Origin of the sequence: Micromonospora sp. M61 (assembly GCF_018070245.1) — a bacterium.
GTDB classification, from domain to species: Bacteria; Actinomycetota; Actinomycetes; order Mycobacteriales; family Micromonosporaceae; genus Micromonospora; species Micromonospora zamorensis.
Genome location: NZ_JAGPYA010000024.1, coordinates 1 through 96,332, shown reverse-complemented (window position 1 = coordinate 96,332; position 96,332 = coordinate 1). Strand labels below are relative to the sequence as shown.

96 protein-coding genes are annotated in these 96,332 nt (G+C 71.7%); 36 read left to right on the top strand and 60 right to left on the bottom strand.

The features are described 5' to 3' along the window. A partial coding sequence (locus KBX34_RS16230) for a serine hydrolase (RefSeq protein ID WP_210925663.1) occupies window positions 1-945 on the top strand: 945 nt, incomplete at its 5' end. Window positions 946-988: 43 nt separating this feature from the next. Here the strand turns inward: KBX34_RS16230 and KBX34_RS16225 are convergent. Beyond that, window positions 989-1,972 carry a helix-turn-helix domain-containing protein gene (locus tag KBX34_RS16225; protein ID WP_210793998.1) on the bottom strand — a complete coding sequence of 328 codons (984 nt, stop codon included), beginning with the start codon at window positions 1,970-1,972 and terminating at the stop codon, window positions 989-991. Window positions 1,973-2,074: 102 nt separating this feature from the next. On the opposite strand from KBX34_RS16225, the gene KBX34_RS16220 reads away from it, so the two are divergent. Continuing rightward, on the top strand, window positions 2,075-2,650 hold the full coding sequence (locus tag KBX34_RS16220; protein WP_210925661.1) for a maleylpyruvate isomerase N-terminal domain-containing protein: 576 nt from the start codon (window positions 2,075-2,077) through the stop codon (window positions 2,648-2,650). A gap of 151 nt (window positions 2,651-2,801) precedes the next feature. Here KBX34_RS16220 and KBX34_RS16215 read toward each other — a convergent pair whose 3' ends face one another. The 3 genes from KBX34_RS16215 to KBX34_RS16205 all read right to left on the bottom strand — a co-directional run bounded on the left by KBX34_RS16215 (window position 2,802) and on the right by KBX34_RS16205 (window position 5,287). Then, the gene (locus tag KBX34_RS16215) at window positions 2,802-4,091 is read right to left on the bottom strand and encodes an MFS transporter (RefSeq protein WP_210925659.1); all 1,290 of its coding nucleotides are present in this window, start codon (window positions 4,089-4,091) and stop codon (window positions 2,802-2,804) included. Between the two features lie 133 nt (window positions 4,092-4,224). Next, on the bottom strand, window positions 4,225-4,767 hold the full coding sequence (locus KBX34_RS16210) for a GNAT family N-acetyltransferase (RefSeq protein ID WP_210925657.1): 543 nt from the start codon (window positions 4,765-4,767) through the stop codon (window positions 4,225-4,227). Window positions 4,768-4,798: 31 nt separating this feature from the next. Further along, on the bottom strand, window positions 4,799-5,287 hold the full coding sequence (locus tag KBX34_RS16205; protein WP_210925656.1) for a DUF1992 domain-containing protein: 489 nt from the start codon (window positions 5,285-5,287) through the stop codon (window positions 4,799-4,801). Window positions 5,288-5,516: 229 nt separating this feature from the next. On the opposite strand from KBX34_RS16205, the gene KBX34_RS16200 reads away from it, so the two are divergent. Next, window positions 5,517-6,167 carry a LysE family translocator gene (locus KBX34_RS16200; RefSeq protein ID WP_210793993.1) on the top strand — a complete coding sequence of 217 codons (651 nt, stop codon included), beginning with the start codon at window positions 5,517-5,519 and terminating at the stop codon, window positions 6,165-6,167. 10 nt (window positions 6,168-6,177) lie between these two features. Here KBX34_RS16200 and KBX34_RS16195 read toward each other — a convergent pair whose 3' ends face one another. The 3 genes from KBX34_RS16195 to KBX34_RS16185 are packed head-to-tail and all read right to left on the bottom strand — an operon-like array spanning window position 6,178 to window position 9,018. Continuing rightward, window positions 6,178-7,002, bottom strand: coding sequence for an SDR family oxidoreductase (locus tag KBX34_RS16195; RefSeq protein ID WP_210793992.1), 825 nt, complete (start codon window positions 7,000-7,002; stop codon window positions 6,178-6,180). Then, on the bottom strand, window positions 6,999-8,315 hold the full coding sequence (locus KBX34_RS16190) for an NAD(P)/FAD-dependent oxidoreductase (RefSeq protein ID WP_210925654.1): 1,317 nt from the start codon (window positions 8,313-8,315) through the stop codon (window positions 6,999-7,001). The genes KBX34_RS16195 and KBX34_RS16190 overlap by 4 nt, the downstream gene beginning before the upstream one ends. 55 nt (window positions 8,316-8,370) lie before the next feature. Continuing rightward, window positions 8,371-9,018 (bottom strand): TetR/AcrR family transcriptional regulator, encoded by a 648-nt coding sequence (locus KBX34_RS16185; protein ID WP_247671870.1) that lies wholly within the window; start codon window positions 9,016-9,018, stop codon window positions 8,371-8,373. Between the two features lie 57 nt (window positions 9,019-9,075). On the opposite strand from KBX34_RS16185, the gene KBX34_RS16180 reads away from it, so the two are divergent. The 3 genes from KBX34_RS16180 (at window position 9,076) to KBX34_RS16170 (ending at window position 12,193) form a co-directional block, all read left to right on the top strand. Then, window positions 9,076-10,440, top strand: coding sequence for an MFS transporter (locus KBX34_RS16180; protein WP_210925651.1), 1,365 nt, complete (start codon window positions 9,076-9,078; stop codon window positions 10,438-10,440). A gap of 26 nt (window positions 10,441-10,466) precedes the next feature. Beyond that, a complete protein-coding gene (locus KBX34_RS16175; RefSeq protein WP_210925649.1) occupies window positions 10,467-11,624 on the top strand; it encodes a hypothetical protein in 1,158 nt (385 codons plus the stop codon). A 227-nt stretch (window positions 11,625-11,851) separates the two neighbouring features. Continuing rightward, window positions 11,852-12,193, top strand: a complete 342-nt coding sequence (locus KBX34_RS16170) for an RNA polymerase-binding protein RbpA (protein WP_030489777.1) — start codon at window positions 11,852-11,854, stop codon at window positions 12,191-12,193. Window positions 12,194-12,262: 69 nt separating this feature from the next. Here the strand turns inward: KBX34_RS16170 and KBX34_RS16165 are convergent, their stop codons facing one another. The 9 genes from KBX34_RS16165 to KBX34_RS16125 all read right to left on the bottom strand — a co-directional run bounded on the left by KBX34_RS16165 (window position 12,263) and on the right by KBX34_RS16125 (window position 22,524). After that, window positions 12,263-12,805 (bottom strand): FxsA family protein, encoded by a 543-nt coding sequence (locus KBX34_RS16165; RefSeq protein ID WP_210925647.1) that lies wholly within the window; start codon window positions 12,803-12,805, stop codon window positions 12,263-12,265. A 68-nt stretch (window positions 12,806-12,873) separates the two neighbouring features. Beyond that, on the bottom strand, window positions 12,874-13,683 hold the full coding sequence (locus KBX34_RS16160; RefSeq protein WP_088948163.1) for a polyprenol monophosphomannose synthase: 810 nt from the start codon (window positions 13,681-13,683) through the stop codon (window positions 12,874-12,876). A gap of 34 nt (window positions 13,684-13,717) precedes the next feature. After that, the gene (lnt, locus tag KBX34_RS16155; RefSeq protein WP_210925645.1) at window positions 13,718-15,382 is read right to left on the bottom strand and encodes an apolipoprotein N-acyltransferase; all 1,665 of its coding nucleotides are present in this window, start codon (window positions 15,380-15,382) and stop codon (window positions 13,718-13,720) included. Between the two features lie 479 nt (window positions 15,383-15,861). Continuing rightward, a complete protein-coding gene (locus tag KBX34_RS16150; RefSeq protein ID WP_210925643.1) occupies window positions 15,862-17,199 on the bottom strand; it encodes a glutamate mutase L in 1,338 nt (445 codons plus the stop codon). Next, window positions 17,196-17,588, bottom strand: a complete 393-nt coding sequence (locus KBX34_RS16145; protein ID WP_210793986.1) for a hotdog domain-containing protein — start codon at window positions 17,586-17,588, stop codon at window positions 17,196-17,198. The genes KBX34_RS16150 and KBX34_RS16145 overlap by 4 nt, the downstream gene beginning before the upstream one ends. Next, complete coding sequence (locus KBX34_RS16140; protein ID WP_088948159.1) at window positions 17,585-18,349, bottom strand: OAM dimerization domain-containing protein; 765 nt, start codon at window positions 18,347-18,349, stop codon at window positions 17,585-17,587. The genes KBX34_RS16145 and KBX34_RS16140 overlap by 4 nt, the downstream gene beginning before the upstream one ends. Continuing rightward, a complete protein-coding gene (locus KBX34_RS16135) occupies window positions 18,346-19,908 on the bottom strand; it encodes a lysine 5,6-aminomutase subunit alpha (protein ID WP_088948158.1) in 1,563 nt (520 codons plus the stop codon). The genes KBX34_RS16140 and KBX34_RS16135 overlap by 4 nt, the downstream gene beginning before the upstream one ends. Beyond that, on the bottom strand, window positions 19,905-21,470 hold the full coding sequence (locus KBX34_RS16130; protein WP_210925641.1) for an amidohydrolase: 1,566 nt from the start codon (window positions 21,468-21,470) through the stop codon (window positions 19,905-19,907). The genes KBX34_RS16135 and KBX34_RS16130 overlap by 4 nt, the downstream gene beginning before the upstream one ends. 4 nt (window positions 21,471-21,474) lie before the next feature. After that, the gene (locus KBX34_RS16125; RefSeq protein ID WP_179783380.1) at window positions 21,475-22,524 is read right to left on the bottom strand and encodes a zinc-binding alcohol dehydrogenase; all 1,050 of its coding nucleotides are present in this window, start codon (window positions 22,522-22,524) and stop codon (window positions 21,475-21,477) included. A 154-nt stretch (window positions 22,525-22,678) separates the two neighbouring features. Between KBX34_RS16125 and KBX34_RS16120 the strand changes: the two genes are divergently transcribed. Continuing rightward, window positions 22,679-24,085 carry a KamA family radical SAM protein gene (locus KBX34_RS16120; RefSeq protein WP_088948155.1) on the top strand — a complete coding sequence of 469 codons (1,407 nt, stop codon included), beginning with the start codon at window positions 22,679-22,681 and terminating at the stop codon, window positions 24,083-24,085. A 57-nt stretch (window positions 24,086-24,142) separates the two neighbouring features. Here KBX34_RS16120 and KBX34_RS16115 read toward each other — a convergent pair whose 3' ends face one another. From KBX34_RS16115 to KBX34_RS16095, 5 genes are all read right to left on the bottom strand, one after another. After that, window positions 24,143-25,210, bottom strand: coding sequence for a hypothetical protein (locus KBX34_RS16115; protein ID WP_210925640.1), 1,068 nt, complete (start codon window positions 25,208-25,210; stop codon window positions 24,143-24,145). Further along, the gene (locus KBX34_RS16110; protein ID WP_307871413.1) at window positions 25,210-25,773 is read right to left on the bottom strand and encodes an RNA polymerase sigma factor; all 564 of its coding nucleotides are present in this window, start codon (window positions 25,771-25,773) and stop codon (window positions 25,210-25,212) included. The genes KBX34_RS16115 and KBX34_RS16110 overlap by 1 nt, the downstream gene beginning before the upstream one ends. 81 nt (window positions 25,774-25,854) lie before the next feature. After that, a complete protein-coding gene (locus tag KBX34_RS16105) occupies window positions 25,855-26,748 on the bottom strand; it encodes a polysaccharide deacetylase family protein (RefSeq protein ID WP_307871412.1) in 894 nt (297 codons plus the stop codon). A 210-nt stretch (window positions 26,749-26,958) separates the two neighbouring features. Next, complete coding sequence (locus KBX34_RS16100; protein ID WP_088948151.1) at window positions 26,959-27,300, bottom strand: YnfA family protein; 342 nt, start codon at window positions 27,298-27,300, stop codon at window positions 26,959-26,961. Between the two features lie 73 nt (window positions 27,301-27,373). Beyond that, window positions 27,374-27,568, bottom strand: coding sequence for a CsbD family protein (locus KBX34_RS16095; protein WP_088948150.1), 195 nt, complete (start codon window positions 27,566-27,568; stop codon window positions 27,374-27,376). Window positions 27,569-27,724: 156 nt separating this feature from the next. Between KBX34_RS16095 and KBX34_RS16090 the strand changes: the two genes are divergently transcribed. Next, a complete protein-coding gene (locus KBX34_RS16090) occupies window positions 27,725-28,336 on the top strand; it encodes a histidine phosphatase family protein (protein WP_141909370.1) in 612 nt (203 codons plus the stop codon). On the opposite strand, the gene KBX34_RS16085 is transcribed toward KBX34_RS16090, so the two are convergent. From KBX34_RS16085 to KBX34_RS16075, 3 genes are all read right to left on the bottom strand, one after another. Then, on the bottom strand, window positions 28,266-28,772 hold the full coding sequence (locus KBX34_RS16085) for an Lrp/AsnC family transcriptional regulator (RefSeq protein WP_099853440.1): 507 nt from the start codon (window positions 28,770-28,772) through the stop codon (window positions 28,266-28,268). The two genes, KBX34_RS16090 and KBX34_RS16085, sit on opposite strands and share 71 nt — an antisense overlap. Window positions 28,773-28,880: 108 nt before the next feature. Beyond that, a complete protein-coding gene (locus KBX34_RS16080; protein ID WP_210925639.1) occupies window positions 28,881-30,023 on the bottom strand; it encodes an acyl-CoA dehydrogenase family protein in 1,143 nt (380 codons plus the stop codon). Beyond that, window positions 30,020-31,135: a Xaa-Pro peptidase family protein gene (locus KBX34_RS16075; RefSeq protein WP_210925638.1), complete on the bottom strand. Its 1,116-nt coding sequence runs from the start codon at window positions 31,133-31,135 to the stop codon at window positions 30,020-30,022. The genes KBX34_RS16080 and KBX34_RS16075 overlap by 4 nt, the downstream gene beginning before the upstream one ends. Before the next feature lie 203 nt (window positions 31,136-31,338). Here KBX34_RS16075 and KBX34_RS16070 point away from each other — a divergent pair, with 203 nt between their 5' ends. Further along, the gene (locus tag KBX34_RS16070; RefSeq protein WP_210925637.1) at window positions 31,339-32,709 is read left to right on the top strand and encodes a glycosyl hydrolase family 18 protein; all 1,371 of its coding nucleotides are present in this window, start codon (window positions 31,339-31,341) and stop codon (window positions 32,707-32,709) included. 657 nt (window positions 32,710-33,366) lie between these two features. Here the strand turns inward: KBX34_RS16070 and KBX34_RS16065 are convergent. Beyond that, window positions 33,367-34,254 carry a winged helix-turn-helix transcriptional regulator gene (locus KBX34_RS16065; RefSeq protein ID WP_210925636.1) on the bottom strand — a complete coding sequence of 296 codons (888 nt, stop codon included), beginning with the start codon at window positions 34,252-34,254 and terminating at the stop codon, window positions 33,367-33,369. Between the two features lie 81 nt (window positions 34,255-34,335). Here KBX34_RS16065 and KBX34_RS16060 point away from each other — a divergent pair, with 81 nt between their 5' ends. Next, window positions 34,336-35,613, top strand: coding sequence for an MFS transporter (locus tag KBX34_RS16060; RefSeq protein ID WP_210925633.1), 1,278 nt, complete (start codon window positions 34,336-34,338; stop codon window positions 35,611-35,613). A 12-nt stretch (window positions 35,614-35,625) separates the two neighbouring features. On the opposite strand, the gene KBX34_RS16055 is transcribed toward KBX34_RS16060, so the two are convergent. After that, window positions 35,626-36,693, bottom strand: coding sequence for a DUF4037 domain-containing protein (locus tag KBX34_RS16055; RefSeq protein ID WP_210925632.1), 1,068 nt, complete (start codon window positions 36,691-36,693; stop codon window positions 35,626-35,628). A 121-nt stretch (window positions 36,694-36,814) separates the two neighbouring features. Here KBX34_RS16055 and KBX34_RS16050 point away from each other — a divergent pair, with 121 nt between their 5' ends. Next, window positions 36,815-37,042, top strand: a complete 228-nt coding sequence (locus tag KBX34_RS16050; RefSeq protein ID WP_088948142.1) for a hypothetical protein — start codon at window positions 36,815-36,817, stop codon at window positions 37,040-37,042. 59 nt (window positions 37,043-37,101) lie between these two features. Beyond that, window positions 37,102-38,028 (top strand): 5'-3' exonuclease, encoded by a 927-nt coding sequence (locus KBX34_RS16045; protein ID WP_210925630.1) that lies wholly within the window; start codon window positions 37,102-37,104, stop codon window positions 38,026-38,028. Between the two features lie 76 nt (window positions 38,029-38,104). Here the strand turns inward: KBX34_RS16045 and KBX34_RS16040 are convergent, their stop codons facing one another. Then, a complete protein-coding gene (locus tag KBX34_RS16040) occupies window positions 38,105-38,821 on the bottom strand; it encodes an isocitrate lyase/phosphoenolpyruvate mutase family protein (RefSeq protein WP_141909362.1) in 717 nt (238 codons plus the stop codon). Window positions 38,822-38,863: 42 nt separating this feature from the next. Continuing rightward, window positions 38,864-39,166 carry a GNAT family N-acetyltransferase gene (locus tag KBX34_RS16035; protein ID WP_088948139.1) on the bottom strand — a complete coding sequence of 101 codons (303 nt, stop codon included), beginning with the start codon at window positions 39,164-39,166 and terminating at the stop codon, window positions 38,864-38,866. Between the two features lie 127 nt (window positions 39,167-39,293). On the opposite strand from KBX34_RS16035, the gene KBX34_RS16030 reads away from it, so the two are divergent. The 3 genes from KBX34_RS16030 (at window position 39,294) to KBX34_RS16020 (ending at window position 43,457) form a co-directional block, all read left to right on the top strand. Further along, on the top strand, window positions 39,294-39,989 hold the full coding sequence (locus KBX34_RS16030; protein WP_210925628.1) for a thioredoxin family protein: 696 nt from the start codon (window positions 39,294-39,296) through the stop codon (window positions 39,987-39,989). A 40-nt stretch (window positions 39,990-40,029) separates the two neighbouring features. Next, window positions 40,030-40,404, top strand: a complete 375-nt coding sequence (locus KBX34_RS16025; RefSeq protein ID WP_088948137.1) for an MmcQ/YjbR family DNA-binding protein — start codon at window positions 40,030-40,032, stop codon at window positions 40,402-40,404. 155 nt (window positions 40,405-40,559) lie between these two features. After that, window positions 40,560-43,457, top strand: a complete 2,898-nt coding sequence (locus KBX34_RS16020; RefSeq protein ID WP_210925626.1) for a glycosyl hydrolase — start codon at window positions 40,560-40,562, stop codon at window positions 43,455-43,457. An 89-nt stretch (window positions 43,458-43,546) separates the two neighbouring features. Here KBX34_RS16020 and KBX34_RS16015 read toward each other — a convergent pair whose 3' ends face one another. Then, window positions 43,547-44,920: an endo-1,4-beta-xylanase gene (locus KBX34_RS16015; RefSeq protein ID WP_210925625.1), complete on the bottom strand. Its 1,374-nt coding sequence runs from the start codon at window positions 44,918-44,920 to the stop codon at window positions 43,547-43,549. Between the two features lie 395 nt (window positions 44,921-45,315). Further along, the gene (locus KBX34_RS16010) at window positions 45,316-47,067 is read right to left on the bottom strand and encodes a family 43 glycosylhydrolase (protein ID WP_210925672.1); all 1,752 of its coding nucleotides are present in this window, start codon (window positions 47,065-47,067) and stop codon (window positions 45,316-45,318) included. A gap of 740 nt (window positions 47,068-47,807) precedes the next feature. Between KBX34_RS16010 and KBX34_RS16005 the strand changes: the two genes are divergently transcribed. The 3 genes from KBX34_RS16005 (at window position 47,808) to KBX34_RS15995 (ending at window position 52,239) form a co-directional block, all read left to right on the top strand. Further along, window positions 47,808-50,135: a beta-L-arabinofuranosidase domain-containing protein gene (locus KBX34_RS16005; RefSeq protein WP_210925623.1), complete on the top strand. Its 2,328-nt coding sequence runs from the start codon at window positions 47,808-47,810 to the stop codon at window positions 50,133-50,135. Window positions 50,136-50,307: 172 nt separating this feature from the next. After that, window positions 50,308-51,246 carry a superoxide dismutase gene (locus tag KBX34_RS16000; protein ID WP_210925621.1) on the top strand — a complete coding sequence of 313 codons (939 nt, stop codon included), beginning with the start codon at window positions 50,308-50,310 and terminating at the stop codon, window positions 51,244-51,246. 129 nt (window positions 51,247-51,375) lie between these two features. Then, window positions 51,376-52,239, top strand: coding sequence for an endonuclease/exonuclease/phosphatase family protein (locus KBX34_RS15995; protein ID WP_307871411.1), 864 nt, complete (start codon window positions 51,376-51,378; stop codon window positions 52,237-52,239). 62 nt (window positions 52,240-52,301) lie between these two features. Here the strand turns inward: KBX34_RS15995 and KBX34_RS15990 are convergent, their stop codons facing one another. Both KBX34_RS15990 and KBX34_RS15985 read right to left on the bottom strand, forming a co-directional pair. After that, the gene (locus tag KBX34_RS15990) at window positions 52,302-53,186 is read right to left on the bottom strand and encodes an MHYT domain-containing protein (RefSeq protein WP_099853398.1); all 885 of its coding nucleotides are present in this window, start codon (window positions 53,184-53,186) and stop codon (window positions 52,302-52,304) included. Window positions 53,187-53,350: 164 nt separating this feature from the next. After that, window positions 53,351-56,152 (bottom strand): RNA helicase, encoded by a 2,802-nt coding sequence (locus KBX34_RS15985; protein WP_210925618.1) that lies wholly within the window; start codon window positions 56,150-56,152, stop codon window positions 53,351-53,353. Window positions 56,153-56,238: 86 nt separating this feature from the next. Between KBX34_RS15985 and KBX34_RS15980 the strand changes: the two genes are divergently transcribed. Beyond that, on the top strand, window positions 56,239-57,003 hold the full coding sequence (locus tag KBX34_RS15980; RefSeq protein ID WP_088951735.1) for an HAD family hydrolase: 765 nt from the start codon (window positions 56,239-56,241) through the stop codon (window positions 57,001-57,003). An 18-nt stretch (window positions 57,004-57,021) separates the two neighbouring features. Here KBX34_RS15980 and KBX34_RS15975 read toward each other — a convergent pair whose 3' ends face one another. Together KBX34_RS15975 and KBX34_RS15970 are read right to left on the bottom strand one after the other, a co-directional pair. Then, window positions 57,022-57,420 carry a hypothetical protein gene (locus tag KBX34_RS15975; protein WP_210925616.1) on the bottom strand — a complete coding sequence of 133 codons (399 nt, stop codon included), beginning with the start codon at window positions 57,418-57,420 and terminating at the stop codon, window positions 57,022-57,024. After that, a complete protein-coding gene (locus KBX34_RS15970; protein WP_088948128.1) occupies window positions 57,417-57,725 on the bottom strand; it encodes a hypothetical protein in 309 nt (102 codons plus the stop codon). The genes KBX34_RS15975 and KBX34_RS15970 overlap by 4 nt, the downstream gene beginning before the upstream one ends. Before the next feature lie 142 nt (window positions 57,726-57,867). Here KBX34_RS15970 and KBX34_RS15965 point away from each other — a divergent pair, with 142 nt between their 5' ends. Next, the gene (locus tag KBX34_RS15965) at window positions 57,868-58,785 is read left to right on the top strand and encodes a DMT family transporter (protein ID WP_374223689.1); all 918 of its coding nucleotides are present in this window, start codon (window positions 57,868-57,870) and stop codon (window positions 58,783-58,785) included. Here the strand turns inward: KBX34_RS15965 and KBX34_RS15960 are convergent. The 7 genes from KBX34_RS15960 to KBX34_RS15930 form a co-directional block, all read right to left on the bottom strand. After that, complete coding sequence (locus tag KBX34_RS15960; RefSeq protein WP_210925667.1) at window positions 58,748-59,671, bottom strand: diacylglycerol kinase family protein; 924 nt, start codon at window positions 59,669-59,671, stop codon at window positions 58,748-58,750. The two genes, KBX34_RS15965 and KBX34_RS15960, sit on opposite strands and share 38 nt — an antisense overlap. Before the next feature lie 64 nt (window positions 59,672-59,735). After that, on the bottom strand, window positions 59,736-60,131 hold the full coding sequence (locus KBX34_RS15955) for a DUF3592 domain-containing protein (protein WP_210793966.1): 396 nt from the start codon (window positions 60,129-60,131) through the stop codon (window positions 59,736-59,738). A gap of 116 nt (window positions 60,132-60,247) precedes the next feature. Continuing rightward, entirely contained in the window at window positions 60,248-61,201 is a 954-nt protein-coding gene (tatC, locus tag KBX34_RS15950) for a twin-arginine translocase subunit TatC (protein ID WP_088948124.1), read from the bottom strand. Window positions 61,202-61,219: 18 nt separating this feature from the next. After that, the gene (tatA, locus tag KBX34_RS15945; RefSeq protein ID WP_088948123.1) at window positions 61,220-61,534 is read right to left on the bottom strand and encodes a Sec-independent protein translocase subunit TatA; all 315 of its coding nucleotides are present in this window, start codon (window positions 61,532-61,534) and stop codon (window positions 61,220-61,222) included. 157 nt (window positions 61,535-61,691) lie between these two features. Then, window positions 61,692-61,937 (bottom strand): hypothetical protein, encoded by a 246-nt coding sequence (locus KBX34_RS15940; RefSeq protein WP_088948122.1) that lies wholly within the window; start codon window positions 61,935-61,937, stop codon window positions 61,692-61,694. A 10-nt stretch (window positions 61,938-61,947) separates the two neighbouring features. Then, window positions 61,948-63,003: a YafY family protein gene (locus KBX34_RS15935; RefSeq protein WP_210793965.1), complete on the bottom strand. Its 1,056-nt coding sequence runs from the start codon at window positions 63,001-63,003 to the stop codon at window positions 61,948-61,950. Beyond that, a complete protein-coding gene (locus KBX34_RS15930) occupies window positions 63,000-63,998 on the bottom strand; it encodes a YafY family protein (protein WP_179779021.1) in 999 nt (332 codons plus the stop codon). The genes KBX34_RS15935 and KBX34_RS15930 overlap by 4 nt, the downstream gene beginning before the upstream one ends. A gap of 117 nt (window positions 63,999-64,115) precedes the next feature. Here KBX34_RS15930 and KBX34_RS15925 point away from each other — a divergent pair, with 117 nt between their 5' ends. Both KBX34_RS15925 and KBX34_RS15920 read left to right on the top strand, forming a co-directional pair. Then, on the top strand, window positions 64,116-65,123 hold the full coding sequence (locus KBX34_RS15925; RefSeq protein WP_210925614.1) for a cation diffusion facilitator family transporter: 1,008 nt from the start codon (window positions 64,116-64,118) through the stop codon (window positions 65,121-65,123). Between the two features lie 61 nt (window positions 65,124-65,184). After that, window positions 65,185-66,270 carry a DUF3866 family protein gene (locus tag KBX34_RS15920; protein ID WP_210793963.1) on the top strand — a complete coding sequence of 362 codons (1,086 nt, stop codon included), beginning with the start codon at window positions 65,185-65,187 and terminating at the stop codon, window positions 66,268-66,270. Between the two features lie 28 nt (window positions 66,271-66,298). Here the strand turns inward: KBX34_RS15920 and KBX34_RS15915 are convergent, their stop codons facing one another. The 4 genes from KBX34_RS15915 to rfbA form a co-directional block, all read right to left on the bottom strand. Continuing rightward, window positions 66,299-66,493: a hypothetical protein gene (locus KBX34_RS15915; RefSeq protein ID WP_088948118.1), complete on the bottom strand. Its 195-nt coding sequence runs from the start codon at window positions 66,491-66,493 to the stop codon at window positions 66,299-66,301. A gap of 101 nt (window positions 66,494-66,594) precedes the next feature. Then, entirely contained in the window at window positions 66,595-67,953 is a 1,359-nt protein-coding gene (gene pafA, locus KBX34_RS15910; protein ID WP_210793962.1) for a Pup--protein ligase, read from the bottom strand. Between the two features lie 68 nt (window positions 67,954-68,021). Further along, window positions 68,022-68,645 carry a dTDP-4-dehydrorhamnose 3,5-epimerase gene (gene rfbC, locus KBX34_RS15905; RefSeq protein WP_210793961.1) on the bottom strand — a complete coding sequence of 208 codons (624 nt, stop codon included), beginning with the start codon at window positions 68,643-68,645 and terminating at the stop codon, window positions 68,022-68,024. Next, a complete protein-coding gene (gene rfbA, locus KBX34_RS15900; RefSeq protein ID WP_210793960.1) occupies window positions 68,642-69,532 on the bottom strand; it encodes a glucose-1-phosphate thymidylyltransferase RfbA in 891 nt (296 codons plus the stop codon). The genes rfbC and rfbA overlap by 4 nt, the downstream gene beginning before the upstream one ends. Before the next feature lie 87 nt (window positions 69,533-69,619). Between rfbA and rfbB the strand changes: the two genes are divergently transcribed. Both rfbB and rfbD read left to right on the top strand, forming a co-directional pair. After that, the gene (rfbB, locus tag KBX34_RS15895) at window positions 69,620-70,621 is read left to right on the top strand and encodes a dTDP-glucose 4,6-dehydratase (protein ID WP_210795867.1); all 1,002 of its coding nucleotides are present in this window, start codon (window positions 69,620-69,622) and stop codon (window positions 70,619-70,621) included. Beyond that, on the top strand, window positions 70,618-71,529 hold the full coding sequence (gene rfbD, locus KBX34_RS15890) for a dTDP-4-dehydrorhamnose reductase (protein WP_210794090.1): 912 nt from the start codon (window positions 70,618-70,620) through the stop codon (window positions 71,527-71,529). The genes rfbB and rfbD overlap by 4 nt, the downstream gene beginning before the upstream one ends. Window positions 71,530-71,617: 88 nt before the next feature. Here the strand turns inward: rfbD and prcA are convergent, their stop codons facing one another. The 6 genes from prcA to arc form a co-directional block, all read right to left on the bottom strand. Then, complete coding sequence (gene prcA, locus KBX34_RS15885) at window positions 71,618-72,439, bottom strand: proteasome subunit alpha (protein WP_210794091.1); 822 nt, start codon at window positions 72,437-72,439, stop codon at window positions 71,618-71,620. A 61-nt stretch (window positions 72,440-72,500) separates the two neighbouring features. Further along, the gene (prcB, locus tag KBX34_RS15880; protein WP_210925612.1) at window positions 72,501-73,340 is read right to left on the bottom strand and encodes a proteasome subunit beta; all 840 of its coding nucleotides are present in this window, start codon (window positions 73,338-73,340) and stop codon (window positions 72,501-72,503) included. Further along, complete coding sequence (locus KBX34_RS33625) at window positions 73,259-73,579, bottom strand: endonuclease VII domain-containing protein (protein WP_247668063.1); 321 nt, start codon at window positions 73,577-73,579, stop codon at window positions 73,259-73,261. The genes prcB and KBX34_RS33625 overlap by 82 nt, the downstream gene beginning before the upstream one ends. A 272-nt stretch (window positions 73,580-73,851) precedes the next feature. Continuing rightward, a complete protein-coding gene (locus KBX34_RS15870; RefSeq protein ID WP_088948111.1) occupies window positions 73,852-74,067 on the bottom strand; it encodes a ubiquitin-like protein Pup in 216 nt (71 codons plus the stop codon). 104 nt (window positions 74,068-74,171) lie between these two features. Beyond that, on the bottom strand, window positions 74,172-75,689 hold the full coding sequence (dop, locus tag KBX34_RS15865) for a depupylase/deamidase Dop (RefSeq protein WP_374223688.1): 1,518 nt from the start codon (window positions 75,687-75,689) through the stop codon (window positions 74,172-74,174). 373 nt (window positions 75,690-76,062) lie between these two features. Then, window positions 76,063-77,847, bottom strand: a complete 1,785-nt coding sequence (arc, locus tag KBX34_RS15860; RefSeq protein ID WP_088948109.1) for a proteasome ATPase — start codon at window positions 77,845-77,847, stop codon at window positions 76,063-76,065. Between the two features lie 177 nt (window positions 77,848-78,024). Between arc and KBX34_RS15855 the strand changes: the two genes are divergently transcribed. Further along, window positions 78,025-78,315 carry a ferredoxin gene (locus KBX34_RS15855; protein WP_210925610.1) on the top strand — a complete coding sequence of 97 codons (291 nt, stop codon included), beginning with the start codon at window positions 78,025-78,027 and terminating at the stop codon, window positions 78,313-78,315. 52 nt (window positions 78,316-78,367) lie between these two features. On the opposite strand, the gene KBX34_RS15850 is transcribed toward KBX34_RS15855, so the two are convergent. From KBX34_RS15850 to KBX34_RS15840, 3 genes are read right to left on the bottom strand one after another with little or no spacing between them, the layout of a single operon-like run. After that, on the bottom strand, window positions 78,368-78,940 hold the full coding sequence (locus KBX34_RS15850) for a hypothetical protein (protein WP_088948107.1): 573 nt from the start codon (window positions 78,938-78,940) through the stop codon (window positions 78,368-78,370). A gap of 46 nt (window positions 78,941-78,986) precedes the next feature. Further along, a complete protein-coding gene (locus KBX34_RS15845) occupies window positions 78,987-79,979 on the bottom strand; it encodes a tRNA (adenine-N1)-methyltransferase (protein WP_088948106.1) in 993 nt (330 codons plus the stop codon). Then, window positions 79,976-81,067 carry a M50 family metallopeptidase gene (locus KBX34_RS15840; protein WP_374223690.1) on the bottom strand — a complete coding sequence of 364 codons (1,092 nt, stop codon included), beginning with the start codon at window positions 81,065-81,067 and terminating at the stop codon, window positions 79,976-79,978. The genes KBX34_RS15845 and KBX34_RS15840 overlap by 4 nt, the downstream gene beginning before the upstream one ends. A gap of 140 nt (window positions 81,068-81,207) precedes the next feature. Between KBX34_RS15840 and KBX34_RS15835 the strand changes: the two genes are divergently transcribed. The 5 genes from KBX34_RS15835 to KBX34_RS15815 all read left to right on the top strand — a co-directional run bounded on the left by KBX34_RS15835 (window position 81,208) and on the right by KBX34_RS15815 (window position 87,247). Beyond that, window positions 81,208-82,122, top strand: a complete 915-nt coding sequence (locus KBX34_RS15835; RefSeq protein ID WP_088948104.1) for a PD-(D/E)XK nuclease family protein — start codon at window positions 81,208-81,210, stop codon at window positions 82,120-82,122. Window positions 82,123-82,340: 218 nt separating this feature from the next. Further along, window positions 82,341-83,027 (top strand): response regulator transcription factor, encoded by a 687-nt coding sequence (locus tag KBX34_RS15830; protein ID WP_210794094.1) that lies wholly within the window; start codon window positions 82,341-82,343, stop codon window positions 83,025-83,027. A gap of 360 nt (window positions 83,028-83,387) precedes the next feature. After that, window positions 83,388-84,155 (top strand): ABC transporter ATP-binding protein, encoded by a 768-nt coding sequence (locus KBX34_RS15825; RefSeq protein ID WP_088948102.1) that lies wholly within the window; start codon window positions 83,388-83,390, stop codon window positions 84,153-84,155. Beyond that, window positions 84,155-86,710 (top strand): ABC transporter permease, encoded by a 2,556-nt coding sequence (locus KBX34_RS15820; RefSeq protein WP_210925608.1) that lies wholly within the window; start codon window positions 84,155-84,157, stop codon window positions 86,708-86,710. Before KBX34_RS15825 ends, KBX34_RS15820 begins: the two co-directional genes overlap by 1 nt. A gap of 159 nt (window positions 86,711-86,869) precedes the next feature. Then, window positions 86,870-87,247 (top strand): carboxymuconolactone decarboxylase family protein, encoded by a 378-nt coding sequence (locus KBX34_RS15815; RefSeq protein ID WP_088948100.1) that lies wholly within the window; start codon window positions 86,870-86,872, stop codon window positions 87,245-87,247. Between the two features lie 14 nt (window positions 87,248-87,261). On the opposite strand, the gene KBX34_RS15810 is transcribed toward KBX34_RS15815, so the two are convergent. The 3 genes from KBX34_RS15810 to KBX34_RS15800 form a co-directional block, all read right to left on the bottom strand. Further along, a complete protein-coding gene (locus KBX34_RS15810; protein WP_099857432.1) occupies window positions 87,262-87,918 on the bottom strand; it encodes an HAD family phosphatase in 657 nt (218 codons plus the stop codon). 120 nt (window positions 87,919-88,038) lie between these two features. Beyond that, on the bottom strand, window positions 88,039-88,782 hold the full coding sequence (locus KBX34_RS15805) for a neutral zinc metallopeptidase (RefSeq protein ID WP_210794096.1): 744 nt from the start codon (window positions 88,780-88,782) through the stop codon (window positions 88,039-88,041). 173 nt (window positions 88,783-88,955) lie between these two features. After that, a complete protein-coding gene (locus tag KBX34_RS15800) occupies window positions 88,956-89,174 on the bottom strand; it encodes a hypothetical protein (RefSeq protein WP_210794097.1) in 219 nt (72 codons plus the stop codon). 247 nt (window positions 89,175-89,421) lie between these two features. Between KBX34_RS15800 and KBX34_RS15795 the strand changes: the two genes are divergently transcribed. Both KBX34_RS15795 and KBX34_RS15790 read left to right on the top strand, forming a co-directional pair. Then, a complete protein-coding gene (locus KBX34_RS15795; RefSeq protein WP_247671874.1) occupies window positions 89,422-89,814 on the top strand; it encodes a YciI family protein in 393 nt (130 codons plus the stop codon). Between the two features lie 3 nt (window positions 89,815-89,817). Continuing rightward, a complete protein-coding gene (locus KBX34_RS15790) occupies window positions 89,818-91,065 on the top strand; it encodes an RNA polymerase sigma factor (RefSeq protein ID WP_210925604.1) in 1,248 nt (415 codons plus the stop codon). 3 nt (window positions 91,066-91,068) lie between these two features. Here the strand turns inward: KBX34_RS15790 and KBX34_RS15785 are convergent, their stop codons facing one another. Next, complete coding sequence (locus KBX34_RS15785) at window positions 91,069-92,169, bottom strand: calcium:proton antiporter (RefSeq protein WP_210925602.1); 1,101 nt, start codon at window positions 92,167-92,169, stop codon at window positions 91,069-91,071. A 112-nt stretch (window positions 92,170-92,281) separates the two neighbouring features. Between KBX34_RS15785 and KBX34_RS15780 the strand changes: the two genes are divergently transcribed. Together KBX34_RS15780 and KBX34_RS15775 are read left to right on the top strand one after the other, a co-directional pair. Next, complete coding sequence (locus KBX34_RS15780) at window positions 92,282-92,644, top strand: metalloregulator ArsR/SmtB family transcription factor (protein ID WP_172862031.1); 363 nt, start codon at window positions 92,282-92,284, stop codon at window positions 92,642-92,644. Next, window positions 92,641-93,156, top strand: a complete 516-nt coding sequence (locus tag KBX34_RS15775; RefSeq protein WP_210925600.1) for an SRPBCC family protein — start codon at window positions 92,641-92,643, stop codon at window positions 93,154-93,156. The genes KBX34_RS15780 and KBX34_RS15775 overlap by 4 nt, the downstream gene beginning before the upstream one ends. Here the strand turns inward: KBX34_RS15775 and mug are convergent. Then, window positions 93,153-93,722: a G/U mismatch-specific DNA glycosylase gene (gene mug, locus KBX34_RS15770; RefSeq protein ID WP_210925598.1), complete on the bottom strand. Its 570-nt coding sequence runs from the start codon at window positions 93,720-93,722 to the stop codon at window positions 93,153-93,155. The two genes, KBX34_RS15775 and mug, sit on opposite strands and share 4 nt — an antisense overlap. A 74-nt stretch (window positions 93,723-93,796) precedes the next feature. On the opposite strand from mug, the gene KBX34_RS15765 reads away from it, so the two are divergent. Next, window positions 93,797-94,540, top strand: coding sequence for a cyclopropane-fatty-acyl-phospholipid synthase family protein (locus KBX34_RS15765; RefSeq protein WP_210925596.1), 744 nt, complete (start codon window positions 93,797-93,799; stop codon window positions 94,538-94,540). A gap of 37 nt (window positions 94,541-94,577) precedes the next feature. Then, window positions 94,578-95,387 carry a CPBP family intramembrane glutamic endopeptidase gene (locus KBX34_RS15760; RefSeq protein WP_210925594.1) on the top strand — a complete coding sequence of 270 codons (810 nt, stop codon included), beginning with the start codon at window positions 94,578-94,580 and terminating at the stop codon, window positions 95,385-95,387. A gap of 15 nt (window positions 95,388-95,402) precedes the next feature. On the opposite strand, the gene KBX34_RS15755 is transcribed toward KBX34_RS15760, so the two are convergent. Beyond that, complete coding sequence (locus KBX34_RS15755; RefSeq protein ID WP_307871409.1) at window positions 95,403-96,266, bottom strand: phosphatase PAP2 family protein; 864 nt, start codon at window positions 96,264-96,266, stop codon at window positions 95,403-95,405. Between the last annotated feature and the right edge of the window lie 66 nt (window positions 96,267-96,332).

Below are 96,332 nucleotides of genomic sequence, written 5' to 3'. Positions count from 1 at the left end.
CGGATCGCCGCGACCGAATACCAGCCGTACGCGGGACGCGGCATGGTGTGGGGTGAGGTCCATGACGAGAACGCGTGGTCGCTCGGCGGGGTGGCCGGGCACGCCGGGGTCTTCTCCACGGCCGCGGACCTCGCTGCGCTCTGCCAGTCACTGCTCAACGGCGGCGAATACCGCGGCCGGCGGATCCTGCGCTCGGAAACGGTGCGCGCGATGCTGGTCAACTACAACGCGCCGCTGGAGTCGGCCTACCCGGAGAGCGACCGCGGCCTCGGTTTCGAGCTGAACAAGCACTGGTACATGATGGGGCTCTCCTCGCCGGTGGCCTTCGGGCACACCGGCTTCACCGGCACGTCGATCGTCATCGACCCGCTCTCCCACTCGTTCGTCGTCATGCTCAGCAACCGGGTGCACCCGGACCGGGGCTGGGGCAGCAACAACGTCGCCCGACGGGCCGTCGCGCGTGACCTCGCGGAGGCGTTGCCGGTGCGGCCGCAGTCCGCCAGCGCCTGGCGGGCCGACCCACGCGACTCCGCGACGAGCACGCTCACGGCGCCGCTGCGTCGGCCCGGCCGTGGCGGCACGGCGAGCTTCCTGCTCTGGTACGACACCGAGCCCCGCTTCGACAGCGCGCGTTTCGAGGTTTCCACCGACGGTGGTCTGACCTGGGTGCCGGCGACGATGCAGCTCCGCGACGCCGCCCGCCGGTGGAGCGCCGACGGCACGGTCACCGGCTACGGGGGCTGGGTGTGGTGGCAGGTCACGGTGGCGCTGCCCGATCAGGCCACCCACCTGCGGTTCAGTAGCAGCACCGACGGCTCCGGGCAGGGACGTGGCGTCTACGTCGACCGGGTCGTGGCAGCGGACCGGCACGGCGTCCTCTTCTCGGGCGAGGGTCCCGACGCCTCCCGGTTCGTCGCCGACGGGTGGTCACCCGCGCGGAGCTGACGTTGCGCTGTCGCAGCGTCCCTGCGAGGTCGGTCGGGGCGGGTCACCGATCCTGGCGAGAGACGCCTGTGCGGTATTCCTGCGGCGAACGTCCGTAGTGGGCACGGAAGAGGCGGCTGAAGTGGGCCTTGTCCGGGAAACCCCAACGGGCGGCGATGGCCTGGATCGGCTGCCGCAGCAGCGGGTTGCCGAGATCACGCCGGCACTGCTCCAGGCGCTTGGCGCGGATGAGCTCGGCAACCGTCGTCGCCTCCGCCTCGAAAAGGCGGTGTAGCGACCGCGGCGAGATGTGGTGGGCGGCGGCGACGCTGCGAGGGCTGAGCTCGTCACTGTCAAGGTGGCGGTCGATGAAATCGACGACCCGGGCCCGCAGTGCGGTCTGCCGCGCCTCCGGTGACAGGGTGTCCTCGATGTCGAGGTACTGAGCGAGCGCGGCAGTGAGCAGGTCCACCGCCACCCCGCCCAGGATCTCGGCCTGGGCGGGCTCGAACTGCTCCGGGTGCGCCGCGATGCTCTGCAGGTGGTGGGCCAACAGCCCGCCGACGCCGAGATGCGACGGCATCGGCGTGGCCAACAGGCGGCGGAGCCGGTCCGGCGCCAGGGGCAGCGACGCGTGCGGTATCTGCACCGTGATCGTGGTGGCGAGACCGGGGCCGTCCGCGCGATGCCGGGCGACGTGCGGTCGCGCGGTGTCCAAGAGCGTGAAATGGTTCCCGGCTTCCAGCGTGGACTCGGTGCGGTCCTGGATCAGGGTGCTGTGACCCGTCAGTGGTAGCGCGAGTTGATACACGTCCCCCTCGGTTCGGCGGGCCAGTGTCGTGGGCCGGATCGAGTCCAGCGACGGATAGCGCAGCGAGGTCATCCGAATGCGGCCGAGATCGATGGCCTGCGCGTACGCGACGAAGTTGTCCAGGTGGCCGCTGCTGATGTGCGCGGGTGCCGTCTCCTGGGCGACCAGGGCATACCAGAAGGCGAACCTGTCCGCCGGAGGCACCACGGTCGTGTCCACCACCAGGTTGGGCAGCATTCCGCTCACCTCCCCCACATGCGAGGATGGATTCTTGCATGCCTCGACGTCCTTTACCCATGACCGGATTCCCACGCCCGGCGCTGCCCGGTGGGTTGGCGAATGTCGGCGGTGACCGGCGCCGACCTGCGGGAGGCAGCCGACGAGATGACCCGGGTGCTGCTGCCACACCGGGAACGCGACTGGTCGGTGCCGGCCGGCTCGTTGAGCTGGAACTGCTGGACCACCGCGGCGCACGTCGCGCACGACCTCCTCGCGTACGCGGGCCAGGTCACCGGCCGCCCGGATGACGGCTATCTGCCGTACGACCTGCGGGTCTCACCCGACGCGAGCCCGGCGCAGGTGCTCACCGTGGTGCGGGCCTGCACCGGTCTGCTCGCCGCCGCCGTCGACGCCGCTCCGCCGGACACGCGGGCCTGGCACTGGGGCCCGTGCGATCCGGCCGGTTTCGCCGCCATGGGCGTGGCCGAGACCCTGCTGCACACCCACGACATCACCCTCGGCCTCGCTGTGCCGTGGCAGCCGCCGCAACGGCTGAGCGCGCTGGTGCTGCGGCGGCTCTTCCCGGACGCCCCAGCCGGGGCGGCACCCGAGGTGCTGCTCTGGATGACCGGCCGCGGCGAGCTGCCCGGCCGGGCCCGGCGTACCTCCTGGGTCTGGCGCGCCGCAGTCGACTGACTCGCACCAGCGTCGAGGGGTGGGTGGTCGCCTGTCGGGGCGACCACCCGGTTGGAGCGTCAGGGTCAGGTCCAGCTGATGCCACGGTTACGAACGCTGCGCATGTCCTACTCCTCCCCCTCGGTGACGGTCCCTTGCCCGCCAGCTGACCTCAGCGTCGGCCACGGCCTGCTTCGGCGGTAGGGACGTCGGCGTTCGGAGTCGTTCGGGCTTGTTCGACAGGAGACTCGGACGTCGCAGCTCTGGAGTCGGGTCGCCGTGGCCACAGCGGCATGACAGCGAGAACCGCCACCGCGCCCGACAATCCGCTGAACCCGATCACCGTGGTGGCCGCCCACCGGTCGGCGGCCAGACCCGCGAGGACCATCGCCGTCCCCTGCAGGCCACTGAGACCGGTGATGGCCACCCCGAACGCGCGTCCCCGGTACTGCGTCGGCACCGCCCGGCCGAACAACGCGTTCAGGGGGATGGCGAAGGCGCTCGCGGCGCCGGCCAGCGCCAACAGCAGGAGCATCATCCACAGCGGAGGGATGAGCCAGGCCACTGTCAGCACGCCGGCCGACATCGCGGCCAGCGGCAGGATGAGCCGTGGCCGGGCCGCCGGTGGACAGAACCGGGTGAGCGCGACCCCGCCGATGGCCATCCCCAACGGCGCCGCCGCCAGCAACAGTCCGACAGTGCCGGCCCCGCCGCCGTACTGTCGGGCCAGCGGCGCCATCAGCCCCTCGGCCGCGTAGGTGAAGGCGCTCGCCGTCCACAGGACCAGGACGTAGGACCGCAGCCGGGGATCGGCGAAGACGACCCGCAGCCCGACCGCCCGGCCCTGGCCGGTCGGACGCGACGGCGGTCGAGGCGCGGGGCGGGAACGCACGCCGATCCCGATCAGGAGAGCCGAGACCAGGAAGGTGCCGGCATCCACCAGCAGGGCGCCGCGCAGCGACAGCAACGCCACCAGACTCCCCCCGACGGCGAAGCCGACCACCTGCACGACCTGAGCGCAGATGTTGTCCACGCCGTTGGCCACGGCGTAGCGGTCGCCGTCGAGCACCTCCGGCATCAACGCCGCCCGCGCCGCCACGAACGGTGGCCGCATCAGGTTGACCACGAAGAGCAGCACCACCAGGGCCGGTGCGGGGAGGGCCGGCAGCGCCGCCAGCGGGATGAGCGCCGCGCGACCAAGATCGCACGCGATCATCACGCTTCGCCGGGGGAACCGGTCGGCCAGACCGGACAGCAGCGGTCCGCCCGTGAGCCAGGCCAGGTAGGAACTGGCGTAGGCGGCCGCCGCCAGCGCGGCCGAGCCGGTTTCGCTGAAGACGAGATACGCCACGGTCACGGCCGTGAGCTGGTCGCCGGCCAGGGACAGCAGGTACGCACCGAACAGATGGCGGTACTCGCGTACCGCGAACACCTCGGCGTACGTCGCGGCGCGCTCGGTCACCTCGCCCCGTCCCCTCCCGCGCCGGCGGTCGTCTGGGCGCGTGGCCCAGACCGTATCGGCGTTCACGCGGTCGAGGCCGGGAGCAGGCGTTCGGACCTGTTCGGATCCGTTCGCGGCAGGTTCGGACGGCCGGCTAGCCGGCGTCGAGTGTGTGGCGGTGACCGTCGAGTGGGAAGGGCGGTCGGGCCGGCAGGATCTCCTGGAACACGAAGCCGGACTTCTGCGCCACCCGGCAGGACGCGACGTTGTCCACCTGGTGCAGCAGGTCGAGACGCGTCACCTCGGGGAACCGGTCGAACGCCCAGCGGCTCAGCGCGGTGACCGCGCGAGGGGCGACGCCGCGGCCGCGTGCCCACGACGCCGTCCAGTAGCCCACCTCCGGAGCCGGGCGCTGCGGCGTGACCCCCTTGAGCACCACGTTGCCCACCAGTCGGGGGCCGTCGGTCTGCTCTTCGAGGACGGCGAAGGTGTACCGCCGGCCGTCGGCCCAGTCCCGCTGTGCGCCGTCCAGCCACCGCTGGGCCTCGGCGGCGGTGGTCACTGGAGCTCTGGTCCAGCGGCGCAGGATCGGATCCCGGTACGCCCGCACCAGCTCATCCAGGTCGTCGGCGCACCAGGGACGCAGCGCGACTCCCGGCGTCGAGGGCGTGTCGGGTGACCGCGATTCGATCAGCATCGGCACAGTCTGCCGTGGTCGTGGCCGGGGGTCAGCCCCGTCGGCGCCACCGCCGCCACCAGCTGCGGCGGGGCCGGCGCGACGGTGTCGGAACGGTCGCCGGTTCGGTGGCGGTCGAGGTGACCTTGGGGCGGGCCCGTTCGGCGCGCCAGCGGCGGACCACGTCCTCGGTGTTCACCGGGCGCACCGCGACCCGGGGGCCGTCGTCGGGGAAGCGCAGCCACGACACGATCTGCGCGTTCAACTGCCCCACGAAGTCGCGGACGGACTGCTCGGTGGGCAGGTCTCGGACCTCGTCGGGGACCTGCTCGATGCGTCGGCGCAGTTGCAGTGACGTGGGCAGGAGCAGGTCACTGGGGAGCGCCTCGCGCTCCAGGAAGCTCTTGATCCACCACGCCTCGTCGTACGGCGCCCCCCGGCCGGGGATCGGCTTGCCCATGCCGGGCAGGTCGTCGAACTCGCCGCGCTGAACGGCATCCTGGATCTTCGCCTCCACTGACGCTTCCCACGCCTCGGTCACCGTGCGGCACCTCCCTGGCCACCGTAACGCGCCGCCTCCGGCCGGCGACACGCACTTGCCAGGGGTCAGCGCGCCCGCCACGGTGAGCATTCCCGCCGACGGTGCTGACGTTGCGCCGAACGCGGATGGATCACCCCGGATCGCAGGCCACGGCCTGCCAGGTGGCCCTGGGTTGGGATTTTCATCCCGATTACGGTCGGTGTGGGGACTACCGAACGGGGGAAGCGTCGTGGTGAGTACGGGTGCACTGCTGGGCATCACGCTGGTGGCGTTGGGGCTGGTGCTCACGCCCGGCCCGAACATGGTCTACCTGGTGTCCCGCTCGGTGGCGCAGGGCCGCCGGGCCGGGTTGATCTCGCTGCTCGGGGTGGCCGCCGGGTTCGGCGTCTACCTGGTCGCGGCGGTCGCCGGCCTGGCCGCGGTCTTCGTCCTGGTGCCGACGCTGTATGCGGTGGTGAAGCTGGCCGGGGCCGGCTACCTGCTGTGGCTGGCCTGGCGGACGCTGCGCCCGGGCGGCCACTCGCCGTTCGCGCCCACCCCGCTGCCGCCGGACCCGCCCCGGAAGCTGTTCACCATGGGCCTGATCACCAACCTGCTGAACCCGAAGATCGCCATCCTCTACGTGTCGCTGCTACCGCAGTTCATCGACCCGGCGCGGGGGCACCTGGCGATGCAGAGTCTGCTGCTGGGCCTGACCCAGATCGCCGTCGCGTTGAGCGTGAACGCGCTGATCGTGCTCAGCGCCGGGGCGCTGGCCGGCTTCTTCGCCCGCCGACCGGTGTGGCTGCGGGTGCAGCGGTGGGTGACCGGGACGGCCCTCGCCGCGTTGGCCGTCCGGATCGCCACGGACCGCTCCCGCGCGGCGGTCGCCACACCCTGACAGCCGACGGTCACTGCCCCCGGTGGCGGCGGAGCATCCCGGCGGCCAGCGGCGCGGCGTCCAGGTCACCGGCGGCGAGCCGGGCCGCGAGGGTACGGCGGACCAGCCGGTCGGCCAACGCGGGCGCGTGCCGGCCGACGGCCATCTCCAGGCGTCCACGGGTGGTGGTCGCCACGTCCCGGGGCGCCCGGCGGGCGGTGGCGGCGCGCAGGATCGCCGCGACCACCCCCTCGACCGGCTCGGGGCGGGACACGCCCCGCAGGGACAGGCCCGCCTCGGCGGTGCTGTCGTGGATGGGTGAGGCGACCATGCTCGGGTAGACGACGCTCACCCCCACGTGGCTGCCCACCTCGTGGCGAAGCGCGTCGGCGTAGGCGACCAGGGCCCGCTTGCTGACCCCGTACGCGGCGGCGAGCGGCAGTGGCAGCACCGCCATCCGACTGGACACGAAGATCACCCTCCCCCGGGCGGCTACCAGCGGGGGTAGGGCCGCGGCGGTGGTCCGCCAGGCGGCGAGCAGGTTGACCTCCAGTTGCTGGCGGACCACCTCGTCGGGCGGCAACTCGGCGGGGGCGGGGCCACCCACGCCGGCGTTGTTGATCAGGAGGTCGAGCCCGCCGAGCTGGTCGACGGCGGCGCCCACCGCCGGCGCGACGGCGTCCGGGTCGGTCAGGTCGCAGCCGAGCACCGGCAGGTCGTCGTCGGGTCGCGCGTGCAGGTCGAGGCCCACCACCCGGGCGCCGGCGGCGGTCAGCGCGGCCCCGAGGTGTCGCCCGAAGGTGCCGCTGGCCCCGGTCACCAGCACCCGGCGGCCGGTCAGCGTCCGGCGGCTCACTGCCCCGCCCCGACCCGGCGCGTCCCGGCGGCCAGCTCCCGGGTCAGCTCGGCCAGGTAGGCGTCGAAGTCCACGCGCATCGCCGGGCGGCGTTGACCCCAGCGGGCGGTCGCGGCCCGCAGCTCGGCGCGGCAGACGGCCCGCTGCCGGTCCTCATCGGGCAGCGCGTAGCGGCCGGCGAGGTTCGCGGCGATCAGTTTGGCCTGAGCCTCCACCAGGGGAAACGCCGAACCGGTGGACTGCATCAGCCCGACGAAGCTCAGGCCGGGGGCGTCCGGGTGGAACACGTGCCGGTACAACGGCAGGGTGTCGGCGCCCCCGCCGAGCAGCGCCGGGTCGAGGAACGGGACCTCCACCCGGTAGCCGGTGCACCAGACGATCAGGTCGACGTTGTCGCTGCGACCGTCGGTGAACTCGACCCGGTCGCCGTCGAGGGCGGCGACGCCGGGCCGGGCCTCGACGTCACCGTGGGTCAGCCGCGACAGCAGCCCGTCGGAGAGCGTCGGGTGGTCCTGGAGGAAGCCGTGCGTCGGTGCGGGCAGCCCGTAGCGGGCCGGGCTGCCGACGGTGGCGGTGAGCATCGTCTGGCTGATGCGCTGACGCAGCCGCCACGGCAACCGGCGGGCCAGCGCGCCGTTAAGGGTGTCCGAGGGGCGACCCAGCAGGTACTTCGGCACCACCCAGACACCCCGGCGCAATGACAGCAGGGTGCGGGTGGCGGCGTACGAGGCGTCCACGGCGATGTCCATCGCGGAGTTGCCGCCGCCGACGACGAGGACCCGTCTGCCGACCAACTGCTCCGGACCCCGGTAGTCGTGGCTGTGGATCTGCTCGGCCGTGCAGGTGCCGGGGTACGCGGGGTCGGGCAGCCGGGGCACCCGGTTGTGACCGTTGGCGACGACCACGGCGTCGACGGTGACCTCGACCGGCCCGTCCGGCCCGCGGGCGGTCACCGTCCAGGTGCCTGCCGAGTCCCGGGTGACCTGTTCGACGGTGTGGCGCAGCCGGATGTCCTCGCCCAGCCCGAAACGGTCGGCGTAGTCGGCGAGGTAGCCGGCGACCCGGCGGTGGTCGGGATAGTCGGGCCAGTCTGTGGGCATCGGGTGGTCGGCGAACTGGGTGCGGCCCCTGCTGGTGTTCAGGTGCAGCGTCCGGTACGCGGGCGAGTCGGGTGCCCCGTACACCCAGAGGCCGCCGACCTGGTCGGTGCTCTCGAAGCACACCACCGGGACACCGGCGTCGCGCAGCGCCTTGACCGCGGCGAGCCCGGCAGCGCCGGCGCCGATCACCGCCACCCTGGGTGGTACGCCCATCGCCGCCCCCTTTAATCCAACGTCCGATGGATAATCGTCGGCGGGCGGCGGCCCGTCAAGTCGTCGACGGCCCGTAGAGCCCGTCGAGCAGACGATGCACGAACGCCCGGAACTCGCGCCGCTCCCGAGCGCCCGGCGCACCTGCGGCCAGCGCCACCACGTGCCCGTGCGTCGCCCACACCAGGCTCCGGACGGTGATGTGCGGGGTGGGTTCGGCCAGCGCGCCGGCCGCCGCGGCGGCGGCGAGCAGCTCCGCCACCAGCCGGTACAACGGTTCGGCGTAGCGCTGGTCGAGCTCGGCGTGCCGCTGCGGTTCCAACCAGCGACGCAGCCACAGCGCGGTGGTCTCGGGGCGGTCCTCCAGGAAGTCGACGAAGACGTCGACCAACTGGTGCAGCGCCCGCCGCGCCGCGTCCGGCCCACCATCGAGGGCGGCGCGGGCCTGCTCGGCGGCCTCGGTCAGCACCTCCCGCTCGGCGGCGAAGACCCGGGCGAAGCAGGCGTCGTAGAGCGCTGCCTTCGTACCCGTGTGGTGCGCGACCGTGGCGACGTCGACCCCGGCGGCTGCGGCGACCTCCCGCAGCCCGACGGCGTCGAAGCCGCGCTCGGCGAACAGCGCTGTCGCGGCGGTGAGCACCACCTCGCGGGTCGGCCGGGTCTCGTCGCGTCGCGGGCGACCCGGACGGCGTCGGGGCATGGTCATGGCCGCCATTCTGCCCCTAGAATCCAGCAACTGTTGGATTGCGGAGAGGATGCGGCGATGACCGGGCTCGACCGGCGGCCCGTGGCCGCCACCGACGCGGCACTGCCCCGCGGCCCCCTGGCGGGCTTCGCGGCCGGGTCGCTCGGCATGGGTGTCTGGGTGACAGTGCCCGGCCTGCTGCTGCTCTACTTCCTCACCGACGTGCTGGCCGTCGGGCCGTGGCTGGCCGGTCTCGCGCTGCTGCTGCCGAAGATCGCCGACGTGCTGCTGCACCCGTGGGTGGGGCATCGCGCCGACGTCGAGCAGACCCGACGCGGTGACCGGCGTCGCCTGCTGCTGGTCGGCTGCGCGCTGCCGCTCGCGTTCGCGGCGCTCTTCGCGGTGCCCGGCGGCCTGACCGGCGCGCCGGCGGCCGCGTGGGTGGCGGTGTTCTTCATCGCCGGCAATCTGCTCTTCGCCGCATACCAGGTCCCCTACCTGGCCACCCCGGCCGACCTGCGGATCGGCTACCACGAACGCACCCGGCTGATGGCGTTCCGGATGGTCGTGCTGACCCTGGGCATCCTGGTCTCCGGCCTGCTGGCCCCGCTGCTCACCGGCGGCGACGCCGCGACCCGCGACGGCTACCAGCGGATGGGAGTGGTCCTCGCCGTCGGGATGCTGGTGGCCATGCTGGTCGGTGTCGTCGGCATCGCCCGGTTGCGCGGCTCGGCGGTGGATCCGACCCCGGCCGGGCACGGCGGGTGGTCGGCGTTGCGCATCGCGCTGCGCGACCGGCAGTTCCGTTGGCTCGTCGCCGCGTACCTGGCGATGTCCACCACCACCCACCTGGTGCTCGCCGGCGTTCCCTACTACGCCGAGTACGAGCTGCGGGCCCCGGGCCTGACCACGGTCCTGGTGGCCGCGTTCGTCGCGCCGGCGCTGCTGGTCACCCCGGTGTGGCTGGTGGTGGCCCGCCGCGTCGGCAAGCAGCGGGCGCTGCTCGGCGCGCAGGGCGCGTTCGCCGTCGGGTCGCTGGTGCTGGCGGTGGGTCGACCGGCCGGGCTGCCGGTGCTGATCGGCGCGGTGGCGGTGCTCGGGGTGGCGTTCGCCGGCATGCAGCTGCTGCCGTTCTCGATGCTGCCCGACGTGATCCGCGCCGCCACCACCAAGGACGGGACCGCCACCGGTGCCGGCACCTACACCGGGGTGTGGACGGCCACCGAGGCCACCGGTGCCGCCCTCGGCCCGTACGCCTATGCCCTGTGCCTGGCCGTTGGTGGTTTCGTGGCCTCCACGGCCGGTGAGTCGCCGGTGCAGCCGGACGCGGCGCTCGCGGCGGTCCGCTACGGCTTCGGGTTGCTGCCGGCGGTGGCGATGCTCGCGGCCCTGCTGCTGCAACGCCGCTACACCCTGGACGCGACCGCCCGGACGACGACGTGAACGACCAGCACTAGACTTCGCCCTCGATGGACGCCCAGCCCACCACCACCGAAACCCGCCCGTGCGCCCACTGTGGAGCGCCGGTGCCGCAGCGTGTCGGCGCGGGCCGGCCGTTTCGCTACTGCCGGGACAACGACGGGGCCTGCCAGCGCGCCTCGCGCAACAGCCGGATGCGGCACCGCAACGCCCCCGGCCTGCCCGGGCAGGTGGCCCGCACCTGGGAGGCGGTGGACCGCCTCGATCAGATCGTCGAGACGTTGACCGAGTCGCTGCACGCCGAGTTGTCCCCGGTGGGTGTGCAGCGGCAGGTCGCCCAGGTTCGCGCGGAGGCCGCCACCGAGGTCGCGGCGGCGCAGACCGAACGCGACGAGGCCCGCGACGACGCCGAGAACGCGGCGGCCGACGCGGCGCGCGCCCGCGAGCAGGCCCGGGCGGCTCTCGCCGAGGCCGACGACGCCCGCCAGCGCGCCGAGCAGGCGCACCGGCAGGCCACGGCCGCCGACGAGCGGGCACAGCGCGCCGAGGCCGCCCGCGATCAGGCGCGCCACGACGTCAGCGCCGCCGAGGCGTTGCGCGCCCAGGCTGAACGCGACCGGGACCAGGCCCGCGCCGAGGTGCGCGACCTGCGGGCGCAGCGCGACGCCGAGCGGCAGCGGGTGGCCGACCTGAGCGTGGAACGCGACGCGGTGCGCGCCGACGCCGAGCGGGCCACCCGGGCCGCCGCCGAGGCCACCGAGCGGGCCGGGCGGTGGCAGGCCGAGGTGCAGGACGTGCGGCGCCAGATCGAGCAGGCCCGCGCCGACGCCGCGCGGACCCGCGCCGAGGCCGCCGACGCCGCCCGCGCCCGGGAGCAGGCCGACCGGGCCCGCGACCGCGCGCAGGTCGCGGCCGCGCAGGCCGACGACGCCCGGCAGGAGGCCGCGGAACTAGCGGCGCGATTGCGCGCGGAGCTGGCCGCCACCGCCTCCCAGCGGGACACGCTGACCGCCGAGCTGACCGCGGCCCGGCAGGCCGCGGCGACCGCCGAGGGCCGCCTCACCGCCCTGACGGTACGACTCGACGCCGCCGAGACCGACCGGGACCTGGCCCAGCGGCGGGTGGCGCAGCTCGGCGACCAGGTCAGCGACCTGGCGTTGGCGCTGGCGCGCCTCGGCGCTGCCACTCCGGACGACGCCACCCGATGATCGTCGCGCAACCTTCGCTACGCTTCGGCGGTTAACATCCCCGGTGGCAGCGGACACACAGCCCGTTGCGACCCGCCTGGTGATCACCTCACCGGGTGATCGTCCGGGCCGGCTACCCTTGGTCCCGGCCCACACGTGGACGCCTCACGCCCTCGGGCGGGAATGGCTCGACGGGCACACACCGTTACACCCAGAAGACCAGCACCACGAACGAGGGGAAGTCGATCATGGGCGAGCGTATGCTGCGCGGAAGCCGCCTTGGCGCGGTGAGCTACGAATCCGACCGCAACACGGAGCTCGCGCCGCGTCAGACCCGCGAGTACCTGTGCGCCAAGGGCCACCAGTTCGAGGTGCCGTTCGCCGTCGACGCCGAGGTCCCGATGACCTGGGAGTGCAAGTTCGACGGCAGCGTCGCCCGACTCGTCGACGGCAACGAGCCGGAGCAGAAGAAGGCCAAGCCCCCGCGTACCCACTGGGACATGCTTCTGGAGCGGCGTTCGATCGCCGAGCTGGAGGACATCCTCGAGGAGCGCCTGCAGGAGGTTCGGACCCGCCGCGGCCGCGCCTGAGCCGCACGACGAACAACGACGGCGCCCCCGGGTTGTCCCGGGGGCGCCGTCGTGTCTGCACAGGTGGTCTCAGTGGCGACCGGGCTCGACGATCTCTCCCTCGATGGCCCGCCCGCCGTCGACCACGACCGGTTGCTCCGGCTGCGGGGTCGGTTGCGGGGTCGGTTGCGGGGTCGGTTGCGGCGCACCCTGACGCACCCGCACCGTACGCGGGCCGAACAGGTCACCGGCGACCATCGACGACACCCGCCGCTCGGTGGCACGGCGCACCCCGGCGCGGGCCAGTCGACGCACCGGCGGCACCAGCAGCAGCAACCCGACCAGGCCGCTGACCAGGCCGGGCACCGCCAGCAGCAACGCGCCGGCCAACCCGACGAGCCCGTCGGTCACCTGCCCACCCGGTGGCTGTCCGGCCGCCGCGGCGGAGCGGAAGCCACGCCAGGCGCGCATTCCCTCGCGGCGCAGCAGCACCAGCCCCAGCAGGGACGCGGCGAACACCAGCAGCACGGCCACGCCGAACCCCAGCGCCCGCCCCACACCGACGAACACCGCCAGCTCCAGCACCACCGCCAGCAACAGGGCCAACGGCACGAACCTCAGTCCTCGGCGCATCTCACCTCATCGCCATTCCCGCGGGCACCACGGACGTGTCCCGCTCATCCAGCATGACACGGCCGCGCTCACGGCCACCGCGCCTGACCGGTGGCGGTGCCGTGCAGACCTCGGCGTACCGCCTGGCGGCGGTCGCGCACGCCCCAGGCGGTGATCCGCCACAGCGCCTCGGCCACGATCTTCGGGCTCATCTTGCTGTCGCCGTGTTCCCGTTCGGCGAAGGTGATCGGCACCTCCACGATCCGCACCCCGGCCTGGTGCGCCAGCCGGGACAGCTCCACCTGGAACGAGTAGCCCTGGGAGGTCACCGACTCCAGGTCGATGGCGTCCAACGCGCTGATCCGGTACACCCGGTAGCCGCCGGTGGCGTCCGAGACGGGCATGCCCAGCGCGAGGCGCGCGTACAGGTTGCCGCAGCGCGACAGCAGCAGCCGCCGCAGCGGCCAGTTGAGCACCCGCGCGCCGCTGGTCCACCGCGACCCGATCACCACGTCGGCGTCGCGGGCGGCGTCCAGCAGCGCCGGCAGGTCCTCCGGGGCGTGCGAGCCGTCGGCGTCCATCTCCACGACCGCCTGGTAGCCGCGCTCCCGCGCCCAACCGAACCCGGCCAGGTACGCCGCGCCGAGGCCCTGCTTGCCGTGGCGGTGCAGCACCTGCACGTGCGCGTCGCCGTCGGCGAGGGCGTCGGCGATCGCGCCGGTGCCGTCGGGGCTGTTGTCGTCGGCGATGAGGATTTGCACCGCCGGGGCGGCGCGTCGGACCCGGCCCACGATCGCGGCGATGTTGTCGGCCTCGTTGTAGGTGGGGATCACCACCAGCACCCGGCCCACACCGGGCACCTCGTCCGGGCGTCGGATCGTATCGGTCGCCTGGATCACGGTTCCTCCGCTCCCGCCGGCGTACCGGCTGTTGCTATCCGGACATGACCCGCTGCCGGCGGCGCAGCACCGCCGCGCCGATGAGGGCCGCCGCGGCCAACGCGGCGAGCGCCACCTCCGGCCACCAGCCGAGGCGGGTGGCGAGGGTACGACCGTCGTCGAGCCGCACCTGCCGCACCACGACCTCCCGGGTGTTGAACCCGGTGGCATCGCTTACCCGCCCGTCGGGTGCGACGAACCCGGACACGCCGACCGTGGAGGCCATCAACGCCGGCCGGCCGTGTTCCACCGCCCTCAGCCGCACCATGGCCATCTGCTGGCGGGCCTCAGCCACGTCGAACGTGGCGTTGTTGGTCTGCACCACCAGCAGCTGCGCGCCACCGGTGACGGTGTCGCGGACCACCTCGTCGTAGGCGACCTCGAAGCAGATCACGTCACCGAGCACGGCCGGGCCGGCGCGTACCACGCCCGGGGTGCTTCCGGGCACGAAGTCGCTGCGGATCAGGTCGACCTGCTTGCTGACCATCCGGGCCACGTCGCGCAGCGGCACGTACTCGGCGAACGGCACGGGGTGCCGCTTGGTGTACAGCTGGTCCAGGTCCGCGCCGGTGCCGGGGCGCCACAGGATGCCCGCGTTGCGGACCTGCCCGACGCCGGGGCCCAGCAGCACCGCCCCGACGAGGATCGGCGCGCCGATGGTGTCGGCGGCCTGGGAGATCCGCGCACCGGCGGTGGGGTTGCGCAGCGGGTCGATGTCGCTGGAGTTCTCCGGCCACACCACCAGGTCGGGTTGCCGCTCCTGCCCGGCGGCGACCCGACCGGCCAGCTCGATGGTGGCGTCGACGTGGTTGTTGAGCACCGCCTGCCGTTGGGCGTTGAAGTCCAGACCCAGGCGCGGCACGTTGCCCTGCACGATGGCCACGGTGGTGGTGGCGCCCGACCCGGCGGTGGCGACCGGCACCAGCAGGCCCCCGGCGGTCAGCGCGACCGCCACGGCGGCCGGTACGGCCACGGGCGCCCACCGACGTGCCGAGGTGACCCCCTGCGCGCCGTCGGCGTCCTGGGAGCCCTCAGCGGGCGATGTGCGGGCGGCGGCCCAGCCACGCCAGGCGGCGGTGACCAGCAACCCGCCGACGAGCGCCACCGCGAAGGTCACCAGCGGCGCGCCGCCCAAGGCGGCCAGGCGCAGCAGCGGTGAGGTGTCCTGGCTGAACGCCAAGCGCCCCCACGGGAACCCCCCGAACGGGGTGCGGTCCCGCAGCGCCTCCTGCCCCACCCACAGCAGCCCGGTCAGCACCGGCCACGTCCAGCGGACGCGGTCGGCCAGCGGCGACACCCAGGCGGTGGCCGCGCCCAGCAGCGCCAGGTAGCCGGCCTGCAGCAGCGACAGCAGCACCCACGGCAGTGAACCGGTGTGCAGGTTCGTCCAGGCCAGCAGTGGGGCGAAGAGCGCCACGCCGGTGAGGAAGCCCAGGCCGGCGCCTGCGCGCAACCGCCGCCGGTGCACGGCGGCGGCCAGCAACGCCACCCCGACCGGGGCCAGCGGCCACACCCCGTACGGGGGGAACGCCACCAGCAGGGCCAGGCCGGCGGCCACGGCCAGGGGCACGGCGAACCGCAGCGGCAGCGGCCGACCGGTCACGACCGGCTGACTCGGCGCCGCCGGGCTGTGGGTTTCGTCCCGGTCCAGAATCGTCACCGCTTCACCTCGATCACGGGGCGAAGGCTACCTGGCCGGCGGCCGGAGCAGCCGCATCGGGCCGCCGGGCACGAACCGCCCGACGGACATGAAATCGGGGCGCGGCTCACGCCGCGCCCCGATGCTCCCAGGCCCTTCCCGGCCGGTGTGGCGAGGATGGGGTACGACGACCTTCGGACCGACCGGACGCGGACTGGCTGCCCCCGCCGGGCCGTTGTCTACTGGCCGTGCACCTCACCCTGCCCGTACACCGGTAACCGCGGCCGGTTCGCGCCGCCCCGCCGACCCCCGCCCGCTGGACCTGGCCGCCGCGACGATGACGCTCAAAAATGTCGCTCGGCCAGCGGACGAAGGGACGAAGCGAACAACAGCCGCTTCCCGTGGTAGGACTCAAAGACGGTACGTGCCGACCCCCGTCGCTTGTCAACCCACCCCCGGCCTGTCGTGTGTTGCGCCACGGCGTGTCGGGTCGGCGAGTCTCAATGCGTCCGCAGATGGTGACGCAGCAGCGCCCCCGCCGCGGCCCGGTGTTCCTCGGCGAGCAGCCCTCCGGCGGCCAGCACGTAGTCGGCGTCGACCACGGCGGAGGCGGCCCGCGGCAACGCCCACCCGCCGGCGTGGTCGGCCAGGACGGCCGCCAGCACCTGCGCGGACGCCTGCGCCGGCGCGTGCCGCAGCACCCCACCGGAACCCACCATCAACCGCACGTCGCGCAGGTCCCGCCCGGCCCGCTCGCCGGTGGCGGCGCCCCGCGCGTGCCGCCGCAACGCCACGGTCGCCGCGAGGGTGGCGATCCGCCGGTCCACGGACCGCTCGACGTCGTCGACGGCGAGGAACGCCGGGTCGGCCGCCCGGCGTGCCGCCGCGTCCGTCAGCTCCTCGGACTCGTCCGGGGTGAGCAGCCGCTCCTCGACGGCGGCGCGCAGCACCCCGGGGGCGCTCCACCGCATGCCCAGGTCTCCCTCCACGGTGCGGGCCCGCCAGAGGCTGCCAGCGACCTCCCGTGCCGGGCCGGTGGCCCGCTCGTCGGGGGTGAGCACCGAGTACACGTCGGTGGTGGCCCCACCCACGTCGACGACGGCGAGGTCACCGCCGATGGTGTCGGCGAGCACCTCCACACCGGTGAGGACCGCGTCGGGGGTGGCCGCGCGTACCAGCCGCGCGAACCGGGTGCCCCTCGACAGTCGTTTGCCCCCGATGACGTGGCGCAGGAACACCGCGCGGATCGCCGCCCGCGCCGACGCCGGGGCGAGGACCCCGATGCGCGGCAGGACGTTCTCCGCGCCCGTCACGGGCACCCCGGCGGCCTCCAGCAGCCCGGTCAGCTCCGCGCGGACGTCGGCGTTGCCCGCGTACACCACTGGCACCCGCCACCGGGCACGGGCCAGGCGGGTCGCGTTGTGGGTGATCGTCTCGGCGTCACCGCCGTCGGTGCCACCGACCAGCAGCACCACGTCCGGTCGGGCCGCCCGCAATGCCGCCAGGTCCGCCGCGCCCAGCCGACCGGCGGCCACGTGCACCACGTGCGCACCGGCGGACAACCCGACCCGCCGGCCCGCCTGCGCGGTGACCAGCGGCTCGTAGCCGATCACGGCCAGCCGCAACCCACCACCGGCCGACGAGCAGACGTACCACGGCACGTCGCGGACCCCGAGCCCGTCGGTGGCCGCCGCGACCGCGGCGTCCAGGCCGTGCAACACGTCGGTGCCCACGGTGGTCGGCGCCGCCGCCGCTCCCACCAGCACACCGGCGGCCAGGTCCACCACGGCCACCTTGGTGTACGTGGACCCGACGTCCGCGCAGACCGCCAGGGTCACGAGGCGGCGGGAACGACCACGGTGCCGGTCGCGGTGACCGCCACGATCGGCGGGTCGAGGACCTCGGCGGCGGACTCGGAGCGCTCCGGGCGGCCCCGGCACACCACCGCGCAGGACAGCTCCAGGGTGCGGCTGCGGGTGCCCACCCGCGACACCTGGGCGGTCACCTCGACCACGTCACCGGCGCGGATGGGAGCGGTGAAACGCACGTCGGTGTACCCGGCGAACAGACCCTCGTCGCCGTCGGTGCGGATGCACACCTCCGTGGCGACGTCGCCGAACAGCGCGAGGGCGTACGCCCCGTCGACGAGGTTGCCGGCGTAGTGGGCGTGCGAGTACGGCACGTACCGCCGGTGCGTCACGGTCAACCCGAGCCTTGCGTCGGTCATGCCATCGCCTTCCGTTGCGTGATCAGGGCGTGCACGAGGTAGCTGGCCACCTCGCCGGGAGTGGTGCCGCGACCGAAGATGCGGTCCACGCCCAACTCGTCGGTCATCGTCTCGTCGAAGCGGGGGCCGCCGACGATCAGCAGCGGCCGCCGCCCGGCGGGCATCGCCTCCCGGAACGCGGCGGACATCTCCCGGGTGTTGTGCAGGTGCGCGTCGCGTTGGGTGACCACCTGCGACACGAGGACCGCGTCGGCCTTCTCCGCCCGGGCGGTCTCCACCAGCTCCGGCACGCTGACCTGCGCGCCCATGTTGGTGACCTTCAACTCCCGGTAGTACTCCAGGCCCTTCTCCCCCGCGATGCCCTTGACGTTGAGGATCGCGTCGATGCCCACGGTGTGCGCGTCGGTGCCGATGCACGCCCCGACCACGGACAGCTTGCGCCGCAACCGTTGCTTGATCACCGTGTTGACGTCCTTCGCCGACAGCAGCGCGAAGTCGCGTTCCACGACCTGCACCGCGTTGAGGTCGACCAGGTGGTTGACCCGCCCGTAGACCACGAAGAACGTGAACTCGTCGCCCATCGGTTTGGCGTGCACGACCATCGCCGGGTCGATGCCCATCCGGTTGGCCAACTGCACCGCCGCGCCCTCGGCCCGCTTGTCGTGGCTCACCGGCAGGGTGAACGACACCTGCACCATCCCGTCGCCGGTGGTGTCCCCGTACGGCCGCACGATCTTCTTCGCGGCGTCGGCGGCGCTCATGCCGCGTCCCCTTCCAGGATGTCGGTGGCCGGGTTGCAGTAGTCCGCCTCGTGCGCGGCGACCCCGGCGAGGCCCTTGCCCCGGTCCGCGGGCCGCTTCATGATCCCGAAGGTGCCCTCGGCGATGGCCGTGAGCAGCGTCTGCTCCCCGATGCGCTCCAGCAGGTCCAGGGCCTCACCGAGGACCTGGTTGGCGCGGCGGCGGATGAACCCGCCGGGCGCCGGCACGAAATCCTCGTGCAGCCCACCGGCCGCGCCCAACACGTACCGCACGTTCTGCAACGCGATGTCCCGGTCGGACAACCACGGCGTCACCACCGCCTCGGTCATCATCCCCACCAGCAGGATGCCCTGACCGGTCAGCGCGCCCGCCAGGTTGAAGAACCCGTCGAGCAGGTTGCCCCGGAACACGTCACCGGTCATGTGCTTCGTCGGCGGCATCCACTTCAGCGGCGCCTCGGGGAACAACTCCCGGGCCAGCAGGGCGTGCGCCAACTCCAGGCGGAACGACTCCGGGACCTCCGGGTTGATCTCGAACGCGTGGCCCAGCCCCAACTGCCAGTCCGCCAACCCCGCCTCGTGCGCGAAGAACTCGTTGAGCAGCTGCGACACCGTCACCGTGTGCGCCTCGTCAACGGCGTCCGCGGTGGTCAGGTAGTTGTCCTCACCGGTGTTGATGATGATCCCGGCGCGGGCGTGCACCTGCCGGGAGAACCGCTGGTCGACGAACGTGCGCACCGGGTTGATGTCGCGGAACAGGATCCCGTACATCGAGTCGTTGAGCATCATGTCGAGCCGTTCCAGGCCCGCCAGGGTCGCCATCTCCGGCATGCACAACCCGGACGCGTAGTTGGTCAACCGCACGTAGCGGCCCAACTCCTTCGACGACTCGTCCAACGCCGCGCGCATCAGCCGGAAGTTCTCCTGCGTGGCGTACGTGCCGGCGAAACCCTCCCGGGTCGCGCCCTCGGGCACGTAGTCCAGCAGCGACTGCCCGGTGGAGCGGATCACCGCGATCACGTCCGCGCCCGCCCGGGCGGCAGCCTGGGCCTGCGGGATGTCCTCGTAGATGTCGCCGGTCGCCACGATCAGGTAGATCCACGGCCGCTGCTTCGGGTCCCCGTGCCGCTTGATGAGGCGGTCCCGCTCGGCGCGTCGCCGGTCGATGCGCCGGATACCCGCCCCGACGGACCTGCGCGCCGCCGACCGTGCCGTCGTCGCGGCCCGCCCGGTGGGCAGCGCGAAGCGCACCGACCCGGCCGCGGCCTTCTGCGCCAGCAACGTCACATCGGTGATGCCCTCGCGGGCCAGGGCGTCGAACACCGGCACCGCCACCCCGTGACCCAACCCGACGTCCGCGACGACGGCGTCGACGAGCCGGTTCACCCACGGAATGCCGTCCGGGTCGGCGCCGCTCACCCCGGCCAGCCGCAGCACCGCCCGCTCCACCGACACCGTGGTGTGGCTGCGGGCAAGGTCCACCACCGGCTGCCCGGCCCGGCGCGCCAACTCCCGCGCCCGCGCCACCAGCACCGGATCAAGATCAAGCTTCCCGGTCATGATGACCCTTCCTCATAGATGACCTCACCGCGCAGCACCAGCCGCCGGCACACCGGCAACGGCGTCGGGTCGTCCGGACCCCGCTCCTCCGGGTCCTCGGCGAGCAGCACCGGCAGGCCCCGCTCCACCCCCGCGGGCGTCGACCACACCGTGAACGTCGCCGGCGCACCCAACGCGAGGACCCCCTCGACGTCCAGGTGCACCGCCCGCCACCCACCACGGGTGTGCGCGGCGAACGCCGACCGCACACTCATCCGCTGCGCCGGGTTGTGGTGTGACACCGCCGCCCGCACCGAACCCCACGGGTCCAGCGGCGTCACCGGCGAGTCCGACCCGAACGCCATCGCCACACCCACCGAGTGCATCGCACCCATCGGGTTGGACTCCAACGACCGGTCCAACCCCAGCCGCGCCTCGTACATCCGGCCCGCGCCACCCCACAGCCGGTCGAACGCCGGCTGCATGCTCGCCACGACCCCGTACTCCACGAACCGCGCGATCAACCGCTTGTTCATGATCTCCGCGTGCTCGATGCGGTGCCGGGCCGCCCGCAGGCGCTCCACACCCAGCGACTCCGCCGCCGCCGCGAAACCGTCCAGGACGGTGCCGATCGCCGCGTCACCGATCGCGTGGAAACCGCCCTGCAGGCCGTGCGCCGCGCAGTCCAGCAAGTGATCACGCACCTGCTCGGCCGTCAGGTACCCGTGCCCGCAGTCGTCACCGTCGCCGTACGGCTGCGACACGTGCGCCGTACGCGAACCCAACGCCCCGTCGGCGAACAGGTCACCTCCGGCGCCCACCGCACCCAACTCCCGGGCACGGGCGGCGCCACCCAGCTCACCCCAGTACCCGTACACCTCCGGCAACCCCGCACCGGAGATGCCCAGCAGCCCGGTGAAGTCCTCCTCGTCGGAGATGTCCGGACCGCCGCACTCGTGCACCGCCGCGATCCCCAACGACGCCGCGTGCGCGAGGGCGACCCGCTGCGCGGCGACCCGCTGCGCCCGGCTCACCGACGCCTGCGCCGCCGCCCGCACCACGTGGTGCGCGTCGCGCCGCAACCACCCCGACGCGTCGTACCCCGCCGCGTCGGCCGCCTCGGGGCACGCCGCCAGCAACGCCGACGACACCAACGCCGAGTGGATCGACGCCTGCGACAGGTACACCCGCCGACCCCCGGCCGCCCGATCCAACGCCGCCGCGTCCGGCAACGTCGCATCCGACCAACCCGACTCGTCCCAGCCGTGGCCCAGCAGCACCGCGTCCGCCGGCAGGCCCGCCGCGAACCCGGCCACCGCGTCGAGCAACTGCGCCGCCGAGCGCACCCCGGACAACTCCAGCCCCGACAACGCCAACCCCGTGTCGGTGGCGTGCACGTGCGCGTCGACGAACGCCGGCGTCACCAACGCCCCATCCAGGTCCACCACCCGGTCGGCCGGCGGCGCGTCACCGTCGGTCCCCAACCAGGCAATCCGCCCACCGGACACCAGCAGCGCGGTGGCGCTCGGGTCGGCGGGGCAGTGCAGCACGCCGCCGCGGTACAACGTCGAGGGGTTCGTCATGACCTCAGTCTGCCGCGACCCGCGCCGTGAACAGCTGACGCACCCCCGGCTCGGCCCGCAACAGCCCCAACGCCAGCTCCGCGTGCCCCGGCACGTACCCGTTGCCCACCAGCATCGTCACGTCCGCCGCCAGCCCCTCCGCGCCCAACGCCGCTGCGGAGAAACTCGTCGCCATCGAGAAGAAGATCACCGTGCCGCCGTCCGCGGTGGCCAGCACCGCGCCGTGCTCACACCCCGGCACGTCCACGCACACCACTGTGACGTCCGCCGGCGCCCCCAGGGCGGTCGTCACCGCCGTCGACAACCCCACCGGGTCCCGCGCGTCGGCCAACGCCACCACCGAGGCCAGGCCGGCGGCCGTCAGCGCGTCGCGCTCGGCCGCCACCGGCACCACCCCGACGGTACGCGCAGCGCCCACCCGCCGCGCCGCGGCGAGGGACAGCGACCCGCTCTTGCCCGCCCCGCCGATCACCGCGACGCGCACCGGCGTCGGGTCACCGACGCGACGACGGTCCTCCACGTAGCGCGACACCACCCGCGCGGTCAGCGCGGGCGCCCCGCACACGTCCAGCACCGCCAGGGACAACTGCGGGTCCTCGTCGTCGGGCAGCACCGCGGCGATGGAACGGGCGAACAGGATCGCCCACCCGTCACAGGGCACCTGCTCGCTGCGCCCGTCCCACCGCGCCAGCCCGTCGGTCACCACCAGCGGGGTCAGCGTCAACGACACCAACGTCGCGACCCGCTCCCCCACCTTCAGCCCGAGCGGGGAACGCCGACCGGCCTCCTCGACCGTGCCGATCAACATTCCGCCGGAACCGGTCACCGGGTTCTGCATCTTCCCCCGGGTGGAGATGATCTCCAGCACCTCGGCGCGGACCGCGTCGCCGTTGCCGCCGTGCTTCTCCGACAACTGCCGGAAGCTCGCCGCGTCCAGGTTCAGCCGCTGCACCCGGATCCGCACCTCGTTCGGCGCGATCGCCGCCGACGCGTCCAAGCGCCAGGCCGCCTGCGGCAGCACCCCCGCCGGTTGCACGACGCGGTGCAGTCCCACCGGTGACGTCACGCCGACCTCCCCTTGCCCAGCCGCTCGAAGCCCCGGTCAAGGCTCGCGTAACGGGAAAACTTACGGCAGACTAGTTTCTGTACCGAATATTTTCCAGTAGCCTTCGGGCTTCGATGATCAGCCGCAACACCGAGGAGGGGCCGTGACCCAGACCCAACCGGTTGAGACCATCCCTCAACCCCGTCACGCCCCGGTCGCCGTACCGACCGCCGGGCAGCCATACGAATACCACCGCCGCCCCCTGGTCGAACCCGACTGGACCCGGTTCCCCGGCTGGCGCCACGTCACCCGCGACCAGTGGGAATCCGCCCAGTGGCAGCGCGTCAACTGCGTCAAGAACATCAAGCAGCTCCGCGCCGTCTTCGGCGACCTCATCGACGACACCTTCTACACCGACCTCGAGGCCGACCAGTTGGCCCTGGCCACCATGTCGATGCTGGTGCCACCACAAATGATCAACACGATGGTGCCGTTCGCGCCCCTCACCACCGAGGCGCTGCTCGCCGACCCCATCCGCCGCTACATGATCCCGGTCGCCTCCGACCGCCGCACCGACTGGCCGTCACACCCCTACGCCAGCCGCGACAGCCTGCACGAGCACGACATGTGGGTCGCCGAAGGCCTCACCCACCGCTACCCCACCAAGGTCCTCGCCGAGCTGCTCTCCACCTGCCCCCAGTACTGCGGGCACTGCACCCGGATGGACCTCGTCGGCAACTCCACCCCCGCCGTCGACAAACTCAAGCTCACCCTCAAACCCGTCGACCGCTACGACGCCCACATCGCATACCTCAAGGCCCACCCCGGCGTCCGCGACGTCGTCGTCTCCGGCGGAGACGTCGCCAACGTCCCCTGGCGCAACCTCGAGTCCTACCTCATGCGACTGCTGGAACTGGAGACGGTCCGCGACATCCGGCTCGCCACCAAGGCCCTCATGGGCCTCCCCCAGCACTGGCTCCAGCCCGACGTCGTCCAGGGCCTCGAACGCGTCGCCCGCACCGCCGCCCGCCGAGGCGTCAACCTCGCCATCCACACCCACGTCAACCACGCCCAGTCGCTCACCCCACTGGTCGCCAAGGCCGCCCAGACCGCCCTCGACGTCGGCGTCCGCGACGTCCGCAACCAGGGCGTGCTCATGCGCGGCGTCAACGCCACCACCCCCGAGCTGCTCGACCTCTGCTTCGCGCTCCAGGGCGAAGCCGGGATCCTGCCGTACTACTTCTACATGTGCGACATGATCCCCAACGCCGAACACTGGCGGGTCCCCGTCTGGCACGCCCAGCAGCTCCAGCACGACATCATGGGCTACCTCCCCGGCTACGCCACCCCCCGGATCGTCTGCGACGTCCCCTTCGTCGGCAAGCGCTGGGTGCACATGCTCACCGACTACGACCGCGAACGCGGCATCTCCTACTGGACGAAGAACTACCGCACCTCCATCGAGTCCGCCGACCTGGAGGCGCTCAACAAGCGCTACGCCTACTACGACCCGATCGACACCCTGCCCGCCGACGGCCAGCAGTGGTGGAACGACCACCGCGACGACTGACCCACCGACGACGACACCCCCGGGGAGACCACCCCGGGGGTGTCGCGCACTCCGTGGTCAGGCGCAGCCCAGACCCTGCGAATAGCTGGCCCGCAACGTCCCGGCCGCGATCTCGTCGGCGTACTCCCAGAACACCTCCGGCCAGTCGCCGGCCTTGTCCATGTCCCGCAGCACCCGCCACCCATGACTGCTCCGCAACGCGTCGGCGGCCCGCCGCACCCCGGCCTCGTCCCCACTCGACCTCGCCCGCTGCCACTCAGCGATCCACCCGCACCCCACCCGGGACGTCACCCCCACGTTGAAATGGTACGGGTCGCTCACCCCGATCTCCTCCAGCGCAGCCATATCGAACCCCGGCGGCAGCGGCACGTCGGCGAGCACCTTCGCCGCCCGCTCCCGCACCGGCATGACCATCTCCGCCGGAAGAACGGCCAACCAGGTCCGCGCGTCCACCCGAACGATGTCCGCGAGAACCCGGTCCAGGTCCTTGCGCGACCAGTTTTCGGAGGTCTTCATCTCCACGACCAGGTTGTCGCGGGGCCGCAACAGCACAGTGAAATCACCGCTGAGGCTCTGGAACGCATCAGCCGGCCAATCGTCCACCCGCACCGACTTCCCCGGCCCCGCATCGCGCTGACCGGCATACCGGTCTGTGTACACGTACGCCGCATACCAGTTCATCTCCAGTTCCCGCCCACCCCGGCGAAACCTGACCACGCCATAGTTCTCGGAGAACTCGGCCAGGGCCACGACCGTCCAACCGGCCTGATCGATCAGCAACCGCGGGCTCCTCTCCGCCGCCTCCATCGCCAACGGGGAAAAGACGGCCCCGGCTCCCGCACCCGCGCTGACGATCGGAGAGACCCCGTCGTCCTCGCCCTGCCCCCGCAACACCATGGACGCCGGCACGATGCTCAGGAGCACGGCGGCCGCCGCCGTCATGACGCCCGCGAAGCGACGCACCCACAACCGCCGCGACGGCATCCCGACGCTACGCCGGACCAACGACTCGGACATGATGTCCTCCAGGAGGGTCTGCTTCACCCCGCCGAGGTCCCCCATCATCCCGAGCCCACCCGGGTCGGAATCCCGAACCAGCTGGTCGACACGCTCCTCTGTGGTCATCAGTCCTCCTTGCGGGTGGATGTGGTCAGCACGTCGAGTACATGTCCGGGCGGCCCCGGATCGTCACCTACCAACCCCCGCAACCTCGTCCGCGCCCGCGCCAGCCGCGTCCGGACCGCCGCAGCAGAGACCCCCAGCACTGAGGCGACTTCATGCGGTTGCAGCCCCTCCCACACGGTGAGCATCAGCACCTCCCGGTCCACCTCGGCCAGACCCGCCAACGCCGCCCGAACGGCAAGGCGCTCCGGTACCTCGCTTCCCGGATCGGCCACCGACGCGGCAATCTGCTGGCGTAACCGCTCACCGAGGCGCTGCCGGCGAACGCCACCACGGTGATGATTGGCCAGCACACGCCGGGCGACCCCGTACAGCCACAGCCGGGTCGCACCGGCGATCGGAATGTCCTGCCGGCGACGCCATGCCACCAGGAAGGTCTCCGCGACCACGTCGGCCGCGTCTTCCGGATGTGCGACACGCCGCAATGCGTACGCCAGCAGCGACTCGAAATCGTCGGCGTACACCCGTCGGAAGCGGTCCTCGTCCTGTTCCATCCCGGAGCTCACATTCACTCCATGTCCGGTGGGACCCCAACCGTGACACCCCACCGGACGCGCGCCGTCGGAACCGACGCGGACCGTGCCGTCTCAGGCGCCGACCAGCACCTCTGACAACGGCGCCGGCACCAGCCCTCGCTCACGCAACCCGGCCAGGATGTGCGGCAACGCCTCATCGGTCATCGCGGCGTTCGCCTCGGTCACATGCATGATCACCACAGACCCCGGGCGAACGTGGTCCAGCACCGCCCGCACCAGCGGCTTCCACGCGGTCGCGAAGGGATCACCGCTGACCACATCCCCGTCGACGACCGTCACGCCCAGCGGTGCCAGAGCGTCCAGCGTCGCAGCGTCGTGGCAGAGCCCCGGAAAGCGGAAGTACCGGGTCTGCCGACCCCCGTACGGCTTGATCACCTCGAAGGTCTTCGCCACGTCGCCGCGCAACTCGTTCACCGGTTGCGAGGGCAGGTCGTAGCAGTCGCCGGTGAACGCCGCGTGCCCGTAGGTGTGGTTGGCCAACTCGAATCGCGGATTGTCGGCGATCCGCCGGGTGACGTCCGGGTACCGCTGCACCCACTTGCCAGTCAGGAAGAACGTGGCCGGGACCTCGTCGCGCTCCAGCAGGTCGAGGATGCGCAGGTTGGCGTACGACTTCACCCGACCGGCACGCAGGCTGGCCAGCATCCCGTCGGTCATGTCCGCGTCGAAGGTCAACGCGACCTTGTTACCGGTCCGCGGCCCGTGGTCCACCACCGGCGCCCTGGTCCCAGTCGGCGTCGTGCCCGGCACCGAGGCAACCGCCGGCGGCGACGGCACACCGACGGACGGCGCGACGGAAGGCGTGGATGGGCTCGACGAGTCGGACGAGCCGACGAAGACCGGCTGGTCCGAGGGCGGCACCCGGGACGCTTCGCACCCGGCACTGCCGAGGATGGCCGCCACAACCAGTACGCCAAGAAACGGGCGAAGCCCAGCGCGGATCACGCCGGAGATCATCGCAGACGCGAATGCGTTTCACTGTCCCGCGCGTGCTGTCGTGAGGGCTCGTGGGCGCGTGTCCAGGCCCGCCCCAGCGGTGCCGTTCCGGTTAGCGATATACCTCAGAGGCATAAATATGACTCTGAGGTATATCGCTTGCCAGGGAAACACCGCCCCGCCCGTGAGGTCACCGACCGCCCGCAGCCACTGCGCGGGTCAGGCGGAACCCCCGCGCGGCGCGTACATGATGACCGCGACGCCGAGCAGGCAGAACGCCGCGCCGGTCAGGTCCCACCGGTCCGGGCGGAAGCCGTCCACCACCATCGCCCAAGCCAACGAACCGGCCACGAACACCCCACCGTACGCGGCCAGGATCCGGCCGAAGTTCGCATCCGGCTGGAACGTCGCCACGAACCCGTAACAGCCCAGCGCGACCACCCCGGCGGCGATCCACCACAGGCCACGATGCTCCCGCCAGCCCTGCCAGATCAGCCAGGCGCCACCGATCTCGGCCAGCGCGGCCAACGCGAACAACACCAGCGAACGGAGCACTGTCACCCGGCGAGACTAGCCGCCGCACACAGCGGGTCCCCGGGCGACGATGCGCCCGGGGACCCGTGAACCGCTCAGGTCACTTGTTGAAGGAGTCCTTCACGTTGCGACCGGCGTCCTTGACGTTCTGACCGGCCTGCTTGGCGCGCGCGTCGCTCTGCTGGCTGGCGCCCTCGCCACGCATCCGCTCGTTGTCGGTCATGTCGCCCATGCGCTCCCGCGCGGCGCCCGCCATCTGCTCGACCTTGTTCTTTGCCTTCTCGGTGAAGCTCATCGCGCCTCCTCGGTCTGGCGATTGTCCCCGCACGCTTGCCCGCTCTCCCGGTGCCGAAACCGGCGGTGCCGGTCGGCACACCCGGTAAGGCATCCTAGGAAGATAGGTTGAGGGAGGGCCGCATGCCGGCACCGGCCACGGTGGTTAACTGGCCGCATGGGAGAGCTCCTGCTGATCCGGCACGGCGAAACCACGTGGAGCGCCAGCCTGCGGCACACCTCGTACACCGACCTGGAGCTGACCCCCGACGGCGAGCGACAGGCGCGCACCCTCGCCGCGTTCCTGGCCGGCCGGCGCTTCGTGACAGTGCTGGCCAGCCCCCGCTCCCGGGCGCTGCGCACCGCGCAGCTGGCCGGCCTCACCGTCGACGCCGTCGACGAGGACCTCAGCGAGTGGAACTACGGCGAGTACGAGGGCCGCACCACCGTCGACATCCACGCCGACCAGCCGCACTGGAACATCTGGACCGACGGCTGCCCCGGCGGCGAGTCACCCGCGCAGGTGGGCGAACGGCTCGACCGGGTGCTGGCCCGCGTCACCCCGCTGCTCGACCGCGGCACCGTCGCGCTCGTCGGTCACGCACACAGTCTGCGGGTGCTCGGCGCCCGCTGGATCGGCCTGCCCCCGTCCGCCGGCGGACGGCTCCGCCTGGAGACCGCCACGGTCAGCGCACTCGGTCACGAGCACGGCCGACAGGTCATCCTGCGGTGGAACCAGCCGGCTCCTCCGGCGCCCGGGACCGCGACCGACTCGGCACCGCGGCACTGATCTTCGGCGGCCGGTTCTCGTACGGGGTGGACAGCACCACAGTGGTGCGGGTCGTGACGTTCGCCGAGGTGCGGATCTCCTGCAACACCCGCTCCAGGTCGGCCGGACTCGCCACCCGCACCAGCAGCATGTAGAAGTCCTCCCCCGCCACCGAGTAGCAGGAGTCGATCTCGGGCAGGTGGGACAGCCGCTCCGGCGCGTCGTCCGGCTGCGACGGGTCGAACGGGCGGATCGCCACGAACGCGGTCAGCGGCAGGTCCAGCGCCTCGAACGAGACCCGGGCGGCGTACCCCTTGATCACCCCGCGCTGCTCCAGCCGGCGCACCCGCTGGTGCACCGCGGACACCGACAGGCCCACCTTCTCGGCCAGGTCGGTGTACGACAGACGGCCGTCGGCGGTCAGCGCGGCGACGATAGCGCGGTCGATCTCCTCCACGGCGTGCAACCTACCGGGAAAACCGCCCGACTGCGACGCAGCGCCCGACGCGGCCACGCGGGCGGTGGGCCACGGCGAACCACCGCAGCCCACCACCACGCGCCGTCCTCAGCCCTGGGCGAGCGCCCGGGAGATCACCAGACGCTGGATCTGGTTGGTGCCCTCCACGATCTGCAACACCTTGGCCTCACGCATGTACCGCTCCACCGGGTGATCGGCCACGTAGCCCGCGCCGCCGAGCACCTGCACCGCGTCGGTGGTCACCCGCATCGCCATGTCGGTGGCGAAGAGCTTCGCCTTGGCCGCCTCGATCGCGTACGGGCGACCCGCGTCCCGCAACCGGGCCGCCGCGAGGGTCAGCGCACGGGCGGCGGAGATCTGGGTGGCCGCGTCGGCCAGGAGGAAGCCGAGGCCCTGGAAATCGATGATGGACCGACCGAACTGCTGCCGCTCCCGGGCGTAGGAGACCGCGTAGTCCAAGGCCGCCTGGGCCAGCCCGACCGCGCACGCCGCGATGCCCAACCGGCCGGAGTCCAGCGCGGACATGGCGATGGTGAAGCCCACGCCCTCGCCGCCGATCAACCGGTCGGCCGGCACGCGTGCCTCGTCGAAGGCGATCTGCGCCACCGGGGAGGAGCGCAGACCCATCGTCCGCTCGGCCGCCTGCGGGGCGATGCCGGGGGTGCCCGCGTCGGCGAGCAGGCAGGAGATCCCCTTCGGGCCGGGGCCGCCGGTGCGGCAGAAGACGTTGAAGAAGTCGGCGGTCCGCGCGTGGGTGATCCACGCCTTGGTGCCGGAGACCAGGTACGCGTCCCCGTCCCGGACCGCCCGGGTGCTCAGCGACGCCGCGTCGGAGCCGCCCTGCGGCTCGGAGAGGCAGTACGCGCCCAGCAACTCGCCACCGAGCATGTCCGGCAACAGCTTGCGCTGCTCGTCGCTGCCGAACGCCGCCACCGGGTAGCAGGACAGGGTGTGCACGCTGACCGCCTCGGCGACCGCGAGCCACCGGCTGGCCAGGATCTCCAGCACCTGCAGGTACACCTCGTACGGCTGGGCCGCGCCGCCGTACTCCTCGGGGTAGGGCAGCCCGAGCAGGCCCGCCCGGCCGAGGGTTCGCAGCACCTCGCGGGGGAACTCGGCGCGCTCCTCGAAGGCGGCGGCCTTCGGCGCGAGCTCGCGGTCGGCGAGCTCGGTGGCGAGACCCAGCAGGTCGTGGGCCTCGTCGGTGGGGAGAATCCGGTCGACAGTCATAGCGCGATGAGCTCCGTGGGGGTGGTGTTGAGCCGTTGCACGCCGTCCGTTGTGCAGACGACGATGTCCTCGATACGGGCGCCGTGTCGGCCCGCCAGGTAGATCCCCGGTTCGATGGAGAACGCCATGCCGGCCTCCAGGGGCTGGTCGTTGCCGGCCACCAGGTAGGGCTCCTCGTGACCGTCGAGACCGATGCCGTGCCCGGTGCGGTGCAGGAACGCGGGGCCGTAGCCGGCGGCGGCGATCGGCTCCCGCGCCGCGGCGTCGGCCGCCGCGCCGGTGACCCCGGGCCGCACCGCCGCGACCGCCGCGCGCTGGGCGTCGCGCAGCACCGTGTAGTAGTCCAGAAAGTCGGCCGGCCCGGGCCCGCCCACCAGGTAGGTGCGGGTGCAGTCCGAGCGGTAGCCCGAGGGCATCGTGCCGCCGATGTCGACCACCACCGGCTCTCCGACGCCGATCGGCCGGTCCGAGGTGCCGTGGTGCGGGCTGGCCCCGTTCGGGCCAGCCGCCACGATGACGAAGTCGACGCTGACGTGCCCGGCGGCCCGGATCGCCGCGGCGATGTCCGTCGCGACCTCGGCCTCGGTGCGGCCGGGGCGCAGCCACTCGCCCATCCGCAGGTGCACCTCGTCGATGGCCACGCCGGCCTCGGCCAGCGCCGCCACCTCCGCAGGGGACTTGCGGATCCGCAGCTCACGCAGCACCTCCCCGGCCAGCCGCTGCGTTGCGCCGGGAAGCGCGGCGCGCAGCGCGAGGACCTGCTCGGCCCACATCCGGTCGGCCAGCCCCACCGCCGCCGGCGGGCCGTCGAGGGCGGCGACCACCAGGGGGTACGGGTCGGTGCCGTCGACGTGGTCGACGATGCGGACCCCGGTGGCGGGCGCGGGGGACGCCTCCGCCGCCGGGCGTTCCAGCCGGGGCACGATCAGGGTCGGCTCGCCCTCGGCGGGCAGCACCAGGCAGGTCAGCCGCTCCCCCGCGTGGGCGTCGTAGCCGGTCAGGTAACGCAGGTCGGAGCCCGGGGTGAGCAGCAGGGCGTCCAGGCCGGCGGCGGCGGTGGCGCGCTGCGCGGCGATCAGCCGATCCGGCGGATACAGCTCGTCGATTCCCACCCCGTCAGCTTAACGGTCGTTTGGGCAAACCCCATATCGACACCGATCGTCGGAAAATCCATCGACGTTGATTGACGCGCACAGTTAACACTCTTTAAGATTTGGCTGCCTCGAGGCCACCCGTCCCTGCGTCCCCCCGCACCTCCCGCCCGCGACAACCCTGCGCGGGCGGGCGTCGTCCCCCGCCCACGGGAAGGCCCCCGATGTCCTCACCACTGCGCCGCGCCCTCACCGCCGGCCTCCTCGCGCTGGCCACCGCCGGCGCCACCCTCGCCACCACCCCCACCGCCGCGCAGGCCGTGGTGCTGCCGAACAACTTCAAGAGCGTCGGCTACATGCCCTCCTGGGCCGGCAACGTCAACACCATCCAGTACAACAAGCTCACCCACATCAACTACGCGTTCGTGCTGCCCAACAACGACGGCAGCCTGCGTGCGGTCGAGAACCCGAGCAAGCTCTCCTCGCTGGTCTCCCTCGCGCACGCCAACAACGTCAAGGTGTCAATCGCCGTCGGCGGCTGGAACGACGGCAACGACTCGGCCTTCGAGGCCCTGGCCGCCAACTCCGGCAGCCGGACCACCTTCGTCAACAACCTGGTCAACTTCGTCAACCAGTACAACCTGGACGGCGTCGACATGGACTGGGAATACCCCGACCCGGGCGCCTCGGCCAACAACTACACGGCGCTCATGACGCAGCTCGGCAGCGCGATGCACAGTCGCGGCAAGCTGCTCACCGCCGCCGTGGTCTCCGAGGGCTACTCCGTCGACGGCGTGCAGACGGCCGTGTTCAACCAGGTCGACTGGCTCAACATCATGGCGTACGACGGCGGCAGCCCGCACGCCAACTACGACTGGTCGATCAACAGCATCAACCTGTGGAAGGCCCGGGGCCTACCGGCCAGCAAGGCCGTGCTCGGCATCCCGTTCTACAGCCGCCCCGGCTACTTCACCTACTCGGCACTGGTCGCGCTGGACCCGGCCAACGCCAACCGGGACTGCACCACGGCCGGTGGCGCCCAGCAGTGCTACAACGGCATCCCGACGGTCAAGCGCAAGACGCAGTGGGCACTCGCCAACGCCGGCGGCGTGATGAACTGGGAGTTGTCGCAGGACACCACCGGTTCGACCTCGCTGGTCAGCGCGATGTACGACACGATCATGGGTGGCACCACCCCGCCGCCGACCGGCCGCACCGGGCGGATCACCGGCATCGGCGGCAAGTGCGTCGACGTGGCCTCGGCAAGCACCGCCAACGGCACCCCCATCCAGCTGTGGGGCTGCAACGGCACCAACGCGCAGACCTGGACCGTCGCCAGCGACAGCACGCTGCGCGCCCTCGGCAAGTGCGCCGACATCACCAACGGCTCGACCGCCAACGGCGCGAAGATCCAGCTCTGGGACTGCAACGGCAGCGGCGCGCAGGTCTGGCAGTCGCAGTCCAACGGCACGCTGCGCAACCCGCAGTCGAACAAGTGCCTGGACGCCAGCGACAACAGCTCCGCCGACGGCACCCGGCTGCAGATCTGGGACTGCTTCGCCGGCGCCAACCAGCGCTGGACGCTCCCGGCCTGACGGTTCGGACGCAACGATCCCCGGTCGACGCCCCCGCGTCAGCCGGGGATCGTTGCGTGCTCGCGAGCCAGGGCAGGCAGGGTCATCGGATGGGTGAGCAGCGGCAACGGCGTACGCGGTGACGTCTGCGAGCAGGTCACGCCGTTGGCAGCTAGAGTGACCCGACCCTGCGGCCGATCATAGATGTGGACCGATCGGGCTCCGGCCGGACGCTGCCGACCGACTGAGGACGTGCAATGGGATCCAGATTCCAGCGGGTCGTGCACCGCGGGCAGTGGTCGGCCCCGACCGTCATTCCGATCCTGCTCATCTGCGTGAGCATCGCCGCCGGCGGCGGTCTGGTGTTCGGCGCGTTCGTTCTCTTTGCCATACCGCTCGGTCTGATACTGGCCGTACCCCCGACCGTGGGCCGGTACGTGGGGAGGATGAAGTCCAGCTCTGACGTCACGGTGTCGTACGCCGTCTGCACGATCGGGGCGTGGGTGGGGTGCCTCATGCTCGGGGTCGCGATGACCGCGCAGCCGTTCCACAGCTCTGGCCCGAACCTCGTCCCCCCGATAATGACCATGGCCGGTGCCATCTGGATCGCGCAGGTCGCCACGGCTGTGCTGGCTCGCAGACGGGCCAGCGCTACGGGTGCCCGGTCGACGCCCCGCGTCAGCCGGGGATCCTCGCGTGCTCGCGGACCAGCATGAGCATCTCCTCCACCGAGCCGGCCGGGTCGGTGACCGGGAACTGCACGGCCCGCACCACCGCCTGCGGGTCGACCAGCAGCGTCAGCCGCTTGAACCGGGTCATCCCACCGGCGCGGAAGACGGGCAGCAGCAGCCCGGCGGCCAACCGGCCGTCCTGGTCGGACAGCAGCGGAAACGGCAGCCCGGCGTACGCGGAGAAGTCGGCGAGCTGGTCCGGTCGCTGCGTGCTGATCCCGTAGACCCGTACCCCGGCGGCCTGGAAGTCCGGGTGCCGCTTCGCGTAGGTGGTCGATTCGAGGGTGCAGCCCCGGGCACCGGGGATCTCCGACCAGGCCGGCGGATAGCCCTGCGTCCCCGGCGCGTACGCCCCGGGGAAGAGGTAGAGGACGCTCCACTCGCCCGTCGCGGCCACCGACACCGGCTGACCGTCGGCACCCGGCAGCACGGCCTCGGGCAACCGCCGCCCGATCAGGTCGTGTGCCCGGCGCGCCTCGGCAGACCCGGCGTCGGCCGTCGCGGTCAACTCTCCATCACCCATCAGGTGCCTCGTCCCCCAGTCCTGCAGGGCGATCAGCACCGGCAGGAGCCCCTCGCCCTTCGCGGTGAGCAGGTAGTCGTAGCGCGGCGGGTGTCGTGAGTACGGCTGGCGCTCCAACACACCGTGCTCGACCAGAGCGCCGAGGCGCTCGGTCAGCGCCCGTCGGCTGACACCCAGCTCGCGTTGCAACGCGTCGAAGCGGGTCGTCCCGCCGGCGACGTCGCGCACGATGAGGAACGTCCACCAGTCCCCCAGTACGCCGAGCGCCTGCGCGATGCCGCAGTCCGCATCGGCAAGATCCTCTCGCCGCACCCGCTACCTCCGTTGCTCCCGCTCCGACTATAGTCCGTTCCAGTTTGGAACGCGCTGGCTCGGCGAACGGGGGACGGCGACATGCACGTCGACGAACGGGCCGGGGTGTTCTGGCGCTGGTGGACCGCCGGCACGACCAGCATGGTCGGGTCGGCGGTCGGCGCGGTGGCCCTGCCGCTCACCGCACTCACCGTCCTCGACGCCTCCGCGTTCCAGCTGGGCCTGATCGCCGCGGCCAGCTACGTCGCCTGGATCGTGATCGGGCTGCCGGCCGGAGTCATCGTGCAACACCTGCCGCTGCGCGGCGCCCAGGTGGGCGCCGACCTGGCCCGTGCGGTCGCCGTCGCGTCCATCCCACTCGCCTGGTGGTGGGGCCACCTCACCGTCGCCCACCTGGTGGTCACCGCGCTCGTGGTCAGCTTCGCCAACGTTCTCTTCGACGTGGCCAACTCGACCTTCCTGCCCAGCATCGTCGAACGCGAGCAGTTGCAGTCCCGCAACAGCCTCACCTCAGCCACCCACGCCGCCACCCTGCTCAGCGGCCCCTCCCTCGGTGGGCTCGCCGTGCAGACACTCGGCGCGGTGCCCACCCTGCTGGTGGACTCGGCCAGCTACCTCGTATCGGCGGCCCTGCTGCGCACCCTGCCCGCCACCCGCGTCGACGCGCCGGACCAGTGGCCCCCGATCGGTGAGCTGATCCGGGCGGGCTGGCGCTACGTCGCGCACCACCCGGTGATAGGCCCGAGCATGTGGGCCGCGACGACGATGAACCTCGTCTGCGGGGCGCAGTTCGCGCTGCACCCGCTCTACCTGGTCCGCGAGCTGCACGCCCCGGTCGGCCTGGTCGGCGTCCTGCTCGCCGTCGAGGGGGTCGGCGCCCTGGTCGGGGCGGCGCTCACCACCCGGATCACGACACGGATCGGCACCGCCCGCGCCCTGATCGCCGCCGGATTCACCACGGTCGTCGGTGCGTTCGGAATCCCCTGGGGCACCGGGTGGCTGGCGTACGCCGCCTTCGCCGCCGGCAGCGTGGTCTTCTCCCTCGGGACGGTGGTGCTCAGCGTGACCACCCGGACCTACCGGCAGATCGCCAGCCCACCCGACCTGCTGTCCCGGGTGATGGCGACCGTGCGGTTCGTGTCCTGGGGAGCGATCCCGGTCGGCGGGCTGGTCGCCGGCGCACTGGCCGGGCCGCTGGGCGCCCGCGCCACCCTGTTCGTCTTCGCGGCGACACTGGTCTGCGCGCCGCTGGTGCTGCTGCTCTCCCCCGTCCGGCACCTGCGCGACCTCACCGACCACGACCAGGGCGACGAGCCGAGCCGCCCCGCTACGTCGACGGTCGGTGTCGGGGATCGGTGACCGGGCGGCTGATCAGACGCTGCCGGCGATCCGGCGCACCCGGGCCGCGTCGGTGAGGACATCGACGCTGTGCACGTACTGGTCGACCGCGCCCACAAGCGGCCGGTCACGCAGCGCGGGGTCGGTCACGGCGGCACTCAGCGCGGCGGCGATCCGCTCGGCGCGCAGCACCAGGAAGGGGCGGCTGTGGAACGGCCGCGCCCGGGCGCGCACCGGCACCGCGAGACGGGTCTCGTCGGTCCATCGGGCCACCGTCTCCAGGGCCTCGACCAGCCCCGCCTGACGCCGCGCCCAGTCGCCCGGGCCGAGCGCGTCGGCCAGCGCCACGACCACCGGCTCGGCGTCGTCCAGCCGGCCGAAGACCGTGCCGAGCCACTTGTCGTACGGCGGCCAACGCTGGTGCAGCAGCAGACCGAGCCGCATGAGATCCCGGGCCAGCCCGGCGGTCACCACCCGGCTGCCCAGCTCGTCACCGACCTCGGCACACCGGCCGGGCAGGTGCTCCGCCTGGGCGATCCGGGTCCAGGCGGAGGCGAGCACGTGGCGCCACACGTCCGTCGGATACCAGCTGACCGCCGTACGCCGGGCCGTCAGCGCCCCACCGAGACCGTCATGGAAGACCGCGCCGCCGGTCACCTCCGCCAGCCGCTGGGTCGGGGTGGCGAGCCAGTCCGCCGTGGTGACCCCGGCGGCCGGGTCGAAGCCGAGCCGGTCGCGCCACCAGCCGGCCAGTTCGGCGACGTCGACCCCGTGCCGGCTGCCCGCCGGGTCGGAGACGCCCAGCCGCCTGTCCTCGCCGACGAAACGGGTCGGCCAACCCAGAAACTCCACCGGCAGCTCGGCGTCGAGCGCGGCGCGCAGCGCGGGGACCCGGGCCGCCTCGGCTGCCGGGACGAACAGCTGCACGCGTGGCCCCCAGTCGTGGTCGGTGGACCGCACGGTGTCCAGGCCGAGCAACTCCGAGCCGCCGTCGAGCAGTCCGGCCGCGTACGGCAGGTCGGGACACCGGCGGCGCAGGATCGGCGCGACCACCTCGTCGTGATAGCGACGGGCCAACGTCAGGCCGGGAAGAAACGCCATACCGGCAGTCTGCGCCGCGCGACGACCAGCTCGCACGGTCGTTTTCCGGCCCGGCGCGTCCCCCGCGGCCCTAGCCTGGGATCGGGGTCCCGCGCGGGCGACCTCGACCGGGAGGACCGACGTGGCAGGGAACGAGGCGAACCGGGCGGCGACACGCCGTCGCCGCCAACTGTGGGCGGGAGTCCTCGCGCTCGTCGGCCTGGCTCTGCTGATCATCGGGCTCACCGTCGCCGACGGCGTCGCGGCCTGGGTCGAGGTGCTGGTGGCGATCCTGCTGCTGGTGACCAGTTACGTCGTGCAGCACCTGGCCCGTCGGGAGACCGTCTACCGGCACGACGACCAGCGCTGACAGCACCGGGCGGCCGGGGGTACCCCGGATCGTCGGACGGCTGTGCCAGGCTGTCCGGCGTGGCACACCGACCCCCGATCCTGCTGATCGACGCAGCGAGCCTCTACTTCCGGGCCTACTTCGGCATTCCGGAGTCCGCCGCCAAGGCCGACGACGGCACCCCGGTCAACGCGGTGCGCGGTTTCCTCGACATGCTCGCCACCCTGATTCGCGTGCGGGGCGCCGACCGGATGGTCTGCGCCCTCGACTACGACTGGCGCCCGGCGTGGCGGGTCGACCTGCTGCCGTCGTACAAGGCGCACCGGGTGGCCCCGCAGGGCGGCGAGATCGTCCCGGACACGCTCTCCCCGCAGGTGCCGATGATCCTGGAGGTGCTGACCGCCGTGGGCATCACCGCGGTCGGCGCTACCGGCTACGAGGCCGACGACGTGCTCGGCACGCTCTCGGTGACCCAGCCCGGCCCGGTCGAGGTGGTCTCCGGCGACCGGGACCTGTTCCAGCTCATCGACGACACCCGGCCGGTCCGGCTGCTCTACGTGGGGCGCGGCGTCGCCAAGCTGGACGACTGCGACGACGCCGCGGTGCGGACACGCTACGGCGTCCCGGCCGACCGGTACGCAGACTTCGCCGCGCTGCGCGGCGACCCCAGCGACGGGCTGCCCGGGGTCGCCGGTGTGGGTGAGAAGACCGCCGCCCGGCTCATCGAGCGGTACGGCAGCATCGCCGGCATCCTGGCCGCACTGGACGACTCCGACTCGTCCTTCGCACCGGGCTTGCGCACCAAGCTGGCCGCGGCCCGCGACTACCTGGCCGTGGCGCCGACGGTGGTCCGGGTCGCCCTGGACGTGCCACTGCCGGAGCTGCCCACCGCGCTGCCGACCGCCCCGGTCGATCCGGAGCGGCTGCTCGACCTGGCCGGACGGTGGAACCTGGCCGGCTCGGCCCGCCGCCTGGTGGACGCCCTCGCCGCCCGCGCCGACGCCTGACCGACCACCGCGCGGCTGGCGCCCGACCGATCGCCGCGCGGCTGGCGCTTGATCACTCCCGGGGCGGTGGGCGGGCTCAGGCGCGCAGTCGTGCCGCGAGGTCGCCGACCGCCCCGATGGCGTACCGCTGCATGGCCGGCCCGAAGGTGATGCGCGTCGCGCCCCAGCGCGCCAACTCGGCCACGGACTCGCTGTCCGCGCCGGCGACCATGTTGATCGGGCCGGTGATTCCCTCGCGCAGCACCGGCAGCAGCTCCGGCGGCGCCAGGATGGGGTACACGCAGTCGGCGCCGGCGGCCGTGTAGAGGCGGGCTCGTGCCACCGCGTCGGCCGGGTCACCCGCGCCGACCAGGAACGTGTCGACGCGCGCGTTGATGACGAGCGCGTCGCCAGCCTCCGCGCGCACCTCGGCCAGCCAGTCCGCGTGCCGCTGGGGATCCTTCAGCGTGGCGCCTCCCTCGGAGTCCTCCAGGTTGCAGCCGACGGCGCCCGTCTCCAGGAGCCGCCCGACCAGCTCGCCGGGGGTGAGGCCGTACCCGCCCTCGACGTCGGCGGACACCGGGACGGAGACGGCCCGGACGATCCGCGCCACCGCGGCGAACATCTCGTCGGGCGGGGTAGCGCCGTCCTCGTAGCCGAGCGAGGCGGCGACCCCGGCGCTGGGGATGGCGAGCGCGGGATAGCCGGCCTCGGCGAAGGCCAGCGCGCTGGCCGCGTCCCAGGGACCGGGGAGGACGAGCGGGTCTCCGAGGGCGCGGCCGTGGTGCAGCGCCCGGAAGGTCTGAGCAGTCATCGTGCACGTCTCCCGACGGGATGAAGGGCGGAAGGGGCCGGTCTACTTGACCTTGCGGGTCGAGCGGACCACGATGCCCTCGTACTCCGGGTGCTTGACCAGCCAGTCGGCGAGGAACGGGCAGATCGGCACTACGGTTCGGCGCTTGGCGCGCGCGTCGTCCATCACGGCGCGAGCCAGCGTCGACCCGACGCCCCGGCCCTCGAACGCCGGGTCGACCTCGGTGTGGGTGTAGGCGATGATCGAGCCGGTCAGCTGATAGGTGACGAACCCGGCGACCACGCCTGCCTCGTCGCGCGCCTCGAAGCGCTCCCGCTCCGGCGCGTCTGTCACGGTGAACTGCACCCGACCATCCAACCACCCGCGCCGGTGACGCCTCCCAAGAGGCCAGCAGGAGACACCCGCCGCGCATTGTCCGGGCCGGAACGGGAAACGCAGCGCCGCAGCCGGCACGTGGGAGGAGACACGCCACATGACGAACCCATCGACGGACGGCGGCTTCGCGGTCGTGGAGATGTTCACCTCACAGGGCTGCTCCAGTTGCCCTCCCGCCGAGGAGTTGCTGACCGAGATCGAGAGTGACGCCCAGGAACGGGGTCAACCTGTCTTCGGCCTCGGGTTCCACGTCGACTACTGGGACGATCTGGGCTGGCCCGACCAGTTCGCCGACGCTGCCTACACCGCGCGGCAGGAGGCGTACGCCCGGGCCTTCGGCTCCGGACGTCTGTACACGCCGCAGATGGTCGTCAACGGCACCGTCGAGTTCGTCGGGTCCGATCGTCGACGGGCGGCCGGTGCGATCGCGTCCGCCCTGGCCACGACCGCCGCCACCACCCTCACGCTGTCCGCACCGGACGTCGGCGGGCCGCGGGTGGTGCTGGACTACCAGGTCGATCAGCCACCGGAGGGCGCGGTGCTGAACGTGGCGATCGTGCAACGCGGCCTGGACAGCGAGATCGCCCGGGGGGAGAACGCCGGGCGGACGCTACGGCAGGACAACGTCGTACGGGCCTTCACGTCGGTGGGAGCGGACGCCGAGGGCGGGCGGATGGAGCTGACGGTGCCGCCCGATCTCGATCCGCGCGGTGCCATGGTCGTCGGCTACGTGCAGGAGAGCGGCACCCGGGCCGTCATCGGGGCGACCGCGATCGGCCTGTCCACCGCGTAATCTCGGCACATGCGGACGGTACGCGGTGCGAGGGGTCCCGGTGGTTGACGCGGAGGACGTACGCCGGGTGGCGCTGGCCCTGCCGCACGTGGTGGAGATCGCCAGTGACGGCTTCGATTTCCGGGTGGCCGACAAGGGCTTCGTCTGGTCCTATCCGGAGCGGGTGCCGGGCCGGCCGCGGGTGATCCGGCTCGACATCGCCGTGCTGTTCGTCGGGGACGAGGCGGAGAAGCAGGCTCTCCTGCTCGGCGAACCGGACGTCTTCTTCACCGCGCCCGGTTACGACGGGCTGCCCCTGGTGCTGCTGCGCCTGGCGGAGATCGACCTCGAACGCCTGGACGAGCTGGTGACGGACGCGTGGCGGATGCGCGCGCCGGAGACGCTGCTGAGCGAGCGTGAGGGCGCCGGCAAATAGCGACATCAGTACGCAACGGGATGGACACATTGACGGGGATCTAGGTGCTCCACTACCGTGGCCGTGAGAGCGCTCTCTCACCCGACCTTCCCCCCAATTCAGACGCAACGCGTCGGAGCCGGCAAGGGCCGCACCCGACGCGCGATGGAGGCACCATGAAACCTCCCGTCCCCCACCGCCGATGGGTCCTGGCCGCCACCACCGCGCTGGCCCTGATCGTCGGCGGCCTCGCGATCCCCGTCACCCGCGCCGCCGAAGCCGCGCCCGTCGGCGCCGGCAGCTACACCACCACCCCCGTCGGTCCGCTGCCGAGCGGGTGCGGCGCGATGTCCAGCAACCCCCGGCAGTTCGCCACCGCCAACGCGCCCACCGGTCCGATACCCACAAACGACTGGTGGTCCTCCCTGCTGTGGAAGCGCACCGACTGCTCCTTCAGCGAACCGCTGCACGCCCACCCGATCTCGTACGACACCTTCGGTGACGGGCTCGGCTTCTCCGGCAACTCCACTCCCGCCATCAGCGGCACCGCCACCGGCGTCGGGGAGTTCCACTACCCGTACGTGCAGGACATCCGGGTCGGCGTGGCCGGGCTCGCCGCTCCCCTGGTGAAGGTCGACGGCTGGACGGACTGGACGGTCAGCCCGCACTGGAGCGACGGCACGCGCACCATGCGCGCCACCATCGGCCACGGTCTGCCCTTCGCGTACTTCCAGACCACCGGCGGGAACGCGCAGATCAGCACCGCCGGCACCCCCGACGTCTGGTCCAACAGCGGCGCCACCATCGGCTTCCGGGTCAACGGCCACGACTACGTCGGGTTCGCCCCCAGCGGCGCCAGCTGGACCGTGGCGTCGGGCCGGATCTCGTCCACCCTGGCCGGTCGCGGCTACTTCTCCGTCGCCCTGCTGCCGCCGACGTCCAGCGCGACCGAGCGCGCCGCGCTGGCCGCGACCTACGGTCAGTACGCGCACGCCCACGTGACCGGCACCCAGGTCTCGTACGCCTACAACCCCGCAACCAGCGGCCTGACCACCACGTACGCGTTCACCACGACCGCCCGGGAGGGCACCGCCACGCAGACCGTGGTGAGCCTCTACCCGCACCAGTGGAAATCGCTGAGCGGCTCCACCGCGATCACGCCGACCTACCCGTCGGCGCGCGGCCGGATGAAGGTGCTCACCGGCGTCAACCAGTTCCGCACCGCCATGAAGTTCCAGGGCATCCTGCCGGAGCTGCCGGCCGTCGGTGACGGCAGCGGTGGTGACCTGTCGACGCTCACCGGGCACCTGGCCGCCACCCGCGCCAACCCGATGGACCAGCGCGGCAACGACACCTACTGGACGGGCAAGGGCCTCGGCCGCGCCGCGCGGATCGCCGAGATCGCCGACCAGGTCAACGACACCACGACGCGCGACAGCGCGCTGAACGCGATCCGTAGCACGCTCACCGACTGGTTCACCGCGTCCAGCGGCAAGACCAGCAGGGTCTTCTACTACGACAACACCTGGGGCACCCTGATCGGCTACCCGGCGTCGTACGGGTCCGACCAGGAGCTCAACGACCACCACTTCCACTACGGCTACTACATCGCCGCCGCAGCGACCCTGGCGAAGTTCGACCCTACCTGGGCGGCCACCAGCCGTTACGGCGGCATGGTCGACCTGCTGATCCGGGACGCCAACAACTACCGTCGCGACGACACCCGCTTCCCGTACCTGCGGGACTTCGACATCTACGCCGGCCACGACTGGGCGTCCGGGCACGGCTCGTTCGGCTCCGGCAACAACCAGGAGTCCTCGTCGGAGGGGATGAACTTCGCGAGCGCCCTGATCCAGTGGGGGCAGACGACCGGCGACACCGCCGTCCGCGACGCGGGTGTCTTCCTCTACACCACGCAGGCCGCGGCGATCCAGGAATACTGGTTCGACGTCAGCGACCAGAACTTCCCCGCCGCGTTCGGCCACTCGACGGTCGGCATGGTCTGGGGTGACGGCGGCGCGTACGCCACCTGGTTCAGCGCCGAGCCGGAGATGATCCAGGGCATCAACCTGCTGCCGGTCACCGGCGGTCACCTCTACCTGGGCAACAACCCGGCGTACGTGCGGACCAACTACGCCGAGCTCGTCCGCAACAACGGCGGACAACCGACGGTGTGGCAGGACATCCTCTGGCAGTTCCAGGCCCTCGGCGACCCCGACGCGGCGCTGGCGAACCTCCGCGCGAACCCGGGCTACACCCCGGAGGAGGGCGAGAGCCGGGCGCACACCTTCCACTGGATCCGCAACCTGGCGGCCCTGGGCAATGTCGACACGACGGTGACCGGCAACCATCCGCTGTCGGCGGTCTTCTCGCGCAACGGTGCCCGCACCTACGTGGCATCGAACCCGACCGCCGCGCCGATCACGGTGACCTTCTCCAACGGCACCACGCTCAGCGTGGGAGCCGGCAAGACGGCCACCACCGGGGCGTACACCTGGAGCGGCGGCAACGCCGCTGGCGGCGTTCCCCCGACGACGCCGACGGACCCCCCGCCGACGGACCCCCCGCCGACGGACCCCCCGCCGACGACCACCCCGCCGCCGGCCACGGGCGGTCCGACGCGGTACCTGCTGCCCGGAGGCGGGTTGGGCGCCGCCGGTGGCGCGGCCACGACGACTGTCGCGGCGGCAAACGGAAACCACGACGGTACGCCCACCAACGCGCAGGTCTTCACGGCCACCGGCCTCAACCTCGCCTACACCGGCGGGCAGACCACGTTCGACCTGTTCGTGGACGCCGGGACGGCGGTCGGCAACGGCGTGCAGGTGCGGATCTCCTACGACCTCACGGGCAACGGCAGTTGGGAGCGGGTGGAGACCCTGCGCTACTTCGCCACCGACCCGGTCCCCGGGTACGAGCACTACACCCAGAACGCCGGCCTGTCAACGGCGACCGGCACGTTGGGCGCACTGAGCAACGGCACGGTCCGGGTGGAGGTCTGGTCGGCGATCGGCAACAACCCGAGCACCGTGGGCATCGGCAACCAGTCGGTGCTGCGGCTTCCGTACTCCTGATCGACCCGTACGGCGCGACCTGATGTCGGCCGGTGCGCAGGACCGTCGTGGTTCTCCGCACCGGCCGACGTCAGTCGGTCATCGTGTGTTCAGGAAGCGGTGCAGGTGGGCGTCAGGCCGGAGGCGCTGCCGTTGCCCTGGAAACCGAACTCGGTGACCTGGCCGGCACCCAACCGACCGTTGTAGTCCACGTTGGTGAACCGGACCGTGCCGGTGGTGCCGCTGGCCGTCGCACTCCAGGTGTTGGTGACACTCGCGCCACCGGGAAGCGCAACGCTGACGTTCCACCCGTTCGTCCCGGCGGAACCGGCGGTCACCTTCACGGTGGCCACGAACCCACCGGTCCACGAGTTGACCGACACCGACGCCGAGCAACCGTCCGGCGTCCCCGGCGGCGGGGTCGTGGGCGGCGGGTCGGTGGGCGGCGGGGTCGTCGGCGGCGGGTCCGTGGGGATGCCCGGGCCGGCGTTGAGGGCGTTCAGGACGGCCGTGTACGCGGCCTTCTTGTTGCCGTTGCAGTCGAACAGCAGGGCGTTGTCCGAACCCCGCCACGAGTCACAGTCGCGCACGCCCCAGGTGGTGATGCCGGTGCAGCGCGAGACAGCCAGGCAGGCGCGGGTGACCGAGCCGTAGATGCTGGCCTGGTTGCCGCCGGTCATCACGTCCAGCTCGGTGATCTGCACGTCCACACCGAGATCGGCGAAACGCTGCAGATTCGCCTGGTAGTCACCGGCCAACGACGTGCCCAGGTGCGACTGGAAACCCACACAATCGATCGGCACCCCACGGGACTTGAAGTCCCGCACCATGTTGTAGATGCCCGTCGACTTCGCGTTGATCCCATCGGTGTTGTAGTCGTTGTAACACAACTTCGCACCCGGATCCGCCGCCCGCGCCGCCCGGAACGCCGCCTCGATCCAGTCGTTACCGGTGCGCTGCAGGTTCGAATCACGACGCCCACCACTGCCACCGTCGGCGAACGCCTCGTTCACCACATCCCACGAATGGATCTTGCCCCGGAAATGCGTCGCCACCTGCGTCACATGGTTGATCGCCGCGTTCCGCAACGCGCTACCCGACATCCCCTGCGCCCAGCCCGGCTGCTGCTGATACCACAACAGCGCATGACCCCGCACGCTCATCCCGTTGGCCTGCGCATGACTGACCAGACGATCACCACCGCCATAGTTGAACTGGCCCTGCTGCGGCTCGGTGGCGTCCCACTTCATCTCGTTCTCGGCCACGACACTGTTGAACTCACGGTTCAGGATGGTCGCGTACGCACTGGTGGAGAGCTTGCCCGTCGCGACGGCCGCACCGAAATAGCGGCCCTTCTCCGCCGCCGCGGCCCGCAGGGTCGTGCCGGCGCTGGCCGCGGTGGTCATCGTCAGTGTCATTCCGGCTGCCAGGGCGCCGGCCACTGCGATGGTCACCGCCGCTCGCAGGGCTCGTTTGTGGTTCATGCGACTTCCTTCTCTGTGGTGGTTCAGCGATGGAGGTGCAGCGCCCGAATCTGCTCCCGCGAATGTCGGAGAGACCGGCGGCGGCGATGTCAGCGCCGACGCCAGTGCCGATTGCGGATTCGTCCCAACCACCGGCGGGACCGTGACGAGCGAGAGCCCGGTGGCCGTCACGGCGCCGTTGGTGGGAGCCCTGCCACGACGTCCGGCATGCCCTGGGCGGACGTCGTGTGCGGAGGTGCGACCGGCAGGCTCGCCCGGTGAGCCACAGGTGCGGCCGCCCTCACCCATCGACTGTGAGCGATAACATGCCGTTCGTCAAGCGTCGAGTGGTGCTCGCGCCGATCCCGCGCTGCGGCGGACTGCCGGAGCCGTACGGGCACGGCTCCGGCACCGCGTCACTGGAACGAGGCGTCGTCGACGAGGAGGCTGTCGGTGCCCGCCGCCGTCTCCACGTAGAACGTGGCCCCGGTCAGCGTGCCGCTCCACGAGACGGTCGCCGTGCCGGTGAGCTGGGTCCAGCCGTTGACGTTCACGTCCGCCGTCGGCGTCAGTTGAAGGTAGTTCGTCGTGCCGTTGGCGGTCAGCGCGATGGTCGCCTTCGCGGACGGTGTGCCGCTCTGCGCGCGTACCCAGACGCTCGTGGTGTAGCTCTTGCCGTTGGTGAGCTTCGAGGTCACGTCCTGGCTGGGGCCGTTCCACGCCGAGGTGCGCCCGGTGATCGACAGCGATCCGCCGCCGCCGTGCACGACCGAGGTGTTGGTGGAGAGCGTGCCGCTGCCGTTCACGCCCCAACCCGTCGTGCCGCTCTCGACGTTGCCGTTGGTCAGGACGTTCCCGCTGCCGCCGGTGCCACCGAACTGCCACCAGTTGAGGTTGAACAGGTTGCCGGTGCCGCCGGCGAAGCGAAGGTACAGGTCACGCGTGCCGGTCGCGCCGCTCACCGCGCAGGTGGTGGTGACCCAGGTCTGCCAGCCGCCGGTGCCACCCACGGTGCAGGTGCCGACGACCGGGCCGCTGGCACTGTCGAGCCGCACCTCGATCCGGCCGCCGCTGGTCGCCGAGGCGACCCGGGCGGTGAACGAGGTCGCGCCGCCGCCGAAGGCGACCCCCTTGACCTTCACGTGGTCGCCGTTCTCGATCCAGCCGACGTTCATGCCGCCCTCGCTGGACGGTTCCGTCTCGATGCCGGAACCCCAGGCGATCGTCTCGGCCTCCTGCCGCCCGTACGGATTCAGCGTGCCCACCTGCGGCGCCCCGGCGGTGCTCATGGTGATCGTCGGGATGGTGCCGTTGGAGTTGTAGCTGAACTTCTCCACCGCCACCGAGCGCGTGTAACCGCCGCCGCCGGGCAACGCCCCGTTGTGGTAGAAGAAGTACGAGCCGCCGTTGAAGTCGATGACACCGGCGTGGTTGGTGAAGCTGCTGCCCTGCCGAGGCATGATCGTCCCCCGGTACGTCCACGGTCCGGTCGGGCCCGGCGCGGTGGAGTAGGCGATGAACTCCGAGCAGCACTCGGCCGCGAACACGTTGTAGTACAACCCGTTGCGCTTGAAGACCCACGGTCCCTCCTCGTAGAGGGTGGGCCGACTCGCGTTGCCGGTCCGGGTGCCGAACCCCGCCGTGGTCAGCGTGATCCGGGTCGCGCTGCCGGAGTAGGAGATCATGTCCGAGTTCAGCTTCACGTACCACAGGCCCGGGTTGCCCCAGTACAGGTACGCCTGCCCGTCGTCGTCGATGAACACCGACGGGTCGATCTCGTTGTTGCCGACCAGAGGTCGACCGATGGCGTCCCGGAACGGCCCGGTCGGGCTGTCCGCCACCCCCACTCCGATGACCATCTGCCCGTTCGAGCGCTGGCGCACCGGCACGTACCAGTAGAACTTCCCGTTGCGGGCGATGACCTGCCCGGCCCACGCGTTGGCGTCCGCCCAGGCAAAGGTCGACAGGCTCATCGGCGACCCGTGGTCGGTCCAGTTGACCATGTCGGCGGACGACCAGACGCGCCACTCACGCATGGTGAAGTAGGTGGAGCCGTCCTCGTCGTGTCCGGTGTAGAGGTAAACCCGGCCGTTGTGCACCAGGGGTGCCGGGTCGGCAGTGTAGATGTGCTGGACGATGGGGTTGTCGGCCCTGGCCGTGTCGGGCACCAGTGCCAGCACGCAGACGATGCTCGCCAGCCAGGCGACGGCGCGTCGGGCGCGGCTGCCGGCGCCAGCTCTGGTGCGATCTTTCACCTTCACGATTTCTCCTACCGAATGCGCGGTGCGCGATGTCTGAATCGGCGGACTGCCGCCACCCGGCTGCCGATCGAGCGGGCGTTCGTTGTCGCCAGACCCAGCAGCACAAACGGGCATCCTGTTAGCGCTAACAGGTGATCGCCAACACCCCCCTTCCGCTGCCTCTGACCTGGGTTTTTGAACTGGCGTGAGACGACCGGCGCAACCTCGCCGTAACGCTGACGTATCAGCGTTGACATCCACGTTTTACGATGCACCGTACTGAGGGGTGCGGCGGGCGTCAACGGAGGGCAGGTCATCATGATCCGCCACCCGCCGATTCGGTCCATTCCGCCATAACCTCTATTTCGGACCCCGCCGGAGCCCTCAGGCCGTCGCCGAGGTGGGACACGACGCGACCAGTCGCCCGAGGCGCGAGTTCGGCACGACCGGATCGGACAGCAGGCGTCACGGGGGTTGCGGGCATGTTAACGACCAACTATGTTAGCGATCACATTGACGTGGAGCGATTACACCGGGCAGCACGTGGAAGTCCACAGCGGCAGCACCCCCACCCGCGACGGCCGCCGCCGGCGCGCCCAGCCCCGCCCGCCGTTGCGGTCGTCCACCACCAGACCCGTCCCGCTGTCACAAGTCCCTTTGGAGGTTCCATGCCACCCCTCAGCCGCCGACACCTGCTCCAGGCCGCCGGAGCCACAGTGGTGCTCTCCGCGACCGGCACCACTGTCGCCGCCGGCAGCGCGGCTGCGGCCGTGGTGCCACCGGTCCGGCCGGACATCGGCGTCTCGGCGTACCCGTTCGACCTCGGCCAGGTGCGGCTGACCAGCGGCCGCTGGATGGACAACCAGACACGGACGCTCAACTACCTGCGGTTCGTCGACGTCGACCGCATGCTCTACAACTTCCGCGCCAACCACCGGCTGTCCACCAACGGTGCCGCCACCAACGGCGGCTGGGACGCGCCGAACTTCCCCTTCCGGACCCACATGCAGGGGCACTTCCTGACCGCCTGGGCGTACGCGTACGCGGTGCTGGGCGACACCACCTGCCGGGACAAGGCGAATTACATGGTGGCCGAGCTGGCCAAGTGCCAGGCGAACAACGGGGCTGCCGGTTTCGGCGCGGGTTACCTCTCCGGTTTCCCCGAGTCCGACTTCACCGCGCTGGAGGCGCGGACGTTGTCCAACGGCAACGTGCCCTACTACTGCATCCACAAGACCCTCGCCGGGCTGCTCGACGTCTGGCGCTACACCGGCAACACGCAGGCCCGTACGGTGTTGCTGTCCCTCGCGGGCTGGGTCGACACCCGCACGGCCCGGCTCAGCTCCAGCCAGATGCAGTCGATGCTGGGCACCGAGTTCGGCGGCATGAACGACGTGCTCACCGACATCTACCAGCAGACCGGCGACACCCGGTGGCTCACCGCCGCCCAGCGCTTCGACCACGCCGCCGTGTTCAACCCCCTGGCCTCCAACCAGGACCAGCTCTCCGGCCTGCACGCCAACACCCAGGTCCCCAAGTGGGTGGGCGCCGCCCGGGAGTTCAAGGCCACCGGGACCACCCGTTACCGGGACATCGCCAGCAACGCGTGGAACATCACCGTCGGCGCACACTCCTACGTCATCGGCGGCAACAGCCAGGCCGAGCACTTCCGGGCGCCCAACGCGATCGCCGGGTACCTCAACAACGACACCTGCGAGCAGTGCAACACCTACAACATGCTCAAGCTGACCCGGGAGCTGTGGCTGCTCGACCCGAACCGGGCGGACTACTTCGACTTCTACGAGCGCGCGACGATCAACCACCTGATCGGCGGACAGAACCCGGCGGACAGCCACGGCCACATCACCTACTTCACCCCGTTGCGGCCGGGCGGGCGTCGAGGCGTGGGGCCGGCGTGGGGCGGCGGCACCTGGAGCACGGACTACAACTCGTTCTGGTGCTGCCAGGGCACCGGCCTGGAGATCAACACGAGGTTGATGGACTCCATCTACTTCCACAACGGCACGACGCTCACCGTGAACCTGTTCACGCCGTCGGTGCTGACCTGGTCGCAACGCGGGATCACGGTCACGCAGAGCACCAACTACCCGGTCAGTGACACCAGCACGCTGACCCTGTCCGGGTCGATGAGCGGCTCGTGGAGCATCCGGGTGCGGATCCCGTCCTGGACCAACGGCGCCACGATCGCCGTGAACGGCACGGTGCAGAACGTCGCCACCACACCGGGCAGCTACGCCACGGTCACCCGCACCTGGGCCGCCGGCGACACCATCACCGTGCGCCTGCCGATGCAGGTCGTCGTGCGGGCCGCCAACGACAACGCCAACGTCGCCGCGGTCACGTACGGCCCGTCGGTGCTGGCCGGCAACTACGGCAACACCGCCCTGAGCACCCTGCCGGCACTCACCGTCTCGTCGATCTCCCGGACCAGCACCACGGCACTCGCGTTCACCGCGAACGCCAACGGGTCCACTGTCAACCTGGCGCCCTTCCAGGACGCCCACGGATACAACTACACCGTCTACTGGAGCACCAGCGGCGGCGGCAGCACCGGCGGCAGCAGCCGCCTGGTCAACGTCGGCACCGGGCTGGTCCTCGGCGTCCAGAACATGTCCACCGCCGACGGCGGGCTGGCGGTGCAGTGGGGCGACAGCGGCACCGCCGACCACAACTGGATGATCGTGACCGACGGCAACGCGGTCCGGTTCCGCAACGTCAACAGCGGCAAGGTCCTCGGCGTGGAGAACATGTCCACGGCGGACAACGCCCGGGTCCTGCAATGGTCGGACAACGGCACCGCCGACCACCGGTGGATCCTGGTGGACAACGGCGACGGCACCTACAAGATCCGCAACGTCAACAGCAACAAGCTGCTCGGGATCCTGAACGGGTCGACCGCCTGGGGCGCGCAGGCCGTACAGGACTCGGACAACGGCAGCGCGGACAACCGGTGGCGGCTCGTACGCAACCCCTGAGATCCGCAGTTCGACGCGTCACCGGCGCGGCTCCTGAGGGCCGCCCCGGTGACGTCGGGCGTCGCACGCCGGGCGGGCGGACGGCAGCGGTCGTACAGTGGATCGGGTCCTGGCCCCAGTGATCGTGGCGGATGGGTCGGCTCGTGCCGCCTCGCCGCCCGGAAGGAGCACAGTGAACCGACCCCTCAGGGCCGCCCTCGGCGGCGCCCTGACCGCCGCCCTCCTGACCTCGGTCGCCGTCGCGCCCGCGCAGGCGCACCCCGGAGTGCGGCCACCCACCGTCCTCGCCCTACCCGACGGGTTCCAGCCCGAAGGCATCGCCACCGCAGGCCGGTACGCCTACCTCGGCTCCCGCGCGACGGGCGCCATCCAGCGCGTCGACCTGATCACCGGCCGGGGCACGACGATCGGCGCGCCCACCGGCACACCGTCGCTCGGCCTCAAGGTCGACGCACGCGGCCGGCTGTTCGTCTCCGGCGGCACGGCCGGCGACGCCCGCGTGCTCGACACCCGCACCGGCGAGGTGCTGGCCCGCTACCAGTTCGCCACCGCCCCGACGTTCGTCAACGACGTCGTCCTGACCCGCCACGCCGCGTACTTCACCGACTCCAACCGCCCGGTGCTCTACCGGCTGCCGCTCGGCCGCGGTGGCGCGCTGCCGCCCGCCGACGGCTTCACCACGATCGCGCTGACCGGCGCGTACGAGCAGGTCGGCACCGGCGTCAACCTCAACGGCATCACCACCACACCGGACGGCAAGGCGTTGATCGTCGTCCAGTCGACCACCGGCACGCTGTTCCGGGTCGACCCGGCGACCGGCGTGAGCACCGTCGTGGACGTGCCCGGCCACACCTTCACCAACGGCGACGGGCTGCTGCTGCTCGGCCGCACCCTCTACGTCGTGCAGAACCGCCTCAACCAGATCGCGGTGGTCACGCTCAACCACGCCGGCACCGCCGGAACGCTCACCACCACCATCACCGACGGAAACTTCGACGTCCCCACGACCGTCGCCAAGGCGCTCGGCCGGCTCTATCTGCCCAACGCCCGCTTCACCACCCCACCGACCCCGACCACGCCGTACACGGTCGTCGCGGTCCGCGCGCGCTGACCAGCCCGATGGGGGTACGCGCCGCGCGTGCCCCCATCGGCAACCCGCGCGGGGTGATGCCGCGGCCGGCCGCGAGTACGATCACGGGCACCGCGGCGACGACCGTCGCCTCCCCCACCCGGAGTGCGCGTGGCCAATCGTCTGCACCGGTTCCCGCGCCGAGCCCTGGCCGTGGGCCTCCTGATCGTCGCCGCCGGGCTGCCGGCCGGGCCGACGGTGACCAGCTCCACGGAAACCATCAGACCCACGGTCCTGCGGATGCTCCAGCTGAACCTCTGCAACAGTGGCCGCGCCGGCTGCTACACCGGCCGGTCCGTCGCCGTCGCCTCCGACGTGATCAGGGCCGAGGCCCCCGACGTGGTCACCCTGAACGAGATCTGCGACGACGACGTGCCCGCCCTGCGGCGCGTGTTCGAGACCGTCCACCCGGGTCGCAGCGTCGTGGCCGCGTTCCAGGCCGCCGGCGACCGGCCCAGCGGCGCCGACACCAGGTGTCGCAACGGTCAGCCGTACGGCATCGGGCTGCTGGCCCACGTCCGGACGCCGGACACCCCGCGCGTCGTGTACAGCGGCATCCACCCGACGCAGGACCTCGCGGACCCGGAGGAGCGGGCCTGGCTCTGCGTCGACGTCGACGGCGCCCTGCTCGCCTGCACCACGCACCTGGCCAACACCAGTTACCGTGTCGCGCTCGCCCAGTGCGGCCACCTGCTCGACACGATCCTGCCGACGATCCGTGGAGGCACCGGCTCCGGGCCCGCCGTGCTCGGTGGTGACCTCAATCTGCGGGCCGACGCCGACCCCGACGTGCGCTCCTGTGCGCCGCCGGGCCTCTCCCGGGTCGACGACGGCGCACTACAACACATCGTGGCGACGACCGGCATCACCCTCTGTTGCCGCAGGTCGGTGACCATGCGCGGGACCACCGACCACCCAGGGCTGCTGGCCACCGTCGTCATCGACGGCAGCCGGCCCGGGCGCCCGCCGACGTGAGCCGCTGGCGGCCTGTCCGCCCGCCGACGTGAGCCGCCGGCGACCTGTCCGCCCGCCGCGGGTCAGCGGGGCGGAGTGTCCCGACGGGACGGGAACGGGGTGCCGGGCTGGCCGAGGGTGGAGCGGGCGCGCAGACCGACCGGGTCCGGGGCGGCGACCGGCGTCGCCGCGGCCGGTTCCGCGACCCGACGCCCGTCCAGGTACGCCGCGGCGGCCCGGTCGTCGTCGGTCGGGGCGGCGAGCAGGGCGTAGAGCAGACCGACCACCCCGAAGATCACCGCCAGCATGATCGGCACCAGAAGGGTGCTCACCCCGGCGCCGGTCACCTCACCCGCCCGTTCGTGGCGGTGCACCGACAGGGCGCTCATCCCGGTGAAGTGCATCCCGTTCACGGCGACACCCATGACCAGCGCGGAGGCGAAGATCGCCAACCCGCGGCGGACCGTCATCGCGAGCCACAGCGCGACGGTGGACGCCACGACGGCGATGACCACGGAGAGCACGACCCGGACGGTGTCGTAGTCGAGGCTGCCGTTGAGCCGCATCGCCGCCATGCCCGTGTAGTGCATGGACGCCACACCGGCACCGGTGAAGATGCCGCCAGCGATCAGTCGCACCGCGTTCAACCGGCCGGTGCCCACGATGGCCAGGCCGATCCCGACCGCCACCACCGCGATCGCCGTGCTGGCCACGGTCAGCGGCACGTCGTAGCGGATCCGGGTGTTCTCGACGGCGAACCCGAGCATGGCCATGAAGTGCATCGCCCAGATGGCGGTGCCGCCCAGTGCCCAGGCCGACAGCAGACCCCACCAGGCCCGCTGGCCGTTCGTCTGCGCCCTGCGGATTCGCCCGGCGCAGACCAGACCGAGGATCGAGCCGAGCACGGACAGCGCGTAGCTCAGCGCGGGCGTGATCCACCCGTACTCAAAGTGATTGATCTCCGCCACGGCGGTTTCTCCCCATTTGTTAGCGGCGCGTCAACAAGGCGCTCCGGCAATGATCAGGGGTGCCGTGATCAGGCGCAACAGCGCCCCCCGGGCTATCCGGGGGGTGCTGTCACGGTGACCGTCCGATGCGTCGATTCGACACCGATGGTGATCGAATGTGGTGATCAGGCCGAGGTGTGGTACGCCAGGACACCCCGGTTGATCGCCGCGATCGCCTGCCGTGCCGTGGAACGCAGCTCCGGGGAGGCGCCGCCGGAATCGGCGAGTTGACCGAGGAGGTCGACCACCTGTCGCGCCCACCGGACGAAGTCACCGGCGGGCATCTCGCCGTCGATCTCGTGACCGCTGCCGAGCACCTTGGCCAGCACCTCACCCCGGGCCCACCGGTAGACCGGCCAGGCGAAGCCGAGATCAGGCTCCCGGGTCGCGTTCAGCCCGCGCGCCGCCTCGTCGGCCTCGATCTCTCCCCACAGCTTCAACGTCTCGTCGACCGCGTCGGCCACCGGGCCGCGCGGCAGCGACGCCCGCTCGTCGACGTCGCGGCGCGCCTCGAAGACCACCACGGACACCGCGGCGGCCAACTCGGCCGGGGACAGGCCGTTCCACACTCCCCGGCGCAGGCACTCGGCGACCAGCAGGTCCGCCTCGGTCCAGATCCGGCCGAGCATCCGCCCCGCGTCGGTGACCGCGCCGTCGCGAGCGAGGTAGCCACGGTCGGTCAACAGCGCGACGATCCGGTCGAAGGTGCGGGCGAGGGACCCGGTACGCCCGGAGACGCGCTCGCGCAGTTCCTCGGTGTCGCGCTCCAGCCGCCGACGCCGTTCCGCCCAGCGGGCGTGGTCCTCCCGCTCCGGGCAGGCGTGGCACGGGTGGTTACGCAGCTCGGTGCGGAGCTGGGTGATCTGGTGGTCCTCCCCGGACACCTGTCGGGAACGGCCACCCCGTCGGCCGCCGTGCCGGTCCAGACCGGTGCCGCTGACCTCGGCGGCGAGATCCCGCCGAGCACCCGGTGAACGGTGGTTGAAGTGCTTGGGCACCCGGATCCGGGCCAGCACCTCGGCGGGGGTGGTGAAGTCGCCGGGGCTTACCCGTCCGGCCCAGCGGTCCTGGGTGAGCACCAACGGCCGGGGCTCACCGAACCCACCGGTCGCCGGGTCCAGCACGACGGCCAGCCCGGCCCGACGGCCCGACGGCACCCGGATCACGTCGCCGACGCGCAGCCGCTCCAGCGACGCCACCGCGGCGGCCTTGCGCTGGGTCTGCCCCTGCCGGGCGATAGCCTTCTCCCGATCGGCGATCGCCACCCGCAGCGCGAAGTACTCGTCGAAGTCGCCGTGGTGGCAGGCGGCCTCCGCGCCGTACGCCTCGATCGTCTCGGTGTTGCGCTGCACCTGCCGGGCCAGACCCACCACCGACCGGTCCGCCTGGAACTGGGCGAACGAGGACTCCAGCAGCGCCCGGGCCGGCTCCGCGCCGACAGTGCCGACCAGGTTCACCGCCATGTTGTACGAGGGCCGGAAGCTGGAGCGCAGCGGGTAGGTGCGGGTGGACGCGAGCCCGGCCACCTGCCGTGGGTCGGTCTCCGGGGACCACACCACGACGGCGTGCCCCTCCACGTCGATGCCCCGGCGACCGGCGCGCCCGGTGAGCTGCGTGTATTCCCCCGGGGTCAGGTCGACGTGCGCCTCGCCGTTGTACTTGACCAGCCGTTCCAGGACCACGCAGCGGGCCGGCATGTTGATGCCCAGCGCCAGGGTCTCGGTGGCGAAGACCGCCTTGACCAGGCCGCGGACGAACAACTCCTCGACGATCTCCTTGAACACCGGCAGCATGCCGGCGTGGTGGGCGGCGAGGCCGCGCTCCAGGCCGTCGAGCCACTCCCAGTAGCCCAGCACCGTCAGGTCCTCGCCGGGGATGGCGGTGACCCGGGACTCGACCACCTGGCGGATCTCGGCCCGCTCGTCCGCCGAGGTCAGCCGCAGCCCGGCGGCGAGGCACTGCTGCACCGCGGCGGCGCAGCCGGCACGACTGAAGATGAACAGGATCGCCGGCAGCAGACCCTCCCGGTCCAGTCGGTCGACGATGTCCGGGCGCATCGGGCCACGCCAGCGCGGGCCGCGCCGACCCGCGCCGGGCCCCGCGCTGCGCCCCTCGCCCAGATCCAGCCGCCGCACGGTCTCCCGGGTGTAGCGCAGCAACTCCGGGTGCACGTCGTGTTTGCGGGCGGCGTCGGCGTCGTGGAACAGGTCGAACATCCGCTTGCCGACCAGCATGTGCTGCCACAACGGCACCGGCCGGTGCTCGCTGACCACCACCGCGGTCTCGCCGCGCACGGTGACCAGCCAGTCGGCGAACTCCTCGGCGTTGGAGACCGTCGCCGACAACGAGACCAGGGTGACAGACTCGGGAAGGTGGATGATCACCTCTTCCCACACCCCGCCACGGAACCGGTCGGCCAGGTAGTGCACCTCGTCCATCACCACGTACGCCAGCCCCTGCAGCGTGCTGGAGCCCGCGTAGAGCATGTTGCGCAGCACCTCGGTGGTCATCACCACCACCGGCGCGTCGCCGTTGATCGCGTTGTCACCGGTCAGCAGACCGACCTGCTCGGCGCCGTACCGGGCGACCAGGTCGTGGTACTTCTGGTTGGACAGCGCCTTGATCGGCGTGGTGTAGAAGCACTTGCGCCGGGGCGGCGGGGTCCCCGTGTCGTCGGCGGTCACGGGGTCGTCGGGCCGCCCGCGCAACGCCAGGTGGACGGCGAACTCGCCGACCACCGTCTTGCCGGCGCCGGTGGGTGCGCAGACCAGCACACCGCTGCCCCGCTCCAGCGACTGACACGCCTCACGCTGAAAGTCGTCGAGGTCGAACCCCAGGTCAAGGGCGAACTCGTCCAGCGCGGGGAACTGTGAGGCCTGCGCGGCCCGGCGGCGCGCCGCTGCGTAACGCTCGGCGGGACTCGACATGACACCAAGATTAGTGCGTGCCGGGACACGACACCCCACAAGGCCGTCCGGAGGTGCCGTCGGCGGCGGTCGGTAGGGTGCACGGCGTGCCGGACCATGCCGAACCGACCCAGACTCCTTCGCCGGGCAACGAGGCCGCCGCCCCCCGGGCGTCCCGACGGCCCGTGAAGGCGGTGCTCTTCGACTTCCACGGCACCCTGGCCCAGGTGGAGGAGCCCCGGCAGTGGGTGCTGGAGGCCGCGGCGGCGTGCGGGGTCACCCTGGATCGGGTCCGGGCCACCTCGCTGGCCGACCGGCTCCTCACCGCCGGGCGTGCCGGAGGGCCCCTGCCGGCGCGGGTGCCACCACGGTTGGCCGAGCTGTGGGCCGACCGGGACCTCTACCAACACGCCCACCGGGGCGCGTACACCGGGCTGGCCGAGACGGTCGACGCGGGCATCGAGGGTTTCGCCGACGCGCTCTACGAGCGGCTGCTGACCGCCGAGGGCTGGCTGCCGTACGCGGACACCGCGCCAACGCTGACCGCGTTGCGCGACGCCGGGGTGCCGGTCGCCGTGGTCAGCAACATCGGCTTCGACCTGCGGCCGCACTTCGACACGTGGGGTTTGACCGACCTGGTCGGCGCGTTCGTGCTCTCCTACGAGGTGGGGCGCTGCAAGCCCGACCCGGCGATCTTCTGGCGCGCCTGCGGGATGCTCGGTGTCGACCCGGAACAGACGCTGATGGTCGGTGACACACCAGCCGACGCGGGCGCGGTGACCGCCGGCTGCGCGGCGCTGGTGCTCCCGGCCGCCGAACCCGGTCGGGAGAACGGGCTGGGCGCCGTCCTCGATCTCGCCCTGCCGGCCTGACCTCCGGTTTCCGTGCCGTCAGCTGGGAATGTGGATCACTGGTAGCTCGCCGTCGCCGTACCGGTCCTCAGCGGTCAGGATCGAGGCGTCGTGTTCGAGGACGGCCAGCGCTGTGGTGGCCAGATCGGCACGGCCCGTCACCGTGCGCCAGAAGCTGAGTTCGTGCCAGGAGCGCCCCTCGGTGGAGAGCACCTCGCAAGCGTCCAGGTTCAGCAGGCGGTGCAGGGTCGCTCGTTCCTTCGGGTCGGTGACGATCGCCAGGGCCTCCGCCGCGGTCACGGCGGTGACGCCGAACCTGTTGCGGTCCTGGATGACCTCGTGCAGCGGCTCCCCCACATGCACCGACCCCGCCAGGTACGCCAGCAGTGCCGACCGGTCCAGCACGAGCCGGACCGGGCGGTCGTCCTCGGGGCTCACGCGGCCGGTTGTTCGGGCGTTCCGGCGGCGGCGTCCAGCGCGTGCTGGCGGACCCGCTCGCGAAGGGCGCTGCGGCGCTCCGGGGACCAGTCGGCCTCCACGGCGGCCCGGCGGGCGCGCGCCTCGGCCACGCCCTGCTCGGTTATCGGGATGCCCTGGTGGGCCAGCTCCGCGTCCAGGGCGTCCAGCCGCATCCGGTCACGGACGGCCTGGGTGATGTACGCGCTCGCGTTGGTTTCGCGCTCCAGGCGCTCCGCCACGTCGGGTGGCACGGAGATGGACAGTTTCCTCATCGCGCTGGTCATACCAGCGACCGTACGCCGGTAGCACCACGTTGGCGACCGCTTACGGCCGTGTCGGCCCAGCTTCGGCACGAGTCGCGGACGGGCTCGCCCTTGTCGGCCGGTGGACCCGCCGAAGGATGCCTGTAAGGGGCCGCCTACCGTCGTGCCCGTGACCGAGATCCTGCTGCCCACGCCACCACCGGCCGACGCACCACCGACCCGGCGCGGTGGCGTCGCCGCCGTGGGCCTGGTGCTCGGCGGGGCCCTCTCGGTGCAGTTCGGCTCCGCCGTGGCCGCGCTGCTCTTCCCGCGCACCGGGGTGGCCGGCGCCGTGACCCTGCGGTTGACGATCTCAGCGGTGCTGCTGCTCATCGTGTGCCGGCCCCGGCTGCGCGGCCACGACCGTTCGGCCTGGCTCGCGGCGGGCGCGTTCGGGTTGGCGCTCGCCGGCATGAACTCGCTCTTCTACCAGGCCATCGAACGCATCCCGCTGGGTCCGGCGGTGACGCTGGAGGTGCTCGGCCCGTTGGCGCTGTCGGTGTTCAGCGCCCGACGACTGGCCAGCTGGGGCTGGGCGGGGCTCGCGCTGGCCGGGGTGGCGCTGCTCGGCCAGGGCGGCTTCGACCGACTGGACCCGGTCGGCGTGGCCTTCGCGTTCGGCGCCGGCGCCATGTGGGCCGCGTACATCGTGCTGAGCGCGCGCGTCGGCAGCCGGTTCCCGGGCGCGGACGGGCTGGCCCTGGCACTGACCCTCGCCGCGCTGGTCACCCTGCCGCTGGGCATCGTCGACGGCGGCGCGGTGCTGCTCGACCCGCCGGTGCTGGCGCTGGGCACCGCCCTCGCGGTGCTCGCCTCGGGCCTGCCCTACACGCTGGAGCTGTTGGCGCTGCGGCGGATGCCCACCGCCACCTTCGCCGTGCTGATGAGCCTCGGGCCGGCCATCGCCACGCTCGCCGGGTGGTTGGTGCTGCGACAGGCCCTGACAGTGCTGGAGTGCGCCGCCATCGTGCTGGTCATCGCGGCCAGCATCGGGGCGGTACGGGTCAACGCAACAGTCGCAGGGCGCCCGGGACGGCGCTGATCGTCACCGGCAGGCCCAACGAACGTTCCCCGTCGGCGTACGTGGTGATGCCCTCGGCGCTCAACTCCACGGTGCGGGTGCGGAAGCTGCGCACGAGCGGGTGGCTGACGTGGGTGCCCTGGTAGATGCGCGGCTTCACCCGGATCAGGGTCCGCCGGTTGACCCGGCCCGCCACCACCACGTCGAGCAGCCCGTCGGTCGGGTCGGCGTCGGGGCAGATCCGCATCCCGCCGCCGTACGTCGGGCAGTTGCCCACCGCCACCAGCACCGCGTCCAACTCGTGCGGCACCCCGTCGAGGCGCAGCGTGTAGCGGCGGGGGCGCAGCCGGGCCAGCTCGACCAGGATCGCCAGGTCGTAGCGGCGGGGGCCCCGCGGCCAGCGCATCCGGTTGGCCCGCTCGTTGACGATCGCGTCGAACCCGGCCGCGAGGACCGCCCCGTACCAGCGCACGGTGCCGTCGAACCCGACCATCCGGGCGAGGTCCACGGCGCGGCTGCGGCCGTCGCGCAACGCCGACGCGATCACCTCCGACGCTGCGAGGGGGTCAGCCGGAAAACCCGTGTCCAGGGCGAAGTCGTTGCCGGTGCCGGCCGGGATCGGGCCGAACGGCACATCCGTGCCGGCGACCGCCTGCAACGCCCGGTGCACGGTTCCGTCCCCGCCGATCGCAACCAGCGCGCCCGCACCGTCGGCGACCGCTGCCCGGCACGCCGCCTCCGCCTCGGCCGGACCGGTCGCCGTCAGCAGCCGGATCGGTCGCCCGGCGGCGGCCAGCCCGTCCAGCAGCCGTGGCAGCAGAGCGCTGTAACGGCCTCGCCCAGCGGTCGAGTTGGCGAGCACGGCGACGGGGCCGTTCAGGTGATCTTCTGCGGTCACGGGCAGCACCGTAGCGGTCGGACGACGGCCGGCCAAGCCGCATTTCAGACGGCCCTGCACGGCGGAACGGTATTCACACCTGCCGTAAACCGAACAGGCCGAGGAAAGCGAACAACGCGCCCACTGCCAGCGGCAGACCGACCGTCACCAGGTGGTGCCTGAACGAGGCCAGTCTCGGGTCGTTCGGCCGCCCCGGCGGGTAGATCACCGGAACCTCCTGCCCGACGCGGTGGACACGGCCGCTGGATCGTATGGCGACAGTGAACTGGCGCTTGCGGCCGTTCTCGTCGACGAAGGCGATCACCGGTGCGTAGAGCGGGCCGTCGTCGACGGTCCTCTCGTGGCCTATCACTGTGCCGACAGATGCCACGCCGGTTCGGCGCAGCTTCCGGATCCCCCATGCCTGCACCACGCCGACGCACGCCAGGGACACACCTATGAGAATGGTGATGATGGCACCGGAGTTCATGGATGCATGATGCCCTTCGCCGCAACGGTCGTGCGACCCGGGCGTCAGTCCACAGGACCGGCAACGCCGTCCCCGCCAGGCGGGGACGGCGTTGGTGGACCCAGCACGCCGAGGCGTCAGGTCATGTCGTCGTAGCGACGCTCGATCGGTGCCGGCCTGGCGATCGGCTCGGGTACGCCGATCGGCGCTGTCGAGTCGACCCGCTGCCCGGCCACGACCGGGTCCTTGTCGAACTCCAACGGCGACACCTCGTCGTCGTCGATGCCCGCGTAGACCTCCTTGCCCCGCCCACGCCGCCGGTCGTTGATGAACGCGACCCCGACCGCACCGAAGTAGAGGGCGGAGAGGCAGAGCGCCAACGCGGTCATTCCGAACGGGTCCGGGGTGGGGGTGACCACCGCGGAGAACGCGAAGAACACGAAGATCGCCACCCGCCACCAGCTGAGCAGCCGCTTCGCGCTGGCGATGCCGACGAAGTTGAGCATCAGCACGATCAGCGGGAACTCGAACGCCACCCCGAACAGCAGGATCAGATTGGTGACGAACGAGATGTAGCGAGTGACTTCCAGCGTGGTCGAGATGTCATCGCCGGACACGTTCATCAGGAACTCGAGGCCTTTGGCGGTGACGAAGTACGCCAGCACCGCGCCGGCTGCGAAGAGCGGCGCCGCCAGGGCCGTGAAGGCATAGGCGTAGCGCCGCTCGTGCCGGTGCAGACCAGGCGCGATGAACGCCCAGAGCTGGTAGAGCCAGATCGGCGCCGCGATGATCAGGCCCACCCACAGGCCGATCTTCAGGTTCAGCAGGAACAGGTCCGCAGGACCGAGCTGAACGAACAGGCACTTGTCGGTGACCGGGTCGACCGACCCCGGCAGGTCGCAGTACGGCTTCGACAGCAACAACCGGACCGGCTCGGCCAGCCAGATACCGAAGCCGAAGCCGATCATGATCGCCAGCGACGCGCGGAACAGACGGTTACGCAGTTCGCGGACGTGCTCGATGAGCGTCATCGAGCCGTCGGCGGCCCGCTCGAACGCCTTTGGGCCGCGTTTACGCAGTGCGAAGGCCACGATGGTGGGGCCCTTCGGTCAGTTGTCGCGGACGCGGTGCACCGGGTCGACGACCGGCTGCTGCGTCGGCGCCTGCTGGTAGGGCGCCTGCTGCGGCTGCCCGGTGTACGGCGCCTGCTGCCCGGCGTGCGGCGGCAGCGGCTGGTAGCCGGACTGCGCGTCGGCCTTCTCGGCGAGGTCGCGGTCGTCGTCCTGCAGGCTCTTGGTCTCGGCCTTGATGATCCGCAGCGACCGACCCAGCGAACGGGCAGCGTCGGGGAGCCGCTTCGCACCGAAGAGCAGGATCAGCACAACCACGAGAACAGCGATGTGCCACGGCTTGAGGGCACCCATGAGAAGCTCCAGTCGGTCTGTGTCCGAGGGGTGGTACGCAGCCCATCGTACGTGCGGATCGGCCGCCCGCCACCCGCCGGGTGGTGATGGTCTGGCCCGGAGGGTGAAGTCTTGACCAACCCGGGATGATCCGTCAACAACCCGAACGACCGGTTGGTCAGCCGCGCTTGGCCTTGATCAGCGCGAGCCGCTGAGACGTGGTGTCGAGTTGGCGTTGCACACCCTCCGCGCGCTGCTGCAACGACTCGGCCGTCTCCCGTAGCGCCTCGGCCTCGGCGGCCCGCCGCTGCAACGCCACGGCGGCGCGCCGCAGCCCAGGCAGCCGGGTCAGCACCGGGCGCACGGCCAACGCGAGCGCCACGAGGGGAAGCAGCACCACCGCGAGCACGATCCAGATCAGCACGGCGGTCAGCCTACTGGGTGCGCCCGACCACCGCCGGGTCGCCCGACGGGGCGACCTCCGGGTCGGCCTCGGGCTGCCGGGGCGCGGCGGTCGGGGTGGGCACGGCGTACGCGTCCAGAGCGGCGGCCGCCGTCGCCCGCACCTGCTCGGCCAGCTCGACCGGGGCGACCACGGTGGCCTCCGGGCCGAGGCCCAGCACGAACCGGCGAGCCCACCCCAGGTCGGTGACCCGCAGCGACACCAGCCACTGGTCGCCGTCGCCGGCCTCGACGCGCTCGCACGGGTAGTACTCGGTGATCCACCGCTCGCTGCGGCCGATGCGCAGCGTGATCAGCGGCAGGTCGGGCGAGGGGCGGAAGACCCCCTCGGTGAGGTCGTGCGGAACGGCCTGCGGCGGCACGGTGGCCGGCTCGGCCAGCTCGGTGATCGCGTCGATCCGGTCGGCCCGGAACAGGCGGACCGCCTCCGCGCGCCGACACCACGCCTCCACGTACGCCCGGCCGCCGACCATCAACATCCGCAGCGGGTCGATGACGCGGTCGGTGGTCTCGTCCCGGGCAGCGGTGTAGTAGGTGATCCGCAGTGCCTTGCCGCCCTCGACGGCGGCGCGCAGCGCCTCGACCCGCCGGGTGTCGCCGGGCAGTCGGACCGCCACCGGCGCGCCCACCAGGTCCCCCGCGTCCTCGATCTTCGCCAGGGCCCGTTCGACGGCCTCCCGGTTGGCCACCCCGGGCGTCTCGGCGAGCATCCGCAACGCCACGACCAACGCGAGGGCCTCGTCCGGGGTGAGCCGCAGCGGCCGGTCGATGCCGGCGTCGTAGGTGATGGTCACCCGATCGCCGTCGAACGCCATGTCGATCAGGTCACCCGGGCCGTAACCGGGCAGCCCGCACACCCAGAGCAGCTCCAGGTCCTCCCGGAGCTGCCGCTCGGTGACGCCGAGGTCACCAGCCGCCTCGGCGATCTCGATGCCCGGTCGGGCCAGCAGGTAGGGCACCAGGTTGAGCAGGCGGGCCAGCCGGTCAGCGGACGCGCGGGAGCCGCCCCGGGCGGCCGGGCGGGTCACCGGGCACCCCCGCTGACAGCCAGCTCGTCGTGTCGGACGGCGATCTCCTTGAGTCGTTGGATGACGGCCTCGCGGACCTCCGGCGGGTCGAGCACCCGCACGTCCGGGCCGTAGCCGACGAGGTGGCCGGCCAGCCCGTCCGGGTCCGCGTACGGCAGGACCAGCCGGTCACCGTCCGGCCCGGCGGTCACCTCCACCGCCCAGCGGCGCAGCCCGGCGGCACGGCCCGGGGCGGCCAGCACGGTGGCCCGGCCGGTGCGCTCCACCGGACCCGACCAACGGGCCACGTGGCTGATCAGGTCGACGTTGGCCGGCGGCTCGTACGCGCCGGGCGCGCCGGTCACCCGGACCGTGCCGACGACGCGGGACAGCCGGAAACAGCGGGTCGCCGCCCGGTCCAGGTCGTGGCCGACCACATACCACCGGCCACGCCAGCAGACCACGCCCCACGGTTGCAGCCGACGCCGGCTGGGCGCGTCCCGGTCGGGCACCCGGTAGTCGAACCCGACCTCGCGGCGGTCCCGGGCGGCGGCGGTCAGCGGCGCGAACGCCGGGTCGACAGTGACCATCGGCTCCAGGCCGAGAGTGGCCTGCGGGTCCACGTCCACGCCGGCGGCACGCAGCTTGGCCAGCCCGGACGACGCGGCGGCGGCCAGCCCGGCGTGCTGCCAGAGCCGTGCGGCGATGCCGACAGCGGCGGCCTCGTCCGGCTCCAGGAGGATGTCGGGCAGCGCGTATTCGCGGTGGGCGATCCGGTAGCCGGGCTCGGCGTCGAAGGCGCTCGCCGTGCCGGTCTCCAGTGGCACACCCAGCTCACGCAGCTCGGCCTTGTCGCGCTCGAACTTGCGTTGGAACGCTTCGTGGTCGCGCGCGTCATCGGGATCATGCTCGTAGCCGGGCACGGTCGCGGCGATCTGCGCGGCGGTCAGGAACCGTCGCGTGGACAGCAGACAGATCACCAGGTTGACCAGGCGTTCGGTGCGGGTCCGCGACACGCGGTAGACGCTAGCAGTCGACACGCCCACGACGTGCACCCGCGCGGGCGTGCCGCACACTTGTTCGGATCGGGCCTCCCCCGGCGCGTTGCCGTCTCCGGTCATAGGGTGAGGCTCATGTCGCAAGCGGACGCCAGGCCCGAGAGCGAGAGCGTCGGCACGGTGATCGTCGCGGGTGTCGCCAACCTCGCCATCGCGATCGCCAAGCTGATCGCCGGGGTGATCTCCGGCTCGGCCGCCATGCTGTCCGAGGCGGCCCACTCGGTCGCCGACACCACCACCGAGGTGCTCCTCTACCAGGCTCTGCGCCGCGGTGCCCGGCCGGCGGACCAGCGGCGCCCCTTCGGGTACGGCAAGGAAAGCTACGTCTGGGCGTTCTTCGCGGCGATGTTCACCTTCGTCGCCGGCGCCGGCTTCGCCGTCACCCACGGCGTCACCACGATCCTGGTGCACGAGCACAGCGGCGACTACCTGGTCTCGTACATCGTCCTGGCGGTGTCGTTCGTCATCGAGTCGATCTCCCTGGCCCGGGCCGTGCGGCAGGTCCGCAGCGAGTCCCGGCGCTGGCAGACCACTCCACGACGCTTCCTGCGACTGACCGCCGACACCACCGTCAAGGCGGTCTTCCTGGAGGACAGCGCGGCCCTGATCGGTCTGCTGCTGGCCGGTGCCGGCGTCGGCCTGTCCCACGCCACCGGCGACGAGGTGTGGGACGGCGTCGCGTCGATCCTGATCGGGCTCCTGCTGCTGACGGTCGCCGGCATCCTCGCCGCCAACAACCTGTCGCTGCTGGTCGGTCGGGCCGTCCCGGAGCGGCTGCGTCACGAGATCGAGCAGGAGTTGACCGGGCTACCCGAGGTGGAGCGGATCGACACCCTGATGACCATGCAGCTCGGCCCGGACGACATCCTGGTCGCCGCCAAGGTCGACTTCAGCGACGAAGCCACCGGCGCGGCCATCGAGGCCGCCGCCGACGAGGCCGAACGGCGGCTCACCGGGCTGTACCCGGAGATCCGTTACGTGTTCCTCGACCCCACCCGCTCGTTGCCCGGCGCCACCGGCCGGGCCCGGCACACCCAGGCTGCGCCGGACCCGCGGGCCGACGACGGACCCGAGCGCCCCTGAACGAGCCGCACGGCAGCACCCGGGCGCGGGCCGCCGGGCCCGCGCGGCTAGCGTGCCCGTCATGGTGCGATGGCGTACGGGGACGGTGGCGACGCTGCGACGGCAGTGGACCGGGGCGGTGGAGCTGGACGTCGACCTGCCCGACGGCACGCGCATGCGGGCGCTGGCCTACCCCGAGTTGGTCGGCACACCGGAGCCCGGCGACCGGGTGCTGCTCAACGCCGGTGCGCTGCTGATGGGGTTGGGCACCGGCGGATACGCCCTGGTGGTGGCCCTGCCGGACCGGCTGCCGCCGGACCCGCCGGAGGTCGGCGACACCCGCGACGCCGGTCACCTGGTCAAGGCCCGCTACACGCCGTTGCAGCCGATCCTGCTCGGCGTGGACGAGGAGGCGTCCCCGCACCGCGACGTGCTGGCCGACGCGGACGACCTGGGCGGCCTGCCGGTGGTCACCGCCGACCTGCACTCGGCGCTGCCGGCGATCCTGGCCGGCATCCGGGCCGACGCGCCGCAGGCGCGGGTGGCGTACCTGCTCACCGATGGTGGGGCGCTGCCGGCGTGGTTCTCCCGCACCCTCGCCGGGCTGCGGACCGAACTGGCCGGCACGATCACCGTCGGGCAGGCCTTCGGCGGTGACCTGGAGGCCACCACCCTGCACGGCGGCCTGCTCGCCGCCCGGTACGTGCTGGGCGCCGACGTGGCCATCGTGGCCCAGGGGCCCGGCAATCTGGGCACCGGCACCCGCTGGGGGTTCTCCGGCGTCGCCGTCGGTGAGGCGGTCAACGCGATCGCCACGCTGGGCGGCCGGCCGGTCGGCTCGTTGCGCATCTCCGACGCCGACGCCCGCCCCCGACACCGGGGCGTGTCGCACCACAGCCTCACCGCGTACGGCCGGGTGGCTCTCGCCCCGGCGGAGCTGGTGGTGCCCGACGACCTGGCCCCGGCGCTGCTCGCGGAGGTGAACGCGTCGCTGGCCCCCCTGGCGGCCCGGCACCGGATCGTCCGGGTGCCCACCACCGGTCTCGACGCCGCGTTGCGGGCCAGCGCCGTGCCGCTGTCCACCATGGGCCGTGGCCTCGACGCCGATCACGCGTACTTCCTGGCAGCCGCCGCCGCCGGCCGGCACGCCGTCACCCTGCTGCCCTGACGAGCCTCGGGCGACGGGACGACGCCGCTCAGGCGAGGAAGATCAGCGCGAGCCAGCCGCCCACGATGAGCACCAGCGCCAAGGCCAGCACCCACGTCGGGACTGTGTATTCACCGCGCCGGTTTCGGTCGACCTCGGCGCGGATCTTCTCGCGTCGGCGTTCGACCCAGTTCTGCCGCTCGGTGCCGCGCTCGGAGCGGTCGGAAGGTCCAGAAGTCGTCATGGCGGACCCAGCTTAGCGGGCCCCCGCGCCGACAGCGCCGCGGAGCCCGCCCGGTAGGCCGACCCCGCCGGCGCACACCACCGCCGGGGTCGGCACACCGGTCACATGCTGGCGATCAGCCGCTCCACCCGCTCGTCGTACGCCCGGAACGGGTCCTTGCAGAGGACGGTGCGCTGCGCCTGGTCGTTGAGCTTCAGGTGCACCCAGTCGACGGTGAAGTCGCGCCGCTTCTCCTGGGCGTGCCGGATGAACTCGCCGCGCAGCCGGGCCCGCGTGGTCTGCGGCGGGGTTTCCTTCGCCTCGAAGATCTCCGGGTCGGTGGTCACCCGGTCGACCTCGCCGCGGCGCTCCAGCAGCCCGTAGAGGCCCCGACCGCGACGCACGTCGTGGTAGGCCAGATCCATCTGCGCCACCCGGGGGTGGGACAGCGGCAGGTCGTGCTTGCGCTGGTAACGCTCGATCAGCCGCAGCTTGCTGACCCAGTCGATCTCCCGGGAGACCGGCTCGAGGTCCCCGGATTCCACCGCGTTCAACACCCGGCCCCACAGCTCGACGACCCGCTTGGCGGCCTGGTCGCCGCCGCGGCGCTCGACGAACTCAGTGGCCTTGGCCAGGTATTCCTGCTGGATGTCCAGGGCGCTGACCTCCTTGCCGGAGGCCAGTCGCACCTTGCGCCGGCCGGTGATGTCGTGCGACACCTCCCGGATCGCCCGGATCGGATTCTCCAGGGAGAGGTCGCGCATCACCACCCCGGCCTCGATCATCCGCAGCACGATGTCGGCGGTGCCGACCTTGAGCAGCGTGGTGACCTCGTTCATGTTGGAGTCGCCGACGATCACGTGCAGCCGCCGGTAGCGCTCCGCGTCGGCATGCGGCTCGTCGCGGGTGTTGATGATCGGGCGGCTGCGGGTGGTCGCCGAGGAGACGCCCTCCCAGATGTGCTCGGCCCGCTGCGACAGGCAGTAGACCGCGCCGCGCGGCGTCTGCAGGACCTTACCGGCCCCGCAGATCAACTGCCGGGTGACCAGGAACGGGATGAGGACGTCGGCGAGCCGGCCGAACTCGCCGTGCCGGGAGACCAGGTAGTTCTCGTGGCAGCCGTACGAGTTGCCGGCCGAGTCGGTGTTGTTCTTGAACAGGTAGATCTCACCCGCGATGCCCTCATCGTGCAGACGCTTCTCCGCGTCGATGAGCAGGCCCTCCAGGATTCGCTCGCCGGCCCGGTCGTGTGCGACCAGATCGGTCACCGAGTCGCACTCCGGCGTGGCGTACTCCGGATGCGACCCGACGTCCAGGTAGAGCCGGGCCCCATTACGCAGGAAGACGTTGCTCGACCGACCCCAGGAGACCACGCGACGGAACAGATACCGCGCGACCTCGTCCGGGGACAGCCGCCGCTGCCCGCGATAGGTGCAGGTGACGCCGTACTCGGTCTCGAGGCCGAAGATTCGCCGCTCCATGGTGTGACATTAGCCGCCCGGAGGCCCCGTTCGTCACTGTCACACCACAGGTCGTGCCCCTGGGGCGGTCACATACCGGTTGAGTACGACATTCCGGCCGGCCTGAGGCTCGCCACGAACCGCCGGTAGCTGTCGTATTCCGGCAGCAGACCGCGCTCGCGGGCCTGGGCGAGGGTCGGCGCCGCGTCGTCGCGGGTGGACAGCAGCGGGACATCGGCGGGCCACTCGATGCCCAGCTCCTCGTCCAGCGGGTGCACCGCGTGCTCACCGGTCGGGTTGTAGGTGGTCGAGCAGAGGTAGCTCAGCGTCGCGTCGTCGGTCAGCGCGCAGAAACCGTGCCCCAGCCCTTCGCTGAGGTAGACCGCCCGACGGTCGGTGTCGTCCAGCCGGACGCCCTCCCAGCGGCCGAAGGTCGGCGAACCCACCCGCAGATCCACGATCACGTCGAGGACCGCGCCGCGCACACAGGTGACGTACTTGGCCTGCCCGGGCGGGACGTCGGCGAAGTGGATGCCACGGACCACGCCACGCGCGGAGACCGACAGGTTGGCCTGAGCCAGCCGCATCGGGTGGCCGACCGCCTCGGCGAGCTCGTCGAAGCGGTACCACTCCATGAACATGCCGCGCGGGTCGCCGTGCTGCTGGGGGGTGATCTCCCAGGCGCCCTCGATGCTCAACTCCCGGATCTTCACCACGCCACCCCGTGCTGGCCGTCCTGCTCGGCCAGCAGGCCGAGCAGGTAGTCGCCGTAGCCACTCTTGGTCAACGGCGTGGCGAGCGCGCGCAGCTGGTCGTCGTCGATGAGGCCGGCCCGCCAGGCCACCTCCTCGACACAACCGATCTTCAGTCCCTGCCGCTCCTCGACCACCCGCACGAACTCGGCTGCCTGCATCATCGAGGTGAACGTGCCGGTGTCCAGCCAGGCGGTGCCCCGATCCAGCACGGTCACCGACAGCTCGCCGGTCTCCCGGTACGCCTCGTTGACCGCCGTGATCTCCAGCTCGCCGCGGGCGCTCGGGGTGAGCTTGCGGGCGATGTCCACCACGCGGTTGTCGTAGAAGTACAGGCCGGGCACCGCGTACCGGGACTTCGGCCGGGCTGGCTTCTCCTCGATCGAGAGGACCCGGCCCGCGTCGTCGAAGTCGACCACGCCGTACTCCTGCGGGTTGGCCACCTGGTAGGCGAAGACCCGCCCGCCGACCAGGTCACCGTGCTCGGCGAGCTGCCGGCCCAGACCGACGCCGTGGAAGATGTTGTCGCCGAGGACCAGCGCCACCGACTCGTCGCCGATGAAGTCCGCACCGAGGATGAACGCCTGCGCGATGCCCTCCGGGCGTTCCTGGCTGACGTACTCCAGTCGCAGCCCGAACTGGCTGCCGTCGCCGAGCAGCCGACGGAACTGGTCCTGGTCGTCCGGCGTGGTGATCACCAGGATCTCCCGGACCCCGGACATCACCAAGGTCGAGAGCGGGTAATAGACCATCGGCTTGTCGAAGACCGGCATCAGCTGCTTCGAGACCGCCCGGGTGATCGGCCAGAGTCGCGATCCGGTGCCACCGGCAAGGAGGATTCCACGCACCGGCGAAGCCTACCGGCACGAATGCGGAACGTGCGCTGGGGCTGTATGGCCCCTCCTGCGCACACCTTGGCGTACACTTCCGGACCCGTGAGGATCCTCGTCACCGGCGGAGCCGGATTCATCGGGTCGGAGTACGTTCGCCTGCTGCTGGGCAAGCCCCTCGGCAGTGCCGACGGCGTGCCGCCGCTCGAGCCGGCGGTCGTGACCGTGCTCGACAAGCTGACCTACTCGGGCAACATGGCCAACCTCGACCCCGTCCGCGACGACCCGCGGCTACGGTTCGTCCAAGGCGACATCTGCGACCCGACCGTGGTCGACCAGGTCGTCGCCGACCACGACGTCATCGTGCACTTCGCCGCCGAGTCACACGTCGACCGTTCCATCGCCGGCGCCGCGCCGTTCGTCACCACCAACGTGCTGGGCACCCAGACCCTGCTCGACGCCGCCCTGCGCCACCACACCGGTCGCTTCGTGCACGTCTCCACCGACGAGGTCTACGGCTCCATCGACGAAGGCTCCTGGACCGAAACCTGGCCCCTCGCGCCGAACTCCCCCTACTCGGCGTCGAAAGCCGGCTCCGACCTGCTCGCCCTGGCCTACCACCGCACCCACGGCATGGACGTCGTCGTCACCCGCTGCTCCAACAACTACGGCCCCTACCAGTTCCCCGAGAAGGTCATCCCCCTGTTCGTCAGCAACCTGCTCGACGGCGCCACCGTCCCCCTCTACGGCGACGGCGCCAACATCCGCGACTGGCTACACGTCCACGACCACTGCCGCGGCATCGCCATGGTCCAGCAGAAAGGCCGCGCCGGCGAGGTCTACAACATCGGCGGCGGCACCGAACTGACCAACAAGGAACTCACCGGCCTCCTCCTCGAAGCCTGCGGCGCCGGCTGGGACCGCGTCGTCCCCGTCACCGACCGCAAGGGCCACGACCGCCGCTACTCCCTCGACATCACCAAGATCAGCGAAGAACTCGGCTACACCCCCAGCATCACCCTCGACCACGGCCTCGCCGACACCGTCGCCTGGTACCGCGACAACCGCACCTGGTGGGAACCCCTCAAGACCACACCCACCGCATGACCCGGCTACTCGTCACCGGCGCCGGCGGGATGCTCGGCCGGGACCTGGTCACCGTGCTGCGCACCCGGGCCGACCTCAAGGTGACCGCCGCCACCCGCGCCGAACTCGACGTCACCGACCCCATCGCCGTCCGGGGCGCGGTTGCCGACCACGACATCGTGATCAACACGGCAGCGTGGACCAACGTCGACGGCGCCGAGGCTGACGAGGCGGCAGCCACCGCCGTCAACGGCACGGGGGTGGCGAACCTCGCGGCGGCGTGTGCCGCCACGGGTGCTCGACTCATCCAGGTCTCCACCGACTACGTCCTCGCCGGTGACGCGCAAACCCCCTACCCCGAGGACGCGCCCACCGCACCGGTCAACGCGTACGGCCGCGGCAAGCTGGTCGGCGAGCACGCCGTCGCCCGGCTGCTACCCGACGCCGGGTACGTGGTCCGCACCGCCTGGCTGTACGGCGCACACGGAACGAACTTCGTGGCCACCATGCTCCGGCTCGCCACCCAGCGGGAGCACCTCGATGTGGTCGACGACCAGCACGGCCAGCCCACCTGGTCCTTCACCCTCGCCGAGCGGCTGGTCACGCTCGCCGACGCGGCGTTGGACGGTCAGGCGGCTCCCGGCATCTACCACGGCACCTGCTCCGGCCAGACCACCTGGTACGGGCTGGCTCGCGCCGCGTTCATGCTGGCCGGCCTGGACCCCGACCGCATCCGGCCCACCACCAGCGACCGGTATCCGCGTCCCGCCCCCCGGCCTGCGTACAGCGTGCTGGGGCACAGCCGCTGGGCAACCGCGGGTCTGCCGCCGCTTCCGGATTGGCACGACGCCCTGGTTGACGCGTTCGACTCCCCCGATCCACCCGCCCCGTGGAAGGTCGCACGAAGCTCACCCTCGTCACCGGCCTGATCGGTCTGCCGCTGCTCGCCACCATCGTCGAGTTGCACACCAGCGCCGGGAACCGCGAAGGCGGTCCCCGGCGCTGTGCGTCACACGATCAGAGGTCCGCCTGACCCGGCCGATCCTCCAGGTCCGCGGAGCCCGCAGAGCTGGTCGGCTTACCGGCCTCACCGGTCGGCACGATCGGCGTGTCCCGCTCGTCGCTGGCCGGCGCCGCAGCCTCACCGTTCAACAGCCCCGTCAGCGGTGCACCGGTGATCCGGCGGAACGTCCGGCCGACCCGCTGACGGTCCAGCACCGCAACCTCAAGCTGGTTGGCGGCGATCGTCCGGGCAGCGCCGCCCTCCCCACCAACCGTGCTCAGCGCCTGAACCGCGACCTTCACCGCCTCAGAGAGCGACATGTCCGCCCGGTGGTTGGACTTCAGCACGCCGGTGATCGCCTCGGCCTGGCCGCCCATGGCCATCCGCCCCGGCTCGTCATTGACCGAGCCGTCGTACGTCAGCCGGTAGAGCTCGTCGTCGTCCGGAGTGGCACCGACCTCCGCCACGCAGATCTCCACCTCGAACGGCTTCGACTGCTCGGTGAAGATCGCACCGAGCGTCTGCGCGAACGCGTTGGCAAGTGCCCGGCCGGTGACATCGCGCCGGTCGTAGCTCAGCCCGTTCAGGTCGGCCATCCGCACACCGGCCCGGCGCAGATTCTCGAACTCGTTGTAGCGGCCGACAGCGGCGAAGCCGATCCGGTCGTAGATCTCGCTGACCTTGTGCAGGGCGCTGGAGAGGTTCTCCGCGACGAAGAGCACCCCGCCGGAGTAGCTGAGGACCACCGCGCTGCGACCCCGAGCGATGCCCTTGCGGGCCAACTCGGAGCGGTCGCGCATGATCTGTTCGGGCGAAGCGTAGAACTGCATGGCCACGGCGGCGGTTCTCCTTACGGCGCTGTGCTGACGACTGCTGGCAGGTGGGCGTGGACGAGACTCAGCCGCCCGGGTTCTCCATCCGACCGGCGACAACGCCCTCGGCGATCGTCGCCGTCTCGGCGTCGGTGAGCCGGTAGGTGCCCTCGGCGGTAGCGGTCATCACCACCGGATAGATCCGGCGGGTCAGATCCGGGCCGCCGGTCGCGGTGTCGTCGTCGGCTGCGTCGTAGAGCGCCTCCACCGCGAGCCTGGTCGCGTCCTCGACCGACACACCAGCCCGGAAGCGCTTCTTCAGCGCCGACTTGGCGAAGAGCGAGCCGGAGCCGATCGCGTCGTAACCGGTCTCCTCGTACGGGCCACCGGTCACGTCGAAGCTGAAGATCCGGCCGGCCCTCGACGGGTCGGCGGCGGCCAGGTCGAAGCCGGCGAAGAGCGGCACCACGGCGAGCCCCTGCATGGCCGCACCCAGGTTGCCCCGGATCATCGAGGCCAACCGGTTGGCCTTGCCGTCGAGCGAGAGCATCGCGCCCTCGATCTTCTCGTAGTGCTCCAACTCCACCTGGAACAGTCGCATCAGCTCGATCCCGATGCCCGCGGTGCCCGCGATGCCGACCAGCGAGTACGCGTCGGCGGGGTGCACCTTCTCGATGTCACGCTGGGCGATCAGGTTGCCCATGGTCGCCCGTCGGTCGCCGGCCATCACCACGCCCTCCGCAGCCGCGACGGCCACGATGGTCGTCGCGTGTGGTGCCAGGTCGGCGGCCATGCCCGGCGGCAGCGGTCGCCGGCCGGGCAGCATCTCGGGGGCCACCCGGCTCAGAAACGTGGTGAAGGAGGACGTCCCCGCGTTGGTGAACACATCTGGTAGACGCCCGGATGGATCAAAGCCCGCTGCCACGTGGTTCCTCTCAGGTACGTGATCGCCCTGGCCAGCCTCATGGGACTGTCACGGAACTGGCCAAGACCACCGTTGCAGTTGAAGCAGAGTATCCCGCCCGCCCATCCGGTGCGATGATCGTGGTCCAGATGTTGCGGGTCGGCGCCGCCGCAGATCGCGCAGACCCCGCCCTGCCCGGCCAGGAGCTCGGGAAACTCCCTCTCCCCGCCGCCGCCGGTGGTACTCGCGGAACCCGCCATGCAGTCGGAGCTTGCTCTCCCTGCCCATCTTGTGGTGGCAAGGCTTGCAGTATCGGCCGTAACCCCCACGACCGGAGCGGTTCCGCGGAAAGTCGGCAAGGGGCTTGGTGGCATCACAGTCCGGGCGTCGCCGGTGGCCATCCGGTGCCGCGTCCGGCCGCGTGCTGGTGGCGCAACTGATCGAGGGGCAGCCACTCGCCGCAGTCGCGGCAACGGCGGTGGCCATCTCGGCTATCGAGAGGACGAGCATGCCCGATTTATCCAGACATGCTCTATTCGCCCCCTTTTTGCACGTATCCCCTCACGAACTCCTCTGCGTTCTCTTCGAGGACGGAGTCGATCTCGTCGAGGAGGTCGTCGACATCCTCGGTGATCTCGGCGTGCCGCTCGGCCACCTCAGGGTTGGCCTCGGTGGTGACGTCCTCGATTTCCTCGCCCTGACGGGACTTGCCGGACTGCGACTGGCCGCCGCTGTCATGAGTGGCCACTGCTGCCTCCTCCACGATCGTCTGCGATGAACTTACCTCGCGCGGGCGACGAAAAGCCCGCCGCGCGCCGGCTTGCGGCACACGACGGGCATCCGGACGCGTGTTCAGCCCCCGGTCAACGTCTCCAGCAGGTCCTTGGCGCTAGCGCAGCGGTCGAACAAGGCGCCGACGTGCGCGCGAGTGCCCCGCTCCGGCTCCATCATCGGGACCCGGACCAGCGACTCCCGGCCCACGTCGAAGATAACCGAGTCCCAGCTCGCGGCGACCACCTCGGAGGCGTACTGGGCCAGGCAGCGGCCACGGAAGTAGGCCCGGGTGTCCTCCGGCGGCTCCGTCATTGCGGAGCGGGTCTCGTCGTCGGTGAGCAACGTCTTCATCGCCCCCCGGCTGACCAGGCGGTGGTAGAGCCCCTTCTCCGGCCGGACGTCGGAGTATTGAAGGTCGACCAGCTGGAGCTTGTGTGAGCCCCAGGCGAGCTTCTCCCGCTCCCGGTAACCCTCCAGCAGCCGCAGCTTGGCCACCCAGTCCAACTCGTCGGCGCAGAGCATCGGATCCCGGCCCAGCCGGTCCAAGACGCTCTCCCAGCGGTCGAGTACGTCGACGGTCTGCTCGTCGGCATCGGTGCCGTACCGGTCGTCGACAAAGGACCGGACCCGCTCCAGGTAGGCCCATTGCAGGTCCAGGGCGGTGAGCCGGCGGCCGTCGCGCAGCCGCATGCGGTGCGTCAGGGTGGGGTCGTGGCTGACGGCGCGCAGCTCGCTGACCGGGTCGGCGACGCCGAGATCGGCCCCGAGCGCCTTCTCCTCGATCATGGTGAGGATCAGCGCGGTGGTGCCGACCTTGAGGTAGGTGGAGATCTCGGAGAGGTTGGCGTCGCCGATGATGACGTGCAGCCGGCGGTATTTGTCGGCGTCGGCGTGCGGCTCGTCGCGGGTGTTGATGATCGGCCGCTTGAGCGTCGTCTCCAGGCCTACCTCGACCTCGAAGAAGTCAGCGCGCTGGGAGATCTGGAAACCGTTCTGCCCGCCGTCCTGGCCGATGCCGACCCGGCCGGCGCCGCAGACGATCTGGCGGGTGACGAAGAACGGCGTCAGGTAAGCCACGATGTCGGCGAACGGGGTCTGCCGACGCATCAGGTAGTTCTCGTGGGCGCCGTAGCTGGCGCCCTTGTTGTCGGTGTTGTTCTTGTAGAGCTGGATCGGCTGGCTGCCCGGGATCGTGGCGGCCCGGCGGGACGCCTCGGCCATCACCCGCTCGCCGGCCTTGTCCCAGCGCACCACGTCCCGAGGGGTGGTGACCTCCGGGGTGGAGTATTCCGGGTGGGCGTGGTCGACGTAGAGCCGTGCACCATTGGTGAGTATCACGTTGGCCAGGCCGAGGTCCTCGTCGGCCAACGCCTCGGCCGGGTCGTAGGCGGCCCCGGAGTAGGTGAAGCCGCGGGCGTCGCGCAGTGGCGACTCTTCCTCGTAGTCCCAACGGGCCCGCCCGCCCCGGTTGAGTTCTGGACGTGCGCCATATGCATTGACCACCTGCGATGAGGTGACCATCGGGTTGGCTCCGGCCTGCCCGGGCACGGAGATGCCGTACTCGATTTCGGTGCCCATGATCCGACGTACCGTCATGCGACCACTCGCTTCGCTCGCCCACGGAGCCGGCGTGCCCGCCGCTCACACCATCGAGACTAGTCTGCGCGGTGGCCTACCGCCCGTCGCTGTCGGTCGGCGCGGCGTGACTACCGGGCTTTGGCGGGTTTGAGTGGCACCACAGTCAGGCCCGCCCGGAGGCACGGGTGCACCGTGCGGATCCGGTCGATGGGCGGCCGGGTCGGCCACGATGGGCCGGCTACGACGCAGGCTTTCCTCGGGCCGAACGGGCTCGCCGACGATAGCGACGTAGCTGTGCCGGGCCGGACCACCGGGGAAGCAGCGAAGCGGCGTCTCGCGGTGGGACGCACACAGCGGCGGCACCGGACGGGTCCGGTGCCGCCGCTGGCGGTCAGAGGTACTGGCCGGTGTTGCTGGCGGTCTCGATGGACCGACCGGCCTCGGCGCCCTTGCCTCCGGAGACGAGCGTGCGGATGTAGACGATCCGCTCGCCCTTCTTGCCGGAGATGCGGGCCCAGTCGTCGGGGTTGGTGGTGTTGGGGAGATCCTCGTTCTCGCGGAACTCGTCGACGCAGGCGTCGAGCAGGTGCTGCAGGCGCAGCCCCTTGCGGCCGGACGTGAGGAACTCCTTGATGGCCATCTTCTTGCTCCGGTCGACGATGTTCTGGATCATCGCGCCGGAGTTGAAGTCCTTGAAGTAGAGGACTTCCTTGTCACCGTTGGCGTAGGTGACCTCGAGGAAGCGGTTCTCCTCGGTTTCGGAGTACATCCGCAGCACCACGGCGTCGATCATGGCCGCCACGGTGGCCTGGGCGTCGGCCCCGTGCTCGGCCAGGTCGTCCGGGTGCAGGGGCAGCCCGGAGAGGATGTACTTGGAGAAGATGTCCTTGGCCGCTTCGGCGTCCGGTCGCTCGATCTTGATTTTCACGTCGAGCCGACCGGGGCGCAGGATCGCCGGGTCGATCATGTCTTCCCGGTTGGAGGCGCCGATGACGATGACGTTCTCCAGGCCCTCCACGCCGTCGATCTCGCTGAGCAGCTGCGGGACGATGGTGTTCTCCACGTCGGAGGAGACACCGGAGCCGCGGGTCCGGAAGATCGAGTCCATCTCGTCGAAGAACACGATCACCGGGGTGCCCTCGCCGGCCTTCTCCCGTGCCCGCTGGAAGATCAGCCGAATGTGCCGCTCGGTCTCGCCGACGTACTTGTTGAGCAGCTCAGGGCCCTTGATGTTGAGGAAGAAGCTGGTGTGCTTCTCCTTGCCCTGCCGTTCGGCGATCTTCTTGGCCAGCGAGTTGGCCACCGCCTTGGCGATGAGCGTCTTGCCACAGCCGGGCGGGCCGTAGAGCAGGATGCCCTTGGGCGGGCGGAGCTGGTGCTCACGGAACAGGTCCGCGTGCAGGAAGGGAAGCTCCACCGCGTCGCGGATCTGCTCGATCTGCGACTGAAGGCCACCGATGTCGCCGTAGTCGACGTCGGGCACCTCCTCCAGGACCAGCTCCTCGACCTCGCTCTTCGGGATCCGCTCGTACGCGTAGGCCGAGCGGGGCTCGATCATGAGCGAGTCGCCGGCCCGGATCGCCGAGCCGATGAGTGTCTCGGCGAGGTGCACGATGCGCTCCTCGTCGGAGTGGGAGACCACCAGCGCCCGGTCGCCCGGCCCGCCGTTCGGCCCCTCCAGGATCTCCTTGAGCATCACCACCTCACCGACCCGCTCGTAGCCGAACGCGTCGACGATGTTGAGCGCGTCGTTGAGCAGGACCTCCTGGCCACGGCGCAGGTCACCCACCTCGAGCGAGGGCGAGACCGCGACCCGTAGCTTGCGGCCACCGGTGAAGACGTCCACCGTGCCGTCCTCGTGCTTGGCCAGGAAGACGCCGTACCCGCTCGGCGGTTGCGCGAGCCGGTCGATCTCCTCCTTGAGCGTCACGATCTGCGTGCGAGCTTCCTTGAGGGTGCTCACCAGCCGGTCGTTGTTCTCGGTCAGCCGCGCCAACTGTGCCTGGGTGGCCGCCAGCCGCTCTTCGAGCTGCCGGACGTGTCGGGGGCTTTCGGTCAACTTGCGCCGCACCAGAGCGAGTTCCTCCTGAAGGAACGCGACCTGCGTGGAGAGATCGTGGGCTTCCTTCTCCCACCGTGCGGCGCGCGAGTCCGCGTCGTCGCTGCGTGCTGCCACGTCCCACCTCCCCGGGGGGCTTGAACGTTCTGCCCTAACACTAGCCGCTATGAGGCCGATTCGGTCCCACGCAACACCCTCGTCACCGAACCTTGATCGCCAAGGGTGGCCTGACGGGCCGTTACCGGCGTTCGGGTACCGTCGAAGCGTAGGACGGGAGAACATGGGGGGTGCACCGTGGCCGAGGTCGCGACCGATCAGCTGCAGGTCTGGGTGGACCAGGATCTCTGCACAGGCGACGGGCTCTGCGTGCAGTACGCGCCAGAGGTTTTCGAGTTCGACATCGACGGTCTCGCCTACGTCAAGGGCGCCGACGGTGAGCTGCGGATGGCGGCGGGCAGCCGCGTCGACGTGCCGGAGCACCTGCGACTCGAGGTGATCGACTCCGCGAAGGAATGCCCCGGCGACTGCATCCACGTGGTGCGCGGCGACGGTGTCGAGGTCGCCGGCCCGGACGCCGAGGACTGAGCGACCCACCGGCCGGGCCGCAGGGCCCGGCCGGCCCCGAAACGGGTACGCCTCAGAGCATCGGACGACCGACCACCGAGGCGACCAGCCGCGCGAACTCCTCCAGCCGGGCGATCTGACCCGCCCCGCCGTCGTCGAGGGTCTTGCCGAAGCGCAACGCGTCGTGCCGTGGCGTGCCGGCCATCTCCTCGGTCGGCGGCGCCTCGTCCAGTGAGGTCAGCAGCAGGTAGACGTCGATGCTGTCGACCCGGATCTCGCCGCTCTCGGCACGGTTGAGTCGCCGCCGACAGCCGACCTCGGTGACGGTCGAGACCGGCACCACCCGCAGCGACGAGGTCATCGAGCCCGGGGGGCCCTCCTCCGGAGGCACGTCCTCGCCGTGCCAGAGGATCAGGCGGCTGCCGTCGCAGACGACGACCTCCTGCCACACGCCGTTGACCTCGTTGACGAAGCGTTCCAGGGTGAAGCCGAGCACCGACGCCCCACGCAGCACGCCGCCGAGTGCCTCCAGGGCGACGTCCGGGTCGCGCAGGTAGGCCCGCGCCGCCGACTCCAGATCCTGGTACGGCGACCAGTCGGGAAAGACCGCGGGAAGGTCACCGCCGCCGTAGCCCGGTCGGCTCATGCCGGCGCCTCCCCCGGCTCGGCGGTGCCCACGCCCAGCTCGATGGTCACGGCCTGTCCATCTCCCCCGTACCGTCGGGCTGCGCACCGGCCGCCTGGGCGGCGGCGGCCTGTCGGGCCGCCTCCGCCTCACGCAGGTCCTGGCGGCGCTGCGCGTACGCCTCGTTGCCCTTGCTGGGCTTGCGCCGACGCGGCGGCGCGGTCACCCCCGGGGCGAGCTTGCGCGCGGACACCAGGAACGCGGTGTGCGCGATCATCCGGTGGTCCGGGCGGACGGCGAGACCCTCGGCGTGCCAGTCGCGGACCAGGGACTCCCAGGCGCGCGGCTCGGTCCAGCCGCCGCGCTCGCGCAGCGCCTCCACCAGCTCGGAGAGCTGCGGCGTGGTGGCGACGTAGCCGATGAACACCCCGCCGGGCACCAGAGCCCGCTCGACCATGTCGAGGGTCTCCCAGGGGGTCAGCATGTCCAGGATGATCCGGTCGAAGCCGGTCTCCTGGCACTGCGCTACGTCGCCGACGTGCAGATTCCACGACGGGTGCGGCCCGTTGAAGAACGCCTCGACGTTGCGCTTGGCGATCTGGGCGAAGTCGTCGCGCAGCTCGAACGAGTGCAGCTCACCCTCGGTGCCGACGGCGCGCAGCAGGGAGCAGCTCAGCGCGCCGGAGCCGGCGCCGGCCTCGAGGACCTTCGCGCCGGGGAAGATGTCACCCATCGCGACGATCTGCGCCGAGTCCTTCGGGTAGATCACCTGCGCGCCGCGCGGCATGGACAGCACGTAGTCCGACAGGAGTGGCCGCAGGGCCAGGAACGCGGTGCCGCCACCGGCGGTGGTCACCACACTGCCGTCGGGGAGCCCGATCAGCGTGTCGTGCGCCAGGATGCCGCGGTGGGTGTGGAACTCCTTGCCCGGCTCCAGCGTCACGGTGTGCATCCGCCCCTTGGGGTCGGTCAACTGGACCCGGTCGCCGGGCCGGAACGGCCCTCGGTGCACGGGTGTCAGCGCCGGGGTGGCGGGGACGGTGGAGGGAGTTGCGGTCACGGTGTCATCTTCCGGTTGGGTTCGAGGAGCTGTGCCAGGTCCGCGATGTGCAGAATGCCGACGACATCTTCGCCTGACGTCACCACGTACTGCGCGCCCGGGTGGGTCTGTACGGCCTCCATCACCCGCTCGCCGTCCCACCCGAGGGTGAGCGTGGGAAGTGTGCCCAGGGACCTGGCCACGGCGTCCACCGCCAGCCACGGCCGGCGCTCGACGGGGACCGCCTCGGCGGCGGCCGGGTCGACCAGCGCCACCGGTCGGCCGGTGGAGTCGGTGACCAGCAGGGCGGCGCCGGGTTGAGCGGCGTCGGCGCGTCGGCGCTGCGCCTCGGCCAGGGGCGTGCCGGTGCTCACCGGCCAGACCGGGCGGGCCAGGCGCGACAGGTCGATCAGCGGGAACCGGCGGCTGACCCGGGCGGCCCGGATCGACTGGCCGGCGCCGCGCCAGAGTGTGACGGCGACCAGCAGCATCAGCGGCAGCGCCAGCGGCGCCAGGCGGTCGGTGACGGTGAGCAGCAGGACCACGACCGTGGTGCCGACGGCGACGACGCGGCCGGCCCAGCCGGCGACCTCGGTGCCGAGGTGCCGGTCGCGGGTCAGCCCCCACACCGCGGCGCGCAGCGCCCGGCCACCGTCGAGCGGCAGCCCGGGCAGGCTGTTGAACAGCGCGACGATGACGTTGCTGACCGCGAGCTGGAAGGCGAGCTGGTGGGCCACGGTCCCCTGGGGCAGGGCGAGCGTGGCGGCGACCGCGAGGACGCCGAGCACCGCGGAGACCGCGGGGCCGGCCAGGGACACCAGCAGGTCGACGCGGGGGGACGGGGCGTCCCGGTCCATCTCGGTGTAGCCGCCGAGCAGTTCCAGGGTGATTCCGCGCACACCGATGCCGTACCGCCGGGCGGTGAGGGCGTGACCCAGCTCGTGCAGCAGCACCGACCCGAGCAGTGACACCACGAAGCCGAAGCCGATCAGATAGCCGCTGATCTGCGGCAGGTCCAGCTGCCGGCGGGCGAACTCGGCGTACAGCACGGCGATGAGCACCGCGAACAGGACCATGGAGACGTTGAGGTGCAGCGGCACCCCGAACACCCGGCCGACGTTCAGGCCGGGGCGCCGGTCGGGTCGGCGCGGCGGCCGGGATGTCTGCTCCATCGCCACGATGCTACGGACCGTTGCTGTGTGGGGCGGGCGGCGGTCGGTGTCACACCGGTGCCCTAACCTTTGCCGACATGACGGCGGAACCGGTCACCACTCCCCAACCTTCCACCCCGGCGCAGGCGCCGCCGACGGTGCGAGCCTCGCTGTCGCCGTCGCGTGCGGCGGATTTCAAGACCTGCCCGCTGCTCTACCGGTTCCGCAGCATCGACCGGCTGCCCGAGCGCACCACCATGGAGCAGGCCCGGGGCACGCTGGTGCACGCGGTGCTGGAGCGCCTGTTCGACCTGCCCGCGCAGGGCCGTACACCGGCGGCAGCTGGCGATCTGGTGGCCCCACAGTGGGACCGGCTGGTCACCGAGCAGCCGGAGCTGGCCGGGGTGTTCGACGGCGCGGAGCCGGCCGACCCGGTGGAGTTCCTCCGCTCGGCCGCCGGGCTGCTGGAGGGTTACTTCGCCGTGGAGGACCCGACCCGGTTGGAGCCGGCCGAGCGGGAGAGCCTGATCTCGGCGGTGGTCGACGACGAGTTGCTGATCCGGGGTTACCTCGACCGGCTCGACGTCGCCCCGGACGGGGCGCTGCGGGTGGTCGACTACAAGACCGGCGGCGCTCCTCGGGAGGCGTTCGAGGCGCGGGCGCTGTTCCAGCTCAAGTTCTACGCCCTGGTGCTGTGGCGCACCCGGGGGGTGGTGCCCCGGGTGCTGCGGCTGCTCTACCTGCGCGACGCCGAGGTGTTGGACTACACGCCGGACGCCGACGAGCTGGTCCGCTTCGAGCGCACGGTGGTGGCCCTGTGGCGGGCCATCGAGCAGGCCACCGCCCGGCAGGACTTCCGGCCTCGGCCGAGCAAGCTGTGCGACTGGTGCAGCCACCAGGCGCTCTGTCCCACCTTCGGTGGCACTCCGCCGCCGTTCCCGGTCGCGGCGGCGAGTGCCGACCCGTTGCGCGACTCCCGATCGGTTCCGGTGGTGCCGGGCGCCGACGAGTGACAGCCGCCCCCCGCGTCGCGGTGAGGTCGGTCCGGCTCCGGCGACGCTGATCGCCTCCTCGGGTCGGTGGGCGAGCCGCGCCGATCGGTTGGGGACCCGACCGCAGCGGTGCCGCTGCGGTCGGGACAGGGCGACCGGCCGGCCTCTACGGTGATCCGCGACGCACCCGCCGACGTACGCGAGGATGACCGGGTGCGGCAGGCCGGACAGGAGGCGAGATGACCGAACAGGCGACCCCGGGGCGGCCGGTGCGGATCCTGCTCGCCGACGACCAGCCGCTGCTGCGTACCGGGTTCCGGATGGTGCTGGGCGCCGAGGGCGACCTGCACGTGGTGGCGGAGGCCGGTGACGGCGTGGAGGCGGTGGAGCTGTCCCGCCGGCTGCTGCCCGACGTCGTCCTGATGGACATCCGGATGCCCCGGATGGACGGGGTGGCCGCGACCCGGGCGATCGTCGACGCCCGACTCCCGGTGCGGGTGCTGGTGCTGACCACCTTCGACCTGGACGAGTACGTGGTGGGCGCGTTGCGTGCGGGCGCCAGCGGGTTCCTGGCCAAGGACGTGCCCGCCGAGGAGTTGATCGCGGCGATCCGCACGGTCGCCGGTGGGGACGCGGTGGTGGCTCCCCGCATCCTGCGGCGACTGCTGGACCGGTTCGCCGAGTTGCTGCCCGACCCGGCGGCGACGCCGTCGGCGGCGCTCGACGCGCTCACCGACCGGGAACGCGAGGTGCTGGTGCAGGTCGCCCGAGGGCTGTCCAACGCCGAGATCGCGGCGGTGCTGTCGGTCAGCGAAACCACCATCAAGACCCACGTCGGGCATGTGCTGACCAAGCTGCGGCTGCGCGACCGGGTGCAGGCCGTCGTGCTGGCGTACGAGTCGGGCTTGGTCCGCCCCAGGGCGTAGCCGCCGGCGGCCCGACTACCTCACCCGGCGTACTCGAAGATCCCACCGTGGGGTGACGGCCGCCGTTGCCTCCGTCACCTACCGTGACCGGAGACGGCCCGGCGCGGTTGACCCTCCTGTGACGTGAGGGGACACAGTCGGAGCCGGCGGGGGGTTTCGCCAGCTGGAAACACGCTCGACCGGTCGCCGGGTCAGGGGCAACCCTGATCCGGCATGGGGGTGCACCCGCAGCGGAATATCCGCTCCGGGTCAGCCCCTGGGCGGACGGGGCGGGCGTGAGCAGCACCGATGATTGAACTAGTCGCGCCGGACCATCGGGGGGCGGCGTGCATTTTCGGACAGACGGAAGAGGTAGATGACGTGACCGCGACGGTAGGCCAGCAGGCGCAGGCCGCGGCCCGGGCGAACGACGTGTGGAAGGTGTACGGCAGCGGCGAGGCTCAGGTCATCGCGCTGCGGGGGGTCAGCGCGGAGTTCGAACGTGGCCGCTTCACCGCGATCATGGGGCCGTCGGGGTCCGGCAAGTCGACGCTGATGCACTGCCTGGCCGGCCTGGACTCGGTGACCCGGGGGACGGTGCAGATCGGTGAGACGACCGTGACCGGGCTGGGTGACGCGGGTCTGACGAAGCTGCGCCGCGACAAGGTCGGGTTCATCTTCCAGCAGTTCAACCTGCTGCCCACCCTGACCGCGAAGGAGAACATCCTGCTGCCGCTGTCGATCGCCGGGCGCAAGCCGGACCCGGCCTGGTACGACACGGTGATCAACACCGTCGGTCTGCGGGACCGGCTGGACCACCGGCCGGCGCAGCTCTCCGGCGGGCAGCAGCAGCGGGTGGCGTGCGCGCGGGCCCTGGTCTCCCGCCCGGAGGTGATCTTCGCGGACGAACCGACCGGCAACCTGGACTCGCGCTCCGGCGCGGAGGTGCTCGGCTTCCTGCGTAATTCGGTGCGCGAGCACGGCCAGACCATCGTCATGGTCACCCACGACCCGACCGCCGCCGCGTACGCCGACCGGGTGGTCTTCCTCGCCGACGGGGAGATCGTCTCGGAGCTGATCGAGCCGACCGCCGAGACGGTGCTGGACACCATGAAGAAGCTGGACACTCCGGCTGAGGTGGGCAACTGATGTTCCGGGCGACACTGAAGAGTCTGCTGGCCCGCAAGGTCCGGCTGATCCTGTCCGGGCTGGCGGTCGTGCTCGGGGTCATGTTCGTGTCCGGCGCCTTCGTGCTCACCGACACGCTGGGCCGCTCCTTCGACTCGGTCTTCGCCGACGGCTTCTCCGAGATCGACGTGAACGTCGCGGCGAAGCCGAAGGTGGAGCTCAACGAGATGGAGGGCGAGCAGACCTCCGCTCCCCTGCCGGCCGCCCTGGTGGACCGGGTGAAGCAGGTGCCGGGCGTGGCCTCGGCCACGGGCATCGTGAACGCCGACGGCGCGCGGGTGATCGGCAGCAACGGCAAGGTCGTCAGCTCGTTCGGTCCGCCGCAGCTGGGCGAGAACTGGACCGGTGAGAGCGACCTGCTGCAGCTGCGCGAGGGCCGCGCGCCGCAGGCCGAGGACGAGATCGTCATCAACAAGTCCCTGGCCACCACGGCGAAGGTGCAGGTCGGCCAGAAGGTCGGCGTGCTCACCGCGTTCGAGTCGAAGAAGCGGGACTTCACCCTGGTCGGCATCGCCGGTTACAGCGGTGACCGGGACTCCATCGGCGGGGTCAACGAGGTCTTCTTCACAACCCCGGTGGCGCAGCGGCTGATGCTGGGCGAGCCGGACACGTTCAGCAGCATCACCGTGAACGCCGCCAACGGGGTCTCCGACGAGAAGCTGCGCGACGACGTGGCCCGCACCCTGGGCGCGGACTTCGACGTGAAGACCGGCGAGCAGGTGGCCGCTGACGCCTCGGCCAGCCTGAAGGAGGGCCTGTCCTTCTTCAACAAGATTCTGCTCGGCTTCGCCGCGGTGGCATTGCTGGTGGGCACGTTCCTGATCCTCAACACCTTCTCGATCATCGTGGCCCAGCGCACCCGCGAGTTGGCGCTGATGCGCGCCATCGGGGCCAGTGGGCGGCAGATCATCGGTTCGGTGGTGCTGGAGGCCATCGCGGTCGGTCTGATCGCCTCGGTGCTCGGCCTCGGTGCCGGCATCGGGGTGGGCGCGCTGCTGGCGTTCCTGTTCGGCAAGCTGGCCGGCGGCCTGACCCTGGCCGGGATCGGTGTGCCGGCGGCTGCGGTGATCGGGTCGTTCGCCGTGGGGCTGGTCATCACTGTGGTGGCGGCGCTGCTGCCGGCGCTGCGGGCATCGCGGATCCCGCCGATCGCGGCGATGCAGGACGTGGCCACGCCGGACCGACCGTTGACCAAGATCACCGTGACCGGGTCGGTGGTCACCGGCATCGGCGCGGTGCTGCTGTTCCTCGGGCTCAGCGGCAACGCCGGCGGTCAGACCCTGGCCACCATCCTCGGTGGGGTGCTGTTCGCCTTCATCGGGGTGGCGCTGCTGACCCCGCTGATCAGCCGGCCGGTGGTGAGCCTGCTCGGGGCGATCTTCTCCTGGTCGGTGCCGGGCAAGCTGGGCCGGCTCAACTCCGGGCGCAACCCGCGCCGTACGGCGATCACCGCCGCGGCGCTGATGGTCGGCATCGCGCTGGTCACCGGCGTCACGGTGATCCTCGACTCGGCCAAGGGCAGCATCAGCGCGCTCGCCCAGGACACCATCAAGGCCCAGCTGGTGATCTCCGGGCAGCAGGGCGGTCCGCGTCCGCCGAGCTTCGACCCGGGCGTGTTGGACAAGGCGAAGGCTCTGCCCGGCGTGCAACTGGTCGACGGCGAGTACGGCGACATGGCGAGGGTCGACGGCGAGAGCACCTGGGTCGCGGCGAGCAGCGACATCGCGTCGCTGCGGCAGATCTTCGGCGCGAAGGCCACCGCCGGTGACATCGACCGGCTCGGGCCGACCCAGATGCTGGCCAGCTCGGACACCGCCACGTCCCGTGGCTGGTCGGTGGGGTCGACGGTGAACGTGCAGCTGACCCGCGGTGAGGTCCGCACGTACACGGTCAGCGGCATCTACGAGTCGTCGCAGCTGACCAACCCGGTGACGCTGCCGCCGGCCGCGGCGAAGGACTTCGCCATCCCGCAGCCCATCCAGGGCTTCATCCAGCTCGCCCCGGGCGCGCGGGTGTCCGACGTGCAGCCGCAGGTGGAGGCGCTTCTCGCGGACAGCCCCGAGGTGTCGGTGGCCGACCGGGACGCGTTCATCGAGCAGCAGACGAGTTCGCTCGACGGCCTGCTCACGATGATCCAGATCCTGTTGGCCCTGGCCATCATCATCGCCGTGCTCGGCATCATCAACACCCTGGCGCTGTCGGTGCTGGAGCGGACCCGCGAGCTGGGTCTGCTGCGGGCGATCGGCCTGCGCCGCGGCCAGACGATGGGCATGATCACGGTGGAGGCGGTGGTGATCTCCGTGTTCGGCGCGTTGCTGGGCGTGGTGGTCGGCACCGGCCTCGGCGCCGCGGTGGTCGAGGCACTCAAGGACGAGGGCATCACCGACCTGATCCTCCCCTGGGGGCAGATGGGTGTCTTCCTCGGCCTCGCCGCGATCATCGGGGTGGTGGCTGCGGTGCTGCCGGCCATCCGGGCGGCCCGGATCAACGTCCTGGGCGCCATCGCCCACGACTGATCGGCACCATGGATGCCCCCGGTCGCCTGGCGATCGGGGGCATCGGCCGTCGCGGACTGACCGATTCGACAGCGGCCGCCAGCGATCGACTGCCAGGCTGGTGGTGCCGGCAGGGCACCGGCCCGCCAGCGACCACGGCGGTGAGCGGGGGCCGGTGACATGACCGATCAGGACGCGTACCAGCGGGCACTCGACAACGCCGAGCGGCTCCTCGGTCAGCCACTGGTGCTGCCGCTCGGCGAGGGCGAACCGCCGGTCGGGCACGACTTCCGTCGTCTCGCCACCGTGCAAACCTTCGGCGAGGCATGGCCCCGGGAGGGCCTGGACCTGCGCAGCCGCTGCCTCGTCTCGGTGGCGGTCGCCGCCACCCTCGGCACCCACGAGCCGCTGCGGGGCCAGCTGCGCATCGCGTTGAGCTCGGGCGTGACCAAGGAAGAGATCGTCGAGGTGTTCATCCACCTGGCCGCGTACGCGGGGGCCGCGAGAGCGTTCGACAGTTACCAGGTGGTCGGGGCGGTCTTCGCCGAACGCCCGTGACCCGGGTCGACCCGTCAGCCGGTCGCCGCGGCCCGGTCGGCCAGCAACGCCGCGAGAAACTCCAGGTCCACGCCGGTCAGGCTCTCCGTCTGGCGTACGCCGACAGTGCTCGCGAGCGCCACCTCCGCCGGTACGGCCAGCACCGCCGCGCCGGACGCGAGCGCGCTGGCCACCCCGGTCGCCGAGTCCTCGATCGCCACACAACGCTCGATCGGCACACCCAGCAGCCGCGCCGCGGTCAGGTAGGGCTCCGGGTGCGGCTTGGCCGCCACCACCTCGTCACCGGCGACCACCGTGTCGAAGTTGTCCCGACCCAGAGTGTCCAGGGCGATCTCGACCAGCGCCCGAGGGCTGGAGGTGACCAGCGCGGTGGGGATTCCCGCCGCGCGGACCGCGCGCAGCAGCTCGAACGCGCCGGGCCGCCAGGGCAGTCCGGTGCGGAACAGCTCCAGGATCCGCGCGTTGATCCACGCCCCGCTGATCTCCGGATCCCGTTCGGGCTGCCCCAGGTCGTCATGCAGGATGCGCATCGACTCGGCCATGGCGGTGCCGACGATCGAGCGGCGGGCGTCCTCGGACAGCTCCCCGCCGTACTCCTGGGCGAGTTCCTGCAGCGCGACGTCCCACAGCTTCTCGCTGTCGACCAGCGTGCCGTCCATGTCGAAGAGCACGGCGGCGGGGTGATGGCTGCTCAGCGGATCCTCCAGGGTCGTGGCCGACATCGGCGATCCTGCCAGGCCGAGCCACCGCCGACGGCCGCGACGGGTGCCGACGTGATCCGGGCAACCCGTTCAGCCCAGGTCGCAGGCCTCCAGTGAGCGCTCGTAGCCGCGGAAGAACGAGTCGGTGCGCTGCTCGGCGGTGCCGTGCGAGCCCTCCGCGAACCACGGTTGGTCGGGGTCGTCGCCGACCGCCGCCACCCCCTCGCGGAACTCGTCCAGGTCGCCTTCGGCCAGGGTCAGCGCGCCGGCACGCACCGAGTCGCCGAGGTACGCCCCGGCCATGCAGTCGGCCTGCAGCTCCTGCTGGATGGTGAAGCTGTAGTTGATGCCGAGGCGCACCTGGATGCCGTGCGCGTACTCGTGGCCGAGCAGGTAGAACACGAACGCGTCGCCGACCTGGCGGAACGCCGCCACCGACCAGGCGACGTCGTACGCGATGAAGTCGCCCTGCGAGCAGTAGACGGCGTTGTTGCGGGGCAACGGCTGACCACCGCAGGACACCTCGCCCGCCCGCTGGTAGGGGGTGATCCTTCGGATGGGTTGGAACCGCTGCCCGGACTCCTTGAACTGGGCCGCCCAGTAGCGCTCGGCGATCTCCTGCGCGTCGGCGACGTCCTGCTCGAACTCGGCGACGCTGGTGGTGCTGTCGGCCCGGGTGGTGCTCGGCCCCGGGGATGCCTGCGACCGGCCCGGGGCGGGACGCTCACCCTCCGGTTCGGCCAGCCCGCCGCCCGCGCAGGCGAGTGACACCAGCGCGGCGATCAGCAGGGCGGCCACCGGACCCCGGGCATCGCGCCTCGACCGTGTGCCCACTGTGCCTCCCCAGACATTCGGTGCTCGCGGTGGTAGTACCCCGACGATGCGACCGAAACGCCCCGTCACCGGTTTCACGCGCGGCGCGGCCGGACGGTTCACGGGGCGGGCTCGACGGGCGGCGGGCTTTACGGGCGGCGGCTCCAACGGGCGGGTCCTACGGGCAGTGCCGCTCAACCACCCGACTCGCGACCGCGCTGCCAGGTGCCACCCTGGTCGCCGTGCCGCTCGGCCTCGTACCGCTGCTGCCGCACCCGGGCGTCCCGCCCAGCCACCGGCTCGTCGCCCCCAACCCCACCGACCCGGGTCCCCCGCCCCCGCCAAACCACAACCCCGAACGCGGAGCCAGCCACCACCACAACGATCCCCAGCACCACCCACACAGTCCCCATCCCGCCAAGCTAACCCCCAACCACCACCCGTTGACTGTCCCTGTTGCTCCGCGCTGGTGATCAAGAGCTTTGCGTCAGCCCGCCCGGCGTGTCGTGACGCAAAGCTCTTGATCACCGGGGCGGGTCGGGGTGGGGTGGTGGGGTTGGCGGTGGGGCGGGTGTCCGGGGTTGGGGGTTGGGTTCGACGTTTCTGGTGAGGCGGTGCCGCGGCGGCACCAGCCAACAGGAGGGAGCACCCGTGAAGTACATGATTCTGCTCTACGGATCGCAGCAGGACTACGACGTGTTGTCGGGGCGGGCTTCCGACCGGCCCGCGATGTCGGCCGAGCAGATCGCGGCGATGCACCAGCACATGGAGACGTTCCACCAGGCGCTGGCCGAGTCCGGGGAGCTGGTCGACGCCCAGGGCTTGAGCGAGCCCGTGCACGCGCACCGGGTGCAGGTACGCGAGGGCGCACCCGTGGTCACCGACGGGCCGTACCCGGAGACGCAGGAGGTCCTGGCGGGTTACACGATCGTGGAGTGCGCCAGCTTCGACCGCGCCACCGAGATCGCCGCCGGTCTGGTCGACCCCAACGCCCCCGGCGGGTACGTGGACGTGCGGCCGGTGCTGGAGGGCATCGAGGACCTGGCCGGCTGACCGGTGGCCCAGACACCTGTCGAGGACCTGCTGCGCGAGCTGGCGCCGCAGGTCCTCGGCGCGCTGGTACGTCGCTACGGGCATTTCGACACCGCGGAGGACGCGGTGCAGGAGGCGCTGATCGCGGCGGCGGGCGGTTGGCCGCGCGACGGCGTACCGGACAACCCGCGCGGCTGGTTGATCACCGTCGCGTCCCGCCGGCTGACCGACCTGCTGCGCAGGGAGCAGGCCCGCAGGCGGCGGGAGGACACGGTGGCGCGGTGGGTGCTGCCGGAGCAGTGGCGCGCTCCGGCGGCTGACCAGCCGACGGCTGACGCGGACGACACGCTCATCCTGCTCTTCCTGTGCTGCCACCCGGCGCTGTCGCCGGCGTCGCAGATCGCGCTCACGCTGCGCGCCGTGGGCGGGCTGAGCACCGCCGAGGTGGCACGTGCGTTCCTGGTGCCGGAGGCGACGATGACCCGGCGGATCAGCCGGGGAAAGCAACGGATCCGCGACAGTGGACTGCGGTTCGCGCCGCCGACCGGCCCGGAGCGCGCGGACCGGCTCGCCGCCGTGCTGCACGTGCTCTACCTGATCTTCACGGAGGCGTACGCGCGCACGGCCGGCCCCGGGTTGCTGCGCGCCGACCTGACCGCCGAGGCGATCCGGCTGACCCGCCTGGTGCACCGGCTGCTGCCCAACGATCCCGAGGTCACCGGGCTGCTCGCGTTGATGCTGCTCACCGACGCCCGCGCTCCGGCCCGGCTCGGGCCGCACGGCGAGCTGGTGCCGATGGCCGAGCAGGACCGGAGCCGGTGGCGGGCCGACCAGATCGCCGAGGGGGTCGAGCTGATCACCGGGGCGCTGCCGCGCGGGGTCGTCGGGCCCTACCAGCTCCAGGCGGCCATCGCGGCGGTGCACGACGAGGCGCCCAGCGCGGCGGCGACCGACTGGCCGCAGATCACCGCCCTGTACGAGGTGCTGCTCGGCATGTCCGACAACCCGGTGGTGGCGCTCAACCACGCGGTGGCGGTGGCGATGAGCCGCGGTCCGTCGGCTGGCCTGGCGCTGCTCGCCGACCTGGCCGACGATCCACGACTGGCCGACGACCCACGGCTGCCGGCCGCCCGCGCCCACCTGTGGGAGCTGGTCGGTGAGCGGGTCGCGGCGCGGGAGGCGTACCGGATGGCGGCGTCCCGGTCGACGAACCTGGCGCAGCAGCGCTACCTGAACGCCCGCGCGGACCGCCTCGCGGGCGGCAGCGTGTGACGGTCAGGGGCTCGCGGCCAGGAAGACGAAGGCGGCCATCAACACCAGGTGTACGCCACCCTGCAGCACGTTGGCCCGACCCGGCACGACGGTCAGCACCGCGGTCACGGCGGTCAGCGCGAGCAGCGTGAGCTGGGTGCCGCCGAGGCCGAGCAGCAGCGGGCCGTCCAACCAGATCGAGGCGATCGCGATGGCCGGGATGGTCAGGCCGATGCTGGCCATCGCGGAGCCGAGCGCGAGGTTCAGGCTGGTCTGGACGCGGTCGCGGCGGGCGGCGCGGGCGGCGGCCAGGGTCTCCGGCAGCAGCACCAGCAGGGCGATGATCACGCCGACAAACGCGTGCGGCAGGTTCGCCGCCGCGACCCCGGCCTCGATGGTCGGGGAGACCGTCTTGGCGTCGCCGACCACCGCGACCAGCGCCACCAACAGCAGGCCCAGGCTCACCAGCGCGGCGCGGGTCGTGGGCGGCTTGGCGTGCTCCTCCGTCTCGATGACCTTGCCCCGGCTGTCGACCGGCAGGAAGTAGTCGCGGTGCCGGCCGGTCTGCACGAGCACGAACAGCCCGTACAGGGCCAGCGACGCGACGGCGGCGAAGACGAGTTGGGCCGGGCTGAACTCCGGGCCGGGGCGGGCCGTGGTGAAGCTGGGGATGACCAGACTCAGGGTGGCCAGGGTGATCACGGTGGCCAGCGCACCACCGGTGCCCTCCGGGTTGAACACGGCGACTCGGCGGCGCAGCGCCCCGAGCAGCAGGGACAGGCCGAGTATCCCGTTACAGGTGATCATTACGGCGGCGAAGACCGTGTCGCGGGCGAGCGACTGGGTCTTCTCCGGCCCGCTGATCATGAGCGTGACGATCAGGGCCACCTCGATCACGGTGACCGCGACGGCGAGCACCAAGGACCCGTACGGCTCCCCCACCCGGTGGGCGACCACCTCCGCGTGGTGCACGGCCGCGAGCACCGCGCCGCCCAGCAGCACCGCGACAACCACGATGACGGGCCCAGGCAGGCTCCGCCCCCAGGTGACCATCAATATCAGGACGGCGAGCACAGGTACGACAAACGTCCAGTCGGTCAAGCGGGAGCGAAGGAGGGCGGCCATGCCTTACAGAGTGCCAGGTCAAGTGATCATGTGCCCACCATCGACGCGGCGAAATGCGGCCGTCCGTGGCCTTCACCACGTTAATCTGTAACCGATAGGTTACGCTTCCCAGGTGAACGAGGTGGCCACCGCGATCGCGGATCCGGTACGACGGCACATCCTGACCCTGCTGCGCGACGAGCCGTTGTCCGCGGGCGACATCGCCCAGCGATTCGTGATCAGCCGACCCGCGATCAGCCGCCACCTGCGGCTGCTGCGCGAGAGCGGTCTGGTGCACGACGAGATGGTCGGCCGACAGAGGATCTACCGATTCGATCCGCGCCCGCTCGCCCCGCTGGTGGACTGGCTCGCCGCACTCGCGGCCCCCGACCGGTGGGAGCGGCACCTCGACGCGTTGGAGACCGAGGTCTATCGCACCCGCCGAGAGCGCCGCAGCCGCGGCCCGGCGGAGCACCGAAGGGAGCACACGGCATGATCCGTACACCCGCCGGACGCCTTTTTCGCACCGCCACCGGCCACGATCTCGTCCTGACCCGGACGTTCCGCGCCCCGGCGACGGACGTCTGGGCCAGCCTGACCGAGTCGGAGCGCACGGCCCGCTGGTTCGGCCCCTGGAAGGGCGACGCCGCGCCCGGACGGACCATCCAGGTCCAGATGGCGTACGAGGAGCAGCAGCCCTGGTGTGACGTGCGCATCGACGCGTGCGAACCAGAGCGACGCCTCGCCGTGTCGATGATCGACAGCTACGGGACCTGGCTGCTGGAGATGGTGTTGACCGAGACCGACGGCACCACCGAGCTGCGGTTCGTCCAGCACCTCAGCAGCGTGGAGGGCATCGCCGAGGTCGGCGCCGGCTGGGAGTACTACCTGGACATGCTGGTCGCCTCCCGGGACGGCTCTCCCCTCCCCCAGTTCGACGACTACCACCCCAGGATGCAGCCCTACTACCAGGCGCTGGTCGCCGAGGCGTCCACCCCGCACGCCTAACCGTCGATCTCCTGGCGCAGCTTGCCGAACTCGGCGGTCAACGCCGGCAGCGGAAAGTGCGCGTTCAGACCACTGGGGTTGGGCAGCACCCAGAGCCGGGCCGGGCCCAGCCGGTCCGGCTGCGGACCCAGCCCGGCCCGGGGTCGGACGAAGGCGATCCGGTACGCGGTCACCCCGAGGATGGCCACCCACCGCGGCCGGTACCGCTGCGCCTTCACCGCCAACCCCGTCACGCCGGCCACCAGCTCCGCCGACGTCAGTTCGTCGGCGCGGGCGGTGGCCCGGTTGCTCAGGCTGGTGATGCCAAGGCCCTGGCGCAGCAGCTCGTCGTGTTCCCACGGGTGCAGCTCCCGGTCGGTGAAGCCGCCGCCGTGCAGGGCCGGCCAGAACCGGCTGCCCTTACGGGCGAAGGGCAACCCCACGGCGGCGGAATAGAGGCCCGGGTTGAAGCCACAGAACAGCACCCGCAGGCCGGGGCCGATCACGTCCGCGAGACCCCGGCCGGCCGCCGCCGCCACCTCCTGCGGGGTCGGCCGCCGAAACGGCCCCGCCTGCTCCGCGCCCATCTGACCGATCCTGCCGTACGCCGGAGTGTCGGACCCGGCGCACGCCGACGATCACGCCTTGACACCCTCAACGCATGCAGTCAACCGACCACCTCGCCGCCAGCCGCTACGCCCGGATGCGCTGGAACACTCCGCTGTCGCAGGAGCACGCGGCGTTGCTGCTGCAACGACTCGACGTCCGCCCGGGCGCGCGCGTGCTCGACCTCGGCTGCGGTTGGGGTGAGCTGCTGCTGCGGGCGGTCGCCGCCGGAGGCGTGTCCGGCCCGGTCGCGACGAGGGGCGTCGGCGTCGACACCGACGACGCTGCCCTCGCCCGGGGGCGGCGGCTGGCCGCGGGGCGGTCCCTGAACCGGCACGTCGCCTTCGTGATGGGCGAAGCGGCGGCCTGGCAGGAGCCCGCCGACCGAGTCCTCTGCATCGGCTCGGCGCATGCCTTCGGTGGCACCGACGCCGCCCTCGACGCCCTCGCCAGGGTGGTCCGGCCCGGCGGAAGGCTGCTGTTCGGTGAGGCGTACTGGGAACGTCCCCCCACGCCGGCGGTCGAGCAGACCTTCGGAGCGGAGGTCACGGATCTGCCGAGACTCGTCGAGGCCGCCCGTGAGCGGGGATGGCGGGTGCTGCACCTGAGCACCGCCGACCAACGGGAGTGGGACGATTTCGAATCCACCTGGCTGGCGGGCCGCCAGGAGTGGCTGCTCAGCTACCCGGAGGACCCCCGGGCGGTCGATGTCCGCGCAGAACTCGACGACCGCCTGCGCGAGTACGTCGACGGCTATCGCGGCGTTCTCGGCCTCGCCTACCTCGTCCTCGGTCGCTGACCGGTCGCCCTTGCCACCGCTGGCTACGCTGCGCGTGGTGAGCGCCGGACCTCGTCTCGCCCTGCCCTGGCGGGTCCTCGTCGTGTCCGTCGGCGCTGTGCTGGTGTGGCTGCTTGTCGGGGCTCTTCTCGATGGCGACTACGACCGCCCGACCCATGAGGCCAGGGCCATCCTCACGACGGTGCTCGTCGTACCCCTGGTGGTGGCCGCCCGTCGCCTGCTCGACCGTCGCCCCTGGACCGGTCTCGGGTTGCCCTCCCTGCGCACCGGTTGGCGACGACTGCTGCTCGGCATGGCCTGCTGGCTCATCCCCGCCGCGGCGGGGTTCGCGCTCTGCCTCGGCTTCGGTTGGGTCGAGATCCGCCTGCGCACCTCAGCGGCGCACGCCCTGGGCGTGGCGGCGCTGCTGGTCGTCCTCGTCTTCCTGTACGAGGCGCTGCCGGAAGAGCTCGTCTTCCGCGGCTACCTTCAGCGCAACCTCGCCACCCGGTTACCGGCCTGGCAGGCCGTCCTCGGGCAGTCCGTGTTGTTCACCCTGTTCGGGTTTCTGGTCGGCGCCGCCACCTCCCCCGACAGACTGCTGCTGTTCTTCGTCTTCGCTCTGCTCCTGGGTGGCTTCCGGGTCGCCACCGGCGACATCTGGGCGGGCATCGGCTTCCACGTGGCCTTCCAGGCAGTCGCCCAACTGTTCGGCGACGTGAGCGCCGTCTTCGACGTGACCGGATCGGGCGTCCTGGGACTGGTCGCCCTGGGTGCCATACCGTTCACGTTCGGCCGGGCAGCCGTGCAACGGCTGCACCGCGACCGCCTGAGCTGGCAGGCACGTGAACCGGAGCCGACCGGCTGACGAGCACACCAACGGTCAGGGCGTTCGGACGACGTCACCAGCGTCGGCTCGCCCGGCTGGGTGACCGGGCGGCGCCTGCGGAGCCGGTACGCGTTGGCGGGGCCATCCGCCCGGGCGCCGCGTCGGCGGGTGGGTGGGCTGGTCGCCGGCGCGGGGCCTGGGCAGCACCAGGCAGACGATGGCGAGCAGCACGGCCGCGACGATGCCGTCGAGCCAGTAGTGGTTGCCAGTGGTCACCACCACCAGCAGGGTGGCGAGCGGGTGCGCCAGCCACAGCCACCGCAGGCGCCCGCCGGTCACCGCGATGAGCGCGACGGCCACGGCGAGGGCCCAGCCGACGTGCAGGGAGGGCATGGCGGCGTACTGGTTGCTCAACGCGTCCGTGTCGGGTGGGCCGTAGACGGCGGGCCCGTAACGGCTGCCGGTGTCCACCATGCCGGTCAGGGCGGTCAGTCGCGGCGGTGCCAGCGGGACCAGGAAGTGCAGCGCCAGTGCGGCCGCGGTGAGCCCGGCGAGCATTCGACGCGTCCAGAGATAACGCACGGGGTGTCGTACGTACAGCCAGATCAGACAGAGGACCGTGGCGGGGAAGTGCACGTACGCGTAGTAGCCGTTGGCCAGGTGCACCAACAGCTCGTGGGAGAGCACCGGGCGTTGGAAGGCGGCCTCGTCGGGCAGGTGGAACAGGCGCTCCAACCGCCAGATCCACTCCCCGTTTCCCACAGCGGTCGACACCCGGTCGGCTCCCGCCACCCGAGCCGCCTTGTAGATGAGAAACAGAGCGGCGACGAGCCCCAGCTCACGGAGAGCCCGGCGCAGTGCGGCGGCTCGCCGGGCGGGTGCCGCCGGCCGCGCCGCTGGCAGCTCCGCGGTATCCACAGACCCCTCGATTCGGTGACGTTCGCTCGTGCCGGTCCTGGCTGGACAGGCCGGGGCCGGCCCCCG

What these genes read in the sequence shown, in the direction of transcription:
- KBX34_RS16225 (WP_210793998.1), bottom strand. Translation starts at nt 1,972, where the DNA reads ATGCTGCCCAACCTGGTGGTGGACACGACCGTGGTGCCTCCGGCGGAC.
- KBX34_RS16220 (WP_210925661.1), top strand. Translation starts at nt 2,075, where the DNA reads ATGTCGGCGGTGACCGGCGCCGACCTGCGGGAGGCAGCCGACGAGATG.
- KBX34_RS16210 (WP_210925657.1), bottom strand. Translation starts at nt 4,767, where the DNA reads ATGCTGATCGAATCGCGGTCACCCGACACGCCCTCGACGCCGGGAGTC.
- KBX34_RS16190 (WP_210925654.1), bottom strand. Translation starts at nt 8,315, where the DNA reads ATGGGCGTACCACCCAGGGTGGCGGTGATCGGCGCCGGCGCTGCCGGG.
- KBX34_RS16185 (WP_247671870.1), bottom strand. Translation starts at nt 9,018, where the DNA reads ATGACCATGCCCCGACGCCGTCCGGGTCGCCCGCGACGCGACGAGACC.
- KBX34_RS16180 (WP_210925651.1), top strand. Translation starts at nt 9,076, where the DNA reads ATGACCGGGCTCGACCGGCGGCCCGTGGCCGCCACCGACGCGGCACTG.
- KBX34_RS16175 (WP_210925649.1), top strand. Translation starts at nt 10,467, where the DNA reads ATGGACGCCCAGCCCACCACCACCGAAACCCGCCCGTGCGCCCACTGT.
- KBX34_RS16170 (WP_030489777.1), top strand. Translation starts at nt 11,852, where the DNA reads ATGGGCGAGCGTATGCTGCGCGGAAGCCGCCTTGGCGCGGTGAGCTAC.
- KBX34_RS16165 (WP_210925647.1), bottom strand. Translation starts at nt 12,805, where the DNA reads ATGCGCCGAGGACTGAGGTTCGTGCCGTTGGCCCTGTTGCTGGCGGTG.
- KBX34_RS16145 (WP_210793986.1), bottom strand. Translation starts at nt 17,588, where the DNA reads ATGACCGACGCAAGGCTCGGGTTGACCGTGACGCACCGGCGGTACGTG.
- KBX34_RS16140 (WP_088948159.1), bottom strand. Translation starts at nt 18,349, where the DNA reads ATGAGCGCCGCCGACGCCGCGAAGAAGATCGTGCGGCCGTACGGGGAC.
- KBX34_RS16135 (WP_088948158.1), bottom strand. Translation starts at nt 19,908, where the DNA reads ATGACCGGGAAGCTTGATCTTGATCCGGTGCTGGTGGCGCGGGCGCGG.
- KBX34_RS16130 (WP_210925641.1), bottom strand. Translation starts at nt 21,470, where the DNA reads ATGACGAACCCCTCGACGTTGTACCGCGGCGGCGTGCTGCACTGCCCC.
- KBX34_RS16115 (WP_210925640.1), bottom strand. Translation starts at nt 25,210, where the DNA reads ATGACCACAGAGGAGCGTGTCGACCAGCTGGTTCGGGATTCCGACCCG.
- KBX34_RS16095 (WP_088948150.1), bottom strand. Translation starts at nt 27,568, where the DNA reads ATGAGCTTCACCGAGAAGGCAAAGAACAAGGTCGAGCAGATGGCGGGC.
- KBX34_RS16090 (WP_141909370.1), top strand. Translation starts at nt 27,725, where the DNA reads ATGGGAGAGCTCCTGCTGATCCGGCACGGCGAAACCACGTGGAGCGCC.
- KBX34_RS16080 (WP_210925639.1), bottom strand. Translation starts at nt 30,023, where the DNA reads ATGACTGTCGACCGGATTCTCCCCACCGACGAGGCCCACGACCTGCTG.
- KBX34_RS16070 (WP_210925637.1), top strand. Translation starts at nt 31,339, where the DNA reads ATGTCCTCACCACTGCGCCGCGCCCTCACCGCCGGCCTCCTCGCGCTG.
- KBX34_RS16060 (WP_210925633.1), top strand. Translation starts at nt 34,336, where the DNA reads ATGCACGTCGACGAACGGGCCGGGGTGTTCTGGCGCTGGTGGACCGCC.
- KBX34_RS16055 (WP_210925632.1), bottom strand. Translation starts at nt 36,693, where the DNA reads ATGGCGTTTCTTCCCGGCCTGACGTTGGCCCGTCGCTATCACGACGAG.
- KBX34_RS16040 (WP_141909362.1), bottom strand. Translation starts at nt 38,821, where the DNA reads ATGACTGCTCAGACCTTCCGGGCGCTGCACCACGGCCGCGCCCTCGGA.
- KBX34_RS16030 (WP_210925628.1), top strand. Translation starts at nt 39,294, where the DNA reads ATGACGAACCCATCGACGGACGGCGGCTTCGCGGTCGTGGAGATGTTC.
- KBX34_RS16020 (WP_210925626.1), top strand. Translation starts at nt 40,560, where the DNA reads ATGAAACCTCCCGTCCCCCACCGCCGATGGGTCCTGGCCGCCACCACC.
- KBX34_RS16015 (WP_210925625.1), bottom strand. Translation starts at nt 44,920, where the DNA reads ATGAACCACAAACGAGCCCTGCGAGCGGCGGTGACCATCGCAGTGGCC.
- KBX34_RS16005 (WP_210925623.1), top strand. Translation starts at nt 47,808, where the DNA reads ATGCCACCCCTCAGCCGCCGACACCTGCTCCAGGCCGCCGGAGCCACA.
- KBX34_RS15985 (WP_210925618.1), bottom strand. Translation starts at nt 56,152, where the DNA reads ATGTCGAGTCCCGCCGAGCGTTACGCAGCGGCGCGCCGCCGGGCCGCG.
- KBX34_RS15970 (WP_088948128.1), bottom strand. Translation starts at nt 57,725, where the DNA reads ATGACCAGCGCGATGAGGAAACTGTCCATCTCCGTGCCACCCGACGTG.
- KBX34_RS15955 (WP_210793966.1), bottom strand. Translation starts at nt 60,131, where the DNA reads ATGAACTCCGGTGCCATCATCACCATTCTCATAGGTGTGTCCCTGGCG.
- tatA (WP_088948123.1), bottom strand. Translation starts at nt 61,534, where the DNA reads ATGGGTGCCCTCAAGCCGTGGCACATCGCTGTTCTCGTGGTTGTGCTG.
- KBX34_RS15925 (WP_210925614.1), top strand. Translation starts at nt 64,116, where the DNA reads ATGTCGCAAGCGGACGCCAGGCCCGAGAGCGAGAGCGTCGGCACGGTG.
- KBX34_RS15920 (WP_210793963.1), top strand. Translation starts at nt 65,185, where the DNA reads ATGGTGCGATGGCGTACGGGGACGGTGGCGACGCTGCGACGGCAGTGG.
- KBX34_RS15915 (WP_088948118.1), bottom strand. Translation starts at nt 66,493, where the DNA reads ATGACGACTTCTGGACCTTCCGACCGCTCCGAGCGCGGCACCGAGCGG.
- pafA (WP_210793962.1), bottom strand. Translation starts at nt 67,953, where the DNA reads ATGGAGCGGCGAATCTTCGGCCTCGAGACCGAGTACGGCGTCACCTGC.
- rfbD (WP_210794090.1), top strand. Translation starts at nt 70,618, where the DNA reads ATGACCCGGCTACTCGTCACCGGCGCCGGCGGGATGCTCGGCCGGGAC.
- KBX34_RS33625 (WP_247668063.1), bottom strand. Translation starts at nt 73,579, where the DNA reads ATGGCGGGTTCCGCGAGTACCACCGGCGGCGGCGGGGAGAGGGAGTTT.
- dop (WP_374223688.1), bottom strand. Translation starts at nt 75,689, where the DNA reads ATGACGGTACGTCGGATCATGGGCACCGAAATCGAGTACGGCATCTCC.
- KBX34_RS15850 (WP_088948107.1), bottom strand. Translation starts at nt 78,940, where the DNA reads ATGAGCCGACCGGGCTACGGCGGCGGTGACCTTCCCGCGGTCTTTCCC.
- KBX34_RS15835 (WP_088948104.1), top strand. Translation starts at nt 81,208, where the DNA reads ATGACGGCGGAACCGGTCACCACTCCCCAACCTTCCACCCCGGCGCAG.
- KBX34_RS15830 (WP_210794094.1), top strand. Translation starts at nt 82,341, where the DNA reads ATGACCGAACAGGCGACCCCGGGGCGGCCGGTGCGGATCCTGCTCGCC.
- KBX34_RS15820 (WP_210925608.1), top strand. Translation starts at nt 84,155, where the DNA reads ATGTTCCGGGCGACACTGAAGAGTCTGCTGGCCCGCAAGGTCCGGCTG.
- KBX34_RS15815 (WP_088948100.1), top strand. Translation starts at nt 86,870, where the DNA reads ATGACCGATCAGGACGCGTACCAGCGGGCACTCGACAACGCCGAGCGG.
- KBX34_RS15800 (WP_210794097.1), bottom strand. Translation starts at nt 89,174, where the DNA reads ATGGGGACTGTGTGGGTGGTGCTGGGGATCGTTGTGGTGGTGGCTGGC.
- KBX34_RS15795 (WP_247671874.1), top strand. Translation starts at nt 89,422, where the DNA reads ATGATTCTGCTCTACGGATCGCAGCAGGACTACGACGTGTTGTCGGGG.
- KBX34_RS15785 (WP_210925602.1), bottom strand. Translation starts at nt 92,169, where the DNA reads ATGGCCGCCCTCCTTCGCTCCCGCTTGACCGACTGGACGTTTGTCGTA.
- KBX34_RS15775 (WP_210925600.1), top strand. Translation starts at nt 92,641, where the DNA reads ATGATCCGTACACCCGCCGGACGCCTTTTTCGCACCGCCACCGGCCAC.
- mug (WP_210925598.1), bottom strand. Translation starts at nt 93,722, where the DNA reads ATGGGCGCGGAGCAGGCGGGGCCGTTTCGGCGGCCGACCCCGCAGGAG.
- KBX34_RS15765 (WP_210925596.1), top strand. Translation starts at nt 93,797, where the DNA reads ATGCAGTCAACCGACCACCTCGCCGCCAGCCGCTACGCCCGGATGCGC.